Annotated in this window: 84 protein-coding genes and 2 tRNA genes (2 of these 86 only partly in view); 37 read left to right on the forward strand and 49 right to left on the reverse strand. The window is 53.9% G+C overall.

Annotated features, from left to right (window positions below; all coding sequences use genetic code 11):
- The 3 genes from ispF to AC1EKS_RS03885 all read left to right on the forward strand — a co-directional run.
- Positions 1 to 193 carry the final stretch of a 2-C-methyl-D-erythritol 2,4-cyclodiphosphate synthase gene (gene ispF / locus AC1EKS_RS03875; RefSeq protein ID WP_481010239.1) on the forward strand. Its footprint begins 383 nt before the window's first position, so 193 of the gene's 576 nt are visible here — the last part of the coding sequence; the start codon falls outside the window, past its left edge; it ends in the stop codon at positions 191 to 193.
- 368 nt (positions 194 to 561) lie between these two features.
- Complete coding sequence (gene putP / locus AC1EKS_RS03880; protein WP_481010241.1) at positions 562 to 2,253, forward strand: sodium/proline symporter PutP; 1,692 nt, start codon at positions 562 to 564, stop codon at positions 2,251 to 2,253.
- A 171-nt stretch (positions 2,254 to 2,424) separates the two neighbouring features.
- Positions 2,425 to 5,919 (forward strand): proline dehydrogenase family protein, encoded by a 3,495-nt coding sequence (locus AC1EKS_RS03885; RefSeq protein ID WP_481010243.1) that lies wholly within the window; start codon positions 2,425 to 2,427, stop codon positions 5,917 to 5,919.
- Between the two features lie 259 nt (positions 5,920 to 6,178).
- Here AC1EKS_RS03885 and AC1EKS_RS03890 read toward each other — a convergent pair whose 3' ends face one another.
- The 7 genes from AC1EKS_RS03890 to AC1EKS_RS03920 form a co-directional block, all read right to left on the reverse strand.
- Positions 6,179 to 7,429, reverse strand: coding sequence for a glycoside hydrolase family 3 protein (locus AC1EKS_RS03890; protein ID WP_481010245.1), 1,251 nt, complete (start codon positions 7,427 to 7,429; stop codon positions 6,179 to 6,181).
- A gap of 15 nt (positions 7,430 to 7,444) precedes the next feature.
- Positions 7,445 to 9,223, reverse strand: a complete 1,779-nt coding sequence (locus AC1EKS_RS03895; protein ID WP_481010247.1) for a VWA domain-containing protein — start codon at positions 9,221 to 9,223, stop codon at positions 7,445 to 7,447.
- A 145-nt stretch (positions 9,224 to 9,368) separates the two neighbouring features.
- Complete coding sequence (locus AC1EKS_RS03900; protein ID WP_481010249.1) at positions 9,369 to 11,744, reverse strand: hypothetical protein; 2,376 nt, start codon at positions 11,742 to 11,744, stop codon at positions 9,369 to 9,371.
- Positions 11,737 to 12,507 (reverse strand): hypothetical protein, encoded by a 771-nt coding sequence (locus AC1EKS_RS03905; protein WP_481010251.1) that lies wholly within the window; start codon positions 12,505 to 12,507, stop codon positions 11,737 to 11,739. The genes AC1EKS_RS03900 and AC1EKS_RS03905 overlap by 8 nt, the downstream gene beginning before the upstream one ends.
- Positions 12,508 to 12,638: 131 nt before the next feature.
- Complete coding sequence (locus AC1EKS_RS03910) at positions 12,639 to 15,113, reverse strand: ATP-dependent Clp protease ATP-binding subunit (RefSeq protein ID WP_481010253.1); 2,475 nt, start codon at positions 15,111 to 15,113, stop codon at positions 12,639 to 12,641.
- A gap of 229 nt (positions 15,114 to 15,342) precedes the next feature.
- Positions 15,343 to 16,056, reverse strand: a complete 714-nt coding sequence (locus tag AC1EKS_RS03915; RefSeq protein ID WP_481010254.1) for a rhomboid family intramembrane serine protease — start codon at positions 16,054 to 16,056, stop codon at positions 15,343 to 15,345.
- Between the two features lie 50 nt (positions 16,057 to 16,106).
- On the reverse strand, positions 16,107 to 16,616 hold the full coding sequence (locus AC1EKS_RS03920) for a peptidylprolyl isomerase (protein WP_481009525.1): 510 nt from the start codon (positions 16,614 to 16,616) through the stop codon (positions 16,107 to 16,109).
- Between the two features lie 174 nt (positions 16,617 to 16,790).
- Between AC1EKS_RS03920 and AC1EKS_RS03925 the strand changes: the two genes are divergently transcribed.
- The gene (locus AC1EKS_RS03925; RefSeq protein WP_481009526.1) at positions 16,791 to 17,300 is read left to right on the forward strand and encodes a hypothetical protein; all 510 of its coding nucleotides are present in this window, start codon (positions 16,791 to 16,793) and stop codon (positions 17,298 to 17,300) included.
- A gap of 620 nt (positions 17,301 to 17,920) precedes the next feature.
- Here AC1EKS_RS03925 and AC1EKS_RS03930 read toward each other — a convergent pair.
- The 4 genes from AC1EKS_RS03930 to AC1EKS_RS03945 all read right to left on the reverse strand — a co-directional run bounded on the left by AC1EKS_RS03930 (position 17,921) and on the right by AC1EKS_RS03945 (position 30,507).
- Positions 17,921 to 27,685 (reverse strand): VaFE repeat-containing surface-anchored protein, encoded by a 9,765-nt coding sequence (locus AC1EKS_RS03930; RefSeq protein WP_481009527.1) that lies wholly within the window; start codon positions 27,683 to 27,685, stop codon positions 17,921 to 17,923.
- A 485-nt stretch (positions 27,686 to 28,170) separates the two neighbouring features.
- Positions 28,171 to 28,617 carry a D-aminoacyl-tRNA deacylase gene (gene dtd, locus AC1EKS_RS03935; protein ID WP_481009528.1) on the reverse strand — a complete coding sequence of 149 codons (447 nt, stop codon included), beginning with the start codon at positions 28,615 to 28,617 and terminating at the stop codon, positions 28,171 to 28,173.
- Positions 28,618 to 28,626: 9 nt separating this feature from the next.
- Complete coding sequence (ygfZ, locus tag AC1EKS_RS03940; RefSeq protein WP_481009529.1) at positions 28,627 to 29,742, reverse strand: CAF17-like 4Fe-4S cluster assembly/insertion protein YgfZ; 1,116 nt, start codon at positions 29,740 to 29,742, stop codon at positions 28,627 to 28,629.
- A gap of 3 nt (positions 29,743 to 29,745) precedes the next feature.
- Positions 29,746 to 30,507 (reverse strand): hypothetical protein, encoded by a 762-nt coding sequence (locus AC1EKS_RS03945; RefSeq protein WP_481009530.1) that lies wholly within the window; start codon positions 30,505 to 30,507, stop codon positions 29,746 to 29,748.
- 45 nt (positions 30,508 to 30,552) lie between these two features.
- On the opposite strand from AC1EKS_RS03945, the gene AC1EKS_RS03950 reads away from it, so the two are divergent.
- Entirely contained in the window at positions 30,553 to 31,524 is a 972-nt protein-coding gene (locus AC1EKS_RS03950; RefSeq protein ID WP_481009531.1) for a hypothetical protein, read from the forward strand.
- Between the two features lie 169 nt (positions 31,525 to 31,693).
- Here the strand turns inward: AC1EKS_RS03950 and AC1EKS_RS03955 are convergent, their stop codons facing one another.
- Genes AC1EKS_RS03955 through AC1EKS_RS03970 form a run of 4 tightly spaced genes read right to left on the reverse strand, consistent with a single transcriptional unit; the run spans position 31,694 to position 36,468 of the window.
- Positions 31,694 to 33,352: an NAD(P)-binding protein gene (locus tag AC1EKS_RS03955; RefSeq protein ID WP_481009532.1), complete on the reverse strand. Its 1,659-nt coding sequence runs from the start codon at positions 33,350 to 33,352 to the stop codon at positions 31,694 to 31,696.
- Positions 33,353 to 34,615 carry a thiamine pyrophosphate-dependent enzyme gene (locus AC1EKS_RS03960; protein ID WP_481009533.1) on the reverse strand — a complete coding sequence of 421 codons (1,263 nt, stop codon included), beginning with the start codon at positions 34,613 to 34,615 and terminating at the stop codon, positions 33,353 to 33,355.
- Positions 34,616 to 34,625: 10 nt separating this feature from the next.
- Positions 34,626 to 35,891 carry a pyruvate ferredoxin oxidoreductase gene (gene porA, locus AC1EKS_RS03965; protein ID WP_481009534.1) on the reverse strand — a complete coding sequence of 422 codons (1,266 nt, stop codon included), beginning with the start codon at positions 35,889 to 35,891 and terminating at the stop codon, positions 34,626 to 34,628.
- Position 35,892: 1 nt separating this feature from the next.
- Positions 35,893 to 36,468: a 2-oxoacid:acceptor oxidoreductase family protein gene (locus tag AC1EKS_RS03970; RefSeq protein ID WP_071129172.1), complete on the reverse strand. Its 576-nt coding sequence runs from the start codon at positions 36,466 to 36,468 to the stop codon at positions 35,893 to 35,895.
- A 281-nt stretch (positions 36,469 to 36,749) separates the two neighbouring features.
- Here AC1EKS_RS03970 and AC1EKS_RS03975 point away from each other — a divergent pair, with 281 nt between their 5' ends.
- A complete protein-coding gene (locus AC1EKS_RS03975) occupies positions 36,750 to 38,186 on the forward strand; it encodes a YwiC-like family protein (RefSeq protein WP_481009535.1) in 1,437 nt (478 codons plus the stop codon).
- A 5-nt stretch (positions 38,187 to 38,191) separates the two neighbouring features.
- Here the strand turns inward: AC1EKS_RS03975 and AC1EKS_RS03980 are convergent, their stop codons facing one another.
- Both AC1EKS_RS03980 and AC1EKS_RS03985 read right to left on the reverse strand, forming a co-directional pair.
- Complete coding sequence (locus AC1EKS_RS03980) at positions 38,192 to 39,550, reverse strand: lipase family protein (protein ID WP_481009536.1); 1,359 nt, start codon at positions 39,548 to 39,550, stop codon at positions 38,192 to 38,194.
- Between the two features lie 92 nt (positions 39,551 to 39,642).
- Positions 39,643 to 39,906, reverse strand: coding sequence for a hypothetical protein (locus AC1EKS_RS03985; protein WP_481009537.1), 264 nt, complete (start codon positions 39,904 to 39,906; stop codon positions 39,643 to 39,645).
- Positions 39,907 to 40,068: 162 nt separating this feature from the next.
- On the opposite strand from AC1EKS_RS03985, the gene AC1EKS_RS03990 reads away from it, so the two are divergent.
- Positions 40,069 to 42,042 (forward strand): ABC transporter ATP-binding protein, encoded by a 1,974-nt coding sequence (locus AC1EKS_RS03990; protein ID WP_481009538.1) that lies wholly within the window; start codon positions 40,069 to 40,071, stop codon positions 42,040 to 42,042.
- Complete coding sequence (locus AC1EKS_RS03995) at positions 42,039 to 44,588, forward strand: ABC transporter permease (RefSeq protein WP_481009539.1); 2,550 nt, start codon at positions 42,039 to 42,041, stop codon at positions 44,586 to 44,588. Before AC1EKS_RS03990 ends, AC1EKS_RS03995 begins: the two co-directional genes overlap by 4 nt.
- Before the next feature lie 79 nt (positions 44,589 to 44,667).
- On the opposite strand, the gene AC1EKS_RS04000 is transcribed toward AC1EKS_RS03995, so the two are convergent.
- The 4 genes from AC1EKS_RS04000 to AC1EKS_RS04015 form a co-directional block, all read right to left on the reverse strand.
- A complete protein-coding gene (locus AC1EKS_RS04000; protein ID WP_481009540.1) occupies positions 44,668 to 44,868 on the reverse strand; it encodes a DUF3073 domain-containing protein in 201 nt (66 codons plus the stop codon).
- A gap of 178 nt (positions 44,869 to 45,046) precedes the next feature.
- Entirely contained in the window at positions 45,047 to 45,328 is a 282-nt protein-coding gene (locus tag AC1EKS_RS04005) for a DUF3618 domain-containing protein (RefSeq protein ID WP_481009541.1), read from the reverse strand.
- A gap of 1 nt (position 45,329) precedes the next feature.
- Entirely contained in the window at positions 45,330 to 46,031 is a 702-nt protein-coding gene (locus AC1EKS_RS04010; protein ID WP_481009542.1) for a phage holin family protein, read from the reverse strand.
- A 143-nt stretch (positions 46,032 to 46,174) separates the two neighbouring features.
- Positions 46,175 to 46,546 (reverse strand): sterol carrier family protein, encoded by a 372-nt coding sequence (locus AC1EKS_RS04015; RefSeq protein WP_481009543.1) that lies wholly within the window; start codon positions 46,544 to 46,546, stop codon positions 46,175 to 46,177.
- A gap of 91 nt (positions 46,547 to 46,637) precedes the next feature.
- Here AC1EKS_RS04015 and AC1EKS_RS04020 point away from each other — a divergent pair, with 91 nt between their 5' ends.
- Positions 46,638 to 48,131 (forward strand): MFS transporter, encoded by a 1,494-nt coding sequence (locus AC1EKS_RS04020; protein WP_481009544.1) that lies wholly within the window; start codon positions 46,638 to 46,640, stop codon positions 48,129 to 48,131.
- Positions 48,132 to 48,482 (forward strand): hypothetical protein, encoded by a 351-nt coding sequence (locus tag AC1EKS_RS04025; RefSeq protein WP_481009545.1) that lies wholly within the window; start codon positions 48,132 to 48,134, stop codon positions 48,480 to 48,482. It abuts the gene before it with no gap.
- 9 nt (positions 48,483 to 48,491) lie between these two features.
- On the opposite strand, the gene AC1EKS_RS04030 is transcribed toward AC1EKS_RS04025, so the two are convergent.
- Genes AC1EKS_RS04030 through AC1EKS_RS04040 form a run of 3 tightly spaced genes read right to left on the reverse strand, consistent with a single transcriptional unit; the run spans position 48,492 to position 49,482 of the window.
- Entirely contained in the window at positions 48,492 to 48,962 is a 471-nt protein-coding gene (locus AC1EKS_RS04030; RefSeq protein ID WP_481009553.1) for a RidA family protein, read from the reverse strand.
- Position 48,963: 1 nt separating this feature from the next.
- The gene (gene sp36, locus AC1EKS_RS04035) at positions 48,964 to 49,125 is read right to left on the reverse strand and encodes a Sp36 family protein (protein ID WP_022864469.1); all 162 of its coding nucleotides are present in this window, start codon (positions 49,123 to 49,125) and stop codon (positions 48,964 to 48,966) included.
- 27 nt (positions 49,126 to 49,152) lie between these two features.
- Positions 49,153 to 49,482 (reverse strand): WhiB family transcriptional regulator, encoded by a 330-nt coding sequence (locus tag AC1EKS_RS04040; protein ID WP_481009546.1) that lies wholly within the window; start codon positions 49,480 to 49,482, stop codon positions 49,153 to 49,155.
- Positions 49,483 to 49,668: 186 nt separating this feature from the next.
- Between AC1EKS_RS04040 and AC1EKS_RS04045 the strand changes: the two genes are divergently transcribed.
- From AC1EKS_RS04045 to AC1EKS_RS04100, 12 genes are all read left to right on the forward strand, one after another.
- Entirely contained in the window at positions 49,669 to 51,870 is a 2,202-nt protein-coding gene (locus AC1EKS_RS04045) for a transglycosylase domain-containing protein (protein ID WP_481009547.1), read from the forward strand.
- A gap of 3 nt (positions 51,871 to 51,873) precedes the next feature.
- Entirely contained in the window at positions 51,874 to 53,016 is a 1,143-nt protein-coding gene (locus AC1EKS_RS04050; RefSeq protein WP_481009548.1) for a metallophosphoesterase, read from the forward strand.
- Positions 53,017 to 53,214: 198 nt separating this feature from the next.
- Positions 53,215 to 53,730 (forward strand): CarD family transcriptional regulator, encoded by a 516-nt coding sequence (locus AC1EKS_RS04055; protein WP_481009549.1) that lies wholly within the window; start codon positions 53,215 to 53,217, stop codon positions 53,728 to 53,730.
- 17 nt (positions 53,731 to 53,747) lie between these two features.
- Entirely contained in the window at positions 53,748 to 54,521 is a 774-nt protein-coding gene (locus tag AC1EKS_RS04060) for an IspD/TarI family cytidylyltransferase (protein WP_481009550.1), read from the forward strand.
- 13 nt (positions 54,522 to 54,534) lie between these two features.
- Positions 54,535 to 55,953, forward strand: a complete 1,419-nt coding sequence (locus tag AC1EKS_RS04065; RefSeq protein WP_481009551.1) for an MFS transporter — start codon at positions 54,535 to 54,537, stop codon at positions 55,951 to 55,953.
- A 406-nt stretch (positions 55,954 to 56,359) separates the two neighbouring features.
- The gene (locus tag AC1EKS_RS04070) at positions 56,360 to 58,573 is read left to right on the forward strand and encodes an acyltransferase family protein (RefSeq protein WP_481010257.1); all 2,214 of its coding nucleotides are present in this window, start codon (positions 56,360 to 56,362) and stop codon (positions 58,571 to 58,573) included.
- A 68-nt stretch (positions 58,574 to 58,641) separates the two neighbouring features.
- A complete protein-coding gene (gene dhaK / locus AC1EKS_RS04075) occupies positions 58,642 to 59,643 on the forward strand; it encodes a dihydroxyacetone kinase subunit DhaK (RefSeq protein ID WP_481009130.1) in 1,002 nt (333 codons plus the stop codon).
- A 2-nt stretch (positions 59,644 to 59,645) separates the two neighbouring features.
- Positions 59,646 to 60,257, forward strand: coding sequence for a dihydroxyacetone kinase subunit DhaL (gene dhaL / locus AC1EKS_RS04080; protein ID WP_481009131.1), 612 nt, complete (start codon positions 59,646 to 59,648; stop codon positions 60,255 to 60,257).
- A gap of 22 nt (positions 60,258 to 60,279) precedes the next feature.
- The gene (gene dhaM / locus AC1EKS_RS04085; protein WP_481009132.1) at positions 60,280 to 62,727 is read left to right on the forward strand and encodes a dihydroxyacetone kinase phosphoryl donor subunit DhaM; all 2,448 of its coding nucleotides are present in this window, start codon (positions 60,280 to 60,282) and stop codon (positions 62,725 to 62,727) included.
- A gap of 224 nt (positions 62,728 to 62,951) precedes the next feature.
- Entirely contained in the window at positions 62,952 to 65,060 is a 2,109-nt protein-coding gene (locus AC1EKS_RS04090; protein WP_481010258.1) for a DUF6541 family protein, read from the forward strand.
- Between the two features lie 25 nt (positions 65,061 to 65,085).
- A tRNA-Thr gene (locus tag AC1EKS_RS04095) sits at positions 65,086 to 65,158 on the forward strand.
- Between the two features lie 159 nt (positions 65,159 to 65,317).
- Positions 65,318 to 67,570, forward strand: a complete 2,253-nt coding sequence (locus tag AC1EKS_RS04100; protein ID WP_481009134.1) for a heavy metal translocating P-type ATPase — start codon at positions 65,318 to 65,320, stop codon at positions 67,568 to 67,570.
- A gap of 37 nt (positions 67,571 to 67,607) precedes the next feature.
- On the opposite strand, the gene AC1EKS_RS04105 is transcribed toward AC1EKS_RS04100, so the two are convergent.
- Positions 67,608 to 67,976 (reverse strand): hypothetical protein, encoded by a 369-nt coding sequence (locus tag AC1EKS_RS04105; protein WP_481009135.1) that lies wholly within the window; start codon positions 67,974 to 67,976, stop codon positions 67,608 to 67,610.
- A gap of 189 nt (positions 67,977 to 68,165) precedes the next feature.
- Positions 68,166 to 70,235 carry a choline BCCT transporter BetT gene (betT, locus tag AC1EKS_RS04110; RefSeq protein ID WP_481009136.1) on the reverse strand — a complete coding sequence of 690 codons (2,070 nt, stop codon included), beginning with the start codon at positions 70,233 to 70,235 and terminating at the stop codon, positions 68,166 to 68,168.
- Between the two features lie 188 nt (positions 70,236 to 70,423).
- Between betT and AC1EKS_RS04115 the strand changes: the two genes are divergently transcribed.
- The gene (locus AC1EKS_RS04115; RefSeq protein ID WP_481009137.1) at positions 70,424 to 71,467 is read left to right on the forward strand and encodes a LacI family DNA-binding transcriptional regulator; all 1,044 of its coding nucleotides are present in this window, start codon (positions 70,424 to 70,426) and stop codon (positions 71,465 to 71,467) included.
- A 155-nt stretch (positions 71,468 to 71,622) separates the two neighbouring features.
- On the opposite strand, the gene AC1EKS_RS04120 is transcribed toward AC1EKS_RS04115, so the two are convergent.
- The 12 genes from AC1EKS_RS04120 to AC1EKS_RS04175 all read right to left on the reverse strand — a co-directional run bounded on the left by AC1EKS_RS04120 (position 71,623) and on the right by AC1EKS_RS04175 (position 84,907).
- Entirely contained in the window at positions 71,623 to 72,402 is a 780-nt protein-coding gene (locus AC1EKS_RS04120; RefSeq protein WP_481010260.1) for a hypothetical protein, read from the reverse strand.
- A 17-nt stretch (positions 72,403 to 72,419) separates the two neighbouring features.
- Complete coding sequence (locus AC1EKS_RS04125) at positions 72,420 to 74,465, reverse strand: beta-galactosidase (RefSeq protein ID WP_481009140.1); 2,046 nt, start codon at positions 74,463 to 74,465, stop codon at positions 72,420 to 72,422.
- A gap of 55 nt (positions 74,466 to 74,520) precedes the next feature.
- Complete coding sequence (locus tag AC1EKS_RS04130) at positions 74,521 to 75,483, reverse strand: ABC transporter permease (RefSeq protein WP_481009141.1); 963 nt, start codon at positions 75,481 to 75,483, stop codon at positions 74,521 to 74,523.
- Positions 75,476 to 76,981 carry a sugar ABC transporter ATP-binding protein gene (locus tag AC1EKS_RS04135; protein WP_481009142.1) on the reverse strand — a complete coding sequence of 502 codons (1,506 nt, stop codon included), beginning with the start codon at positions 76,979 to 76,981 and terminating at the stop codon, positions 75,476 to 75,478. Before AC1EKS_RS04135 ends, AC1EKS_RS04130 begins: the two co-directional genes overlap by 8 nt.
- Before the next feature lie 26 nt (positions 76,982 to 77,007).
- On the reverse strand, positions 77,008 to 77,904 hold the full coding sequence (locus AC1EKS_RS04140) for a substrate-binding domain-containing protein (protein ID WP_481009201.1): 897 nt from the start codon (positions 77,902 to 77,904) through the stop codon (positions 77,008 to 77,010).
- Between the two features lie 798 nt (positions 77,905 to 78,702).
- A tRNA-Pro gene (locus AC1EKS_RS04145) sits at positions 78,703 to 78,776 on the reverse strand.
- 119 nt (positions 78,777 to 78,895) lie between these two features.
- Entirely contained in the window at positions 78,896 to 79,285 is a 390-nt protein-coding gene (locus AC1EKS_RS04150; protein WP_481009143.1) for a fluoride efflux transporter FluC, read from the reverse strand.
- Positions 79,285 to 79,803, reverse strand: a complete 519-nt coding sequence (locus AC1EKS_RS04155) for a fluoride efflux transporter FluC (RefSeq protein WP_481009144.1) — start codon at positions 79,801 to 79,803, stop codon at positions 79,285 to 79,287. The genes AC1EKS_RS04150 and AC1EKS_RS04155 overlap by 1 nt, the downstream gene beginning before the upstream one ends.
- Positions 79,804 to 79,821: 18 nt before the next feature.
- The gene (locus AC1EKS_RS04160) at positions 79,822 to 81,387 is read right to left on the reverse strand and encodes an alpha/beta hydrolase (protein ID WP_481009145.1); all 1,566 of its coding nucleotides are present in this window, start codon (positions 81,385 to 81,387) and stop codon (positions 79,822 to 79,824) included.
- Between the two features lie 3 nt (positions 81,388 to 81,390).
- The gene (locus tag AC1EKS_RS04165) at positions 81,391 to 82,575 is read right to left on the reverse strand and encodes a DNA polymerase III subunit delta' (protein WP_481009146.1); all 1,185 of its coding nucleotides are present in this window, start codon (positions 82,573 to 82,575) and stop codon (positions 81,391 to 81,393) included.
- Positions 82,572 to 83,321, reverse strand: coding sequence for a dTMP kinase (tmk, locus tag AC1EKS_RS04170; protein WP_481009147.1), 750 nt, complete (start codon positions 83,319 to 83,321; stop codon positions 82,572 to 82,574). The genes AC1EKS_RS04165 and tmk overlap by 4 nt, the downstream gene beginning before the upstream one ends.
- An 86-nt stretch (positions 83,322 to 83,407) precedes the next feature.
- Positions 83,408 to 84,907, reverse strand: coding sequence for a CCA tRNA nucleotidyltransferase (locus AC1EKS_RS04175; RefSeq protein ID WP_481009148.1), 1,500 nt, complete (start codon positions 84,905 to 84,907; stop codon positions 83,408 to 83,410).
- An 86-nt stretch (positions 84,908 to 84,993) separates the two neighbouring features.
- Here AC1EKS_RS04175 and AC1EKS_RS04180 point away from each other — a divergent pair, with 86 nt between their 5' ends.
- From AC1EKS_RS04180 to AC1EKS_RS04205, 6 genes are all read left to right on the forward strand, one after another.
- Positions 84,994 to 85,497: an NUDIX hydrolase gene (locus AC1EKS_RS04180; protein ID WP_481009149.1), complete on the forward strand. Its 504-nt coding sequence runs from the start codon at positions 84,994 to 84,996 to the stop codon at positions 85,495 to 85,497.
- Position 85,498: 1 nt separating this feature from the next.
- Complete coding sequence (locus AC1EKS_RS04185) at positions 85,499 to 87,658, forward strand: DUF6049 family protein (RefSeq protein ID WP_481009150.1); 2,160 nt, start codon at positions 85,499 to 85,501, stop codon at positions 87,656 to 87,658.
- Positions 87,659 to 87,674: 16 nt separating this feature from the next.
- A complete protein-coding gene (locus AC1EKS_RS04190; RefSeq protein ID WP_481009151.1) occupies positions 87,675 to 91,928 on the forward strand; it encodes a lipid II flippase MurJ in 4,254 nt (1,417 codons plus the stop codon).
- A gap of 115 nt (positions 91,929 to 92,043) precedes the next feature.
- On the forward strand, positions 92,044 to 92,964 hold the full coding sequence (trxB, locus tag AC1EKS_RS04195) for a thioredoxin-disulfide reductase (protein WP_481010262.1): 921 nt from the start codon (positions 92,044 to 92,046) through the stop codon (positions 92,962 to 92,964).
- A gap of 37 nt (positions 92,965 to 93,001) precedes the next feature.
- Positions 93,002 to 93,331: a thioredoxin gene (gene trxA, locus AC1EKS_RS04200; RefSeq protein ID WP_481009153.1), complete on the forward strand. Its 330-nt coding sequence runs from the start codon at positions 93,002 to 93,004 to the stop codon at positions 93,329 to 93,331.
- 94 nt (positions 93,332 to 93,425) lie between these two features.
- Positions 93,426 to 94,142, forward strand: a complete 717-nt coding sequence (locus AC1EKS_RS04205; RefSeq protein WP_481009154.1) for an LmeA family phospholipid-binding protein — start codon at positions 93,426 to 93,428, stop codon at positions 94,140 to 94,142.
- Positions 94,143 to 94,271: 129 nt separating this feature from the next.
- Here the strand turns inward: AC1EKS_RS04205 and pntB are convergent, their stop codons facing one another.
- From pntB to AC1EKS_RS04225, 4 genes are all read right to left on the reverse strand, one after another.
- Positions 94,272 to 95,813 (reverse strand): Re/Si-specific NAD(P)(+) transhydrogenase subunit beta, encoded by a 1,542-nt coding sequence (pntB, locus tag AC1EKS_RS04210; protein ID WP_481009155.1) that lies wholly within the window; start codon positions 95,811 to 95,813, stop codon positions 94,272 to 94,274.
- Between the two features lie 3 nt (positions 95,814 to 95,816).
- The gene (locus tag AC1EKS_RS04215; protein ID WP_481009156.1) at positions 95,817 to 97,376 is read right to left on the reverse strand and encodes a Re/Si-specific NAD(P)(+) transhydrogenase subunit alpha; all 1,560 of its coding nucleotides are present in this window, start codon (positions 97,374 to 97,376) and stop codon (positions 95,817 to 95,819) included.
- Positions 97,377 to 97,530: 154 nt separating this feature from the next.
- Complete coding sequence (locus AC1EKS_RS04220; RefSeq protein WP_481009157.1) at positions 97,531 to 97,749, reverse strand: carbon storage regulator; 219 nt, start codon at positions 97,747 to 97,749, stop codon at positions 97,531 to 97,533.
- 24 nt (positions 97,750 to 97,773) lie between these two features.
- Complete coding sequence (locus tag AC1EKS_RS04225; protein ID WP_481009158.1) at positions 97,774 to 98,217, reverse strand: hypothetical protein; 444 nt, start codon at positions 98,215 to 98,217, stop codon at positions 97,774 to 97,776.
- Between the two features lie 325 nt (positions 98,218 to 98,542).
- Here AC1EKS_RS04225 and AC1EKS_RS04230 point away from each other — a divergent pair, with 325 nt between their 5' ends.
- From AC1EKS_RS04230 to AC1EKS_RS04240, 3 genes are all read left to right on the forward strand, one after another.
- Entirely contained in the window at positions 98,543 to 99,778 is a 1,236-nt protein-coding gene (locus tag AC1EKS_RS04230) for a hypothetical protein (protein WP_481009159.1), read from the forward strand.
- A 58-nt stretch (positions 99,779 to 99,836) separates the two neighbouring features.
- The gene (locus tag AC1EKS_RS04235; RefSeq protein WP_481009160.1) at positions 99,837 to 101,033 is read left to right on the forward strand and encodes a hypothetical protein; all 1,197 of its coding nucleotides are present in this window, start codon (positions 99,837 to 99,839) and stop codon (positions 101,031 to 101,033) included.
- 192 nt (positions 101,034 to 101,225) lie between these two features.
- Positions 101,226 to 103,787, forward strand: a complete 2,562-nt coding sequence (locus tag AC1EKS_RS04240; protein ID WP_481009161.1) for an MMPL family transporter — start codon at positions 101,226 to 101,228, stop codon at positions 103,785 to 103,787.
- Between the two features lie 36 nt (positions 103,788 to 103,823).
- On the opposite strand, the gene dnaB is transcribed toward AC1EKS_RS04240, so the two are convergent.
- Positions 103,824 to 105,149 carry a replicative DNA helicase gene (gene dnaB, locus AC1EKS_RS04245; protein ID WP_481009162.1) on the reverse strand — a complete coding sequence of 442 codons (1,326 nt, stop codon included), beginning with the start codon at positions 105,147 to 105,149 and terminating at the stop codon, positions 103,824 to 103,826.
- A gap of 236 nt (positions 105,150 to 105,385) precedes the next feature.
- On the opposite strand from dnaB, the gene AC1EKS_RS04250 reads away from it, so the two are divergent.
- Entirely contained in the window at positions 105,386 to 106,699 is a 1,314-nt protein-coding gene (locus AC1EKS_RS04250; protein WP_481009163.1) for an MATE family efflux transporter, read from the forward strand.
- A 139-nt stretch (positions 106,700 to 106,838) separates the two neighbouring features.
- Here AC1EKS_RS04250 and rplI read toward each other — a convergent pair whose 3' ends face one another.
- The 6 genes from rplI to dnaA all read right to left on the reverse strand — a co-directional run bounded on the left by rplI (position 106,839) and on the right by dnaA (position 112,995).
- On the reverse strand, positions 106,839 to 107,300 hold the full coding sequence (gene rplI, locus AC1EKS_RS04255) for a 50S ribosomal protein L9 (RefSeq protein WP_481009164.1): 462 nt from the start codon (positions 107,298 to 107,300) through the stop codon (positions 106,839 to 106,841).
- 15 nt (positions 107,301 to 107,315) lie between these two features.
- Positions 107,316 to 107,558: a 30S ribosomal protein S18 gene (gene rpsR, locus AC1EKS_RS04260; RefSeq protein ID WP_215522237.1), complete on the reverse strand. Its 243-nt coding sequence runs from the start codon at positions 107,556 to 107,558 to the stop codon at positions 107,316 to 107,318.
- A gap of 44 nt (positions 107,559 to 107,602) precedes the next feature.
- A complete protein-coding gene (locus AC1EKS_RS04265; RefSeq protein ID WP_481009165.1) occupies positions 107,603 to 108,175 on the reverse strand; it encodes a single-stranded DNA-binding protein in 573 nt (190 codons plus the stop codon).
- A gap of 20 nt (positions 108,176 to 108,195) precedes the next feature.
- Positions 108,196 to 108,480 carry a 30S ribosomal protein S6 gene (rpsF, locus tag AC1EKS_RS04270; protein ID WP_481009166.1) on the reverse strand — a complete coding sequence of 95 codons (285 nt, stop codon included), beginning with the start codon at positions 108,478 to 108,480 and terminating at the stop codon, positions 108,196 to 108,198.
- A gap of 212 nt (positions 108,481 to 108,692) precedes the next feature.
- Positions 108,693 to 111,125, reverse strand: a complete 2,433-nt coding sequence (locus tag AC1EKS_RS04275; RefSeq protein ID WP_481009167.1) for a transglycosylase domain-containing protein — start codon at positions 111,123 to 111,125, stop codon at positions 108,693 to 108,695.
- Positions 111,126 to 111,582: 457 nt separating this feature from the next.
- Entirely contained in the window at positions 111,583 to 112,995 is a 1,413-nt protein-coding gene (gene dnaA / locus AC1EKS_RS04280; protein WP_481009168.1) for a chromosomal replication initiator protein DnaA, read from the reverse strand.
- A gap of 398 nt (positions 112,996 to 113,393) precedes the next feature.
- Between dnaA and rpmH the strand changes: the two genes are divergently transcribed.
- The 4 genes in view from rpmH to yidC are tightly spaced (at most 16 nt apart) and all read left to right on the forward strand, a layout consistent with a single transcriptional unit that may run on beyond the window.
- Positions 113,394 to 113,531, forward strand: coding sequence for a 50S ribosomal protein L34 (gene rpmH, locus AC1EKS_RS04285; protein WP_083378387.1), 138 nt, complete (start codon positions 113,394 to 113,396; stop codon positions 113,529 to 113,531).
- Positions 113,532 to 113,534: 3 nt separating this feature from the next.
- On the forward strand, positions 113,535 to 113,888 hold the full coding sequence (gene rnpA / locus AC1EKS_RS04290) for a ribonuclease P protein component (RefSeq protein WP_481009169.1): 354 nt from the start codon (positions 113,535 to 113,537) through the stop codon (positions 113,886 to 113,888).
- A complete protein-coding gene (yidD, locus tag AC1EKS_RS04295) occupies positions 113,885 to 114,214 on the forward strand; it encodes a membrane protein insertion efficiency factor YidD (protein ID WP_481009170.1) in 330 nt (109 codons plus the stop codon). The genes rnpA and yidD overlap by 4 nt, the downstream gene beginning before the upstream one ends.
- A 16-nt stretch (positions 114,215 to 114,230) precedes the next feature.
- Positions 114,231 to 115,343 carry the 5' portion of a membrane protein insertase YidC gene (gene yidC, locus AC1EKS_RS04300; RefSeq protein ID WP_481009171.1) on the forward strand. 261 nt of this gene lie beyond the right edge of the window, so only the first 1,113 of its 1,374 coding nucleotides appear in the window; the start codon lies at positions 114,231 to 114,233; its stop codon lies off the right edge, out of view.

A 115,343-nucleotide genomic window follows, 5' to 3' on the forward strand; every position in this document is an offset into this window, starting at 1 on the left:
AAATGCCGCCGTTCAGGTGATCGCTAATCATCCGCGGATGGGGGCACGCTATCAGCAGGCGCGGGAAGCCCTGGAGGAGGCAGTGGGGGCACCGGTTTCTATTTCCGCAACTACCTCGGACAAACTGGGGTTTACCGGACGCGGGGAGGGCGCGGCGGCGATAGCTACCGCCCTGGTTTACCCTCGATGCTGAACTGAGCTTCGCCGGGATCCCTTATCGGCAGTAATATCTTCACTGTGTCTAAGTAAAGAAAAACTCTCCTTATTAAAAGCTAGGCACAAACCCTTAGCCTCATTTAGCCTACTTACAGTCGCCAGACTCCTAAATACAGCGACCTAGATCACAAAAATCCAGGTCTTTAGACCTAGATGTTTTAGGAAAATTCTAGCTGGAAAATAGGTGCTCTAAACCTCTGTTTTTCTGCCGGTTTACCCTTTTTAAGTCAAAAAGACTTACAGCTCTCAAGTACCTAAAGTCCCGTACTATATTGTGATTTGCTCGACAGCGAGATAATATGTTTCGCAGTCGAAAGTCTCGGCGCAAACCCCAATGGAGAGCAAATGATAAGTACATTCTCAACATTAGTAATGCCCACAGTAGGTGCGGCAGATTTTATAAGTAGCGGGAGCACTAGCGGTATCGCCATCGCCATGGTGATTTACTTCGTAGCCATGATCTTGATCGGTATCTACGGTTACACCCGCACCCAAACCATGGATGACTACATGGTGGGGGGACGTTCCCTACCTCCCCTGGTAGCCGCGCTTTCCGCTGGTGCTGCGGATATGTCCGGGTGGTTAATGATGGGACTGCCGGGCGCCCTCTATCTAACCGGTCTGGTGGAATCCTGGATTGCCATCGGGCTGCTGATTGGTTCCTGGTGCGCCTGGAAATGGGTGGCTCCCCGTCTGCGTTCCTATTCGCAGGTAGCCGGAGACTCGATTACCGTTCCTTCGTTCATGTCGGCACGCCTTAAGGACGACAAATACGTCCTGCAGATGGTAGCCGGGATAATTATTCTTTTCTTCTTCACCATCTATGTGGCCAGCGGCATGGTGTCCGGCGGCGTGTTCTTCGAATCGATCTTCCATGTTAACTACCACGTGGGCATGGTAATCGTGGCCGGGGTGGTTATTCTTTACACCCTGGTAGGCGGGTTCTTGGCGGTGTCCTGGACCGACATGGTGCAAGGCATCATGATGTTAATCGCCCTGCTGCTGGTACCGATCTTCGGCGTAGTCGCCCTGGGCGGATTCGGAGTGATGACTGGCACCCTCAGTGGCCTGGAAGGTCATATGTTCTCCATCGTAGGTGATGGCGCTGCTGGTAAGTTGTCGATGCTCAACGGTCTGGCCTGGGGGCTGGGATATGTAGGTATGCCCCACGTAATCGTGCGTTATATGGCCCTGCGCTCCCCCAAAGAAGCGGTCTCGGCGCGCCGCCTAGGCATCGGCTGGATGTTCCTGTGTGTGCTAGGCGCTACTATGACCGCTCTCATCGGGCGTGCCCTAGTCGAAAATGGTCTCGGTGGAATCAAAGAAGCCTTAAGCAAGGTGTCACAAAACCCAGAAGAAAGTATTTACCTGGTGATGGGGGAAAAGCTCTTCCCCGCCGTGCTAGCCGGGTTCATGTTGGCTGCGATTTTGGCCGCCATCATGTCCACCGTGTCTTCGCAGCTATTGGTGACTTCCTCCGCAGTGGTTGAGGATATTTACCGCGGTATCAAGAAGCGCCGTCTGCTGGGCACCAAAGGTATTAACGCCGGCCGGATGGTGGTGTTAGCGATTTCGGTGATCGCCGCTTTCTTTGCCTGGTTCCGTACCGACTCGATTCTGGGTCTGGTTTCTTTCGCCTGGGCAGGCTTCGGGGCCGCCTTCGGTCCAGTGGTTGTACTCAGCCTCTACTGGCGCAAGTACACCTGGCAGGGTGCTGCTGCTGGTATGGCCGTGGGTGCTATTACCGTTGGCATCTGGGGAAATCTACCAGACACGGTGCCGATGTTCTTCCAGGTGTACGAGATCCTGCCCGGGTTCTTACTGAACCTGCTGGTCTCCTGGCTGGTGTCTCGCGCCACCTACAAGCCGAACAAGGAAATCGACGAAGAGTTCGATCTTGCCGTCAAACTGGCTCATGCCTCGCAAGAGGAAATTAACTCTACTTTAGAAGGACGCAAAGTTACCCCGGTAACCGTGGTGCCGATTGCGGAGGTAGAGACCGAAGGACAGGTACCTGAATCACAGAAAACTGAATAAAAAATGGGGACTAGGAAAAAAGTCCCTACAATCGGGGTACACTTCCTCGCATCTAGTGTTACCTTGAACATATAAGTGCGTAGAGGGTCGGGCAATTCCAAGCCCGGCTCTCTGCGCCCTTAGGTGCGATCGATACCTATTAACAGTTTCCTAAGAAAGGACTGAAACAAAATGTCAGAAAGCGTGGCTCCCCCCAAAGTTGGCGGGGAAACCGGCGACTGCCGTCACCTTGCGGATCTGGCGGTCGCTCGTGCCCAGAAATGGGTACGGGAGTCCGAGAAATATCCAGAAGATCGAGCAGCGAAGCTCCTTTCCCAGGTGCTCGAAGATCAGGCTGGTCTCGACTTTACGGTTGCCTTTGTAGACGGGGTTATTCGTCCCGAGGATATGCAGGTAGCAGCGGATGAGATGAACCGCCTTGCCTCCTCCTCTGTCGGCTTCCTCCCCTGGTACCTGCGTTTGCCCTTCAAACTGGGAGGCGCCTTGGCACCGGTATTACCCAAGGTGGTTGTCCCGATCACCCGTAGCGTATTCGCCAAGCTAGTTGGGGATCTAGTTCTGGACGTCTCCGATGCCAAACTGGGGCCGGCTATTGAGCGGCTAAAACAGGGCGGGATGCGGCTCAACATGAACCTGCTGGGCGAAGCGATCCTCGGCGACGAGGAAGCTAACAAGCGGCTGACCGACACTATGGCGCTGCTAGAGCGTCCGGACGTAGAGTACGTATCTTTGAAGGTTTCGGCGGTCACCGGTCCGCACAACCCCTGGGCATATGATCACGTGGTAGATCGGGCAGTAAACGCCCTCCTGCCGCTATATCGCCGCGCGAACTCCTATGAACAAAAGAAGTTCATCAACCTGGATATGGAGGAATACAAAGACCTTCATATGACCATTGATGTGTTCAAGAAGATTCTGGAAACCCCCGGACTAGAAAAGCTGGAAGCGGGCATCGTACTGCAGGCCTACCTGCCCGACGCCCTCCCCGCTATGAAGCACCTGCAAGAATGGGCGGCTGAGCGCGTAGCCAATGGGGGCGGACGCATCAAAGTTCGCGTTGTTAAGGGCGCAAACCTTTCGATGGAAACCGTGGATTCTCGCGAACGCGGCTGGAAACTCACCACCCAAAAGTGCAAGCAGGATACTGACTCTAACTACATGAAAGTGCTCGACTACGCCTTAACTAAAGAGCACACCCGCAACATTAAGATCGGGGTAGCAGGCATGAACCTGTTTACCGTGGCCTTTGCGTTCGAGCTAGCGCATGAGCGCGGAGTGCTGGAAAGCGGCGGAGTCGAGTTCGAGATGCTTACCGGGATGGCCTCTCCCCAGTCCAAGGCAGTAGCTGAGGACACGGGTCACCTGTTGTTCTACGTGCCGGTAGTTAACCCCGAAGAATACGACGTGGCTATCGCCTACCTGGTACGACGGTTGGAAGAAAACTCGCTGGATCAGAACTTTATGTCCGATATTTTCGATCTGGATGACGCGGATGTTCTGCATAAGGAAGAACAGCGTTTCCGTCGCGCCCTGGATCGGGTTTACGAGGTCGAAGTTGGTCCGGTACGTCAGCAAAATCGTCTCACCGAGACCGCCGACGATATTAAATCTTTTGTACAAAAAGACGGCGAGTGGACTTTCGCGAATACCCCGGATTCGGATCCTTCCTTGCCGGAAAATATCGAATGGTCGCGCGAGATCGTTAAGAATATTCCCGATTGTCAGATTGGGATTAAAGAAGTTGAAGAAGCCACCGTTTCCGATGCCAACGTGCTAGATCAAATGCTAGCCGGGGCGGTTGCGGCGGCCGAAGTTTGGGCGGCGCGTCCCGCTAAGGAACGCTCCGAGATTATTCACCGCGTAGGCGTCGGGCTCAGCCAGCACCGCGCCCAGCTGATGGAAGTTGCGGCTGCCGAATGCGGTAAAGCCCTAGATGGCGGCGATATCGAGGTATCTGAGGCTGTCGACTTCTGCCACTACTACGGTCAGCAGTGCCTAGAGCTGGAACAGCAAGAGGGCGCCAAGTTCAAGCCCGCCCGGGTAACGGTTTCGACCCCGCCCTGGAACTTCCCGATCGCTATTCCTACCGGTTCTACCGTGTCGGCGCTAGCTGCCGGTTCAGCCGTAATCTTCAAACCGGCTAAAGAAGCTGCTCGTACAGGTGCGCTACTAGCCAAGATTATGTGGGATGCAGGAGTTCCACGTGAGGTTTTGCAATTTGTCCAGCTGGGCAACCGGGATCTGGGTAAGAACCTGATGGCGGATGAACGAGTAGATCGGGTAATTTTGACCGGATCTATCGACACTGCCAAGATGTTCCGTTCCTGGGACAACAATATGGGTCTGCTGGCGGAAACCTCCGGCAAGAACGGTATTATTGTCACCCCCTCGGCGGATCTGGATCTGGCAGTCAAAGATATTATCAACTCGGCATTTGGCCACTGTGGTCAGAAGTGCTCCGCCTCCTCGCTGGCAATTCTGGTCGGTTCGGTAGGTTACTCCGAAAGGGTGCATCGTCAGCTACTTGACGGCGTGCGCTCTCTAATCGTGGACTACCCCTCCAACCCCTCCAGCCAAACCGGTTCGCTATGCACCCCGGCCAAAGGCAAACTGCTGCGCGGCCTAACCACTTTGGGACCGGGCGAGCATTGGGCGCTCAAGCCCAAGCAGCTAGATGATTCCGGAAAGCTCTGGACTCCGGGTATTCGCGCTGGTGTACAGCCGGGCAGCGAATACCACCTGACCGAATATTTCGGTCCGATTCTGGGTATTATCCGCTGCGACACCTTGGAAGAGGCCATCGAGATTCAAAACGCGACCGATTACGGTTTGACCGCCGGTTTACACTCTTTGGATGCCGATGAAATCAACCTCTGGCTAGATCGAGTACAGGCCGGTAACGTCTACGTCAACCGCGGTATCACCGGCGCTATCGTGCGCCGTCAACCCTTCGGTGGTTGGAAGAACTCCGCGATTGGTGCGGGCACCAAGGCGGGCGGCCCCTCTTACCTATTCGGCATGGGCGAATGGGATGTTGACGGGGTTCCTGCGAATGAGGGCGTGGAACTGCGTAACCGGGCTCTGGTGGAGGCCGCGAAGGTGGCACGCTCTCTGGACTCTAATAAAGAGTTCGTGATGGCATCGCTACGCTCCTCCCAGCAGGCGCTGGACTCCGAGTTTGGCATTGGGCATGACCCCTCTGATCTGCGGGTAGAACGTAACGTGTTGCGTTACCGTCCGTTGCCGGTACTCATCCGGCTATCCGAGGGCGAGGACGCCTCCCAGGTACTGATGCTGGCCGCTACCGGTCGCGCCGCGGGCTCTAAAGTGTCGGTGTCGATGCCGCAAGAACCTGACTCTGCGCTGTTGCAGTACCTGCGAGTACAGCACATTGATTACGAGGTTGAATCCGATCAATCCTTCCGTGACCGTCTGCCCGCCTGGGCGGCCGGTGCCGGTCTGGATGCTCGTATCCGCCTGATTGGTGGGGATGTCAAAGCAGTAAACGAAGCTGTCAATGGCAATGTGAACGTAGCAGTATGGTCGCACCCGGTTACCGCTTGTGGACGCGTAGAAATGATTCCATTTGTACGTGAACAGGCAGTAGCCTTTACGAACCACCGCTTCGGTAATCACACTCCGCTTTCGGAGCAGGTGAAAATCTAGGCGCTGCTTTAGTTCAATAACTAAATAAATGCCTTGCGGGGGTTGGGAAATATTTCCCAACCCCCGCAAAAGTTTTCTCCCGCGAATAAGGTAAATACCGCGAGCAGACAATCGGCCGAAAATTCCGCTGTGCCCCTAGCGCCCTAACGAAGCCTACCAGCAGTTACAACTACCCAATAACTAGCTGACCAGCTGGCCTGACAGTGTCTAAGCCTATTGGTGAGGTACTATTTCCCACTCTGCTAACCGCGCCTTGCGATTACTTTGTCACCTTTAACTGCAGCTTGGTGGCCACGATCCTAGTTACTGACTTGTCTACCTGCTCCTGGCTAATTTTCCCCGCTTTCACCGCTGACAGGACCCCCTGGTAGGCAGCGTCAAAATCTTTAGGATCAAGCACAATATCAATCCCCGCCTGAATCGCCTGCACCGCCGCCTCTGCCGGCTGGTAGTTGTCGCTAATTGCCCCCATGCTCATAGCATCGGTAATCAAAATTCCTTGGTACTGCAGCTTTTCTCGCGCCCAGCCAGTTACCACCTTTTTTGACAGGCTAGCGGGAGTGTTGTCTCCAAAAGCCTTCGGAAAACAAACGTGGCTAACCATAATCAGTTTTACGTCTTTAGCGACCGCATCTTTGAAAGGCACTAAATCCACATTTTCCAACTGGGTGGCATCCTGCTGCGAAACAGTTATCCCCTTATGGGAGTCTGCGCTGGTAGAGCCGTGTCCGGGAAAATGTTTATAGGTGGCGAGTACCCCGCTGGTCTGCAAGCCTTTAGTAAAAGCAGCTGTCATATTGCTAACCGTCTGGGGATCACTGCTAAACGCCCGATATTTAAGCAAATCATTTTTCGGATTCGTCAGCACATCCGCATCGGGGGCAAAATCGATATTGAACCCTAAATCAGCTAAGTATTTCCCCATTTCAGTACCAATTTGGAGGGCGCGATTGCTATCCTTCCCGGCACCGACTTCACTCATATTCGGATAAGGTTTAATCCCCATACCCTTGCTACCACTAACCCGAGCAACCGTGCCGCCCTCCTCATCAACCGCGATAAAGACGGGGATCCCGGTCCGCTCTTTACTATATTTCTGCAGGTTGGCGAGCATAGTTTTAACTTGCTCCGGCGATTGCAGATTCGCAGAGTTATAAATAACGCCCCCCACCGGCCGCTTCGCAAACGCCTGTTTCGTTTGGTCTCCAGACGCCACCACGCTCCCCTTGAACTTGGAGAGCGCTTCCGGAGTTACCATAAACAGCTGGGCAACTTTATCTTCTAAAGACATTTTTGCTACTAAGGATGCAGCCGAATCCGGTTTAGCGTTTTTAGCCAAGGTACTAGCGGTGGGCGCGGGAGTAGCTTTTTTCGGCTTAGACGGGGAGCCGCTAGTAGCGCTACTACAGGCGCTTACCATTCCCAAAGCTATCGTCACCGCAATAGTGGTTACTATCAGACGCGACTTTCTTGCGAAACTATTGCCGAAAAGTGATTTTCTATTAGTCATCGTTACCCTTGCTTCCTACTGTTCGTACTCACAAACATAACCGGCTTTCCCGCTAATTCTGGCTGCGGAATCGGGAGCTTCAAGCATATTGTTACGTTCATCGTTCCACGACCACTGACCTCTAATCTTCCACAAAATCAGATAGAACTCCGGGGCGCCATCTAAATCAGTATGGGAGGGTTCGCCCGGGAACCAGTTCTGATATGACCATTCTTCACCAGTCACCCAGTGGGCAAAAACCCCATTATCTCTTTCGGAAGTGTATCCACCCATCCAGGCGAACTCGATTCCCTTAGATTCAACTAAGGAAATCACCTGCTGTTCTTCCTGTTGGCTGGTGATCGTCACCAAATGCCCGCCCTTACTCATGCAGATATTATTGGCCTCGGTCCAGGTCTTGTCTTCTCTAAACGCCTCATAGCGGCTCTTGTGCTTCTCCACGCCAGTACGTTTAACCGGAGTAAAAGAAACACCGTCCTTAATAGCACCTAGTTTGAAGTCATCGGCGTCCCCGATCAGCGCCGAAATAGTCCGTTCTGCATAGGGGTCGGCTTTGGCATCAGAAGTATATTCAATGGTGTAAAGATTCTTTTGCCGAGAGTTAATCTTTTCCAGGACTTCCCCCATATCGGAAATCGAATTAATATCCCACAGATATCCTTTGGTTTGATCTGCAATTTGCTGCAAGGTGTCCAAATCAGATTCGGAGCTACCTATCAAGTAGATGGGCACTGCCTTTTCTGTGGCCAAGCTGATTACTTCATCTAAGGTGTGGGAACTAGAGTTTTCGATCCCGTCGGTAAAGGCGATCACACAGTTCGATCCCGTGCGGTTGCCCGCATTTGAAACCCCCTCGTACAAAGCATCATAGAGCGCGGTATCACCATCAGCGGTGATATTCGAGATCCCCGTTAATAACCTATTTTTTTCTCCGGTCAGCGTAGACATATACATGAGATAGGTATCGAACGCCATTAGCTCTGCTTTATCGCCGACTTTATAGTCGAGGCTATTAACGAAGTTACGCATGGCGTTTTGCATCTCTCCCAAATCTTCCGACATGGAAGCCGATTTGTCTAAGAGCACCTCAAAACCTACGCCCTGGTTATCTTTGATCCTCTCTATTTTCTTTATCTCGCGTTTTATTTCGCCCCCACCAGCGATTTTTTCTTTTATTGCCGCGGTAGGGGATTTAAGCGTAAGTTCTTGGTGGTCGCTGTCTGTTAAAGACAAGTAAAGGCGCACCGTCGGGTACTGAGATACATCGGTACTTACTATTTCTAAATCATAGTTGGCTTGGTTTTCAGTTAGCTCCGCGCGCAGCGAATCATAATCGGCAGTGGTGCCAGAAAGCGGGGACACATAGTTCGCGTAATACAACCAGCCCCCTACGGTTAGTACTAGCACTATTGCCAAGACGCTGGCCAAGCCAATGATTAGACCCCGATTTCTGTTTTTCGGGGCGGCGGCAGTATTTGCCATCGGTGCCGCGTAGCCACCTGCAGGTGGCACCTGGTAGGGGTAGCCCCCCGGATAGGGTTGACTCGAGGAAGACGCGCCCGCAGCCGGGTTAAAGGGGCTCGACTGCCCCGGATAGGGCGAGGTAGCGGGAGGATATTGACCGGGATAGCCACTGTAACCCGGGTAAGTGCCATAAGGATTCGGCTGAGTTTGCGCGTTTGAACCGGTGCTAGCTGCCTGTCCATTGCTTCCCGATTCGAGCGCGGCCCCGCATTTACTGCAAAAATCTGCCGCGTCAGAATTGTTATTGCCACAGTGCGAACAAAAAGCCATATTTCTAATTCCTTAAAATGGGGAGATTTATAGATCTAACGATAAATCCAACAGCTCTAAGTTTAACTCGGAGCACAAACCAGCGTTTATGCAATAGCGAACTAGATCCTAAAAGTACTTACCGGTATTAGTTTTTAGACAGCAATCAAGGTAACCACAAAGTACCGTTACCGGCTGCTAACAAGTTATTGGCTATCCCATAGGAAATGGCCCGATCAGCGAGCGCCTCCGCCTGCGGGGTTAGCGGAGAGATTCCGTAAAGCAGCTTAAATGCCTCAGCGATAATCTCTGTTCGTTCCATACTGTTGGTAAGAGAAATCTGCCAGCGCAAAGCGTTAGCTACCTCAGTTAAGGTCAGCGACCCCAATTTACGGGGTAATCCGATCGGGGATTGTAAGGCGGTATTCCAGCTAAGGGGATCAACTTGGGCAGGCCACACCGTTCGCATTCCGGGCTCGGGCACCAGACGCAAGTTGGGACTGAGGCAATTGCTGGCTTCCTCGGGACGCTGATCGTGATATTCAATCCGGTACTTTTGACACAATCTCCGCGCCAAAAATTCCAGAGGCATGGGGCCTTCGGCGCCAATAATACTTTTCGCGAAAGAGGAGGTAGAGCCGGCTACTGCCGGCTCGTCAAGGCGCTGTTTAGGATGGGTAAAGCGGGGTTGGTAATCAAAAAATCCGCGCACTCGGATAGTGATTAGCCGGGTAGAAGGTTGCCGGTCAGCATCGGCCAGAATATCTCGGGGCTTATGCGGAGCTGCTGGCGGTACTCGTGAGGGCGCCAGCGGACTTTGCGCCGCTCTCCGCAGGGCTGAGTCGGCCGGCGAAAGTGATACCTCTGGTGCTATCGCCGATGAAACTAGTGCACTAGCAGGCATTTCATCCGCTACTTCGGCAAAAGCCGGACGTGATGCCCGCGGTTGCGAGGCCGGCGTTGGAGAGGAGACGGCCCCGGTACTGCCGCTACTGTCTTCAACGTGATTTTTGCGCGCCACGAACTCGGCGAAACTCATATTTAGTTGGGAATCAAAACCCATTTTTTGGAAGTAATCCCAGATAGCAGCATCATCAAGGGGAGATCCCTCCGCTGTATAGGACCCGGTTGCGGGAGCTTTCGGCGTTGCTGCCGGCATAACTTCTGCTGCCACTGCCGTTGCTGGCATGGGGCTTGCCGGCGGGGCTGCAGCAGGAGGAGTAGCTGGGGGCTGGGCAGCCGTAAGCGGTGCCATCGTTGCGTTAGCCGGCGGATAATGAGTTTCTGGTTGCGAGGTCAGTTCCCCTGCCAGCGGAGCTGGCGAAGACATCGGTAACGCTGCCGAAGTTTCCAGGGGAATAGTTGGATTCGGCACTGGGGAGATTGGGGAATTCCCAGGCATAACAGCTGTCGGCTGTGGTAGTGCCGCGGGCTCTGGGGGCGCTGCACTTGGCGTGGGCTGCCCAGAGGGGGGAGCAGGAGCCGGTCGCATCTGCCGGTAGTCCGGGGATGGAAGCTGCGGGGAAGCATCCCTACGTTTCAGGGAGCGGCGAGGGGGAAGCTCACTGTTAGAAACCAAAATATTATCCGGTCTGGTTTCCGCTGTTACCTGAGATGAGGCCGCAGTAGCTATATTCGCGGCGGGAGCTGGCGCGGATTCGCCGCTTGCAACCGGTGCGGGAGCTGAGCGCTGTACGGGAAGCCAAGGCATTTGTCCGGCCGGCGCGCTCCAGTCAGCACTATCAGAAACAGCAGGATCTGACGCCGCAGTGGCTTCCCCGGTAACGCTCTGGCCAGACAGCCTCTCCGCTTCCCCGGGCTGCGGCGCTAAGTTTATGTTTTGTGCTTCCACTACCTCAGGGGTTTCCGTATGGTTTTCCGGAGTAGCATTTTCGGCCGCGTATGCCGCCGAAATCATGGCGGCAAGCCCCATGCCCAGCTCTTGATTATTATCAGAATTTTCCACGCCTGATTCCGCAGATACTTCCGGAGCCGGCTGCACCTGGTTAACCTGCGGTAACGCATCCTGTGGGACATTAACATTGTTTTGGGGGTTGCTGGCTGGCGACGCATCCTGCCGCGAAACCGGGGGATGCCCGGCGGGCGCGGGAACAACCGGCACCTGCGGATGGGAAGAGGCGGGGGCTACTTGCGAAACAGCTGCTGGCGACGGGGAAACTGCGGGCGGCGGGGCAGCCTGAGTTTCTGCCTGGGATTTATTCTCGGAATTTTTTCCTAAATCCGGGAGTGCTTCTAAGACCAGGGAGGCGGGATTTTGCGAAATAGATTGCCCGGCTTTCATCCATAACCCAAAGACTTGCTCCGCATAATTGGCTCTGCCAGTAAGCATTGCCGCTAAAGCCACTGTGTCTACCAGTCGCTTCACCTGCCAACGCGGTAGCTGTCCAGACTCCAGGGCGCGGCGAGCTTGTTTGATAGAGACCCGTAAGTCCTGCAAACGGGGATCTTCTAACTGCGGATTTAGGTGTTCCGCTATTTTCAGGCAATGCTTCGCCACTTTCGTTACCGTTAGTTTAGCCATGGCGCTTTGCCCCCTTTCGCAAGCTCAAAGACATCACCATTGCGGGGCTAACCAGCCAAGCGGAAACTCGCCCGGAATTTACAAGACGAGCCGCTTTACGAGCCTCGCGTCTGCCCGGTTCCCGCTCCGTTTGCAGTGTCTGCGAAAACCATTTTAGCAGGTGGGTTACTTCGCGATCTATCCCGCACATAATATGAGGCGAAACCAAAAGGGCGCATTGGGAAGAGTGTAATTTCTTGCGAGTTTGTTGGGCTACTTCCGCGGTTAAATAATCGTCTACCCAGGCAAAACTATTCTTTCCGGCAGCAGCCATAACTTCGGGAAACTTTGCACGGGGATCACCGTTAGGGCAAGGTACCCAAGGAAGATTCTTCGAAATGCCCAGCAGCGGGGAAAGATGCTGATTGGCCCACTGATTCCACGAGGTCGCCCACCGCACTTCGAAATATTTACCCAGTTCACGCAGACGCGGACCCAAGAGGCGGGAAAGCACCACACTAACATTGAAGGAGTCGTCGGGCTGCAGATGCAGCAGATGGGCACGCAGCAGCGGATTGAGGATGCGCCGCCCCGCCCTGCCCCATAGGTTTAGGGGACCATCTACATCCAGGAACAGGATCGGTTGCTCGGAGGAGATTTTTCCGTCTTCGCGGTTCCTTTCTTCTGCTGGCAACGCCCCGTTCAATTGCGGAGAGGACAGGTCATGGCCAGTAGTGATCGCAGCGACCTGCTTCCCGGCCTTTGCCTCTGCAACCGCACTCATGCGCCCTCCTTAAAATCCTTAACTCCACATTATAACGAGATGATAAGCCGCGGAGGCGCATCGGGAAGTAATGCGCAGAGGACACCAGCTACGCCGAGTAAGACTGGACGCAGGAAAATATTACGCGGGGCCTACTTGCCGTTGAAGGTGAATTCCTTTTCCCCGTCCTCGCCCTCACGCACATCCACCAAGATTTCGTGACCGGGTTCGATATCGCCGAAAAGAATCTTTTCGCTAAGGGCATCCTCAATATCGCGTTGGATAGTGCGCCGCAAAGGACGCGCTCCCAGGACCGGATCAAAACCGCGAGTGGCCAGTTCCTCGCGAGCCGCATCGGTGAGCTTCAAAGTCATATCTTGCTCTTGGGTGCGCTCTTGCAATTTGGCAATCATCAAATCCACAATCTGGCGAATTTCCTCCATCCCCAGCTGCGGGAACACGATCACTTCGTCTACGCGGTTTAGGAACTCCGGGCGGAACTGCTGTTTGAGTTCTTCCTGGACCCGGTTCTTCATCCGCTGATAGGAACCGACCTGGTCATTATCGACCTGGAACCCGGTCTGCACCCCTTTATTGATTTCCCGCGTACCCAGGTTGGTGGTCATAATGATCACGGTGTTCTTAAAGTCCACCATCCGCCCTTGGGAGTCGGTGAGGCGTCCGTCTTCTAACACCTGCAGAAGAGTGTTGAAAATATCGGCATGGGCTTTTTCGATCTCGTCAAAAAGCACCACCGAGAAGGGCTTGCGGCGTACCTTTTCGGTCAGCTGTCCGCCCTCGTCATAGCCAACATATCCGGGAGGCGCTCCGAACAGGCGGGAGGAAGTGTGCTTTTCCCCGAACTCGGACATATCCAGTTGGATTAGCGCCGATTCGTCGCCGAACAGGAACTCTGCCAGGGCTTTCGCCAGCTCGGTTTTACCCACCCCGGTAGGGCCGGCAAAAATAAAGGATCCGCCGGGACGATTCGGGTCTTTGAGTCCCGCGCGCGTCCTCCGGATGGATTTGGAGAGGGCGTTGACTGCTTCGTTCTGGCCAATGACCCGTTTATGCAGTTCATCTTCCATATGGAGCAGCTTCGCGCTTTCCTTCTCAGTCAACTTAAACACCGGGATACCGGTGGACATCGCCAAGATCTCCGCAATGGAATCTTCGTCGACAGTGCCGATCCGGTCACCTTCCCCAGACTTCCAGTCGGCCTCCAGCTGGGCACGTTTTTCGCCCAACTGTTTTTCTTCATCACGCAGTTTGGCGGCTTTCTCGAAATCTTGGGCATCAATCGCGGCTTCTTTATCGCGACGCGCCTCATTGATTTTTTCATCCATTTCCCGAATCTCGGGAGGAGCGGTCATGCGGTGAATCCGCAGGCGTGCTCCGGCCTCGTCAATCAAATCGATAGCCTTATCGGGCAGGTAGCGATCCGAAATATAACGGTCAGACAGGGAGGCCGCCGCGCGAATCGCGTCATCGGTAATTATTACCCGGTGGTGCGCCTCGTAGCGGTCCCGCAACCCGGTCAAAATTTTCACGGTATCTTCTACGGTGGGCTGTTCTACCTGCACCGGCTGGAAACGCCGTTCCAAAGCCGCATCTTTTTCAATATATTTGCGGTATTCCTCGGTAGTGGTAGCGCCAATGGTTTGCAGCTCTCCCCGTGCCAGCATGGGCTTTAGGATCGAGGCCGCATCAATCGCGCCCTCGGCAGCGCCTGCCCCTACCAGGGTGTGAATCTCGTCGATGAACAAGATAATGTCCCCGCGGGTGCGGATTTCTTTCAAAACTTTCTTTAAGCGTTCCTCAAAGTCGCCGCGATAACGCGAACCCGCAATCAGCGAACCCATATCTAGGGAATAAATATGCTTGTCTTTCAGGGTTTCGGGGACGTCTCCGCGCACAATCGCTTGCGCGAGCCCCTCTACTACGGCAGTTTTACCGACCCCAGGTTCCCCAATCAAGACCGGGTTGTTTTTGGTGCGCCGGGAAAGGATCTGCATTACCCGTTCCATCTCGTTGATGCGTCCGATCACCGGATCCAGTTTGTTTTCCCGCGCGGCCTCAGACAGGTTACGTCCAAACTGGTCGAGAATCGCCGACCCGGACTTTTGGGGCTTTTGGGTGCCGGTGCCGACCCCCACGGTTTCTCCCCCGGGACCGTCCTGCCCCACCCCGGGATAGCCGGAAAGCAGGTGAATCACGTTTTGGCGAACGTTGCCCAGGTCTGCCCCCATATTGGTAAGCACCTGATTGGCTACGCCTTCGCCTTCGCGAATCAGCCCCAATAGGATATGTTCAGTGCCGATATAGTTGTGCCCCAACTGCAGGGCTTCCCGCATCGACAGTTCCAGCACCTTCTTAGCGCGGGGGGTGAAGGGAATATGATCTTTTGAATCATTCTCGCCTTTGCCGATGATTTCGATGACCTGCTCGCGCACCCCCTCAAGGGAAATATTGGCCATTTCCAGCGCTTTAGCTGCTACGCCTTCGCCTTCGCGAATCAGCCCCAATAGGATATGTTCAGTGCCGATATAGTTATGCTCCAGGCTGCGCGCCTCGTCTTGCGCCAGCACTACTACCCGGCGCGCCCTATCTGTAAAGCGTTCGAACATTTTGCTCCTTGACCTTTAGGGGAGAATCTTGCGGTTTAAAGAATTTTCTCCACTAAATACATTATGAGGTTTTTGCCTCTCCGGCTCGCCTGGTTTCACTACCGGCTAAGGTTTATTTTTCCGAGGGCGAGGAGGCGCGGTTGGCGGGAACGGGGTTTGCCTAGTGACGTGGCAAAATGCTTTTGCTAGCCTAAGGTTCCGGCTCGTGCGCATAAGCCCCCGGTTTCTGCTAGATATAGCAGACCAAAGTGACGACTAGCAGTAACGCTATCGACAGCACAGTTACCAGCAGGTTTCCTATGATTTGGGTGCGTTTGACAGTAGCGGTGGCGCGCTGGCGATCCACCACGTCCGGGATAGCTTGTCCCAGCTTTTTTCGTCCTCGCCTGCCGGAGATTACTGCCACTAGGTGCAGCGCCCAACCGATAATCGCTCCCACCAGGGCGCCCCCTAGGTGTCCTTGCCAAGACACATTAGGAATCACAAACCCGATGAGCAGGTTGATTATCAGCAAGCCGCCCAGGGCACTGGAGGAGGCGTGCAGGTTACGGGTGTATACGAATACGCCTGCACACAGCCCCAACACTGCCCCGGAGGCACCTACGACCGCTTGCTCCTGCCCGGTAAGTAGTGCCCACACCAGGGTGCCAAGCGATCCTCCCCAGGCAGAAAGCAAGTAGATCAGTAGAATCTGGTAGCTGCTCAGCACGCGGCGGGCGAGCTCGCCTAGGATGTACAGGAACGCCATATTGGAGGCGAGATGTACGATCCCCCCATGTAAGAATGCGGCGGTCAAGAAGCGCCACGGCTCGGTGAATCCCAGGGAGGGGTAAAACAGAAATTGCTCTACCAGACTGGGAGCCAGCCACGATGCCACATAGACAATCCCGCAGGCAATAATGAGGGCGTTAATTACATTGACGCGCTGATTAGAGTTCGCCATTTGTCCCTTAGCTCGATTTCGGCCGCCGCTAAATTGGCGGAAACCGTAGCTTACTCGCTGATTTCGATGGATTCGATGACGATGTCATCTAGCGGACGGTCGCGCCCATCGGTGTCGACTGCAGCGATCGCGTCGACTACATCGCGGGAAGCCTGGTCGGTTACTTTACCGAAGACGGTGTGTTTGCCATTTAGCCATTCGGTCGGTACCTGGGTGATGAAGAACTGGGAGCCGTTAGTTCCCGGACCCGCATTTGCCATCCCCAGTACGTAGGGCTCATTGAAAGTTAGTTCCGGTACGATTTCATCGTCGAAACGGTAACCGGGACCGCCGGTACCGGTACCTAGGGGGTCTCCGGTTTGGATCATGAAACCCTGAATAACACGGTGGAAGATCACCCCGTCATAGAGGGGTTCATTGGATTTCAGTCCCGTAGCCGGGTTTTGCCATTCGCGTTCGCCAGTGGCTAAACCCTTGAAGTTGTTTACGGTAATCGGAGTCTTATCCGGGAACAGTTCGACTTTAATGTCGCCTTTTGAAGTGTGAATTGTTGCTTCCATAATCTTTATCCTTTCATGAAAGCCCAAATTCCGATACTTGAGCTTGATAAATCGAGCTAAATCTCGGAGCTTATTTCTTCCCTATCTTTGCCTTAAGCGTTTAGACTAGAAGGGTACAAGTTATCGCTGCCGAAGCGGGGGGCGCCTCGGCTCAGTCAACTCAAAGGAGCTAACATGAAGACATGCTGCCCGTATAAGCTGTTCAAACAGGCACGGAGCCTGGCAGATCAAGGCAAGGACATGGTTGTTGAGGGCGCTCAGGATCTGCAAGAAAAAGTTAGCAGTGAACTAGTGCCCGGTGTGGAACACGCGGTGGACAATATGCGCGATCAGTTCCACGAGGTTAAAAAGCATTCCGAGAAGTCTTTTAAGGAGGCCGCTAAGCAAGTGAAGAAACAATCAGCAGAAGCATTCGGTAAACCGCAACCCAAGCGGGGTCGTAAGGGACTACTATTCCTGGTACTAGCAGCGGCCGCTGCCTGCGCCGGCTACCTGCTTTACCGTCGTTCCCAGCCGGTCGATGATCCCTGGGCAGAAGAGTATTGGGAGGATGTAGAAGTGAGCGAATTCGATCCCCAAGAAGCTGCAGAAAAAGCTGAGGACAAGGCCAAAGAGGTTGCACAGAATGTAGCCGAAAAGGCCGACGAGGCCGTAGACGCAGTCAAAGACAAACTAGATAAATAGTTCCTGAAGTTTACAGACAATGCCCTCCCTGCAAAAAGCAGGGAGGGCATTGTTCTGCGAATTTTTCGATATAACCACGTGAAATACCCTCACTGGGTCTGGCGCGGTAAAAGCACTCCGGGGACCCCCTGACCGGCTTCGCCGGTCAAGCCCCTCTCGTATCTTTTACCGGCCGCGACCCATCTGCCACGCTTATCCCAGTACATATGCGGATTCGAAGCAACCCGAAAAAGATAAGACCCTCCACCGCGCTCCCTTTCGGGACAGATAAGAGCGCGGAAACGTCGACATAAGGACGTTGTTCTGGCGATTCATAAGGGTCAAGGCCGGTAAACAAGGACACACTGACAGCGCGTGGGCAAAAGTTTTATCCGAGCAGGCGCGGTGGGCATAAGAATTCGGAAAACGTCGCTACGTTTTTCGAATTCTTGGGCGGGAGGAAAAACTTTTGCCCACGCGAACGCCACATTTACCGAGCCAGACCCATTTTTCGCCAGCATTTTTATTCAAGCACCGCGGCGATTTAAGCACCCGATAGGGAGCACGGCTACATAGCCTCGGGGCCGGAAGCTTTGCTTCCGACCCCGAGATCCTTCTAGTTATTTAGTTATGTTTCTTTCCTAGTCCTCTAGTTCTTCGCGCTGGTAGCGGCGGATTAGTACTAATCCGATTCCCGCGACCATAGCTAGCACACCGGTCATCGCCATGATTCCTGTGGTGGAGCCAGTCTTAGCAAGGACCGTGCTCACCACGCCCCGGAACCCGGAGGGGGTTACCGGAGTAGGAGGCGTAGTTCCCGGAGTGTTCGGGGTCTTCGGAGTTTCCGGAGGAGTTCCCGGCTTCGGCTTATCGACGCTCAGGGTCTGGGCGGCATCCATAATGTCATGGTGCTGCGCAACCTTTTCAGCGCCCGGGCTAGGCTGTCCGTCTACGATATCCGCGGTCTTGTAGAGATCCTCGAATACTACGTACTGACGGTTGGCCTGGATGGCTTCGCCTTTAACCGTGAAGTAGACTTTCGCCTCTCCGCTGGTTTGCCCTTTCTCGACGTGGAAGGAGCCACGCTCCGCTTTCGCTCCATCTTTCTGGTTTCCATTCTTGTCCAGGTAGGTTAGCGGAGCATTGGTGGATTTATCCATCAGGCTTCCGGTAATGGTGTATTCACCGGGCTCGAGGTTCTTCCACTTAACCGTATCCACGATCACCGCGTCTTGACCAGGAGTCAATACCGATTTACCAAGGTTAGAATCCTGAGTTCCATCGTTGTAGGTAGTGCCATTCTTAGCAACCGTAGCAATCTCCGGAGTCTTTTGTTCCGGTGAAGCTGGCGGGGTTACCACCTGAACCGTCTGGTCGGCGTCCTCGAAGTTGGCGTGATCCACTACCGGAGTAGCTTTACCCACAACCTTGCCATCCTTGACATCGGAAGCCTTATAGACCTTTTCAAAGACTACCCAACTGGAGTTGGTAGAGATATTCTCTGCCGGCACAGTGAATAGTGCATGGATGTCTCCAGACTTCTCACCCTTCTTGACTTCGAAGTCAACGGCCGGGGTATTGGCCCCTACCACTGGCTTGCCAGTCAGTTTGTCCATCAAAGTTCCAATCATGGTGTACTTGCCAGGAGCGAGGTTCTTCCAGGTGGCAACGTCTTGAACTTGGGCGGGTTCGCCCTTCTTAACGTTTACTACCTTGTCTTGGTCAGCGTTGTCGCGAGCGACTGTGCCTAATTCTGGGAAGTCCTTGCTGTAGATGTTCCTGATGGTGACTTCGATTTCCGGAGCCACCTGAGTATCTACATCGGGCACCGTGAACTGAGCGGTTTGGTTGTTAATCTTCGATACTGCCATCTCTGTCGGATTCGAAGAGCTGAAGCTAATCGCATCAGGCATGATTCCATCCGGATTCGCCTCATCGGTGAGCATCTCAGTCAAGGTACATACCGTTCCCGCCTGTAGCTGCTTTTCAGCAGGTAGCCCAGCGGACACTCCGGCGGGCATTTCAAACTCAAATGCTCCTCCGAAGTTCTTGTCACAGCTAATGGTGAACTTGAACTTACGATCCTTATCCGGAAGCTGTCCGTCTAGCGCCTTCTCGGTTACCTTGCGGAAGGTAATGGTCGGCGGTCCTTTCGGAGTTTCAACTACCCGCACGGTCTGGTTAATGGCGTTCAGATCCAGTTCGGAAACTACCGGTTTCGCATTTTGAGCCGGGCGCCCACTCTGGGCATCGACATCTGCAGCCTGGTAGATCCGCTCGAATACTACGAACTTCGCTCCCGCAGTCGCAGTCGCCGTAGCCGGTAGTTGGATCTTAGTTTTAACGCTGCCTGCTTCTTCGCCGTTATTCACGGTGAAAGGAACCGCCTTAGTGGTGGCCCCGGCAACCGGGTTACCCTTGCCGTCAACCAGCTCACTGAGCGCCTGGTAGTTACCGGCGGGCAGGTTCTTCCAGTTGACGGTATCGGTTACTACCGCAGCCTTACCCTTCTGGATTTCCTTTTCATTTTCTCCATCGGTGGTGGCAGTGGTGCTTACCGAGGGCGCCTCAGTAACGGTCACGGTCTGCGCATCATCGCTGGGGTCATTGTGGGAAACCACAGTCGAGGTGTTCGGCTTGGGCTTGGTGCCGTCAGTGTCTTCGTAGTTGTAGAGGTATTCGTACACTACGTACTTTCCGGCCTGAGCGATTGCCCCGGCAGGCACATTGAACTTCATGGTGGTGCTGCCCGCTAAGGAGTTATCCTTAGTGATTTCCAGTACCACGGGTTCGTTGGTAACTCCCGCTGCCGGAACAGCGTTGTTATCCGTAATGTGCATGAGGGTACCGGTTAGCAGGTACTTGCCTACCGGCAGGTTCTTCCAGGTGACCTTGTCGGTTACCTTGGTGGCAGTTCCTGCCTGCACGCTGGAGGTACCGTTATCGGTTACCGCGTTGGTCTGCAGTTCCGGCTTACCCATCTTGTTGTAGGTGTTGGTTACGTTCACCAGCACTTCGGGCACCTGTTCGGTGGCCGCAGGCACGGTGAAGTGAGCAGCACCCGCAGTGGAGTCTTGCTGCACAGTGAAACCGTTGGTTCCACTGGTCAGCGCGATTGCCGGGGTTACCTCATTTTCGATGGCGTTACGCAAATCCTCGTTAATCGAGCATAGGTAGCCAGTCCGCAAACCGGTAACTTCGGTTTCCTCGCCGGAACGTACCGCTAAGGTACTGGTAGTTGCGGCGTTGCCGTCCTTATCCAGGCAGCTCACGGTGAAGTAGTAGGCGCGGTTGGCAGGCACATCCATGCCGGTAGCCACAACCTGCTTCTTAATCTTGACCTTCGCAGCCGGCGGGGTCGGAGGCGTGATCGCCTCTACCGTCTGGTCTGCGTCCGTGATTACTGCGTGTTCCACAACCGGCTTGGCGCCATTGTTCGGGGTTACGCCGTTTACATCACCTGCGCGGTAAATGTATTCGTAAACCACGTAGCGGCTACCAGCCTTCAGCGAGTCACCGCTGACGGTGAAGGTGTTATCCAACTTCCCGTTCTTTTCGCCCTCTTTCACCGTGAACGGTGCGGGGGCGGAGGTGTAGGAAGTGACCGCTTCGCCGGTCTTCTTGTCCATCAGCTTGCCGATTAGTACATAGTCACCGGGCAGCAGGTTCGCCCAAGATACCTCGTCCACAATCTTGGCGGAGGTACCAGCGTAAACCTGGTTTGCCTGCTTGGTTTGACCGTACATACCCTTGGTGCCGTCGGCATCCTTTGCCGAGGTCGCCACAGTCGGCTTCTTCGGCGCCGGGTAGGTATTGGTCGCGGTAAAGGCTACGTGTACTTCGGTGAGCTCTTCCGCCGGCATCTTGAAGGAGGCCGAGTTATCAGAAGTGATCAGACCGATCTTGTTGGAGTTCGCGCTGAATTCCACCTTGGAGGGGGCAATCCCCGCTACCTTGGCTGCTGCGCGATCCTCGGTCAAGGTGCAGTTAGCGCCCTTGACATAGGGCAGGTCAATCGGCGACCCGGCAGTTACCTGGTAGGTCTTCTCTTGCGACTTGCCATCAATCGGGCTGGAGCACTTCAAGGTGAAGGCGAACTGCTTGGTGGAGGGGACCTCTAGTCCTTCGCTCTTAACTACCTTTTCCAAGGTGAGTTTGGGAGTTACCGGGCTTTGCGGTTCTTCACCAATAGTTACGGTTTGTGCTTTGTCATTAATATCCGAGTGTTCAACGACCGGAGTCTTGCCGCCAATAACGTTGCCATTTTGATCGACATCGCCCTGGCGATAAATCTTCTCGAACGCTACGAACTGCGACTTGGCTTTCACCTGATCCGCGGGCACCTCGAAGGTCATTTCTTGAGTGCCCTTGAGCTCTCCGCTGGCGACCGAGAACTTGACGACCTGCGCCTTAACGTTCGGTACCGGCTGCTTGGTTGCCTTATCCATCAGGGTGCCAACCAGCACATAGTTGCCGGCGGGCAGTTTCGCCCACTGTACGCGGTCGAGCACCTTAGCCGGGGTCTTGGCGTCAAATACCTTGGTACCAGCAGAGTTGGTAGCGGTAGTTGCCGCGCGCGGCCCTTCGTTTACCGTCTGATTTTCATCGTTCGGGTTTTCGTGCTTGGTGACCACAGTTTCGTCACCGGGGTTGTTCGGCTCTCCGGGGTGGAGGTATTCGAACGCCACCAGTTTCGCGTTTTGGCGGATTTGTGCCACGGTGACTTTGAAGGTCATCTTGACTTCGCCAGACTGCAAGGTTCCAGCTTCACCGGGAACGGTGAAGGCATCCGAGGTGGCGTTTGCCCCGATCGGGTTAGCACTACCATCTACCAGTTTCCCGGTTAGGTGATAGGTCTTACCCGCTTCCAGGTTCCGGTATTTCACGGTGTCAACCAGGTTGACGACATCGGTATCGGCTTTGCCGGTAGTGTCGATGTTCTTGTTTCCGGCCCCATCGGTCAGCACGGTGGCGATCCAGGGATTGACATGCTTGGTCTGGTTGTCGTCCTTCGGATTCTTGTGGTCGGTGACCGGTTCGAATCCGCCGTTTACCTTCAGATCCAGCTGTTCGAACGCTACTAGCGTCGAGTACTTGGCAACGTCAGCCTGGGTCAGCTTGAACGGTAGTTCTACCACACCGCTTGGGGAAGTAATGGTTACTTCCTTTTCAGCTTTGATCCCGGTGCCGGTGGCAGCGGACTTGTCTGCGTTCGGTACTACCAGTTCGCCGGAGAACTTGTAGGTCTTACCGACCTGCAGGTTCCAGTAGCTGATCTTGTCGGTCAGGGTGTAGGTGTGATCCGCATCCTCGACCAGGTCGATGTTACCGTTGCGCCCTTCGCCTTTCAGCTCGGTGGCAATCCCCGGCTTATCGGGGGTCTGGTATTCGTTGGCGGCTTGCACCGCTACCGGAGTCTTAGCGTCATCACCGATGGTGATAATCGCGCTTTGCCCGGAAGCAGGGCCGACTCCTGCGCCCTTACCGTCAACCGTCCAGCTGACGGTCTGCCCGTTGGTGCCTTTAGGTAGTATTTGCTGCTCAGTTACGGTGCAGACAGTGCCGGCACGGAACTGTGCGGGCGCCACTACCGGCTCTCCGCCCGGCTTTACATCATTAATGTTGCCGTGGGTGCCATCGGTGCAGTTGTAGGTGAAGTTGTAGCTGGTGGGAAGCTCCTTGACTTTATAGGCGCTCTCGCCTGCTACTTTCACCGAGGTCTTCTGTACGGAGAAGGTACCCTTTTGTTCGATCGGCTTGTAGGTGTTGGTGGCTTTAACTACCACGTTCGCCTGTTTGCCGTTGTCCTTCCACTGTGCCTCAGTCATCGGCTTGGTGATGGTGAAGGTGTTAGCGGACGCGGTAGAGGAATCATCCTGGCTGCCGTTCCAGCTAATGGAGTGCTTCACCTTGGCGGTGGACAGTTCGTTGACAGGAATGAAGTTACCCTTGCTATCAATAGCGCCGAGTTCTTCAACCTGAACTTGGCTACCAACCGGCAATCCCCAGAAGGAGTAAGATCCACCAGCAGAAATGGTTTTCTCTTTCTCGTGGGTGGTGGTGCCATCCTTATAGGTGAGCTTGAACTTGTAGTCCTTTACATCTAGCGCTTGGTCGGCGCTGCCTTGGACTTCCTTCTTCAAGGTGAAGCCACCTAGCTTCTGGGTGTACTCGTTAGTTGCCAGAATCTGGGCTTTCGCTGCCGGAGCGGTCAGCTTAAGGGTTACTTCCAGCTTGCCGTCAGTTCCGGTCGCTTCGGCGCCATTGGTACCACTTACCTGCAGGCTAGAGCGGTAATAATCGGCGTTCGCAGTCGACTTGGGGGTGTCCTCCCAAATCTTACATACCGTACCTACCGGCAGGTTATTAAGCTGCGGGTTGCTGCGATCAGCGCTGGAGAACTTCTGGCCGTGTTCCAGCTTGAAGTTGCCCTTTACCGGGGTAGTGTTGCCCGGAATGGTGCAGGAGTAACCAAAGTCGAAGGCTACGTCTTTGAATACGGTTTCGGGAGAAACTACTCCGGAGACTAGTTTTTCAACTTCAAATCCGCCGACTTTTTCATTGACGTACTTGTTTTCGACCTTGATGGTCGCCTTTTGGTCATTTCCAGCCTGGATCGGGTCGGAGAGTGCTGCGTTATGCAGGGTCTGTCCCCCAATGGTTACCATCTGCGGGGCTTTACCATTGAAGCTGGTCGTGAGCTTAGTGTTCGCTACGTTGATCCCAGTGGGATCTTCGAATACTGCACACCAGGAACCCACGGGAATACCGGTAACGGTGACCGTAGAGTTCTTGTTTACGCTTACCGAGGTCAGCGGCACGGTAACACTATCGGCGCTTTGTCCGGTAGCACACAGGTACTTCATTTGGAAGGTACCCGGTACGGTGCCTGCGCCCGCGGTCTGATCCACTACCTGCTTGGAGATTTCCAGTTTCCCGGTCTTCTCGGTGTAGGTGTTGGTGGCTACCAGTGCCACGGTGTTATTGGCATCGGTGCGGAAGGTAGCAATCCCGCCCGCTTGGCTCTGCGCACCAGTCCATTCCAGGGTGCGATTGAGGTTCTGCGGGGTGGCGCTATTTTCTTTCACCTGGCACTGAATGCCGGGCTTCACCGAAATGGCCTGAGAGGTCTGCCCCGCCGCGAGGGTGGGAAGAGCCTGCCAGGTGCTATCACCGTCACACTTATAGGAGAAGTCGAAGGAGTTCGGCACGCTGGCGTGGGTCACTCCCCGTGCTTCTACGTTCTTACGAACAGTGAACTTAGCTTCTTTCGGGGTGAAGGTGTTAGTCGCAATCACCTCTACGGTCTTGGCGTTGTCCTCAGTGAGTTTGAACTGTGCAACCGTGCCGTCGCTGTTCGTCTCGGTACCGGAGAACTTAACTTTCACCGTATTAAGGTTGTCGCTTACCTCTTGCTCGCTTACCTGGCAGCTCTGACCGCTGGTTAGTGCGGGGTTAGAGATCGTGGTTTCACCCTGAGTTTCACCTTTACCCACTACCACTTTGGCTGTGGTCTTGTAACCATCGCAGGCAACATTGAAACGGAATACCCGATCCGTGTTGGCGTTATCGCCTACGGTCTTCTTCACGATCTTGAACTCAGCAGGCACCGGGTTCTTGGGCGTTACCGTAATTGTCTGCGATCCATCGTTAATGTTTTCGTGTTTCGCGTAGGGCTCGCCGCTCGGCTCAGTGGTCTGCTTGCCTTGGTAGATACGTTCGTAAACTACGTATTTCCCGTCAGCTTTTACCTTCGAACCATCAACCGCCAGCTCTACCCTGGTATCACCATTTTCGGTGCCATTGGTAAATACCTGGCTACCGCTGGCAATCACGTTCTTCGGGTTGCTGGCATCTACCAGGGAGGCAAAGGCAGTGTAGGTGCCCGGCTTCAGATCATTGTAAATAATCTTGTCTTTGACATTGAAGGGCTTGCCATTGGCTTCCACCGTGCTAATCAGGTTGCTGCCGTCATCGCGCACCCAGGCCACCGTCTTAATAGTGGGCAGCTTATGCTGCTTGGGGTTGACGGTTACGGTCTGTCCCTTATCATTCGGGTTCTCGTGGATGGCCACCGGGGTACCGGAGGTGTTGTTTGCACCCTGGAATACCTTCTCGTAGACCACGTAGGAGGCACCGGCCTCTACCTGGTTTGCAGGCAAGGTTAGATCCATCGTCACCGTGCCGGTCTTACCACCAGAAACGCTGAAGGTCTTTTGAGTCGCGGTTCCAGGAACCTCAGTTACCTGGTCGCCGCTCTTCTTCATCAGCTTTCCGCTGAGGGTGTAGGTTCCGGGCTCCAGCTTGTTCCACACTACGGTGTCGACGATCTTAACAGCGGCACCTTCGGCGGGACGGGCTACCTTGCCGTCGTTCTCGGAGTCACCATCCACCTTAGCGGTGGTGCCGATCCGCGGTTTCTCAGTTACCGTCTGGCTGGCGTCATCTTTGTTTTTGTGCTCGGTGATTTTGGTTCCAGTTTCCGGCTTGTCGCCCTGGAAGAGGGTTTCAAATGCTACGAGTTTATCGTTGTCACGAATCGTCTGCACCGGCACCTGGAAGGTCATATCTATGGTTCCGGAATAGTAGCCGCTGCCGTTGTCGGTAGCACCCGAGGCTTTCGGATCGAAGGCTTTGCTAGTACCGGTCACGTTAACGGAGTTGCCATTACCGTCTACCAATTCACCTTTAATGACGTAGTTTTGTCCGCCCTTAAGGTTCTTGAACGCCACCTTGTCAACCAAGGTAACGGAGTCGGTTCCTTCCTTACCAGCAGTATCGATCTTCTTGGCTCCATTTTCGCCCGTCAGAGTGGTTTTGATGCTGGGCTTAGGTTCCTCCGGGACCACCGGGCAGTCGCCTTTGAACTTGAAATCGTGACTAGTGTTTCCGTTTACCGCTACCTTGTACTTCTGCAGCACTACCTGGCGCTGCAGGGTTCCTTTGTCCCCAAAGATGTAGGTACCGGAAATTTCGATTTCCCCGCTGAAGGAGGCCTCCACGGTGCCGGACAAGGTTTGGTCGCAACCCAAGCCAGTGGACTCAATCGGAACCGGAATACCGTCTGGCGAGGCAGCAGCTGCTACCGATACGTTATTTACCGGAACGGTCTCACCGTTCACGGTGAGGTTAACCTTAATGGTAGTTTTACTTTGTTGTAGTAACGCCAAAGCTTCGGAGGAACCGTGCAGCTTGATAGCTAGCTTTTTGCCGTCATCGCTTTTATCAACGTAGATCTTGATAGAGGACAACAGTTCCTTGTTGGTCTGGTAAAGCTTCTCATTGGCCTCTACCTGACGCTTAGTTTCCTCTTGCCACTTCTTAAGAGCTTTCTCGTACTCGTCTTTCTTATTCTTAAACTGATCCTTGTACTTGGCATATGCCTCGTACATCTTCAGGTCAGCATTAGCCATGACTTCGAGGTCAGCGTAGACGTCTTTCGCCAACTGAGTAAGTTCTTTATTTGGATTCTTACACTCGATTGTGCCCCCGGAATCGTAAGGAGTACAACCAGGTCCACCAATCTGCAACCACTTGGTGTCTCCACGATTAATTGCCCAGGCTATTCCCTGCAATACTTGATATTTCTGGTTAGGCTTCAGAGACTTAATTTTACTTACGGCATCACGCTGCGCGTTGATCAGCTCAACGTTGGCGTTATAGAAGTCTCCGATGGCAGGATATTCCGCAATCTTCTGCTTCAAAGTAGCTTCATCATAATTAACGAAGTCATTCAGGCGCGGGTCACCGCCATTATTGACATAGGCAAGCGCCTTAAACATGCCCTGTTTAGTACGTGAGTAGTTTTTACCAGTTTGAGTGCTACCATCAACTGCCTGTGCGGGGTCAATAGCAATCTTCGCCTGGGTATCCCTATCCCTCAGGTTCTTCTTATAAGTAAGGTATTCCGCATCCTGCCCCACGTGAGGATCAATACAGGCGCTCTCGGTTATCTTCTGATCTTTATTGGGACCCGCATACGGCATGAAATAGGCTTGAGGTTCAGCCCACTTCATGTACCACCGTCCATTCTGCCAGAATGGCTCTTCAGCAGTGTAATAGCGCTGACTAACCGGGACTTGATCGTAAGTTCCGCCGTTCCTCGCGTACAAGCGCTGCAAGAATTCGTTATACACCTGCCTATCATTGTTTCTCCACTGGTCCCACAGGGCCATCCCTGAATTATCTAGAGGTGCATGTGGGAAACGCCCCGCGTTATCAACCTCTGAATAGTTCAGCTTCAGGGAGGTGGGCTCACCTGTTACCGTACCTACGGTGAGGTTCTCATCGGTGGAGGCCTGGGAAGGGGCTACCAAAGTAGTGATAGTCCAGGCTAGTGCTAATGCGGCAGCTAATCCAGCGACGATCCAACGCCGCAATAACTTCGCAGTTTGACTGTTAATCATTATTCATCCTGTGTCTACTAGAAGGAGGGATCGGCATTTCCACCAACAGATCCTGACGAGGCGTTCGTCTGGGTTATGTCACGCCCAAACGCCCCGCCTGGAGGGACCTGGCCTGTTGTCAATGCCGACAGGAACACTATTAACTTGTCTTTGTGCAGTTAATATATTTTAATGCAGTTACCATCTTACAAGATTTTCATAGTACTGCACAACAGATTCTTAAGATTTTCTCAAACTTTTTTAGGCAATCGGGCCTACGTATCCCCCGTTATCAGCCAAGTTAGTTCCCCCAACCGGCGTTATTGCAGCAAAAAAAGTGTATAGATTCACAGGACAAAAGGCCTAGGGAAGTAAGTCGAAAAATATTATAGTTTCATGAGTGTCGCGAGGAAACATCCAATACCGCTATCACTAAACATTAGAACTATTGTTGCTACCAGCACAAATAATATTTCGGGTCACTAAGCACACCCAAAGTAAGCCCTTTAACCAGCAAAACCCTCCGGTTCTTTCGCCAGCCACAAAGTAAACGGTCCGTCATTAACCAAAGAAACCTGCATCATGGCGCCAAATACTCCGGTCTCAACTTCCGCGCCCGCCGCACGCAAATCCGCCACCAGTTTTTCAAATATCGGTCGCGCTACCTCACCCTTAGCTGCATAGGTCCAGGACGGGCGACGTCCCTTGCGCACCGAGCCATATAGGGTGAACTGCGAAACTACCAGCAAAGGCGCACCCGATTCCAGAGCCGAAGACCCGTCCTCGAAAATTTGTTGGTTCAGCAGGCGCCGCACCGTCCAATCAATCTGCTCCTGCCCGTCACCCGGCGTGATCCCCACGAAGGCCACCAAACCCGGGCGGGACAGTTTGCCGACGGTTTTACCCTCCACCGTGACTTCAGCGGAAAGTGCCCTCTGAATTAAGGTACGCATCGGATCCTCCTAGCCTGCAATATTTAACGATCCCGAACCCGAGCGCGGCGGGGCGCCCGAAAAGGCTTTCCGATCAATGCGCGACTGTCCCTGCCAGGAGACCCCAGAAGGATCTACGATCGCGGTAACCGCAGCTGCCACCGAATATTCTTCTTCGCCCTCTTGCCAACGGACAGTAAGTTCCCCCGGGGGTGCCGTCCGTTTAATTAGACCCAAAGCAATCGGCCCGTCTTCGAAGTGATTGGCGCTTGCCCGCACCGTACCCACTTTGCGACTGCCGGCATAAAGCTCCGCATCCGCAGGAGGGAGCAGAGAGGAGGTACCGTCTAGGTGCAAGAAGACTGCCCGGCGCGGGGGATGCCCCAGGTTAACTATCCGGGCCACCGTTTCTTGTCCGCAATAACATCCCTTATTGAGATGCACGGCGGTGCGCAGCCAATCCAGTTCATGAGGCAGGGTGCGCGGGTCAATATCGCTAGCGTAGGGGCGCCAAGCTGCAATCCGCAGCGCTCGCCAATCCGACTCCGTAGCAATCGCCGGACCGGCCAGGCTGTAACCATCCTCCGTTTCCAGCGGCCAAGAAACTTCTTTCCAGCGTTTAAGCAGTGCGGCGTGCACCTTCGCAGTCTTCGCACCGGGAATAACCCCCAGGCGCGCCGGGTAATCCTCCCCCGGATGCACCGCAGAGCGCGGGGAATAGGCAGTGCCACCCGAAGTTATCCCTGGCCAAGGGTCAGCCCAGATGGGGCCGAAACTAGCGAGCACTTCCTCGGCAGCGCTGGGGGCGAAAAATCCCCAGACCCTAAGGTCGGCGCGAATGGTAACTTCCACCCGGGACAGGAACTTCATGGATTCTAAAAACTGTGCCAGGGCCTGCGCATTCGTGGTAAACAGCCAGGCAACCTCGTCAGCCCACACGATTCCGGCGGCGTGCGAGATGCGCCCGTTAGCATCCAAGAACAGCATTTCCCGGCTCTCCCCCGCGCCCATATCCGCTACTACCTGCGAGGATAGGGTAGTTAGCCAGGAGGGAGCGTCCGGGCCTCCAACCGTTACCACTTCCAGGCCGGTCTCAGCGATAGCGAATCCGCAGCGCAACGCCACCTGATTGTCTACAAAAGTCACGTTTTAGGCTCCTGCTTCCCCATTATTGTCAGGAGTTTCCTCGCGCTCCCCTCCGGCTGCCTGACCGTTATCTTTTTCCGCTTTCGCCGCAGCGGCTTCCTCTTTATCTAGATCCCCGCGAGGATCCTCTCCGGATGGCAAAGAAGTTACCCCGGGAGCAGTTAAGGTCTCCTCGCCTACGGGCAGGCGCAGCAGGCGCGCCGAAAAATCCGACTGGGAGTCTTTACCCGGCAACACTGAGTCTTGCGCCCAAAATAATTCCGAGGAAACCAGCCCCATCATTCGTGAAAGTTGCTCGAAGGGGGCGGGGGCGCGCCGCGAAGAAATCATAACTCGCGGCCCCATCGAGACTGCCTCCCAAGAAACCTCTTCGGTGTAGGGGCCGCCGGAAGAAGTCAAACGGCAACGCGACCTCGCCTCTTGCTCACTGTCAGCTACCGCCGAAGCAGTCACCCGCCAGGACGTGTCCTCCCGCCACAGCAAAGCGCCCCGCCGCAGCTGCGAAAGCCCGGTAGCCGCATCCGCCTGCATATCGGGGGCCTTATCTGTTGGTTCAGCCAACCAAGTTAGGGTTGCTTGCTGCAGGTTAGTACCGGTAGCGCGGAAAGTGGTTTCTTGCCAGATAAAGCATTCTTCGCGCTCGCCGTTTTCATTTTCCGAATCTTTAGGCAGATACGCGGTTCCCCAACCCCGCCAGGAGCCTAATAGCCAAGCTAGGGGAATTAATTCTTTCGCCAAGCCCAAAGGTAAATCCATCATGGACATAAGCCTAGTAGAGTAAGGAAGCAGCAAGCCAGAAAACTGGCGTAATTGGGCGAAGAGCAAAACCGTGAGAATATCGAGAACATGGAAGATTCGGCAGCTAAATCTCATAGGGCATCCCGCAGGGTAAGGCAACCCGCACCCTCCGGTAAACCGGAAGCGGCAGCGGGCGACACCACCGGCTCTCTGACAAGTGCTTCGGATTCAGCCGCGAAAAAATCAGTTTCCCCCATAGCCGCGCGCAGCTGGTGGGTGGCCTTGCTAGCCGCACTTCCTCCCCTAGCGATGCTGTTTTTCCTGAATTGGAATTCCTATTTGGCGGTACTTACCGCCGCCGCCGTAACCATTGCCGTCTCCATTACTTGGGGCAGCCTCTCCCAGGCTCCCAGTCCCGCGCGCACCGGATTGGTGGTGGCACTGACCGGAATCGGCTGTCTGTTGGCAGCATTTTTAACCGATAATCTCACCTGGGTTCCCCTGGTGCTTTCCTGGTGCGTGCTGGCGGCTTTTATCGCCGAAATGACCCGGGGAAAACATCGCCCGCTAACTACCTGGTCGCTAGCGAGCACTATCGCTGGATGTGCACTGATAGCGGCAGGTTCTGCCTGGGGACTGGCCATCGCCTACCCCACTATGAATCTGCTGGCGATGGCGGCGCTGCCAGCCACGGGATTAGCTTGCCTAACCTTGGCACTGCCCACTAAATACGCCAGTATCCGTTGGCTGTACTGCTCTGTGGCCGGAATTGTGGCGGCGGGACTCCTAACCTACTTTGTGCTCTACCAATATTCGGATCTGGCGTTGGCGATTCCCTTCGCCTACCGCAACCCTGCCTTGGCGATTTGGGTTATGACCCTGGGGCTAGGATTCCTTTCGGGGCTTTTAGTCGCCTGCATAAACGTATTGTTTATGGTGCCGGCAGGTAAGAATTATCGCTGGCGGCAACTAGCCTTAGCCCTGCTGCCCACTCTGTTTATTTCGGTCCCGATTTACTCGCTGGCACGCCTAATTACCGGGTAAGGGCAACGCTTTCCTGCTTTCCCCCCAAGAAGGGCTGGGAGCAGGAAAAGAAAACGCCCACATTTAAACCTGTACGCATCGGGGCACAAATATGAGGGCGCAGACCCGGGCACAGCGGGTAGCAGGGAGAAAACGCCCGGTAGAGCGCTTTCTGCCCTGCCTACTCTTCCTAGCTTTCCTCCGGAATCATCATGATGGATCCACAGGGGCATTCTTCGGCACAGATCCCACAACCCTTACAGTAGTCATACTTGAACTCGTACTCGCCAGGTTTGATCTTGGTGATGGCGTTATCGGGGCAGACTCCGAAACAGTTATCGCAGCCGAAACAGTTGCCACAAGACATACAGCGCCGCGCCTCAAAGAGGGCGGAATCTTGGTCTAAGCCCTGCACCACCTCGTCAAAGGTAGAAGCCCGGCGGGCAGATTCGATCTTGGCGCGTACCCGGTGGGGAGCATCCGCGTAATACCAGTTAGTAAGGCGGTCATAGGTGGCGTCCCCAGTGACCGGGGGCTTGTGGTATTCGGTGCCGTGCAAGAAGGCATCGATATAACGGGCAGCTTTCTTACCGTGACCAATCGCTACCGTAACGGTGCGTTCGGAAGGCACCATGTCACCACCGGCAAACACGCCGTGACGCCCCGTCATCATTTGCGAGTTAACCTGGACTACACCCTTTTCGATTTCGATATCGCGGGCGCGCTCGACCAGCCCCAAATCGGATTCTTGGCCGAGAGCCATCACCACCGAATCGGCGCCGAGTTCTTCATATTCGCCGGTCGGCTGGGGGAAACCGTTCTCATCCAGTTCCATCTTTTCGACCGTGAGCTTGCCGCCATCAATATGTTTAATGGTGGACAGCCAGCGCATCATGATCCCCTCTTCCTCGGCCTCTGTAACCTCAGAATCGTGGGCGGGCATCCGGTCACGGTTACGGCGATAAACAATCACCGCTTCTTCTGCGCCCAGGCGTTTGGCAGTCCGAGCAGCGTCAATCGCGGTATTACCCCCGCCATAGATAACAACCCGCCGCCCCAGCATCGGCTTGTCCTCGCCCTCCATATCGGCAAGTAGCTGAACCGCGTCCATAACTTTCGCAGAGCCACCAGCAGGAATATCGGCGTGACGACCAATATGGGCACCCACCGCCAAAAACACGGCATCAAAGTCATCTGCTACATCGTCAACATTTTCGACTTTGGCATTGAATTCGAAACGTACCCCCAGATCCTCAATCCGTTTAATTTCGGCATCGAGTACCTCGCGCGGCAGGCGGTATTTCGGAATTCCAAAGCGCATCATCCCGCCGGCCATCGGACCGGCCTCTTTTACGGTGACTTCATGGCCGAGGCGGCGCAGGTGATAGGCAGCGGACAGCCCGGAAGGACCCGCCCCCACTACCAACACGTGTTTACCGCTAGGAGCCGCATCTACGCTTACATTCCAGCCCTCTTCGATGGCTTTGTCGCCCAAGAAGCGCTCGATCGCGTTAATCCCTACGGCTTCATCCATTTGCCCGCGGTTACAGGCGGTTTGGCAAGGATGGTAGCAAACCCGCCCCATCGTGGCAGGTAGCGGATTATTTACCATGATTTCACGCCAAGCAGCCTCGTAGTCGCCCTCTTCGGCGTGATAAAGCCAAGCCTGGACGTTCTCACCCGCCGGGCAAGCCTTATTACAAGGGGGCAGCATGGATACATAAACCGGGCGTTCGGTGCGCCAAGACCCCGTTTCGTTTGCCAGCGAAGAACCCACGTTCAAAGTCACCGCCCAAGGAGCGGTATCTTCGCTGCGTACCTCCGGTGTGGGCAGAGCAGTTTCACTCATTTAGTTTTCCCCCTTTGCAGCCGTGTTTCCGGCGAAATGGCGCATCGCAGAAGCAGAGGTTGCCCCGGAAACCGGGTGGTCATCTGTTGAAAAAGCATCGCTTTGAGTGCGTTTGGCCTTCGAGGCCTCTTCGATGATGCGTTTAGTGAAGCGCCCCTCGGGATCTTCACCTGCCGCCAGAATGCGTTCTAGCACGTCCTCGTCAAGTTGATCCGGATCAATCAAGCCGTAGCGGCGGATATTACGATCCGCGATTTGCTGCATCCGCTCTAGCACTTCCTCTTGCCCTTTCTTAAAAACATGGGCGAAGCGGCGCTGCGGACGCATATATTCGGTGACCGGTACCGGGCGGCGCAATTTGGTAACTGAAGTGATTTCCCCGTTCTCGGCCTCATACACCGGGAACAGGCCGCATTGGGTAGCCAGGCGCGCTAAGCGAATAGTCAGATTAGAGGCCGAACCCCAACCCAGGGGACAGGGCACCAGTACGTGAATATAGCGAGAACCGTGGAACTGCATCGCTTTGCGCACCTTGTATTCCAGGTCGCGCAAATCCGCTACCGTCGCGGTCGCCACGTAGGGAACTTCGTGCGCCATCGCGATTCGCGGCACATCTTTACCCTGGCCAAACACATTTCCGGGATTTTCGCCTACCGGCTGGGTGGTAGCGGTACGTGCCGCGGGCGGAGTAGCACCGCTACGCTGTACCCCGGTATTCATATAGGCGCCATTGTCGTAGCAAATGTAGAGGACGTCATCGTTACGTTCGAACATGCCTGACAGGCAGCCCATGCCGATATCTACGGTGCCGCCATCTCCACCCTGGGCAACTACCCGGGTGTTCTTGCCTTTGGCGCGCAAAGCTGCCGCCGCCCCGGAGGCGACTGCAGGCGCATTCCCAAAGAGGGAGTGCACCCAGGGAATCGTCCAGGCAGTTTCGGGGTAAGGAGTAGAAAAAACCTCTAGGCAGCCAGTGGCGTTAACCGCCACCAGATCTCGATCTGCGGCATCCATCGCAGTGTCGAGAGCGTAGCGTGCCCCCAAAGCCTCCCCGCAGCCCTGACAGGCACGGTGACCGGAAGTTAGGGAGTTGATCCGGTTGGGATCTGACTGCACAGAACGGTAATCCAGTTCCGCCAGCCGATTACCGACCGCATAGGAGCCTACCTGGTAAAACTTTACATTTTCGCGTGCCGGAATCGCGGTTTCAACGCTTTCGCGAAACTGCGGTGCCGGGAGCGGAACACTCATAGTTGATGACATTGCCTGCCTCCTAAATTCCGCGTGCCGCATTGGCACGCTGAGTGGCGTGACGTTGAATGTTTTCACTGATCGGACCCGAACGCCGGGTAGCTTTCTCCCGCTCCAGCTCCGCCTCGACCAGTTCCTGATCCAAATCCAGGAAGGTCAAATGCTCAAGCTTGTCCGCGGTTGCCTGATCTAGCATCTGGTCAAGGGAATGCTCCGTGATGTTGCGCCCGCCCAGACCAGCGATTACTTCATAGTCGCGAACGGATTTACCCGCTCGCGAAAGGGCAGAGCGGCAATGAGAAGCCACGATTCCGCCGATACCTAGACTGAAGGCTTTCTCGAGGCACACAAAGCGTTTGGCATTCCCGAGATATTTCGCTACCTCTTCGAAGGGGAAGGGGCGGAAGGAGCAAATCCCTAGCACCCCAATCTTTTCCCCTTTGTCCCGCCGCTCATCGACTACGTCTTTAATGGTGCCGAGCACTGATCCCATCGCCACGATTACGGTTTCCGCGTCCTCGATCCGGTAAGGGCGAACCAGACCGCCCGAATCGCGTCCGAAAACGTTCTTAAACTCGGCCTGAACTTTGGGGATGAGCTCTAAGGCTTGCAGTTGCTTGACGTGTTGGAGGTATTTAACTTCGGTGAAGGCCTCCGGACCGACCATCGCGCCAATCGTGATGGGATCAGCCGGGTCGAGGACGACGCGGGGACTATAAGGGGGCAGGAACTTCTCTACCTGCTCTTTTTCTGGAACATCTACCTGTTCCACCGCGTGGGTCAAAATAAAGCCATCCATACACACCATCACCGGAACCGAAAGTTCTTCGGCGATCCGAAAGGCCTGCACGTGCAGATCCGAGGCTTCCTGGTTGTTTTCGGCGAATAGCTGCAGCCATCCGGATTCGCGTTGACTCATGGTGTCGGAATGGTCGTTCCAGATGTTAATCGGCCCGCCAATCGCCCGGTTAGCCACCGTCATCACAATCGGTAACCCCAGGCCAGCGGCATTATAGATAGCTTCAACCATATAGAGCAGCCCCTGGGAGGCGGTGGCAGTATAGGTGCGCGCCCCCACTGCCGAAGCTCCGATGCAGGCCGACATAGCCGCGAACTCGGACTCTACGTTGATATATTCGGCGCTACCCATTTTGCCCGCTTTTACCAGCGCAGATAGCGCCTCAACGATGTGGGTTTGGGGGCTAATCGGGTAGGCGCTGATAACTTCCGGGCTGCAGGCGGCAACCGATTGCGCTATAGCTTGCGAACCTTCGATTTGTTTTAGCACGTTACTTGGCCTCTTCTTTCATCGAGCTGACCATTTCGTAGGCGGCGACGGCGGCGGCGACGTTACCTTCTCCCACTTTGCCGTGGAAACGATTTTGAATCGCCTGGGTAACACTGGATAGCCGCACCAGCCCGGTGAGGGCGGCCGCTCCCCCCAGCATCACCGCGTTCGGCAGGGGACGCCCCAGGTGTTTCTTCGCAATCTCGGTAGCCGGAATCATCACCACATGCCCTTGCGGGTGGGCGGCAACTACTTCCTCTATCCCTAGTTCAGCGGCTGATTTTGCCGAGTTCACCAGGGCGAAACCGTCTGGTTTCAGTCCCGAAAATACGTCCATGATCGCCAGTAAAGTAGCGTCCTGCACCACTACCAGGTCAGGTTCCTGTACGGGTTCACGGGTACGGATCTCTTTATCTTCAATGCGGCAATAAGAAACCACCGGGGCACCGGTGCGCTCCGAGCCAAACGAAGGGAAAGCCTGTGCATGATGCCCATCGGTAAATGCCGCATAGGCAATCAGGTCAGCTGCAGTAACGACCCCTTGCCCGCCTCTGCCATGAATACGAACTTCAGTCATGCTTTCACTCTATGACTGCCATCCCAGCTAGCAGGCATTGGACTTTTGCAGCGGGATTACCAGCACTTTTAAGAATTGCAGCTATTGCCGCAGCTAAAAGATTCCCTGACGCAAATGTATCTTAAATAAGAAAAACACACTCTGGACCCGCGTTGAAATTGTGACCAAAGTGTTATTAAGTACGGTAGCCGGCGCTTATATATCTAATTGATACCGAATCGTTGCCGCTTCGTGAGCCAGCGTTAAGCCGAATCTCATTAGTTCATAGTACGGTGGCCCATGTGCAAAGAGCGTATGGAGCCAATAAACCCGAAAATTTAGCGGGGGCAGGCAAAGACCAACACCAGGGGATGCCCTCCCCAGGCCAGCCTGTACGCAGCACTATTCCCCAGGTATCCGCTGAAGCAGCGGTGTCTTCACAACTTTCTCGCGGCAAGGACTCTGCGTCACCGCCAGATAAAAATAACCAGACCGAAAGTGCACCTGGTGACCAGAATGGGATCCCTACCCGGCGTTCCCTCCTAGTGCGAAAACCGCAAGGTTTTAGTGCCGAGGACAGAGTTTCCACGACTGCTACCGGCGGGGTAACTGCCGTTCCCAACACCGGCAATATTCAAAAGATACACGCCCCTTTGCTGGGAGAAACCAGCGAAAACACCCCGCGTATCCCTAAGGAAGACCTCCCCGCACCTGCCGAAGATTCCTCGCCGGGCCCACTCGCTACTTCCTTAGAAAATCTGCATCTACCGGGGGTAAAAGCGCACACTTCTCGCTTCCGGAGGATCAGGAAAGCCGATTTTTCGCAGACAAAGAGTCCTCGGCGCAACCGGACCCACTCCGATAGAGTCCCGCAGGAAGCAAAGCGAAATAACCGCTGGAGCAAGTGGGCGCGCAAAGGTTGGGTTCCGACTCAAGAAGGCGCCTACGCGATGGCACTGCTGCCCTACTGGATTGGGGTGATTGAGTCTTCGCTGCGCCCAGTTCACTGGTTGGTTTTTGCGCTGTGGATTTGCGGATATTTCGCATTTAATGTGGGGGGAATCTGGCTGCGCTCCCGCCGTAAAGACCGTTACTTTAAGCCGGTACAAGTTTACGGCGCTATCACGCTAGTTCTAGGGGTTATTAGCCTGCTGGTGGCTCCCCCGCTACTGGAGTGGACGCTAGTATTTTTCCCGCTGATAGCAATCGCGGTTGTCGAATCAGTGCTGCATCGAGAGCGTTCCTTATTGGCCCGTACCAGTACCATTTTGGCGACCGGAGTAATGAGCCTAGTTTCCTACGACATCGGCACGCAGTTCTCTCGCTCTTTCGCTGCTATACCCTGGTTGGAACATACCGCTACCAGTAACGTTAACTGGGTAGTGTCTCCCACCGGGAATTTGCAGGGTTGGGGCTGGATGCTGGTAGTGGCCTGGATAGTCACCTCCTATTATTGGTCAACTGTTCCCTATGTACGTTCCCTAATACGTAAGCGTGGTTCCCAGTCATTCTTGGCGTTTTCGGTCGCCTGCCACGCCGTCTTAACCGCAGTCGTCGTGGGGTTCTTTATTTTGGGCTGGGTAACCTGGTGGCACCTGCTAGTTTGGGTGCTGCTATTTGCGCGCTCATTGGCAGTACCCCTACTCCAGCAGCGCTCTCCGCAGCTAGTTACGGTTTCGCGAGTAGGATTCTGCGAGATTGCGGTGGCGATGCTGGTGATAATAACTTTGCTGGTCTGATGGCGTTAAAAGGACGCCCATAGCCTTTTTATAGGTCGGGGATTTCTAGGACGCGGAGCTTCGAAACGGTGCACCACAAAAGACTGCGCTGTGGCTTTCGTAGCCTTATTTATTCCCAAGTTGTGGTTGCGAGTCTCGATAAAACGAGCATAATCTCCATCCCCCGACTGCTCCCAAGTTTTCGCCAGCTGACCATATAGTTCTTTAGCATGATTGGCTCCCGCACCGTGGAAATTCTTGTAGGTCTGGACTGTGGTTAGGTTGGGAACATTGAGATTTCGTTGCCCATCCAGCCGGGGCACAATATCAGCAGTGTTTTCTAGAGATACCATATGGACTCCCGGTGCCGGGCGAAACCTCCCAATATTAGACCCCATAGTTACCACGCTTTTCACATTGTATTTTTTAGCCAATTCAGGATTTGAACCAAGCTGGGCAGCGACCGCTCCCCCTTGAGAATGGCCAATCAGTTCTACCGGCTGCCCTCGGCGATAGCCTGCCTGATCTAAGGCGCGGGTAACCGCTATCGTCATATCCGAATTTCCCGCCAAACCCGAAGCGTTTGTTTGCAAGTTAGTCCGCATATCTTGAGGGTTCGTCCCGGTTACGCTCCACACCTGAGTGCCGCGGATATCAACTCGCCAGGCAACCTGGTTGCCGGTACGGTACTTAACTACCCGCAATTCGCCGTGGTCAGGATAGGCTTTCGCCCGATTAAACTCACCTACCAACCCAGAAATATTTAAGGGAGCGGAAACTTTTTGGGAGCTACTTCCAAATTTTGGTGCCACCGACAGCAAAATTGGTCCTTGGGCAGCCGCGATCTCCTGTGTGACCTGGGAGGACAAGAACTGCACTAGTAACCCGGAGACATGTGTGCCGTGATTTCGCCAGGCTTGCAATAAAAAGTAGGCACTGCTCTGAGAATTTTGTTCCACCCACCAGGGGGAATCTCCCAGAGTGTCATTATATTTTTTCCAGAGAAAGAATCCGGGAAGATTACCGCAGAGCAGAAAACCCGGAAGCATATCCAACGAAGATACTATTTGCCGGGACCGCGCTTCGCTGTTTTCATACTTCGCTGCCACCTGCAGCAAATTGCTTTGCAGTAAGTAGATGTGGAGAGAAAAATTTATCGCTGATTCCACCAGCATCTGCAAAGCTGCAAGCAGTTTTGCCGTTTCCGGGATACGTGGCAAGCTCGCAGCTGCACTTAACGCCTGTTCGGCAAGCCGCCTGACCGTCCCGGCGCTTTCTATCGCACCGCTTAAACTTTGAGCTTTGCTGCGAATAACGGCAGTATTGATACCCAGCTGATGACCGCCGACTACGCTAATCGGAAGAGCATGATCATCACTTGACATATTCACCCCTTAAAATCCCCGGCGGAGGGGAAAATCTTCATACCTGCCTGCATTTTTCCGGTAATAGTGCTTCTGGAGACCATTAGTCCCATTCATCGGGTACCTACCTGCTGCAACGCCAGCAGTGCGGGTATCGATTCCTTTGCCAACCTGCCGGCTTGCACAGCGCTATCCGCCAGCGCATTCATTTCTTGCTGGTAATGCTGCAAGGTTATTTGGGCTGCATCGGCGGCATTTGATGCCCACTGCTCGCGCAGATCTATCGCTGCCATTTCTCCAGCACCGCAACTTGCTACCGTCGCTGCCCGCCGCATCTGCGCACTTATCATCACGGCCACTGCCACCTGACTTGACATAGTGTCCCCCTTCCGAAGCTTTTGCTACCTTAGTTGGGCAAGGATTCGCGAGGCTACTGCCCGATAAACAAGTCAGGAAAACTAAGATTCATCTGTCTATGTGCATTAAAGAGGCGAGTGATACTACCGGAACCCCTCCCGGTATGCGATAACATAAACCATATGGTGAACTCCGCAGATACCCGCCTGAAAGCCGGACTAAAGCTGCCTTCAGACGTGCCTGACCCGGTGATTGTGGTCAATAACTTGACCAAAGATTACGTTTCCGGCGCGGGAACCGTACGCGCCCTAGATCATATTTCGATAGGGATCGCCCGGGGAAGATTCACTGCCATCATGGGACCCTCTGGGTCAGGAAAATCTACATTTATGCACTGCCTAGCCGGGTTTGAATCCGCTACCTCTGGTTCCATCAAGATTGACGATACCGAAATCGTAGGGATGAATCAGCGCCGCCTCACCCGTTTGCGCCGGGACCATATCGGTTTTATTTTCCAGGCGTTTAACCTGATCCCCACGCTTAGTGCGAAAGAAAATATTCTTTTGCCTTTCGAGATTGCTCGCCGCAAAGTTCCCCAAGATCGCTTTGAACAGGTGGTTGCGGCATTGGGATTGGAAGATCGGCTAAAACATCGCCCTAGTGAACTCTCGGGGGGACAGCAACAGCGAGTAGCTTGTGCTCGAGCCTTAATGCAAGATGCGGTGGTGCTATTTGCCGACGAACCCACTGGAAATTTAGATTCTGAATCCTCCAAGCAAGTACTGCGTTACCTGCGTAAAGCGGTAAATGATTTTGGGCAGTCAGTAGTTATGGTTACTCACGAGGCAGCAGCTGCGGCCTATGCTGACCGGGTACTTTTCCTCTTGGACGGCAAAATCGTGGCCGAACTAGATCATCCGGAACGCGAGAAAGTTTTGGCGGCACAAACTGAGCTACCCCACTTCGTAGCGACCTCTCCGCTACCTGGGGAAAAAGAATCTTTGAGGCACCCAGAAAACAGTTCTGAGGCGAGTAAAGATTTCTTGCCGACAGGAAGTAAGCCGGGAGCTTGGCCTGATCGCGAAAAGATGCAGGCTCGGTTAGCGAACTTGCAGCTGGCTCGAGGAGCACAAATTGAAGTCCCGAGCCGGCCGACAGGTAGCGCTCAAGCAGGGAACATAGATGCCGGAGCATTGAACGCTTTGATGGGAGTGGGAAAGCCGGTGGTCCCGGCGGAACTTCGTACTAAAGAGGGCGCGCGGCGGGCCCTAGCGCAAACCCAAAAATCTGTAGCTAGCCAGGATAAAGCTACCCCGCAGGTAGAACCGGCAGCACCGAGCAACGAGCCTAAGCCCAGTGATCCGGGCACCTCGAAAGAACCTAGTACCCGGTTGAAGGGAAGCGTGCTAGAAACCCGGGATGAACGGGGCACCACTTGGCAAGGGTGGACACCAAAACCCGGGCAGCAAACTGAAAAGGCAAATAACCCCCGGCCGCGACTATCTACAAAAACCGCTAGTTTGCCGGAGTCTTACCGTTTGAAGTACCCGGGCGCACCGGCCAAATATAAATCTACGGGTAGCGACAGCGGTAGCAGTAATCAGACCGGGAAAAACGCGGAAAAAAGCTCGGTCCCAGAAAAGAAAAACACTGCGCAATCTCGTAACCCAGAAGCTACGCCTCCTCCTGCGGGGTCGCCCAGAAACATTCCGGGCAAAAAAGATGATAACGAACGCTGGGCGGGGCTTTATTCCGTGTTTTCCAATCCGGTAGCCGAAACTACGGGATTTTGGGAGGACACTGCGACCGCGCCGGCACCTGCGGGAACTTCCCGCGCCGGGGAAACTAAACCCGCAGGTAAAAACGATGCCCAGTCGAAAGATGCTTTAACGGAAGCTAAAAATATCCACAGAAAGCATCCCGCTAGCACTTCCCTTTCGAAGGAAGGCACTAGCGCAGCAAACAGTAAAGAATCTGCGGGACAAGGCCGACAACGGACGGAGGATAGTCCGAGTGCATCGGTACCGCGCACCCCGGAAGAAACCTTAAGTCAGGAAAAACAGCGCCTACTGGACATGATTAAGAAGGCGGAGGCACTGCTTGATTCCTCTCAGGACGCGATTGCATCTTTTGAGGCTCCCCAGGATAAAGCATGATGAGGATAGCTTGGCGGAATCTACGCGCCCACCTGGTGCGTTTCCAAATGGCGCTGCTGGCGGTAGTGCTGGGAGTGGCTTTCTTATCGGGGATTTTCGCCCTCCGCGCCACCCTCGCCGACTCCTACAATTCCCTGATTTCCTCCACCAACACCTACGACTATTACCTGGTAGGGAAGGTGCAAGGCGAAAAAGTAGACGGGCAGGCACCGGTGCGATCCAGCGTGCCCGTACAGGCCGCGCACCAGGCCGAGAAAGTTTCTGGGGTCAAATATGCCGATCCCTATCTGGTAGATGTTTGTATGCTCGCTGACCAGGACAATAAGCGTCTGGGGACCGGCAAACAAGTTTCGATTTTACAAGCGATTTATCCGGGGCATTCCGCCCAACCGCGCCTAGTAAAAGGCGAGGCTCCTCTAAGTACCGGCGAGGTTGCTTTAGAGGAATCTGCGGCCAAGCGCCTAGGGGTAACCACTGATCAGCGCCTGAAAGTCTATGTTTCCAGCGAGGGGAAATCGGTAAGGGTTACTGGAATTTACCGTTTTCCCTCCCCGGTGGCTTTTACTAACTATGTTTTCGTGTCCGAGGATGCTTTTGCAGTTCTGGCTCAAAAGCCGGTAGCCACTACCGCGATTGCTATCACCGCTGAAAAAGGAGTGTCTTCCCAGGCGCTGCGTACCGAACTCGATAAGGAGTTTTCGGGCACCGGAGAGGTGATGACCCAGGCAGAATATAACGATGAAATCAATACCGCAGCTGCCAGTTCTCTAGATTTTGTGAACGTGTTTTTACTGGTATTCGCGGCCATAGCCCTGTTTGTAGGGGCATTTATTATTACCAACACTTTCCAGATGATGGTGCGGGCCCAGCAACCCCAGTTCGCGATGCTACGGGCTATTGGGGCTAGTGGGGGACAAGTATTTTCGATAGTGGCTCTGCAAGGCCTGCTAGTAGGCATCATAGGTTCCGTAATCGGGGTAGGAGCCGGATATCTGCTCACCCGCGCGGTTTCTTGGGGTTTGGCAAAATCCGGCTTCGACGCGCTAAGAATCGGCTGGTCATGGTCCATTACCCTCCTGGCTTTAACCGTGGGCATTTTGGTGACGGTCATCGGTTCCCTTTGGCCTGCCCGCGCGGCGGCACTTACTCCCCCGGTCGAGGCAATGCGGCAAAATACGCAAACCCAAAAGCCGGTATGGGCGCGTGCGATTATCGGAGCGGTCGTACTCGCAGTCGCGGTGGGACTACTGGCTTGGGCGTCCTCCGAGGGCGGGCAAAGCGGCCTGGGGCTAGGGATTGGCGCCGCACTATTCTTGCTGGCCATGCTGATTTTAGTAACCCCCTTAGCGGCGGTAGTGGTGAGAGCTTTAGCGGGACTTGTTTGGTGGCTGCGCCCGCATGCCCGCCTGGCGATGCGCACCCTGACTGCCAATGTGCGACAAACCGCTAACACTGCTGCTGCCCTGATGATTGGAGTTGCCCTGGTAGCAGTGGGAGCGACCTTGGCGGCCTCTACCAAAGCCTCTACCCAATCGGCAGTTGCTCAGCAGATAAACGTGGATTTAATGATCTCCCCGGATCCGAAAGTAGTTTCCATTCCCCCCAGTCTTTTAGATAAAGTCGCCAAGGTTTCCGGGGTGAGCCGGGTTGATCCCCTGGCCGGAATGGGGCTTTTTAGGGTTACGGTTGCCGGAAAAAATCCGGAAGAAACCATGACCCAAGTAACCTATCCCCAGTTCAATCGCTATGGAAAGGTGAGTGCGGTTACCGGGTCGGCTAAGGACTATTTCTCGCAGTCACCCCGGGCTCCCCGCGCACTGGTTTCTCGCTCTTGGGCGAAATCTCAAGGACTCGCTCCCGGAGATACTTTTCAGATGACCGGGCTGCGGGGACAAGAGACAGTCACCATCGCCGCCACTATCGACACCGGATTCCTATTCTTGGATGTGGTGATACCGCGCGCCCTCGCCACCCAGCTAGGCCCGGAAGCAGCCGATATTACCGCCAGTGCCGGCATTAAGCTTGAAACTGGGGCTGACCTAGATAAAGTGCAGCGTGAAGTGAAAAAGGCGATTGCCGATAACCCCTTTATGGTGGTGCAAACCCAAAAACAAGCGGCAGATAAAGTGGCTGCTACCGTAGATCAAGTCCTGGCCGTCCTCTACGCTCTGCTAGCGTTATCCCTGATAATCGCAGCTTTAGGAATTATGAACACCCTTTCGCTTTCGGTGCAGCAACGCTTTAGAGAACTGGGGCTGATCCGCACCGTGGGGCTTTCTTCTTTCGGCTTGAGCGTGATGATAACTACCGAGTCGGTGCTGATCACTCTGGCGGGTACCATTTTGGGGATGGCAGGCGGAGTTTCGCTGGCAGTGTTTGTGTGTCGTTACCTTGCCGACCAGGGAATCAGCACCATCGAAGTTCCCTGGGTTTCGCTAGGTTGGATTTGTCTATTAGCGGTGCTGGTAGGAACTTTGGCAGCGCTCCTGCCGGCGCGCCGCGCCCGCAAGATGCCGATTCTTCAGGCGGTCTCCTCCGGGGATTAAACATGGTAATCCGCCGGGAGCTGCTACCTAACGCCGCTTAATGCCTCTAGATATACCGCTACCCGGGAATGGCTCCGGGTTAGTTAAACCAATCGTCGTCGGTTGCGGACGGAATATGCTTACGCCAATCTTCATAATCATCGCCGCTATCATCTTCGGCTTGATCGCGTTGTTTAGCCTGCAGCTCCCGCTGCAGTGCTTCATAGTCCGTCTCGGGACTGTAGTACTTAAGCTTGCGCGCTACTTTTGTCTGTTTAGCCTTTTGACGGCCGCGCCCCATGGCGTGACCCCCTCCACTATAATCACGGATACGCCGGGCGCACCCTAAAACTTCTAAAATGTTCTGTATAAAAAGATACCCCATTGCGGGCGTCAAGACCATTTGATCCCGCAAATAAGGTTAATGACACCAGGTGTCACCGGGAATAGACTGCCGCCGCAATAGCGAAACTTTAAGGTTACTTTAGCATCCGGCGTACTAGCAGAGCACCCAGTACCAGCGCACCCCCGGCAATAGCCGCCACTTTCTTGATCGCCTCCGGCTGGCCGGCACTAGCTTGCCCCACCGTCTCCTGAGCTTTATCTGCCAAGGCCCGCGCCTTTTGTTGGGCATCGGCTTTCGCCCGCTCTACATTAGCTTTCGGAGAAAAATAATCAGAAAGTTCCTCTACCGTGCTACTCAGGTCTGCTCGGGCAGCCTCGAGATCCGCCTTAATCTGACTTTCGCTACGTTGCGTCATTTTATTCCAAGCCTTTCTTTACTGCCGCGATACCTTCTTTTATGCCCTCTTGGGGATCTGGTTTATCAGCAATTCCTTTTTGCAAAGAAGCCTTACCTACCAGCGCTAAAATCGCCACCAGCACCAATAGAATGCCTGCCACGATCAGTTTTGCTGCCCACATCGGCACTGCTAGGACGAGGGCTTCAGCGGCCGCCCCAAAAAGGAATCCCAGCATATAGAGGGCGAGCACCCCCGCTACCACCAGGAGGGCGATTCCCACCCCGGAACGCTTAGCCATATTGGTGGCTTTAACTTTCGCTAGTTCAATCTCACCCTTTACCAGCGCCTGTACCTGGTCAGAGAGCTTTGATACTAGATTCCCCAAGTTAGGGCGACTAGCGGCATTTTTCGTCGGTTCCGGAGCCGCGTTATTGCTCTCCGCGCCCGGTTCACCCTGAGCTGAGGAGGCATTAGGGGTAGGGGGCGTATAGGAGGGAACCGGGTTGGTGGCCCCGGCCGCTGCTTTAGCTGCACTCGAGTTAGCGGTACCAGTACCGCCTTGACTCCCAGATTCCCTAGGACTGGAGGGACCGGCGGAACTTTGATTCGGATGGTAACCGGGCGTTGCCGGTACTCCCGGGGCTGGCCGGTGGGCTGGCGGAGTTCCCGGTACGGGATGATAACCCGGCGTTGGAGGCACGGGTCGCTGCGGATCTGACATTTTCAATTCGCTCCTATTCCTTGCTGAGAGCTGTTCTTGATAGTAACCATATTCTAAGCTACGGGCAGTTTCTATACTTGAACCTGGTTTCCCCCCTTAGCGAATCAATCCGGGCGGGACCTTTAGAAACCATCCCATACGATCTAGGAAAGAGGTGGGGGCGGGGAAAATACCGGCAAATAGGCAGTTAAATCCGAACCCACCCCAGTTGCACTAATCTGCTGGGTGCGCACCGCATCTTCCCATTTCAAAAAGCCAGTAGCCAAAAATAACCAGGTATCAGTTTTCATTTCCACCACCGCCGGCGGAGTTCCCCGGCGGTGCACGGTTCCGGTGCCGATCTGGACTGCCCCAAAAGGCGGCACCCGCACTTCAACTGCCTGTCCGGGATGACGCTCGGCTAAAATCTGCAGGCTGTAACGCACTGCGGTGCCTTTGTCTGCCCGACTCGCATTTCCCCTACTCCAAGCCGCTAAAGCTGCCTGCCCGTCCTCCGCAGAAATTATTCTTCCCAAACCGGCCTCCCAAAGTTCCTAACCGGGGTAACGCTGACTACGCCCGGGATCCGCTAACGCTTTCACCCCGTCACCCCTTAGGCTATAACCGATGCAAAAGCAATCACTAGACCAGCCTCAACGTTACCGCGCCCTCTACACTTTGTTGGCAGCGGCAGCCCTGACCTTACTGGCAGTGTCGATGCTTAACGTTTCCATCCCTTCGATGACCAAGGCATTGGGACTAACCAGCAACGATGTGCAATGGATTATGGCGGGCTACACCCTGATTTTTGGGATTGCATTGATTCCAGCAGGACGAATGGGAGATACCTGGGGGCATCGCCGCCTGTTTGTGATCGGGGTAGTGGTGTTCGCGGTTTCCTCATTAGGTGCCGGGCTCGCCATGAATCCCCTAACCTTAATCCTGATGCGCCTGCTGGCCGGCATCGGAGCCGCCATCATTAGCCCCCAAGTATTAGGGCTGATCCAGATACTTTTTCACGGGGAAGAACGCACCCGCGCCTACGGGTCCTTCGGAATGATTATCGGGATTGCCACCGCCATCGGTCCCACTATGGGCGGGGTGCTAATCGCGCTGCTGGGTACTAATCTCGGTTGGCGAGCCGCATTCTTAATCAACATTCCCATCTGCGCGGTAATTATTTTCTTCACCTACCGCACTATTGCCCCTGACCCTGCCCGCACCGCTAGCGACACTCGCCTCGATCTACCAGGAATCTTCCTGCTGGCGGCAGCCTTTTTGGCAGTGATGTATCCCTTCATCGATGCCACTATGCCTAGTGGAGGACTCGGAAACTGGCGCTGGCTATTGCTGCCGGGCGGAGCCGCCGGTTTCTTAGGATTTTGGGCGCTGGAAAACTTCCGAGAAAACCGCAAGATTCCGGTAGTAATGCCTCGTTCTCTGCGTCTAGATCCCTCCTATATGGTGGGCACCGTGGTGCTGACTGCCTACTGCGCGGGCTGGACGGCGCTATTTATTATTTACACTCTCTATCTGCAACAAGGATTAGGAATCAGCCCCCTGGTAGCTGGGCTTTTACAGATCCCCTTGGCACTAGGCTCCGCGATAGCTTCCGCCCAATCTTCCCGCCTCACCCTAAAGTGGGGTCGCTGGATTTTAGTGATCGCCTGCGCTGTAGTTATCGTTTCGTTGACGGTTACCGTGTTGATCACCCGGACTGCCTCCCCCGGAAGCATCCCCTACCTGCTAATAGTCTCTATGTTTACTTCGGGTTTAGGATCCGGAATTTTCTTTTCTCCCGCCCAGGCACTCTCGCTGCTTTCGATACCACCGGGAAGGGCCGGTGCGGCCGGGGGGATTTCCCAAACTGCCCAACGGGTAGGAGGAGCAATTGGGCTGGCGGGAGCCACTTTAGCTTTTTACCTGCGGCTAGGGGCCGTCGACGCTCCTCCCGGGAGCGGGCCAGCAAGGCAAGCTTATACCGGGGCATTTAGCTACGGAATGGCCGCGGTAGTAACTTTCATCATCATCGCTTTCCTATTTGCGCTGGCTGACGCGTTGAAACGCCGGGAGAATCCGTTAAAGTTGGAAGTGAATCCGCCAGAGAAAGAGAATGAATAAATGATGGCTTTGGTAATTGGTATCTGCTACCTATTGCTGGCGGCCTATCTGGGGGCGGTACTGATTTTATTTCATCGCCGCCGCCTGCCTCGCGGCTCCCGCTGGGGGATCGTCAATGCCGCCACCACTGCCAGCGATAACGCCTGGTTCCAGGCTCACCGCGCAGCCGCACCTCTGTTAGGGGCTACCGCGGTGCTTTGCGTGATTAACGGCTTTGCCATCGCGGCCCTCACCGCCGAACATGCGGTGTCGGTGCAGCTTATTTGCGCATTAGGTACCGCGATTTTTACCGGCATCGTTTACTGGTCGGCGCGCCGGGTGGCCACCGTGCACGCTAAGAAATCTAGCTAAACCTAGGTTCTAAGACCGAGCCAAGAACTCTACCTCTACCTCGCAAGGAGCCCCTAGCGGCAAAGAGGCAACCCCCACTGCGGAGCGAATATGGGGCTGGTCAAAGAGCTTCCCATAGGTATCTGAGGCGCCGTTTGCTACCGCTGCCTGACCGGTAAAAGTGGGGGCAGAGGCCACGAATACGGTGACTTTTAGTACCCGCTCCAGGCGATCCACCCCGCCCGCTACCTCGGCTGCGGCGGCCAGGGCATTGAGGGCGCATACCTGGGCAGCGCGGTAGGCATCCTGGGGACTAACTTCCGCCCCCACCAGGCCGGTTGCCACCAGTTCCCCGTCCACTACCGGAATCTGCCCGGAGGTGCGCACCACTAATCCGCCTGCGCCCTCCAAAGCGATGGCGGGGGTGTAGGCCGCAACCGGGGCCGCGACCGCTGGCAGCAACATACCTGCCTGCTCCAGGCGCTTAGACACCGCAGACATATTATTCACCGCGCGGACGTTTTAGATAGGCGACTGGGTTTTCCCAACCGTTGGGACCGGCAATTACGCTGACAAGTTCCCAGCCGTCCTCGCCCCAGTTATCAAGAATTGCTTTCGTATTGTGCGACAGTAATGGAATCGTCGCATATTCCCATTTAGTCATGGCTTCAGTCTAGCGGCAGCGCGACGCCTAACGCACCCGCGCTAAAACATTGGGGGTAGTTGGCTGGCGAAGCTCGGCAGCAAGTTCATCAGTAGACTCATTTAGCCATTCCCACCAGTCGGTTACGCTCTCGTAGTGGCGTAGCATCGCGCGGCGCTCCCGTTCGGTGAGGCCACCCCACACCCCGTAGTTGGCTTCCGATTGTAGGGCATCAGCCAAGCATTCAAGACGTACCGGACAGGCAAAACACCGGGTACGGACCTGTCTTTGCGCCGCTCCCTGCACAAATAGAGCATCCGGTTCTTGACCAGCACACAGAGCGCGCGCAGCCCACGTCTCATCCTGGCTAAAGCTCATTGTTCACTCCTTGAACTCTCGCGGCGACATTGCCCATATATGTGACCGTACCTACATTTTGTTGAAAACACAAAAATAAACCCAAGAAATATTTTATCCAAGCGATTAGATAGTTATTGCCCACAATCTGCTTGCTAACTGCCTCCGAAGGTGCCTAAAAGACGCTCAGCCAAGTAGGGTAGAAATATGCAAAAAGGCACCGCTCGTTATCTGCCGCGTCAGCAACTTCGCCGCACCCTCGCGGCGCTGGCGGCTTTAATCGCACTGGCAGCAGTGCTGCTCGCTGGACTATCTTTACCGGTCGTGGGAGCGGCAGGGCTAGCGGCCCGTGCCGGGATGAGCGCCATGACCGAAATTCCCAGCGAATTCAAGCCCACCCAACCTTCGCAGCAATCGGTGATTTACTCGCGTGACGGCAAGCCAATCGCCCATTTTTACGCTGAGAATCGCATCGTAGTCAAGCTCAAAGATATGTCCCCCTGGGTGCAGAAAGGGACAATGGCAATCGAGGATCACCGTTTTTACCAGCATCGCGGGGTTGATCTCGAGGGTATCGCCCGCGCCATCGCCAATAACTTGGCCGGTAGAGACACCCAGGGTGCTTCTACCCTGACCCAGCAATTGGTGAAGAACACTTTGATTGACAAGGGCCTGCGCGCCGGAGATATGAACGAGGTTCGCAAGGCCCGCGAGCAGAGTATTTCCCGAAAATTGCGGGAAGCCAAAGACGCCCTCGCGATTGAAAAGAAACTCTCTAAAGACCAGATTTTAGAGGGATATTTAAACATTGCGCCCTACGGTGTCTCGGTATACGGGGTAGAGTCTGCCAGTCGTTTCTATTTTTCTAAGAGCGCGAAAGACCTTACTATCAGCGAGGGTGCACTACTTTCTGGTATCACCCAATCCCCCGCTAAATATGATCCCACCCTGCATCCTCAGGACAGTCAAAATCGGCGTGACCAGGTATTAAAGGCGATGTTGCGCGAGCAAATGATCACTTATGATCAATACAACGAAGCCAAAGCTATCCCGGTACCCGCCTTATTGAAAATTTCACCTGGTCAACAGGGGTGTGCAACCGCCGGGAAAGCCTCCTTCTTCTGCGCCTATGCGGTTAATGAAATTTACAACAATCCCGTTTTCGGTAAGTCCATCAATGACCGGCGACGCCTGTTGCTGCGCGGGGGTCTGAAAATCTACACCACTATGGACTCCAATTTGCAAAACTTGGCTACCGATACCGCGTTTAATCGGATTCCAGAAGGGGATAGTTCCGGACTTTCGATCGCGATTAGCTCGATCGAACCGGGAACCGGAAAAATTCGGGCCTTGGCTCAAAACACACCTTACGGAAATCCCGATAAGGAACATCCCCGTGCTACCCAGAACTCATTCGGGGTAGATAAGGCCCATGGGGGTGGCGCCGGTTTCCAGCCAGGATCTTCCTATAAGCCTGTAACCTTAGCTACCTGGTTTGATAACGGTTACTCGGCTTATTCGGTGGTGGGCGGACGCACCCATTATTCCACTAAGGAATGGAAGGTTTCTGGTAACTGTCCGGTACATGCCGGTCCGTGGGAGCTAAAGAACGCTACCGGGGGCAATAACTTTGCCACTTCGGTTTTGGAAGGCACCCAGAAATCTTTAAACACTACCTACGCCGGGATGGCTGCTAACCTCGACCTTTGCGATATCTACAAGATGAGCGAGAAGCTCGGGGCGGTAACTGGCGATCCTTCTCAGAAACAGGATTTAGGACCCTCCTTCATTATTGGTGCCGCCTCTATTCCGCCTTTGAATATGGCTAATGCCTTTGGCACTATTGCTTCGGGGGGCACCCTTTGCTCCCCGGTCGCCCTGGAAAAAGTGGTGGATGCCGACGGAAAGACTTTCAAAGTTTCCGCTGGAAACTGTAAACGCACCGTGGAGGCCAGCGTGGCTAACAAAACTGCGCAAGTATTAGTCTCTACCGCGAATAGCTATGGGGGCCGGGTTAATATCGGCCGGCAGGTAATGGCGAAAACCGGGACTACTAACGGCCCGAAGGCGGCCTGGACCGTGGGGGCAACCCCGAATCTGGCGACAGCGGTTTGGGTTGGCTACTCCCAGGGAAGTTCACGCAACCTGGTGGGAATGAGAATTAACGGTGCTTACTATGGCATTCTTTACGGTAATACCGTTCCCGCCATGGCATTTAGAGAATACATGGCCGCGGCGGTACAAAACCTGCCGGCAGCAACTTTCCCCGACGCCAACATTGGGGAGGGTAAAACTGTTTCCCAAGGCAGAGCGCGACCTAAGTCCACACAGCAACCTAGCGAAGGACCCGCCTCCCCTAGCCCGAGCGCTACCGAGATTGCGCAAACGTTTTATTACGGGGACAACTAGATTTTGAGGCCGCGCCGCACCCTATTAGCTTTAGCCGCGGGGACGCTAGCCTATCCTTTTTTCGAGGCTCGCCGCCCGCGTTTGCGCCGCTATCAGCTAGTCAAGCTTCCCGAGCAAGGAGCGTTAAGCATCCTGGGGGATCTGGGTTCTCGAAAGCAGGGTGGTAAAGCTTGCGGCCATAAAACAGTGGCAGACTATCGGCAAACTCCCGGAATTGGCACTGGTTCTACGGAAGATCCAACCTGGCAATTGCGAATACTACACCTGTCTGACCTGCATCTTTGGTCGGGAAGTGGTTGGCTTGCCGATTGGGTAGCTTCGCTTGCCGAATTTCCGGATATAGATTTTGTGGTCCTCACCGGAGATAATTTTGCAGATGCTTCCGGGTTAGAGATGCTGCAGCGCGCCCTCGAACCTTTAATAAAGTTACCGGGAGCTTTTGTGTTTGGCTCCAACGATTACTATTCGGGCATCCTCAAGCTGCCATTGCACTATTTTTTCCCGAATAAGAAACCTAAATTACGAAACGTTCCCGACTTGCCCACCGAGAAATTCCGAGACTTTTTAACTGCTTCAGGCTGGAGTGACCTTAATAATCAGGTGGCTACCCGCACGGTTATTTCCCCGGCGAGGCAGGGACGCCGCGCCAAAAAGTTAACGGTGGCGTTCTCGGGAACCGACGACCCCCATATCGGGCGCGACGAGGCGGTGCGGGTACCGGATACCTGGGGAGCAGCAGATTTACGTCTCGCCCTCACCCATGCCCCCTATGCGCGTATCCTCGACCAATATGCTGCCTGCGGGGCCGATCTGGTGCTGGCCGGGCATACCCACGGGGGTCAGGTTTGCCTGCCAGGATTTGGGGCCCTAGTAAACAACACGGATTTGCCGCTGTCCTACTCGGGGGGAATGCATTCCTGGAAGGCGGGAACTATACCTAATCCGGCACCGCGGGTGCACAAAGGTAAAACCTATCCCCTGCCAAATCTGGAGGCACTTGCCGGTGCAGCCGGAATCGCCCCCTGGGCGCCGGGAGAACGCACCACCGTGCATATTTCGCGCGGACTGGGTACCTCCAAGTACACACCGGTGCGCCTGGCATGCCCGCCCGAAGCGGCGATTATTACGATTACTGGCCCCCACTAAGACCAGTAACCAACCCTGACCAGCTGACGCCAAGAAAACTAGGTCGGGACCTCTGCTTTCAATACCCGCACCTGACAAAATCACAGGACAAAGAGATTTAATTCCCATAATCTGTGACCTAGACACCCTCTTTAGCAGGTAAAGCTGATTTGCGGTAGAATGGGATCCGGAAAATTTGTATTTGGGAGCCTGTAAGTTATGACATTTGAAATCGGCCAGACCGTTGTTTATCCCCATCACGGTGCCGCGGTGATCGAAAATATCACTACCCGCAAACTCAAAGGTGAAGACACCACCTATTTGATGCTGCGAGTCACCAATGGCGATATGACCATCCAGGTGCCGGCAGCAAATGTGGATATGGTGGGGGTCCGAGACGTGGTGGACGAGGAAGGCCTCAAAGAAGTACTTGCCGTATTGCAGGAACCGCATATCGAAGAACCCACCAACTGGTCCCGCCGTTACAAGGCTAATGGCGAAAAAATCGCCACTGGGGACATTTTGAAAGTCTCGGAAGTGGTGCGGGATTTGACCTTCCGCGACAATGAACGCGGGCTGTCGGCGGGTGAAAAGCGAATGCTGGGGAAGGCGCGAGCGATTCTAGTGTCTGAACTTGCCTTGGCTAAGGATGAGGATGAAGAGGCGGCCTCGGATCGTCTGGATAAAATCATGGAAGAAGCCCAGGTAGAATACAACCGGGTCAATAATAAGTAAAGGTTAAAGGACGGGTTATGGGACGCAGCGTCTACTGCGTCGTGACCGCCGCTGGTTCCGGATCTCGACTCGGCACTTCCGGGCCAAAAGCGTTGGTAGAATTTGCAGGTAATACTTTGCTGCATCACGCCCTGCGCTCCCTGGAGCCGGTGGATAATTTGGTCGGGGTAGTGATTACCGCCCCCCCGGACTGCATAAGCGCTTTCACGAAGGTTGCCCGCTGCGCTGCCCTGTCCTACCCCTGGAAAGTTGTCGCCGGAGGCACCACTCGGCAAATCTCTGTCTACCAGGGTCTACAGGCACTTTTAGCTTTCAATCCCGGCGTAGGACAGGTAGCCGCCGATGACCCGGAAGCTATCGTTTTAATTCACGATGCGGCCCGGGCCCTTACCCCCAAAGACCAGTTTGAGCGGGTGTGTACGGCGGTTGCATCCGGTTGCCCCGCAGTAGTACCCGCCACTGCTTTAGTCGACACCGTACGGGAAATCGCCGGCGACTCTTTTTGCCGCAAAGGGGTAGAGATTACTCCCTCGGGCGCTACCCCTGACCGCTCTCATTTGCGCTGCGTGCAAACTCCGCAAGGTTTTGCGGGAGACGTTATTTTTGCGGCTCATGAACAGGCTCGGGAGGAAACAAATTCAGAGGGTGGAGCCCTAGACGATGCTCTGCTGGCAGCTAGGCTCGGATACCAGCAATACTTTGTGGCAGGATCTCGGCGAGCCTTGAAAATCACGTACCCCTTGGATCTCAAACTAGCCACTTGGCTGGCGGAAAATCCCGAGCAAGCGTAAGGGCAGGAAAGACATGGCTGACACCGGTGACCATCAAAAATATTTACCAGCGGAAAACCACGACCGCACCAAGGGTAAAATTTTAGCCTGGTCACTGTGGGATTGGGGTTCCGCTGCCTTCAATGCGGTGGCCACCACCTTTGTTTTCACTGTCTACCTAACCACCAAAGATTTATTTGCCCCTGGCAACCAGGCCACTACTGATTTATCGATTGGCTTAGCTTTTGCGGGGCTGGTGATCGCGTTGGTGGCACCAGTTTCCGGGCAGCGTGCCGACCATAAAGGTCGCGGCACCCGGATGCTGGCACTATTTTCTGCTCTCGTCACCATTTGTATGGCATTAATGTTCGCGGTCTATCCCACTTCTCCCCTAGGAAAGACCGGGGCGCTCTGGCTGGGGGTAGCGCTGCTATCATTTGGAAATATTTTCTTCGAGTTCGCCTCGGTGAACTATAACGCCATGTTGGCGCGGGTTTCCACTAAAGAAAATATGGGTAAAGTCTCCGGGATCGGCTGGGGCATGGGGTATTTGGGCGGCATTATTTTGCTCGGGGTGCTCTATATCGGTTTCATCTCCCCCGAGGTGGGCTGGTTTGGGGTTACCGGGGAAAACTTCCTAAATATCCGGATCGCCATGGTATTTGCCACCATCTGGTTCGCAGTTTTTTCGATTCCAGTAATCGTTGCTTTACCGGGACGCCGGCGCGGCGTAGACGGGAAGCTCCATCCAGTGACTATGGCGGGGGTTGATTCCCAAGATAAAGAACCAGTCGGAGGATTGGCGGGAGTTAAAGCCGCCTATATTGAGCTGTGGGAAACCATTAAACGGCTAGCGAAAACCGCCCCCGAAATTTTACGCTTCCTAATTGCCTCCGCGATTTTCCGAGATGGCCTCGCGGGAGTATTTACCTACGGAGCCATCCTGGCCTCCACCGTTTTCGGCCTAAACGGCGGCCAGGTAATGATTTTTGCAATCGTCGCTAACGTAGTGGCGGGAATCGCCACCATCGCCTGTGGGGCCGCCGACGACTTCTTCGGCCCCAAAAAAGTCATGATTTTTTCCCTGGGCTGTATGACCACCCTGGGATTAATCCTCTTTTTTGCCCACAATGGCGGTGCCAAAATCTTCTGGTCCTTCGGGTTACTGCTTTGTATCTTCGTCGGCCCCGTACAGTCGGCCTCCCGTTCTTTCCTCGCCCGGATTATTCCTAAGGGGCGCGAGGGCGAACTATTCGGACTTTACGCCACCACCGGACGCGCAGTCTCCTTCATGTCCCCCACCTTGTTCGCCCTGTTCGTGTGGATTGGAAAACTTTTTGTGCCCACCGGCACCAGTTCCCAACATTTTGGAGTCCTGGGAATCACCTTGCTGCTGGGGGCAGGGTTCGCGCTGCTCGCTCCCTTAAAAGCCCCGGAGCGTCCTCAAAAGTAAAACTGGCCTAAATCGACTTTAACTGCGGCAATACGATGAACTACAAAATAATTTTTCACCGAGGAGGTGCCCGGAAAAGAAACACACTGGCAATGCCGAAAAAGTTTAGATTGCCAGCAGAAAACCAGAGTCCCGCACCTGTCTGATAAATCAGTTATTAGCACCCGGGATAGTAGCGAAACTGGATAGTGATAGATTAGCTACAGCGAATATGATAGGTCAGTAAGAATCTAGGTAATACCCCATCTTGATTAAACACAGGAACAACCGCAAAAATAGAATTACTAAGACCGCTGTGGCGATATCACTGCTTTTATCGTCAGTGACAGCAATATTGCTATTTGGACGTAACCGTCGTAATGAAACAACTAATCAACCCCATCTAACGAAAAATAGAGAACGCCCTGTGAAATCGCCAGAAACGAAATCCGTGTTTAACCAGAAGCGCCGGAGTACTGCCATTCCGGTTGCCAAATTTCCTGCCGGCGAGCCCCGGGCGTCCCATATTCCCTCTGCTGACCAGCCTCCATTGCCTGCCGGCGAACCCCGGGCTGCCCATATTTCCCCTTCCCCCCAACCCCCATTGCCTGCTGGCAAGCCCCGGACTGCCCATGTTCCCGCTGCTAACCAGCCTCCTTTACCTGCCGGCAAACCTCCAGCTGCTTATATTTCCCCCTCCCCCCAACCCCCATTACCTGCCGGCAAGCCTCCGGCTAAGCTTTCCACTACTAAACCGGGGTCTCACTACATCCCGGGATTAGATGGCTTGCGCGCCCTCGCGGTAATCTCAGTGATCACCTATCACCTCTACCCCATTGGCTTTCCCGGCGGTTTCCTAGGGGTCGATGTTTTCTTCGTGCTTTCCGGCTTCCTGATTACCACTTTGCTACTGCGGGAACTATCCAAAACCGGAAAAGTTTCCCTGGGGCATTTCTGGCTGCGCCGTGCCCGCCGCCTCCTGCCCGCCCTATCGGTACTAATAATCACCGTGGTACCCACGGCCTTTTTAGTTAACCGCGAGCTGTTAGTGGGTATAGGGCGCCAGGTACTGGGAGCGTTAACTTTTTCCACTAACTGGTTGGAGATCGCTCACGGCAGTTCCTATTTCGCTGCCACCACCCCGGTTCTGTTCAAGAACTTTTGGTCCCTAGCGATTGAAGAGCAGTTCTACCTGGTTTGGCCGCTAATCTTCTTGCTTTGCATCACCGCCATCAAACGAAGGTGGATGCGGATGATAATCCCGCTAACCTTAGCGGGAATCAGCGCTTTCCTCATGGGATACCTATTCGATCCTGATAACACTACCCGCGTCTATTTCGGGACTGACACCCACCTATTCGGCCTGGCACTAGGGATTTGCGTAGCGTTTTTGTGGAGCACATCAGACTCGGTACAAACTCCTAATTCCCCCGCAAAATCCAGCGGTAAATTTAGGAAAGCCCTGGCACAAGTGATCGGATTTATCTGCCTAGCAGCCCTAATCGCCGCCATGTTCTTATTAACAGATGCCTCACCCTACACCTTTAGGGAAGGCATTGCCGCCTGCAGCCTAGTAGTGGCAATCTTGATTTGGTGCCTGCTCAAGCCGGGAAGCCTGCTGGCTAAAGCGGGCGAACTCCGCCCTCTGAAATACATAGGTACCCGCTCTTATGGTCTTTACCTGTGGCATTGGCCGATTTTTATAGTTGCCACCGCCCTTTACCCCGCCGCAGTGTACTCCCTCCAGTATTGGGTAAGATCTGCCCTGTGCGTGTTAGTCACCTTGCTGATATGCGAGCTTTCCTACCGCTTCCTAGAAACCCCGGTGCGCAAACGCGGTTTCCGCAAAGCGTTTTCGCGTGCCCAGGCACCCATCTCCTACCGCTTCACCCAAGTGATCTCGGTATTAGTTGTCTTGGCACTGACCAGCTTTACTGGGGTGGCGATTGCGAAAGCACCCGCGAAGTCACAGACTCAACTGGCCATTGAAGCAGCAGAAAAGCTAGATCAACAAGCAGCGCCGAAGACCGGTGCTCCTAAACCCGTGACTACCACCCCCAAACCTAAGCCCACCCCGGTGGATAAGCGCCTAATCCTATCGGAAAATCTAAATACTACTAATCCTACCGGGGAAGAAATAACCTTCATCGGAGATTCCATGTTTTCTGCTTCCCGCGGCGGCTTAGTCTCTGCTATACCCGGTATTAACCTCTTAGCCCGCCCCAACCGACAATGGGGAATTGCCCCTCAAATAGTTTCCGAGGGACTAGCAAGCGGACAAATCCGGCGAACTGTGGTTATCAGTTACGGAACTAATGCGGGAGTCTACGATCCTGCCTTAGTACATCAAGTGATCGCTCAACTAGGACCTGACCGGATGATTTTACTGGTAAACCTGTATTCACCTTCGACTTTCGTCCCGAAATCAAACCAGATTTTAGCCGAGATAGCGAGTCAGTACGCCAATGTGAAACTGGTGGACTGGAATAAAGTAGTCTCCCAACATCCCGAATGGCTGGAAGTAGACCAAACCCATCCCAGTATGAAGGGATCGGTCAAGCTAGGTGAATTGGTTCGTCAAAATATAGACCAAATGTCGGCAGATTTAACCGCCCTTAAAGCTAAGCAAAAAGTTAAGTAGCAAACCTACTTCCGCGCGTACCCAACAAACGGTAGCGCCCAGAAGTGCTCCATGACACAATGGGAGACATGAAAAAAATAATTAATTCTCCCGACAATGTTGTCGCAGATTCATTAAAAGGTTTAGAACTCGCTCACGGGGATACCCTACGTATCGATCACGAAAACAAAGTAGTTTACACCCGCCGCGGGGCTGTTAAAGGCAAGGTGGGTTTGGTTTCCGGGGGAGGCAGCGGGCATGAGCCCCTCCATTCCGGTTTCGTAGGCCCCGGTATGCTGGATGCCGCCTGCTGCGGAGAGGTCTTCACTTCCCCGGTGCCGGACCAGATAATGGCCGCCACCAGTGAAGTAGATGGAGGTGCAGGGGTTCTCCATATCGTGAAAAACTATACCGGCGATGTGATGAACTTCGAGATGGCCGCGGAAATGGCTAATGCCGAAACCGGAGTGGAAGTGCGCTCGGTAGTGGTAAACGATGACGTAGCGGTGCAAGACTCGCTCTACACTGCAGGCCGCCGCGGCGTTGGCGCCACCGTGTTCGTAGAAAAACTGGCGGGAGCGGCAGCCGAAGCTAAAGCCAGCTTGGACGAAGTGGAACGCATCGCTAAGGAAGTAAATGACCGTTCCCGCTCCTACGGGATTGCCCTCACTTCCTGCACGGTTCCCTCTGCTGGGAAACCCACTTTCGACCTCGGAGAGAACGAAATCGAGGTAGGCATTGGTATCCACGGGGAGCCGGGACGGGAACGCCGCCCCCTAGTTACCGCCGATGAACTAGCTGCCGAACTAGTAGAGCCAATTTTGGCAGACCTAGATTTTAGTGGCGAACCGGTGTTTGCGATGCTCAACGGCATGGGCTCCACCCCCTTGATCGAACTCTACCTAGCCTACGGCGAAGTAGCCGCGATCCTAGAAGCTAAAGGGATTAAAGTAGCTCGCTGCCTGGTAGGTGACTACATTACCTCCCTGGAGATGGCAGGCTGTTCCCTGACTCTGACCCAGGCCAGCGAAGAACTAATCAAACTTTGGGACGCTCCGGTGAACACCACCGGTTTACGTTGGGGGTGTTAGTTGTGGCGGAAACTAAAGATTTTTTCGCCTGGCTCACCGCCTACAAAGAGTTAATAGTCGAAAATGCCGACTACCTGACTGACCTCGACAGACGCATCGGGGACGCCGATCACGGCGCCAATATGGCTCGCGGTATGACCGCGGTCGCCCAGCTGGATCCGACCAGTTTCGCTGATGCCGGCGCCCTGTTGAAGAAAGCCGGCATGACCTTAGTTTCTAAAGTGGGGGGCGCTTCCGGTCCGCTGTATGGCACCTTCTTTATGCGAATGGGGGCAGCGCTCTCCCCCGATGCGGATACTGCCGCAATCGGGAAGGCGCTGCGAGCCGGAGCCGATGGGGTAAAGATGCGAGGCAAAGCTGAACTAGGTGATAAAACCATGCTTGACTGCCTCTATCCGGCTCTGGATGCTTTCGACGAGGCAGCCCCCGAAGGGCTTCAGGCCGCATTGGCGGCAGCCAGCGAACGCGCTGATAAAGCTGCCAGCGAGACCGAACCGCTGATCGCGAAGAAAGGACGCGCCTCATACCTAGGGGAACGCTCAAAAGGGACTCCAGATCCAGGAGCGACTTCCTCCGCTTTACTGTTCAAAGCTGCCGCCGCAGCTTTGGCATAAACACCGGTTAAAAGGAGTTGGCATGATCTCCCTGGTAGTGGTGTCTCATTCGCTGCCTTTAGCTACCGCCGCTAAAGAGCTAGCGATGCAGATGACCGTCGCCGACAGCGCCCCCAAAGTATTGGTGGCAGCGGGAATTAGCGATGGTGAGCAGGTAGAACTAGGCACCGACGCTCAGCAAATTAGCGAAGCGATTGAGGCGGCTGATAGCCCCGATGGAGTGCTGATTTTAGTGGATTTGGGTTCTGCACTGCTCAGTTCCCAAATGGCATTGGAATTCGTCGATCCGGAGCTGGCTGATCGCTGCCTAATTTCTGCTGGCCCCCTGGTGGAAGGACTGGTAGCTGCGGTAGTGAGTGCCGCCGGGGGCGCGAGCCTGAAAGAGGTAGCCAGCCAGGCCCAAGCAGCCTTGGCGGGCAAGATCGACCAGCTCAGCGACTCACAGGAGCCTCACCCAGAGGGCGAAGCAGACCTTTCGGATAGTTCTGCGGCTGCGCCATCGGGGGAAGAATCATTTTCCGCCCCCGATGCTGCGGTTATGGAGCTGGAGATTATCGATCCTCATGGAATGCATGCCCGTCCCGCGGCTGCCCTGGCCGGCGCTATCGGGGCAAGAAAAATACCAGTTTTCGCCCGCAAAGCCGGGACTTTCCGAGCAGTAAATGCCGCTTCCCTCACCCAGGTGAGTGCCTTAGGGATTGGTAAAGGAGACACCCTGGAACTTTGCACTACGGATCCTGAATCCGAGCAAATTTTTGCCGCCATCCGGGGGGCATTGTCCGAAACCGACCCTCCTACCATAGCAGGCGACTCCCCGGCGAAAGAAGAAAGTTCCGTTAACACTGTCGCCGGGCAACTAGCTAAAGAAGTACCCACTCCTACCGACCCGGCTCGCAACGGCGACCAGATTGTTATCGGATACGCAATGGTGTTGGACGAACACGAGGAGGCCGAGTTTTATCGGGTAAGTCCCAATGAAGGGGAGGCGATAGACAAAGCCCGCAAAGCAGTAAGAGCCTACCTATCTTCCTTGGGATCAGATCCAATTATCAAAATGCAGATCGGACTGGTGGACGACCCGGAGCTGCGGGCTGAAATCGCCGATGAAATTGCTGGCGGGATTAACGCTTTTACCGCAGTAGACAATGCCTATAATGCTGCTGCTACCAAGATGGAGAAATTGGATGACCCTTACCTGGCGGAACGGGCTACCGATCTACATGCGGTTTCTCGCCTGTTAAAGAAAGCGCTGATTGGTCACGAACTCAACAACTTAGAAGAACTTATTAAGAAGCATTCCACCCCGGCGGTGCTGGTAGTTGAAGAACTTGATGCCCCGCTAGCTGCCAGTTTGCCTCCAGAAATCGAGGGGGTCGTAACTCGCAGTGGCGGCACCACCGGACACGGCGCGATTGTGGCAGCTTCTAGGGGAATCCCCGTGTATGCCGGCCTAAAGTGGGGGGTCCATGATGGGGACACCATTGTTTTTGATCCCCGCACCAAGCATCTGGAAGTTAACCCCAAAGCCAGGGTTTTTGCCCATTGGATTGAGCGGGCCCGCGAGCGCGTCGCTACTGCTACCAAAGCTCTAGAACAACTCGAAGCCCCTGCAATTACCGATTCTGGTATGCAGATCCCCATCCAGGTGAATGTTTCTACTGCGACCGGACCGGTAAAAGGTGCCGAGGGGTGCGGCTTGGTGCGGACTGAAACTCTATTTGCGGGTTACCAAGCGGCTCCTTCCCGAGAGCAGCAGGCACAAGTGTACGCCGAACTTGCCCGCGACCTGGGGCCAACTACGATTCGCCTGTGGGATATTGGAGCAGACAAACCGTTGCCGTTTGCCAAGCAACCTCCGGAAAACAACCCCTTCCTGGGAGTGCGGGGAGTCCGCTTACTGCGGAAGTTCCCCCACCTGTTACGCGACCAGTTGGGGGCGGTTCTCGACGCTAACCAAACTTTAGAATCCGAAGGACTAGGTACGCTCTTGCGGGTGATGATTCCCATGGTCAATCACGTGCGACAAGTGGATTGGGTACGTTCCCTACTAGAGGAGATCACTGCCGATGCTTTCGGGATTGATGAAGATGCTGAGCCGGTGCAAATATCGTTACCACTGGGGATAATGGTGGAAACTCCTTCCGCTGCTTTGCGGATGGAAGAGTTTTGTGGCGCCGTAGATTTTGTGTCGGTGGGTACGAATGATCTTTGCCAATATGTTGCCGCCGCCGATCGGGGAAACTCGCAGGTAGCGGACCTGGCTGATGAGGTGCGAGAAACGGTGGTGCAAATGGTGGGCACGGTGGCCCAGGTTGCCCACGACGCCGCAGATCCTATTGAAGTTTGCGTATGTGGAGATATGGCTTCTGATCCGGCTTGGGCGGGCAAGCTGGTGCAGGCGGGAGTGGATTCACTTTCGGTGCGCGCCGGGATGATCGCGATGATAAAACAAACTATCCGCCAGTTATAGGGCGAGGTTTCTAGCTACCGGAAACTTCTAGCAGCTCCTCTTGACGTGGCCTCCAATCCTGCGAGGCAGGGCGCAAAGGTGAAATAACTAATCTTGCCCCTAAGCGTAGCTACAGATCCTTCTTAGCAGGACTGCCAGTATTATCTTTTCGCCCCGCATGCTTTACTCCCCGAACAGACGGTAAAGTCATTCTCAGGAATAACGCATTTCGGGAAGGGGGAACCATGGAGCTTATCGCCATTTTTTGCGCGATGGTCCTCTTTTCCTTGCTTCCCGGATACGCCTTGGTGCGCTGCCTGATCCCGGCTCTTCCTCCGCGGGTGACGTTAGCGGTAGCTCCGGCACTGACCTTTTTCGTCCTCTTAGTGCTGGCAAGTCTACTATCTCCCACTAGTGCCCTCTGGCTGGGCAAACTAGGTTTTAGCGGAAGTTTTTGGCGGTGGAAACCGGTACTAGTATTCCCGCTGGTGGGGCTACTAACGATTATCTTTGCTGGCGGCGCCGTAATTCGGTGCCGCCAGCTAACTAACCGCAGTTCCAGGGATTTTCCGTTACTGGCGGCGGTGCTAGCAGGCATCACTGCCGGCATCGCCCCCATGGTTCGCACTATTGATTTCACTAATCCCGCCCAGCGTTGGGATCCTAGCTTTCACTACAACGGCCTGGTTCTACTGCGTCGCACCCAGGATGCGCACCCTCTTTACGCCCTTTCTGGGCAGTATTCGCAAAGCGCTCGGGTATATTACCCGAGTGGTTGGCACATTTTCACCGTATTATTCACCGGTTCTAAGTCGGTAATACCTGCCGCTAACCTGACGTTTCTACTGTTGGTTTGCTGGTGGATTTTGGGAGTGAGCGCCCTGGTCGCTTTACTGGGAATATCTCGGCGGGCCCAACTAATAACCATCGTGCTTTCTGGATTTACCCTATCTTTCCCTGCTGATTCTTTAGCGCGCTACGCGCAGTGGCCCAACGGCACCGGGATCGCATTATTGCCGGGCGCCGCCGCATTAATGCTGGTTTTGGGCAGGCAGGTGCTGGCATACGCGCGCAAAATATCGGGATCTTGTACTGCTGGCCTCCAGCCTGCCAAACCCGATTCCAGTGATTTGCCACTGACTTTACCAGCCGTGTTGGCCACTTTATTCACTTCTTTATTCTTAGGGATTGGATCCGTATGGGTTCACCCCGCCATCTTTTTTAACCTGTTAGCGCTACTATTCCCGCTGTTAGCAGCGTTGATCGCCACTCACCTATATCGAGGGATCCGGAAAAGAAAACTTTCCAGTATCGCCGGCTGGCTGGGGGCTAGTCTCGGGGTGCTACTAGTCCTGGAAATCGGTTTTCTCAATCCCTCCAGCTTGGCGACCGCGCTTTTTGAGCGCGAGGGAGATGAATATTTAGCTTTCTTGCGTCCGCTGCTGCCTACCCCTTTCTTTTTCCCGTCCTCAGCTTTCATCTTTTTCATGACGTTAATGGCTGCCTTACTGATTATGGGAATAATCGCGGTCTTTTATGGCCGGGCACCAAAATGGCTGCTGGCCTCCTGGGCCCTGTGCGCGGGGCTAGTGATGATTTCTTTCCTGCCGGCTTCGCCCCTCAAAGTGATAACCGGTCCGTGGTATTCGGATCCGCGGCGTCTAATGGCAATCCTGCAACTCCCCTTAAATCTGCTGATGGGAGTGGGCTTAGATTTTCTGCTAGTGCTAACTGCTAGTTTTCTTGCCGCTGTCGGCGCCCCGGGGCGTATTTGCAAAGGCGCACTCGCAACTCTGGCTGCCGCCTGTCTTACCGTCGGGATTGCCGGCTCCGATAGCCGAGTGTGGGCCTTAGAAACGGTTTTCAATCCGGAGCGAACCGGAAGCGGGGGACTAGCCAATAGTGGGGAGTTAAGGTTGATTAAACGCGCCGCCCATTTCTTGCCTGCAGACGCTGTGATTGTCGGGGATCCTTCTATTGGCACCATCTATTTTGAGGCCATCGCTAATCGGAAAGTAGTTTTCCCTTCCCTGGGTAAAAGCGAAAAAGATCCCGACCGCACCCGCCTTTATTATCACCTGAATAATCTCGGGCGGGACCGGCAGGTTTGCCTGTCCCTAGAGAAACTGAAAGTCACCCATTTCTATGCCCGCCCTAACAGCAGATACATGGGAGTTCCCCGCTCTTACTCTTGGCCGGGCTTCTACCACGTGCCTGTGGATGGTTACTTCACGCAGGTGGCTAAGGGAGGGCGCGCTAAACTTTACCGTTTCAACGGCTGCGGTCGCGAGCGTGGCGAAAATAACCGTTCTACCTGGTCGAAAAGTTTGGAAAGCCAGCGGCAGGATAGATAGACTGACACGGTGCCTATGGCATTTGGCCGCTATAGCTCAGTTGGTAGAGCAACGCTCTCGTAAAGCGTAGGTCATCGGTTCAAGTCCGATTAGCGGCTCTGATAGTTTCCTTTTCTGCTTCCCTATTTCCGCGCCCTCTTACCTATTTATTCGGCGCGCACCCGCGCTAATGCTGCTGCCAGCTTACTTTTCGCCCTGGAAAAAATTGCTTTCTGGGTGATGAGGATGCAGGTAGGCTAGGGTGCAGGAGGTATCACTTGGCTAGCAGTATCGATAATCCCCAGAATCTGGAACTAAAAATCGGGGGCATGAGTTGTGCGGCATGTGCGGCACATATTGAAAAAGACCTCAATAAGATGCCGGGGGTGAACGCGACCGTTAACTATGCGACCGAGAAAGCCACTATTTCTCAAACCGGTGATTTTGGCGCTAAAGATTTTATAAAAACCGTGGAAAACGCTGGTTATAGTGCGTTTACGGGAGAAGATTTAGGAAACGAGGACGGGCAGGAAAACGCGGCAGTAGGGGCAGCCGAGCTAGCAGGCCTTAGGCGGCGCCTAGCTATTTGCGCGATTTTAGCTGCTCCCGTAATTGTGCTGGCAATGGTTCCGCCCCTGCAGTTCCCCTACTGGCAGTGGGTCTCCCTGGTGCTGACGATTCCGGTGGTGCTGTGGGGGGCGTACCCCTTCCACCGCGCGGCCTTCCTAAATGCCCGCCGCGCCACTACCACTATGGACACCCTAATTTCGCTGGGTACCTTAGCTGCCTTTATTTGGTCGCTATATGCCCTGTTCTTAGGGGAGGCTGGCCGAGTGGGTATGACCCACGATTTCCAGCTACTTGCCCAACCGGGGGATGCCGCCAGTCACATCTACCTGGAAGTTTGTTCCGGGGTAACGCTTTTTATTCTGGGCGGGCGCTATTTTGAGAAACGTGCCAAGGTCCGAGCGGGGGACGCTCTGCGCTCCCTCGCCGAATTGGGCGCGAAAGAGGTAACCGTGCTGCGAGGGGGCCAAGAGCTTAAAGTCCCGATTGAGCAGCTCACTGCGGGCGAAGAATTTATTGCCCTGCCGGGCGAAAAAATAGCTACTGACGGAGAGGTAGTTTCCGGCAATAGCGCGGTTGATAACTCGCTACTTACTGGAGAATCAGTGCCGGTCGAGGTAGCGCCCGGAGACTCGGTTACCGGAGCGACTATCAACACCTATGGTCGCCTAATTGTTCGCGCCACTCGGGTGGGAGCACAAACCCAGCTCGCCCAGATTACTCGACTAGTGGAACAGGCTCAGGCCGGTAAGGCTCCAATTCAGCGTCTGGCTGACCGAATTTCCGCAGTTTTCGTACCGATAGTGATCGCAATTTCGCTGCTCACTTTAGCTATTCGGTTACTTATTGGAACCCCGGTTACCGCTTTTACCTGCGCGGTCGCGGTGTTAATCATTGCTTGCCCCTGCGCGTTGGGGCTTGCTACCCCCACTGCCCTGCTGGTGGGAACCGGCCGAGGAGCAAACCTGGGGATCCTGATTAAAGGCGCCGAAATTTTGGAATCCACCCGGCAAATCGATACCGTCATCCTCGATAAAACCGGGACGGTAACCAGTGGAAATATGGAGCTAGTCAGCATTTATCCTCGCGATGACTTCCAGATTTTACAAACGGCCGCCACTCTAGAGGGCGGCAGCGAACATCCCATCGCCCAGGCGATTACCCGCGCGGCTCGGGAGCAAGGACTTTCCTCCCCTAGCGGCGCGGTGCCGGCAGATTTTACCAACTCCGCGGGTGGAGGGGTAAGCGGCACCGTTGAGGGGCAGCAAGTTCTGGCGGGAAACCAGCAGTTCATTAGCGCTGCCGGCGCGAAGATCCCCGAAGAGATGCTGACAGCACTTAACCGAAGCAGAAGCCGCGGGGAAACCACTGTGCTGGTAGCGATTGCGGGCGAAGTAAAGGGAGTGTTGGGGGTAGCTGACCGCATAAAAGAAACTAGCCCCCAGGCGATCTCGCTGTTTAAGGAGTTAGGGCTCACCCCGGTGCTCCTGACGGGGGACGGGGAAAAAGTGGCTCACCAAGTTGCCAAGCAAGTGGGCATTACCGAGGTGATCGCCGAGGTTAAGCCGGAAGATAAAGTGGTGGCAGTTTTCCGCAAACAAGGACGGGGCGCTACCGTGGCGATGATCGGCGATGGCGTGAACGATGCTGCCGCCCTCACACAAGCAGATTTAGGGATCGCCATGGGTAGTGGAACCGATGTGGCGATCCAAGCTGCCGATATTACTTTGATGCGCCCAGATTTACTGGCAGCGGTGGATGCGATTCGGCTTTCCCGGCGCACCCTAAAAATAATCAAAGGTAACCTGTTTTGGGCATTCGCCTACAATGTCGCCGCCATACCACTGGCCGCACTCGGGTTACTTAACCCGATGCTCGCCGGAGCGGCTATGGCGTGTTCCTCGGCATTCGTAGTCGGAAATAGTCTGCGGCTACGCTCGTTTCAACCGGTAGAGGCGGGTTAGTTGCCCCCCACCGGGCAATAAATACCTAGCAAAGATCCTACTGGGGCGGGCGTTCCCCGTCTTGCCACACCCACTGGGGACCGTCATTGTGATAGCGAGGGCGATGTAAAATCCCCGATTCGTACTCGATCATCAAATTGGGGCCATTTGCCCAGGCCTGGCCGTCAACTACCAGACTCCAACCGTGGGGATAGGGGCTTTGCCAAATCAAAGTAACATTCGGGTTAGCGGCTCCGTTACGCAAGGCCGAATCCCGGGCATTCCTGATTACCAGTCGCCCGTCCTCTAATATCGGATCCACAGTATGGACTTTTACGTGGTCGCCATAGGGCAAAGTAATCAAAGAAGCCGAGTTAAAACAGGCCATAGCTTCCGGTAATCTATACAGGGGCACCGGGATAGTCATCTATTTTCCTCTCTAAGCTTTGGCGATGGCGTCAACTTTGAGCCTAGTTAACGGATCGCCCGATCCGCGAGCGCTATTGTATACGAAGGTAACAATAGCGTCTCAAAATCCTGTCTGTACTTGCAGTTTACCGGAAAACCCCGTTAGACGATAGCAAATGCCGAAGCCTCGGCACTGCTTGTCCCCGTTTTAGACGTCGTTGATACGCCAATAGTCCTGGTAACGATCGAAATGGTCAAAAGCATCATGAATGATGGCGCTGCGTGAATACCCCATCACGTCATAATCTTGATCATTATCGGGTAAATGCACTTCCAGGCGCGTAGATCGGGGAGTACTGGGGGCAGAGCCGGCAAAAATAGTATTCGCGGTATCTACCGCCAAAATCCGGTATACAAACTGGTCAGGGCCTTTGAAAGCCGTTAACTTTAGGCGGTCATAGATACGGATCTGGGGGTCGACCTGCTCCAGAGGATCATTATCTGAGCGAACAACCTCGGCGGGAATCCCCTGTTTGTTAAGTTCTGCGGCAAAGTCACGCAGTGCCGGTTCTGCCACTTTATCCAAGTAAGCCTGGGCTTCTAGGGGGGTTACCTGCCCGAAAGTTCGTGAAATTCGATCACGCCAATTGGCCTCCAACCTACCGGCGATAGAACCGGTTCCCGCCAGGATGTTGCGAGCAGAATGAGCCCGCAGCTGTCGGGCACGGCGATCCTGTTTTAGGGCTCTAGCCAAGCCAATCATCACCAAAATCATCACTAGTGAGAAGGGAAGTCCCATGATAATGGTGGCGTTTTGTAACGCCGGGATACCCCCTACTATCAGCATTCCGATAGTTAGCAGCCCGGTTACCGCCGCCCAAAAAATTCGTAGCCATCCGGGAGCGTCGGAGCGCACTGTCGGTAAAAATGAGGACAGGTTCGCCATAATGAGCGCGCCCGAGTCCGCGGAGGTTACGTAGAATAGCAGGCCTACGAAGGTGGCTAAACCCATGATAAATACCGCTGCCGGACACTGCTGCAACAGCAAGTAAAAGCCCATTTCCGGAGCTTTTAGGGTTGCCTGCGCGAAGGATTTATCTCCACTGCGGATTAGATCGATGGCGGCGTTACCAAAAATAGCTACCCACATTAGGACATAAGAAAAGGGAATCAGCATGGTGCCCACTACAAACTCCCGCAGAGTGCGTCCTCTGGAAATCCGCGCCAGGAACATTCCCACAAAGGATGCCCAGGCCACCCACCACGCCCAAAAGAACAGCGTCCAGGCGGACATCCAGGCGCTTACGTCAGAATAAGCAAAAGTTTCGAGGGCGCGGCGCGGGAACGACCAGACGAAGTCCCCGATATTCATCACAATGGCGTTGAGTAGAAAATCTGTTCTACCGGTGATGAAAACCCAGCCTGCCAGGAACAATGCTAGTACTACGTTAATTTGGCTAAGGAAGCGGATTCCTTTATGGATTCCGGTAGTGGCCGAGACAGTAGCCATGGCTACCGCTAGAATCACCAGCCCTACTTGGGCGGGGATTCCTTGGTCGATTCCGAAAAGAATTTGCAGTCCCACATTAAGTTGCACCACCCCGATTCCCAGGGTGGTGGCCACCCCGAAAATAGTGCCTAAGATGGCGGCTCCATCAACGATATGCCCCAGGGGGCCGTCAAGTTTGTCACCGAAAATCGGGTGGAGGGCGGAGCGTACTGAGAGCGGTTGCTTACGGCGATAGGCGAAATACCCTAAAGCCATCCCCATCAGGGCATACATTCCCCAACCGGTGATGCCGTAGTGGAAAAGAGTCCAAACTGTGGCCTCTCGGGCGGCCTCGATAGTTTCCCCCTTCCCCACGGGAGGCTGCATATATTGGCTGACCGGGCCAGCTACGGAGAAAAATAGGATATCGGTGCCGATACCGGCAGCAAAAAGCATCGATGCCCAAGAAAAAGTAGAAAACTCGGGACGGGAATTAGGCGGTCCCAGCCGGGTTTCCCCATAACGGGAAAAGCCCAGGAAAAACACGAAAACTAGGATGATGGCGGCTAGCACGATGTAGAACCAGCCGAACCATTTCGAGATGGACCCCACCGCTACCCCTAGCACCTCGGCGGCGCTGGTGGGGGAAACAAGTGCCCACAGGGCGATAGCCAAGATTCCTGCGGAAGAACCCAGGAAAACCGGGAAGTTTACTTTCGCGTCTTGCCGGATAGCTTCCGGTGTGGGCGCGACCTGTTCTATTGGGGTTTCGCCTAAAGATTGGCTCATAGGAAACCATCCATCCCGTATTGTATCTGCTCGGCATCTCCTAAAATAATGCCTAGTTATATCTCTAGGTTAAAATACCAGGTTCACGCGCCCCGTGACTTGCCGGTATCAACATGGAAAAGCGGAAGTCTTAAAAATCGAGTTTCCCGTTAATTGCGGTAGAGCCGCTAGATAGTAGAGTTACTGTTATGTCTTCCCCATCTAACGGCCGTCGCCCCACGCTACACGACGTGGCCCGACTGGCGGGTTGCTCCTATCAGACCGTATCTCGCGTCGTGAACGACAAGGGTGCGGTACACCCGGATACTCGCAAACGGGTTCTCGCCGCTATCGCTCAGGTAGGTTATCGACGTAATGGCGCAGCTGCAGCTCTGAAGACCGACCGGCCCGGCAGCATCGGGGTGGTTACCGACTCATCCTGGCGCTATGGACCGATGGGAGCCCTGCTAGGCATCGAAAACGCCGCAAGCGAAGTGGGGAAACATGTCATCCTGTCCGTCAACGACAAAGAGTCCTTCGGTTCACTCGAGTCAACTCTCGACACTTTCCGTGATGCCTACGTTGACGGTCTTATTGTCATCGCTCCGCTGGCGCGAGAAGCCGAACTCGCCTTGGCCTCCATAGGGAACACCGGGTGGGCTAGCGTACTGCCCATCGTTGTCCTCGCTGCTGACCTCGCCCCTCTTCCACATGCCATCGTGGTCTCCGAGGATCAATATGAGGGCTCGGTGCGAGCCGTGGAACATCTAATTAGTCTCGGTCACCAGAACATTGCCCATGTGGCTGGCGCTCAGGAATGGCTGGAAAGTCAGGTTCGCCTCAAAGGCTGGCGAGACACCCTGGTGGCCCACGATCTACCCGTACCCGAAGCCATTATTGGTGACTGGTCGGGAGAAAGTGGATATCAGGCTGGATGCCGCATCGCAGCCCTAACACCCCGCCCCACAGCCGTATTCGTAGCGTCCGACCTGATGGCCCTGGGTATGATACGGGCACTTAAAGAGCACGGCCTGCGCATCCCCGAAGACATCAGCATCGTTGGTTTCGACGATCATGAGTTCGCGCCCCAATTCGACCCTCCGCTCACCACCGTGCGACAGGACTTCGTGGCTCTGGGGCGGCTATGTGTGCGCAGCCTCCAGGATCCGGAATCTGATCCCCGGCGCACCATCTCACCCAACCTCATCGTTAGGGCAAGCACTGCTCCACCTTCCAGCCTCAAGGCATCATGAAGATGATCAGGCATGAGGCCGTTAGGCGTCAGTAACCGCGACGGTGAGGGCGACCCCGAAATGGGATGAGGATCCTGCCAAGCTGGAACTTGTTGCCGCAATATGAAGTGGCCGGGACCTCAAAGAGGTCCCGGCCAAATTCCTATCCTATGAGATTAGCCGACGCGTTCCACCTGGAAGTCGTCACCCAGCTCACTTACGACCGCGGCCTTGTCCTCAGAGGCCAAGAACCGTTCAGCGGCCTTACGGGTGCAGCTCACCACCAGCTTGACATCGCCCTCGCGACCATTGGCGAAGGAGACCAGACGCTGCGTCACCGCAGCCCGGTCACCTTTGATATCAACCAAGCTCGGGTCGGCGGTACCAATCGAGATGACCTTCCGGTCCTGATCAAAACGCAAGATGAGGCTGGTCCACAAGGAGTTGTCGTCATGCACAGCCAGCACCAAAGTGCTGTTCGGGCTAACGAACGCCTCCGTAGCGGCCACCACCTGATCATGAGAAGCACCCAACTTCCACTGCAGACCCAGGGTCTGATCAGCAGGTTCGGGAGCAGTCACGATCGTTGACTGGTAGCGGTCGCGCAGCAGGCTCCAAGAGCGGCAAACGTAGACATCGAGGTCCTCGTCCGCATTCCAGGCGTTCTGGTACTCGGCAAAGTACTCGTCCATCGCATCGCGCTCGGCCACCATTACGAAATCAACCTGATCCCGGTTGGCAGCATATAGCGCGTCCGCAGCAGCCTGCAGATCATCGACCTGCGTCGGTGCCTGAGCTACCTCCGCGCCTTGGGTGTGGCGGCATTTAACCACCTTTCCCTTTTCCAACAGACACACGATCCTGCGGGCGCCCTTGGCGGAACGCAGCAGCAGGTGCTGCGCATTGCGCCACTGGTCCACGTCCAGATCGGCCATTAAAACATCACCGTGAAGCATTGTAGTTCCTTTCAGCTCTATAGCGAGCAGTCGTAGACATTGATTGAGTAAGCGGGCATAGAAGTCGACAACTGGCAGCCCTGGACGGTGCCCGGCTGGCCAGACCACAGTTCGGTCGCCTTTTCGACCTCGAAGGGCAGTTCGACACGGGCCTCAATGGCCTCAGCTGTCGGGTTGGCGACAAACACCACGCGACGCTTCTGGTCGCCTTGGTCGGCGTGAACCACTACGTCGAGGCGGGTGTCGCTCTTGCGTACGGCGGATACTTCGGCTGCAGCGCACGCCTTATCGAGCACGCTGGAGGCATCTTCGCCGTCCTTGACAACGAACCACTTGCCCTTGCCAGACTCGACGGCGTCCTTGAGGATGGTGCAGGGGTTCATTAGGGAGTCGAGCTCGGGTAGCTTCGGACCAACAACGGCGCAGCCACCGCCGGCTACGAAGTCCACCAGGGCCTGCTGGACCTTTGCATCCAGGTAGTCGAGGGTCGGCAGCACGATAATGCGGCGTTCACCCCAGCGTGCGGGATCCAAGTCAGTATCGGAGATCACGAAGTCGTGACCACCGGCAGACAGCGCTTCGAAGTAGGAGCCGAAGGCCTTGCTCTTCTCCAACTGGACCGGGGCGTCAAAGCCCAGGTTGTCCTCGCTAATGGTCAGCGGGTTGGCATATTCGCTAAAGCCCGACGGAGTCTCCAAGAAGTCACCGGGGAAGGAGACCAGCACTGAGGCCGCCTCTAACCGGTCGTACTCGCGGTTCGCCAGGAGCAGTACCTTCGCGTCACGACGCAGGGAGGTAAACCCGTTTTCGGACTGCATCCGGTTGGCATTGCTGAACATCTTTTCGTGATCTTCGCGTACCCGACCATCGCGGCGGATGGGAGAGTCCAACCAGCGGTCGCGCTCGACCAGCATGTAACGGCTGAAACCCTTGATGCCCTGCATCAGCGCGGCTTTGGTGACGAATTCCTCGTCGTAGATTTCGCCCGGGTTCAGGTACCAGGGCCACACGCCAGCGATGAACTCCGGGATGTAGGGGAAACGGCTGGTACCCACCACATACGAGCCTACGGTTTTCACGTGGCTGTAGAGTTCCTTGCGGGAGTAAATATCAAAGCCGACGAAGTCGAGTTTTTCTTCCAGCTTGGTGATATTGAAAGGTGTGGTGAAGCCGGAAGCTGCGCCACCAGGACCTAGCGGGTGCGGGTAGTTATGGAACAGGGCAATCTTGTCCAGCCCGCGCTCACGCATCATGTCGGCGAGGCGATCCATCGAAATGATCAGGTACTGCTCGCGGTACTCAATCCAGTCGGCCAAGGCCGGGATGTCATGCTTGTCCTTGCCTTCGAAGCGCCGCGGCGGTTCGATTTCGTCTTTGCTGCCGTAGGAGGTCCCGTAGGCCTTGTTGATGGCCGCCAGGTCACCGTACTTGTCAAGCAAGAAGCTGCGGTACTGTGCCAACGACTCTTCGGAGTAGTCGGCCGCGTAGGCGTTAATGCAGAAGAAGTACGCCATTTCGTTATCAACTTGAGCTGCAACAATGCCGCCCTTGGGGTAACAGTGACGAGCCAGGATCTCACAGATCGCGTCATACCAGAGCGCGGTCTCTTCGAAGAACTCATCGGATGCGTAGTTGACGGCGGGGATCGGCTTGGGAACCTGGGTCAGAACGGTGCGTCCACCCTTGGCGTTGCGCATCTGCAACCGTTCGTTCTCGAGAATACGTTTGGGGTACCCGAACCAGGTCAACTCCGAGTTAATCTGCGGTCCCGGACGCACGATGACCCGGAAATCCTTTTCCTCACATAGGGTGAGGAAAGCATCGATATCCTTGTTTCCCGAGAAGTCGAAGACTCCCTTTTCTACCTCGTGGATCTCCCACGGGATATAGATCGAGATCATGTTGAAACCCATACCCTTGACAGATTCAAGGATCTGATCCCACTTATCTCGGTCGAGCCTCCAATAGTGTACGGCACCGCCGTACAGCGAGACTGTCTCGCCATCAACCTTGAAGGCGCTCTTGCCAACCGACACCGGCCGGTTGTCTATTTGCTTCTCCATAGTTCTTCCTTTCTTTTTTACTGCGGAGAGATTTAAGTTCCTGTTTTTTGAGTGGCTAGTCTTTACGGGCCAGGGCGACTGCCAGAATAATGATGATGCCCCGAATGATCTGCTGCTGAGAGGTGTCTAGTCCGGCCAGGATGAGACCGTAGTTGATCGTTGCCATCAGCAGGGCACCGAAGAACGTGCCGACCACGGAGCCGCGTCCGCCAGCAAGTGCGGTCCCACCGAGAATCACTGCGGCGATGGCGTTCATCTCGTCACCGGCGCCCCACTGGAAGCGGCCAGACATGAGACGCCCAGCGTAGAGCATGCCTGCTACGGCTGCTCCCATTGAGCAGATCAGCATGACCCGGAAACGCACCCAGGAGGTGCTAATACCGGAGTACTCGGCGGCGACCGGGTTGGCGCCGGTAGCTAGGATCTGACGTCCAAAGCGCATCTTCTTGAGCAGCAGGGTGCCACCTACAACGAAGAGCACCATCCAGATGATCAAACCCGGGATGGGACCGATTTTGCCGCCCCCAAAGTTGGCGATGTAGTTCATGTCTAGAATGGGTATCGGTGCAGAATCCGTCACCCACTGGGCAATGCCGAAAGTTATGCCCATCATAGCCAACGTGACCAGGAAGGACGGTATTCGGACAAAGGCCACGAGGGCGCCGTTGATACTACCGACGATCGCGCCCAGGGCCAGCCCGGCCAGAATACCAGGCACCAGTCCGAAGTGCGATAGCGCCAGCGCTGTCACCACCGAAGCCAGGCCTGCTACGGAACCGACGGAAAGGTCGATTTCCGCGGCGGCGATTACCAGGGTCATCCCGACAGCAATCACCGAGACGATGGCCGCTTGGCGCAGGATATTCCAGAAGCTGGCTGTGGACAAGAAGCCCTCGTCGCGCAGCAGCACCGAGAAGATGAGCAGGACGGCCACGAAGCCGACATAGATGATGTCCCGACGCCAGTCAAAGTTAAAACCCTTGCGGGGCACCGTGTCTAGGGCTTTTGAATTACTCATGGTTTACTCCTTGAACTGCCAGTTCGAGTGCCTGCTCGTCGGTTGTTTCGGACGCGTCGAGTTCACGCTCGACGGTGGACTCGCGCATCAGGAGCAGGCGGTCGCTCATGGCGAGTAGTTCGGGATATTCGGAGGAAATGACGACCACCGCGTGGCCTTCAGCTGCAAAGTCGCGAATGGTCTCGATGATCTCGGCCTTAGTGCCGATGTCGACTCCGGCGGTGGGTTCGTCCATCACCAGGACCCGGGGGTTGCGACTAATCCACTTAGCGAGCACGATCTTCTGCTGGTTACCCCCGGACAGTAGCGAAGCGCGTGCCTCGGGACGTGCCACCTTGATGCGGAACTCGTCGATCAGCTTGCCCGCCAGGTTGCGGAGGCTGCGGTCATCTATCCATCCAGCACGGGAGTTATCGGCCAGGTGGGGCAATTGCAGGTTAGAGTTGACCGAGTGCCCCAGTACCAGGCCCTGACGGCGGCGGTCCTCGGGTACCAGTACCAAGCCATGTGCCAGCGCATCCCCAGGTTTTCCAATCTTCACCTTGTTACCATCGATGCTCACGGTTCCCGCGGTGATTTCGTCGATACCGAACAGCGCCCGGGCCAGTTCAGTGCGGCCCGAGCCCATCAGGCCAGCCAGTCCTAGGACCTCGCCCTCATGAACCTCGAAAGCCACGTCATGCAGCCCGTTTTTTGCGGCCAGGCCCTCAACCGAAAGCACGACGGGAAGTTCGGCACAGTCGTGGTGCGGCGCCGCCGCCATGGCGACGGTCCGACCTACGATGCCCTCCACGATCTTTTCTGGTGTGATCTCCGACAGCGGCGAGGTCAGCAAATGCTTGCCATTGCGCAGAATGGTGATGCGGTCTGCGATCTGGTAAACCTCCTCCATCCGGTGCGAGATGTAGACGATGGAGATGCCTTCCGCAGTAAGCCGTTCGATCAGCTCAAACAGTGCTTTTGCTTCTTGCTGAGCGAGAGCGGCAGTGGGTTCGTCCATGATCAGCACCCGGGCATCCTCAGCCAGAGCCTTCGCGATCTCGGTCAACTGCCAGTAGGCAGTAGACAACGAGGACATTTTCGCTGTGGGGTCCACCTGGACCTGCATACGCTCGAATATCTCTCGGGAACGACGAATCATTTGCTTATCGTCAATCACGCCCCCGCTGCGAGGCTCGACATTCAGGAAGATGTTTTGCGCCACGGTTAGGGTAGGCACCAGGCTGAACTCCTGGAAGACCATACCTAGCCCAGCTCGCTTCGCATCATGGATATTCCCGAAGTGGCACTGCTTGCCAGCAATCTCGATCGTCCCTTTGTCCAGGGAGTAGACACCCTGGAGAATCTTCATCAACGTCGATTTACCTGCGCCATTACCACCTGCCAAGGCGTGAACCTCACCGGCGACGATTTCAAAATCCACGTCGTCCAGAACCTTCACGCCAGAGAAGGACTTCTGAATCCCTCTCATACTCACCAAGGGGTCCGCGTTGGTCATATCCCGTTTGGTCTTAGCCGCGGCGGTCACTTCTTCATCGCTTTCTTTAGATCGGCTGGGGGCTCGGTGTTATAGACCTGCTTCCATGCCTCAAGCACGTTCTGGTGCGAAACCGGCAGAGCATTTAGCGCTACGTAGGGGGGAGCCTTCTTGCCAATTACAGCGCCGGCACCGATGCGTGCCTCGGCAACACCTTGCTGGTACGGCTGCTGAGCACCGAGGCCGACGACGAGCTGGTCTTGCGCCAAGGCGATGGCAACGTTAGTTCCGAGATCCTCGGTGGCGATCTTGAGGTCATTACGGCTTGCAGAACGGGCGGCAGCCATTACACCCTCGGCCGGGACGTCCCAGACTGCCCAGATACCCGCTAGTTTGGGGTTCTGGCTGATCATCGCGTCGGCCACTTTTTGGGCGTCACCGGCGAAGTCAGGTCCGGCGATCCCTTGGGCCTTGACAATCTTAATATCCGGGTAATCCTCTTCGATGACTTTGCGGAAGCCTTCATAGCGCTGGCGGGTAACAAAGAAGTCTGCGGAGTGGTAAATGACTCCGATGTCTCCCTTGCCATTTAGGGCCTTGGCTAGCAGGTGGGCGGAAACTACCCCATTTCCAAAGTTATCTGCGCTTACAACCGATTCGTAATCCACGCCGCCCTTAAATCCCTTGGGAACGTTGTCCATAAAAACGAGCTTGGCGCCGCTTTCAGTGACCTTGCGGTATGCACCAGCAGTAGCCACTGGGTCGGTAGGAATGGACACCACAATATCGGGGTTCTTCGCGAGGACGGTCTCAATGTTAGACACCTGCTGACCCGGGTTAAAGTTCGCGTCGGTGACAGCAATAACCTCTACACCCAAACGGGCAAATTCAGCCTTGAGCCCAGCGATCTGGGCATTAGCCCAGTCGTTACCCGCGTAGTGCATCACAATGGCAGCGGTGGCCTTTTTCGCTTTAACCTGCGCAATTTCCTCTTCGCTAAGCTCAACTGCTTTAGCCGTGACGGGGGATTCTCCGTTAGGGCCCTTGCTGAAGACCTTGCCCTCTACTTCTTTGAGGGCGGCATCTGCCTTGCCCGCAACCTAGGTGTCAGCTTGTCCGCTGCCTGCGGACTCCACTGTGCAAGCTGCAGTACTGCCTAAAATCGCAAGAGCAGCAGCCACAAGGAATAGCTTTCTCTTCATAAATGTTCTCCTTTGAACTGTGAGACGTCGAAAGTTCCGATCCGTGGGAGCGGAACTACCCGTTCTTATTATCTAATGGTGAACGTTCACATTCAACAAGTCAAGCTTTTCATAAAAACGTGAGCTAGATAACATTTTTCGGGGACAACCATAATGCTGGATGCTTTTGGGTCTTTACCCCTGCCCCATTGGTGATGAGGGAGAGAGGCAGTAGTGCCTGAGGGCTATTGGGTTAAGACCGAAAAAATTCATACCTGAATTGCGTAGATAAAAACGCTGTCTTTTCTGCCTGAACAGGGCTTATAACGCGTCAAATAGGCATCGAAAATGGGCACTAGTCCCGACAAAACCTACCAACCAAAAACGGACAAATGACCCGAAACCCCCACCCCAAAAACCCAAAAAATCCCGCGACATATACAGACATATGTCGCGGGACATCACAATCGTCGCGGTATTCGGCTACTCGCCTACGACCCCTTCCTCGCTCAACACAAAAGGGAGAAAAACTTTCGTTTCTCTCCCTTTCGGTCTCGTTCGTCGGGGTGACAGGATTTGAACCTGCGACCTCTTCGTCCCGAACGAAGCGCGCTACCAAGCTGCGCCACACCCCGCGTAACTCCAATATTGTAGGCAGACGCTGACTAAATCTAAAAATTACCCCCCTCGATTTCGGCGGATGTCACACAAAATCAGACCCCAAACCCGAAAATCCCATTTCGAAGTCAAAAAATCAGAATAGGCAGCTACCAAGAGCTAGCCCGGCGATTGCCGCCAGCAGCGATAGCCCCCACACCAGGAGCAGCGCTCCCCAGGCACGGCGCCAATTTCCCCGCTCTGTAACCGAAAAAATATCGAGCACAAAGGTAGAGAAAGTAGAAAACCCGCCCAAAAACCCGGTCGCTAAAAGGGTATAGACCCGACTATCAGCTTGCAGATTACCGCTGTTCACCGCGGCAATCAGCATCCCTCCTAGCAAGCATGCCAACACGTTCACCAGGGCGATCCCTCCAGCTGGGTGCCGTTTTTCTAGCTTTAACCAGGTAACGTCGATTCCCCAACGGCAAAGCGCCCCTACTCCGCCGCTAGCCCCTAACGCCAGCACAAAATCCAGCCCGCTCATCAGCGTTCCTGTCCGCGCCCGCTCTTGGCGTGCCCTCCGGGAGTGTCTTTGGTAGCCAGGCGGTACCCGAGACCGGCAAACACCACCCCGACTACCAGCAGGATTAATGCCAAAGCTGCGGTGGGATAAAGTTTTCCGCTTAACGTCCAAAAGTCGCTAGCTAGCGCCGATGCCCCGCCGCTAACCGCCGCGATTCCAAAAGCTGAAAAAGTGGTGAAAGCTCCCAAGAACCCGGTAGTAATCCCCAACTTTACTGGAGTTCCCCAGGTGTGCAGGCGGGTACCTTTCCGATTGGCCCGAGTTTTAAAATATCCCAGTAAAAACGCGCCTCCCAGATTCGCTAAAATCACCCCAAAAGTAAGCGCTGACCAGGTGAAATAATTTTTTGAAATCGGGACAGTCCAGGTGTCTAAGCCCCAGCGCGCCAAAGTTCCCGCCATGCCGCCGGCAAAAATAGCAGCGGCATCGGCCCCGATACGCCGGGCAGGATGCTGAGCTGGATCATTGCGTTTATTCATCGGATAAACCCCCCGGCCTTAATCGTCACAGGTAACATCACTATCCGGTAAAACTCCCCCCACCAGATATTTATCTACGGTTTCTTGCACGCAATCCGACCCTAAACCATAGGCGGTGTGGGAATAGGATTCCCAAGTCAGCAGCCGCGAGTTAGGGATTTGCCGGCGTACCGATTGCGCCATTTCATAGGGAGTGGCCGGGTCGTTGGTATTTCCCACCAACAAAATGGGTTGTGTCCCTGCAATCTTCACCTTTTCCCGTTTCGCGGTAGATACCCAAGGCCAGGCCGCGAGCGCATACTCGCCATAAGCCATCGAAGACCCCATCAACGGGAAATCCCGCACCAATTTTTGCCCGCGCCGATCCCACTCTTTTTGGCTACCTTGCACCGGATAATCGGCGCCATTAATCGCGATAAAAGCATCTAGAGCATTGTTTTTAAACCTACCGTCAGCCCCCCGTTGGTTAAACAAATCCGAGATTTTCAATAGGGGCGCCCCATCGCCTTTCAATGCCGCTTTCAGCCCCTCTAGCAGGGAAGGGTACAGAGTTTCGTAATAGAGCATCCCGACCGCTGCCCCAAAAGCTATCGCCCCATTAAGAGGGCGGGAAGAATCTTTAGTGGGAATCGGAGAGGCATCGGCGCCGTTAAAAAATTGCTTTAAACGTTTTAGACCTGCTTCTTTAGTATCCCAAGGGCAATCTTTACCTTCCCGCGCGCACCAGGAAGCAAAGTTGGCGAACGCCGCCTCGAAACCTTTCGCCTGCGCGAGCGAGACCTCCCCATAGGAATATGATCCGTCCAAAATCCCGTCTAACACTAGACGCCCCACATTCTTAGGAAATAGCTGCGCATAGGTGACCCCCAGGAAGGAACCATAGGAATACCCCAGGTAAGAGAGTTTTTTATCCCCGAGCACGGCCCTTAAAATATCTAAATCACGTGCCACAGACACGGTATCTAAATATCGCGCCAAATCCCCGTTCTTTTCCTTACAATCCTGAGCAAACTCTTTCATATCGGCAACTGAACGTTCCCGGCCCGCAGCAGTAGCAAGATCCAGGCTTTCAGCTAGCGACTCATCCTTTTGCGCGTCCGTGGTGCACTCTATAGGGTGCGAGCGGGAAACCCCCCGGGGATCAAACCCCACCACATCGAAGGAAGAAAACACCTCGTCTGAAAACATATCAGCAGAGTTTCCTAGCAGGTCAACCCCCGATCCACCAGGTCCGCCGGGGTTAATCAGCAAGCTCCCCAATTTTTTCCCGGTAGCTCGGCTGCGTGCCAGCGCCAACTCAATATCTTCCTTCTTAGTGTCGGTGTAATCTAAAGGTACTTTTACCTGCCCGCATTGATAATCTTTGAGGTCATTTTCCGCGCAAGGTGCCCAGGAAATTTTCTGCTGATAATAACTTTCCAGCCCCGCGGGAATAGCAGCCTCCTCGCCGTCTAAAGAATTAGTTTTTGAGGAGGCAGCGGGAGCTACCTGAGGTTCAGCTTTACCTCCGATGCTGCAGGCAGATAGCGCCAAGCAAAGCATAAAAACCATTTCTACCAGCATTGACAGTTTTTGTTTAACCATAAACTACTGCCTCAAATCCATCATCATCGCTTCCATAGTTAGCAGCGGTGTCACATTTGCCGCTAGCCGGCGCCTAGCGGTGCGGATCGCGTCTAGGCGCTGCACGGTGCGCTCCCGGGAGGAGCCCTGCGCCAACCCCATAATGGTGTCCGTCAAGTCAACGTTAATTAACGGCACCTGGGTCCCGCTTTGCGCCAAATATACATCGCGATAAAAACCTAGAAGATTCAGCAATACTCGATCGAGACTATCGCGTAGGTAGCGGGTAGAGCGTCGTTTTTGATCCGCTTTCAGCGCAGTTTCCTGGGCTTTTAAAGCCGGTGGCAGCCGCGCCCCCTCCTGGTCATATCCCAGGGCTCGTCGCAGGCGCGTTAGCTCTTCTTGATCTTTTTGCGCCGCCCGCTCACTGGCATCAGCTTTCGCCGCCTCCACCAGTTTTTGCGCTAGCAGCGCGGCTTCGCCCACGCTGGAGGTAGTGGCCGCCGCCAGCAGGATTTTACGGCGCCGATCCAGTTCGGCCGGATCACGGGCTAAAGATTTCGCTACCCCGATATGGGATTGAGACATCGCCGCTGCCCCGCGGGCAGTTTCGGGAGCTATTCCTTCCCGTTCTATCAGTAACTGCGCCACTTCTTCCCCGGTCGGGGTAACTAAACTGACATGGCGACACCGGGAACGGATAGTGGGTAACACATCGCCGGGTTGGGTGGTACAAAGTAGCCACACGGTGCGCGGGGGTGGTTCTTCAATCGCTTTCAGCAGCAGATTCGAGCTGCGTTCCACCATCCGATCGGCGTCCTCCATCAAAATCACCCGCCATTTACCCCCGGCGGGTGCCTGCTGCGCCAGGGTAACCAGGGAGGCTATCTCCTCGATCTTGATGATGAGGCGCTCGGTAGTCACTACTTTCACGTCCGGATGGGTACCTTTGAGGACGCGCTTGCACTCGGGGCACTGTCCACACCCGAGAGTTTGCGGATCTTCACATTGTAAAGCCGCTGCAAAAGCCAGGGCTGCTACCGAACGCCCCGCCCCAGGAGGACCGGTAAGCAGCCAGGCATGCGCCATTTGTCGAGCTAAAGCAGCATCATCACTGCCCGCTTCCCGCAAGCTCCGCGCGGCCCGGGCAGCGGCCTCGAAAACCGCTACCGCCGCTTTTTGCCCCACGATCTGATCCCAAACGCTCATAACTGCTGCAACCCAGCCTGCTCGCTATCGCCGTCCGGGATATCCGTTCCGGTAGTACCTAAATCTGCCAGTTGCGGCCCGCTCCCGTCCCGGTATTGACCAGCCTGCACTTTCGCCCTCGCCGCAAAAGCCGCGCTAACCAGCGATAACACCTGCTGATGGATTTCTGCTACCCCGCAGGTTGCATCTAACACCTTTATCCGCTGCCTATCGCGCTCCGCGATTTGCAAGAACGCTTTGCGCACTGACTGGTGAAAAGCGATGCCTGCCGACTCCATCCGGTCAGGGTTTCCGGTGCGCCGCGCCACTAACACTTCCGGATCCCCGTCTAACAAAATAGTCAGGTCAGGGAGCATATTTTCGGTTGCCCACAGAGAAATTTCTGCAATCTTTTCTAAGCCCAGATCCCGTCCTATTCCCTGATAGGCCAGCGAAGAATCCAGGTAACGGTCAGATACTACTATCTCCCCAGCATCCAGATGCGGCCGGATCACTTCGTGTACGTGCCAAGCCCGATCTGCGGCATAAAGCAGTGCCTCCGTATAGGGGTCGAGGTTCTCGCCATGCATGACTTCCCGGCGCAATCGCTGCCCCAAGCCGGTACCGCCGGGTTCAAAAGTGGCAATCGCTGCCGCCCCACGCGCCGCCAGAGCCTGCATCAGCAGTTTCACCTGGGTAGATTTCCCGGTATAGTCCCCTCCCTCGAAGGAGATAAAGAAGCCCGGGTAGGGCGCGGCGGCGTTCATGTCCTTAGCTTACCGAACTTGGCTGGTACGGCGCGCTACCCTTTTAGCAAAACTGGTTCTAAAAGCCGTTTAGACACGGGTTACTACTAGGACTGATTTTCCCACCAGGTAAGCAACCGCTCGCGCGCGGCCTCTTTACCGATTTCGCCTTCTTCTAGGCGCAAATTCAACATATATTTATAAGCTTTACCGACCTGCGGACCCGGTTTTATCTGCAGAAGCTGCATAATTTCTTCCCCATCTAGTTCGGGGCGAATCCGGGAAAGCTCCTCTTTTTCTGCCAGTTGGGCGATTCGTTTTTCCAGGTCGTCATAGGCGTGCTCTAGGCGGGCGGCGCGGCGACGATTCCGAGTAGTGCAATCGGCGCGGGTGAGGCGGTGCAGACGGGTGAGCATATTTCCGGCATCAGACACGTAGCGGCGCACCGCCGAATCGCTCCAAGCCTGCTCTCCGTAGCCGTGGAAGCGCAGGTGCAGGGAAACTAGCAGGGTTACGTCTTTAATGGTTTGTTTATCGAAGTGGAGGGCGCGCATCCGTTTACGGGTAAGTTTGGCCCCCACGATTTCGTGATGATGAAAAGAAACTGTGCCATTGCTTTCAAAGCGGCGGGTAGCGGGTTTGCCCACGTCATGCATGAGGGCAGCGAACCGCAAAATAAAATCGGGACGCGGTACCTCCCCGTCTGGACCGGTCTCTAAAGCAATCGCCTGGTCAACTACGGTCAAGGTATGTTCATAAACATCCTTGTGGCGACCATGTTCGTCAACGGTAGCGCGCAGATTCGCCACTTCCGGTAGCACCATCGCCGCCAGACCGGTATAAACCATCAGTTCTAGGCCCTTACGCGGATTTTTCCCTACCATTAAGGCTTCCAGTTCGGCGCGCACCCGTTCAGGGGAAACAATCTCGATGCGGCTCGCCATATTTTCCATCGCCGCCATCACCGGCATGCTCACATCAAAATCCAGTTGGGAAGCAAACCGGGCGGCACGCATCATCCGCAGCGGGTCATCATCAAAAGACTGTTCGGGGGACACCGGGGTACGCAACTGCCCGGCAACTAGATCAGCTATCCCTTGATGGGGGTCAACCAAAGTTAAGTCCGGCAGGCGCAGCGCCATCGCGTTGACTGTAAAATCCCGGCGCGTCAGGTCGCCCTCCAAAGTATCCCCAAACTGAACTGCCGGTTTCCGGGAATCCTTTTGGTATTTATCGCTGCGATAGGTAGTTACTTCTACGGTTAAACCCGCTTTATGAGCCCCAATAGTGCCGAACTCTTTGCCCATTGTCCACACGTTGCCCGCCCAGTTTTTCAAAATCTGTTCGGTTTCATCTGGACGCGCCGAAGTAGCTAGATCCCAGTCGTGGGGTTTTCTGCCACACATGGCATCGCGTACCGGCCCGCCCACCAGCGAAAGTTCTTCGCCTTTCGCAGTAAACAGCTCCGCTAGTTCTAAAATAACCGCCGGCAGCTTCGACAAGGCCTGCAACATGTTCCCCAGAGCGCTGGCCGCGTCTTCCGGCAGCTGCACCTGGCTAGCAGCCGGGCCAGCGGGATCAGTAGCTAACTTCAAATTCTTATTCATTGTTTCCAGATTGCCAGAAAGCCTACCCGTCTTCCAAGTGGCAAGTTGTTCGCCCCCTGTTAAGGGTGCAAGGTAGCATTAAAGATATGTCCGTTCGCAATTCGTATCGTCGCCGTCGCCGCGCAGGGTCGCGCCGCGCCGCCTCGCTACCAATTGTTGACGAGACCTCTGCCGGCGGTTTGATAGTTAAAGTTGAAAACCGCCAGGCTTTCGTGGCTTTGATCGCGCGCCGCAACCGCAATGGCAATATCGAATGGTGCCTGCCTAAAGGGCATTTAGAACCGGGGGAAACCGCCCAAGAAGCCGCTCGCCGAGAAATTTTTGAAGAAACCGGGATCAAAGGAAAAGTGATTGCTCCTTTGATCTCTATCGACTACTGGTTCGCCGGGGCAGGCCGCCGGATTCATAAAGTGGTACATCACTACCTGTTAGAGGCCACGGGCGGCACTATTACCGTCGATAATGATCCTGATCATGAAGCCGAGGCCGCCGCTTGGGTTCCTCTGGATATGGTCTCCAAAGTCCTGGTTTACCCTAATGAACGCAAAGTGGTGGCTACCGCCTTGGAACTATTAGAAATAGAGGACTAAGGTGGCTATCTCGCGGCTGGGGGGCAGGGTTTTTTGGGTATTTCTCACCGCTTTACTCACCCTTACCTACACCCTGATACCCGGTAGCATCCTGGCAGCTAACGCTGACCCGCAATCGCCAGCACCGAATCTAAGTGCTGCCATTACCGCTATTAGCCCCGACACCCTGTCCTATCAAGAGGATGCGCAGGCGCGAGTAAAAAAAATTACGGTAGCGGGAACCGTCAGCAACCATACCGACACTGCTTTAGATAAGGTAACAGTGCAGGTAGCTACTACTTCCCGATTGGGAGGAGACGCGGAGACTATTCGCGCCTGGGTTAGCGGCGAATCCGATAAAGGGATGGGCGTTTTACGCGGACAAGGCAGTGAAACCCTCGCGCAGGTGGCAGCGAAGAAAACGGTTAGTTATAAAGTCGAGATTCCCACAAATGCCCTGCCTGCCCTCAATAAAAATAGTTTGGGAAGTCTGGGGGTGCAGGTGAGCGTTTCCGCCGAAAACGTAAAAAGAAAAAATATGGTGCCTGCTCGCTCCCTGCTTTTGTATGCACCGGCAGAAAAACCGCAGGCACGAAGTTCCCTGGCGATAATCGCTCCCCTATCAGCCTCTTCGCCCGAAATGGTCAAATGGTTAGCCAGGGGCGGGGCAGGCAGTCAAGCTACTGCCGGTAACCAAGCAACCAGCCAGGTGGCCACGCCTTTGAAAAGCGTAGGCGAGAACGCAAAAATTTTAAGTGACCTGTCAACAGCGGGGATCACTTGGGTGGTGGATCCCGCGCTTTTGCACTCTAACTCTCCCCTCTTGACCGGTAGTTTTGCTCCTTTACCGGAAAAACCTATCCCCCTTAGTCTTGACCCGGTGATGCTTAACGCCCTAAAAGCTGCGCAAGCTAAAGGCGCTAGCCTGTCGCTAGACCTATGGGGAGCACCTGACCTAGTGCAATTGGATCAAGATGCACTGGCGAAAGCAGCGGAAGGAAACCGCCAAGTGGGAGCCTTGCTGGAAAACCAAGTATCCCTGGCTCCCAGTACTATTTTTTTGGCCAATCCCTACTGGGTCGGACGTACAGACGGCATCTGTGAGCACTCCGCTACCCGATTGAGCGGGGGCTGCGCGATAGTTACCGGCGGGGACCGGTTGCCCCTAACTCAAAGCTACAACTATCAACCGGATCTGTTGGGGGAAGCTAAAGATGGGGATAAAGCCCGCAGTTTCCTGGCAGATCATGGGGCTTTATCAGCAATTTTGGCCTCCACCTCTAGTGAGGAAGCGTTTACTAACACCCAGGTGGCCAGGGCTATGCTGGCAGCCATTGCCAGCGAACGACCCCAGCAACCCAGACTGATTAACGCGGTTTTGCCTAATGGAGCCCTAAATTCTGCGGTTACTCAAAAACGTTTAAGCAAGATTCTTAGCGATTCTTGGGTAGAGGGAACCGCTTTACCGCAAGCGCTGGGCGCCGATCCTACCCGAGTAACTTTGGGTAACGATCCCAAAATCCAAAGCCTAGCGCCGGCTGCTCCCGGATCTTTAGGGGTCGCCGGCACCTCTTTGCACAGCGCCACTAAATCTCTAAATACTGCCCGTAAACGAGTACTACCCTCCTTGGAGCAGATAACTCCAGATCACCAGCGCATAACTGTCCCGGTGTATCAGCAGCTTTTGCTTTCCACTTCGCGCGGAATGACCAGTGCGGAACGCAACCAAGCGCTCACTAACGCGGGCGCACAGCTCGACCTGTTGGCGCGGGCGGTAGAAATTCAGACTTCCTCCCAAATAAATTTGCTTTCCAGTAATTCTCAAATCCCGATTAAAGTGCTAAATCGACTCCCAGTCGAGGTCAAGGTGCGCTTAAAGCTGCAACCAACAGATGCCCGCCTGCGAGCCAATGACGCAGTAGCGGTTAGCTTAGCTCCCAAAGGATCTAAAACCGTAAAGATTCCGATTACTGCGGTGCGCAATGGTAACGTCCGCGCCAAGGTGGCGATCCTTCCGCAGACCGGTAATCTAGTTCTTGATCATCAACAACAAATTGACCTGCGTATTCGCACCGGTTGGGAAGATAAAATTTTTCTTGGTTTTATTTTTACCGCGGCAGCGATTTTTATAGTTGGTTTGACTATTAATTTCCGCCGAGGCACCCGGATGGAACAAAACTAAAGCAAAGGAGGAGGCAGTGAGCAGCGAGAACGAAAAAACCGACCCAGAAATCAAAGGCATCAAGAAAATTAATGTGGCTCGTGCCTCGGGAATAATGCTAGCTGGAACCATGGTGTCCCGGCTGCTCGGTTTTGTGCGGGCGGCACTACTAATCGCGCTCATCGGTTCAATCGGAGCTAATGATGCGTTCCAGGCCGCTAATAGCCTTCCCAATATTATTTACAATCTGCTGGCCTCCTCTATTCTTTCAGCGGTACTGGTTCCCCAGATTGTGCGGGCTTTGCAACGCAAAAACTCTGATGAGTTTATTAATCGGCTGCTTACCTTATTCACCACCGGACTGCTGATTTTAACTCTGGTATGCGTGGCCCTCGCCCCGGTATTCGTCACTTTATTTGCCGCGAAACTGGATCCAGGATGGAAACAACTGGCGATTACTTTTTCTTATTGGTCGCTGCCCCAGGTTTTCTTTTATGGCCTCTATTCCCTGTGGGGGCAATTCCTAAACGCTAAAGGCTCCTTCGGCCCCTATATGTGGGCACCAGTAGTTAATAACGTGGTGGGGATTGCCGGAATCTTTGTTTTCTGGCGAGTACTGGGCAGCGAAACAGATTGGGCTAAAGACCCCAGCGTTTGGACCGGCGAACCCGTGATTTTATTGGCTGGTATTTCCACCTTAGGAATCGTGGTCCAGGCACTAATTTTGCTGATTCCGCTGCGGCGCACCGGTTTTAAAATGCGTCTAGTTTGGGGTATTCGCGGCTATGGCCTGGGGGAAGTATCTCGCACCGCTATTTGGGCATTCTCGGCTTTGTGTGTATCCCAACTGGGGTTTTTAGCAATTTCAAATATTGCGGCAGCCGCTAACGGCTATGCCTCAAAACATCAGGTAACTATCGCCACCACCACTGCTTATAACACTGCCTTTACGGTATATATGATTCCGCAATCAATGATTGTGACCTCGGTAGTTACCGCCATGTTTACCTCTATGAGCGCCATGGTGGCCGTGGGACAGCTATCTCGCCTGCGCACCCAATTCCTTAACACCCAGCAGGGAGTTTCTTTAATCACCTGTCTGTGTGCGGTACTAATAGTGGTTTTAGCCCTGCCAGTTATGCAGTTCATTATGCCCACCACCCCTCTCGCCTCGGTGCAGGCCTTTGCGGAGGTGTTGGCGGTAATGGCGTTGGGAATTCCTTTCCTGGGATTCTTTAACCTTGCGCAGCGATTAATTTTGGCTTTTGCCGATGCCCGCAGCACTTTCCTGGTACAAATCCCCATGACTATTTCCACCCTAATTGTTTGCGGGCTAACGGTGCTGCTACTACCGGTCAAATATTGGGTGATGGGAGCCTCCGCCGGTATGCAGCTGTCTTACCTGGTGGGATCGGCGCTTACAATTTGGCATCTGCACACCAAACATCTGCCTTTAAGGTTTACTGCTCAACTAGGGCGTTCGCTGGTGTCCATTACCCTAGCGACCTTAGGGAGCGGTTGCGCTGGTTGGTTGATTTTGCATTATTGGGGGCCACTAGCTGGTTCCCAAAGCGACCCCGCACTGGTACATATGACGGGAGCTTTGGCGCGGGTAATGGTAGTAACCGCAGTCATGACCCTGGTTTACCTGGGACTACTATTAGTTTGGCGCTGCCCCGCGCTTTCCCTACTGGCGGCTCCCATCTGGGCAAAGCTCAGCAAAGGGAGGCCGTTACCTCGGATACTCGCTTATGCCCCGGTAGAACCAGTTCCGACTCCTAGCCTAGATTCGCCGGAGGGCATTAGCGAGCAAGAGGCGATAAACTCGAGGCAAGATGAAAGCAATCTCGCAACCATAGGGGAGGACGAAGACGCGCAAGCCCAGGCTAAAGCGCTAACGCATCCTCGCGAAACCGAAAATAAATCCTATTTGCAGCCTCAAAATGAACTAAGCAAGGAAGATGAGGACCACGTGACCAGTGACCGTCGTGAACCCGAGGTGACAGCTATCAGCTATAACGCCGATGGGTACGTTAATCTGCAATCCGGTATGAATTTGCATTTCCCCGGTCAGGAACATTTTTCTTTGCTGACTCTCAACCAACGCCTAGCGGGTGAATTTTTACCGGAAAAGGATGCCTGGGCGGTTAGTGATGAAAGCAAAAAACCTGCCGAACTGCTGGTATTGCAAGGAAACCGGGAAAAAACTCGCGAGTATTATGCCCGCCTGCAACAAGTAAGCGCCCCGGGTTTCCAGGAATTTATTTGGATCAGCACCGATCCGGTAGACGCAGTCTTATTGCAGGCCACCCCGGACCGTCCTCTCAGTGACCTAGTAGGATCCGGAATGCCGGCACCGGTAATCCATTCTTTGATTTCGCAGGTGAGCGCAGGGTTATCCCAACTTCATGAGGCAAACCTAGCGCATGGGGCCATCGATCCTGCCCATATTTTAATATCGCCATCCGGGAAAGTGATTATCCGTTTGGATGTGGCCGATCAAAACGCCGCCGCTGACTTAATCGCGACCCAAACCCGCGATGGGCAGCAAGTTTTAGAGCTGCTCTATTTCCTGGCTAGCGGTGATCGCCACCAGTTTACGAAAGCAACAGCTGGTGAAAAGCCGCTTCCGCCTTCTAATTTCCATCACGGCAGCGATGTGGATTTAGATGCGGTTGCCCTGGCAGGAGCGGCAATGCCGTCTCCTCGCCTGTGCCAAGCTATCCGCGAGCAACTGGGATCAGCCGAACTGGACCCGGTAGCAAACTGGTTAACTACCCGGGATGAACAGGGCGACCCTACCGGTAGACAGTCAGCGGAGGTACCCACTCCGGCTCCAACGGAGCTTTCAACGCCTGAGGAAACACCAACCCTTACCGCTAGCGGGGATGCTGTGAAGGATAAAAAAATGAATGAAGAAACCTTGCCGGCAGAGGAAGAGACCACCGATCCCGAAGAGCAAAACGGCTCGTCCTCGCCCCAAGTGCGCTCTTCGCAAAATAGCGGCGAGGAAGAAAACAACACCGGAAACGATAGCGAAAACGTGTCCCTGCCCGTTGCTACCAGTACCGATACCCCCAGGCCGACCACTGCTAGTGAAAATACGGAAGAACAGGATGCAGAGGGAAAGCCTCGGGATAATACTTTAGCTATGGAGGCTTCTTCCCCTCGAGCCATGAAACCGGTATTGCCCCCAGCAGCCAAAATCCCGGGACACCGTGATCAACCCTTTGAGGAGTCAGCAAAGACTCAGTCGATCCCCCTAGCCGAGATGCAGCAGATGAATCTAAATCCGCAGGAAGAAAAAGCGGGGGATGATGCCTGGGTGCCGCAAGCGGTCAGCTCTCAGCCAGACCCGAAAGAGACCCCTTCGCAGCCCCCAAATTTCTTGGGGCGTCTAGGAGCAGGTAAAAAAGGAAAACCGGCAGGACAAATACCTACGTTAGCTACCGATTTAGAGGCTATGACGGCAGACCCGAATGTCGCCGCCGGGGAAGCCGCTATTAAATCCTCGCCCCAGAAACAGAAGTTTTCGAAAAATCCGAAAAAAGCGGCGAAACAGCAAGCAAAACTGGCAGAAAAAGTAACTAGGGACGCTCAAAAAGCGGCTCGTAGAGCCGAGCGGCAACGCCAGCGCGAACAGCGCCGACAAGACAGACTTTCACGCCTGTCTCCTCGCGATTTAGAGCCGGTTAACGCTACTAGGCGACTGATCGTTTCTAGCCTGTTGGGGATGGCTATTGTCCTCTCCCTGTCCGTGGCGGTGTTAGTGTTTTGGCCGCGCCATACCCCGCCGGTAGCCGAGCCGTCCCCCTCGCAAACCCAAACCCAAAAAGTTGCCCCCCAGCCGGCTCCGGTAACTAAACCTGCCGAAATCGCCGGGGTGGCTTCTATAGATGCGGAAGGAAATGACACCGAGCATCCCGAGCTCGCTGACCGGATGATCGATGGTAACGAAAATACCTGGTGGCGCTCGCGGTTCTTCCGTAACCCGAAGCTGGGAGACCGCAGCGGTTTTGGAGTGGTTGTGACTTTGAAACAACAGGCAAATATTTCTGAGATTAAGTTAAAAACTAATGCGCAAGGCGGAAAAATCGAGGTGCGTTCCCTACCGGAATCCGGACTCCCGCGTGACGGTAAAGTCCTAGCTACGGGCGCTTTTTCCGATACGGTTGACCTGAAACTTAACCCCAAAGCTAATGCCCATGCCCTGATCTTATGGTTCCCCGAACTTCCTCTTGATAACACCGGGAATAACCGGGCAACTATTTCTGAGATCGCGGTTTCCTAGGCGGTTATAGCCTGCTGGGTTTCGCTCACTGCATTAACTGGTTGCGGCCCGGTCGTTTAAGCTGGGAAAATAGGTTTAGTAAAAACGACGCACAGGCCCTGATCTAGGAGGTTCCATGTCGGTACGCGACATTATCATTATCGGTTCCGGACCGGCCGGCTATACGGCAGCAATCTACACTGCCCGGGCAGGGCTAAATCCCCTGCTAATCGCGGGGGAGGTAACCGCCGGTGGCGCCCTGATGAACACTACCGAAGTAGAAAACTTTCCCGGTTTTCCTGAAGGGATTCAAGGGCCGGATCTAATGGCAAATATGCTTTCTCAGGCCGAGCGTTTCGGGTGCGAAATTCTTTATGAGGACGCCCTAGACCTTTCCTTAGAGGGAGAAGAGAAAAAGGTAGTCACCTCCGAGGGCGAATACTTCGCACGTCGCGTGATTTTGGCGATGGGTTCGGAGTACCGCAAACTAAACGTTCCTGGCGAGGCGGAACTATCGGGACGCGGCGTTTCCTATTGCGCCACCTGTGACGGTTTCTTCTTTAAAGATCAGCACCTGGCGGTGGTGGGTGGCGGCGACTCCGCTATGGAAGAGGCTCTATTCTTAACCAAGTTCGCGAAGAAAGTTACGGTGGTTCATCGCCGCGACCAGCTGCGTGCCTCCCAGATTATGGCTGAACGTGCTGAGGCCAACCCGAAGATTGATTTCGCTTGGAACAGCACTGTTGCCCAAATTAATGGGGAAAACAAAGTGGAATCGATTACCTTGCAGTCCACGGTAGACGGCACGGAAAGCACTTTGGATGCCACCGGTGTATTCGTGGCGATCGGTCACGAGCCACGCTCCCAGCTAGTTAAAGGACAAGTAGGTCTGGATGAGGCGGGATATGTGCAGGTTAACGAACCTGGTGCCGCCACTAATGTTAACGGGGTTTTTGCCTGCGGAGACCTCGTAGATCACACCTATCGACAGGCAATTACGGCTGCGGGCTCAGGCTGCCGAGCTGCCCTCGATGCCGAACGTTCCCTGGCAAACTAAAGACTTATTCTTAATCATTTAGAGAGGAAAATAGAAAATGACTAAACCTTTAGAAGTAACCGAAAATAATTTTGACCAGGAAGTATTGAAATCTGAACTTCCGGTTTTGGTTGATTTCTGGGCCCCCTGGTGCGGGCCTTGCCGCCAAATGGGTCCGATTGTTGACGAAGTAGCCTCCGAGGTTGCTGGCAAAGCTAAAGTGGTCAAAGTCAATATCGATGAAAACCCCCAGCTAGCCGCCAAATACGGGATTAACTCCATCCCGATGTTTATGGTGTTTAACCATGGCGAAATCACTCGCGGCATCCTGGGGGCTAACCCTAAGCGGGAACTCCTAGGCCCGCTGCAGCAAGAAATCGACAAATAGCTTTCCCCTAGCCATTACCGGAGCTGTGCTGTCTGCCTATCAAGGTATTAGCATCTCTGCCTAGGAATTAGCACCTGCACTCTATACTGAACAGGTGCGAAGTTTGAAGCGATTATTAATAGTAATAGCTGTGCTGGCACTCCTTTTAGGAGTGCTAGATCGGGTAACTTGCTGGTGGGCAGAAAATGAAGGCAGTGGGGCATTAGCGAAACGGGGAGCAGAAAATTCCACCGTTAAAATTAATGACTTGCCTTTCCTGACCTCCCTAATCGCGGGGAATATTAATCAGGTGGACGTAGAGATCCCCCGCCTAGATATCACTGCCGAGGGGGGCGCCATCCCGATAAGTGGAATCCGCGCTCAATTGAATCAAGTGGCCCTCACCGCCGGGCGGCTAAATATCGATAGCATTGGGCAGCTGAGCGCGGAAGGGAACCTCAGCCAAGCAACCTTGACGCAAATAGTAGCGAGGAAGGCTCCCGGGGTGACAGTAAAACTAGCGGCCGGGAAGCTCACGTTTTCTTTCCAGAAGTGGGGGCAAGAAATCCTGGCTGATGGGCAGCTCGCCCTAGATGGAGGGGCAGATGGTTTAACTCCCACCCTGGTAATTAAACCGACCGCCCTGCAAACTGAACTACCGCGCCGCCTGCAGGCCCGGCTGGATCTACCGGACTTTTTACCCGCGATTAATATTCCGATCACGGGCTTACCCGCCAGTTTGCAGCTGAGCGGGGTGGAAGTTAAAGACGATCACCTCAAATTAAAATTGACCGGGAAAAATATCCCCATGCAAAAGAATTCTATTTCCTGATTTTGGATTTACGGGTTAATACCCTGGGGTTTCACCCGTTTCAACTACAGAGGTGAAAACGGGGGCGGAATCGAAACTTTCGACTCCGCCCCCTATTTTTCTGTAACTGATTGCACCTTGGGGACCAGGCTAGAGGTTGCGCACGATCTCTTCTACCGAGGCTTTCGCGTCGCCAAAGAGCATATCGGTGTTCTCGTTAAAGAACAGCGGATTTTGTACCCCGGCATAACCGGGATTCATCGACCGTTTAAACACCACTACCTGATGGGCTTTCCACACTTCCAATACCGGCATTCCCGCGATTGGGCTACCCGGCTTGGTGGCATCGGGATTAACAGTGTCGTTAGCTCCGATCACCAACACCATGTCGGTGTCCGGGAAGTCATCGTTAATCTCATCCATTTCTAGCACCACGTCATAGGGTACTTTCGCTTCTGCCAGCAGCACATTCATATGTCCGGGCATCCGTCCGGCTACCGGGTGAATCCCGAAGCGCACGTTTACTCCCGCCTCTCGCAGCTTGGCAGTTAGATCCGCTACCGGGAACTGAGCTTGCGCCTGCGCCATGCCGTAACCAGGGGTAATAATCACGCTGGAGGAATCCTTTAGCGCTTGGGCTACCTCGGCCGCACTAGTTTCGGTGTAGTCACCGTAATCGGTATCGCCGCCCTTCGCCGGTCCCCCATCCGAACCGAAGCCTCCCAAAATCACGGAGATAAACGAGCGGTTCATGGCTTTACACATAATGTAGGACAGGTAGGCACCAGAGGAGCCCACTAGGGCGCCGGCAATGATGAGCATATCGTTGCCCAACATGAAGCCGGCCGCGGCCGCGGCCCAACCCGAATAAGAGTTAAGCATCGAAACTACTACCGGCATATCGCCGCCGCCGATGGCTGCCACCAGGTGCAGCCCCAGCACCAGAGCGATAATAGTCATCGCGATAATCGCTACCCACTGCATCCAGGTTAAGGTCATAGCGGAAGCGCTAAGATGCGATCCGCGCACCATTACCCCGATGAGCACGATAGAAACGATAATAGCGATAGCGTTTAGCCAGTTACGACCCGGCAAAGTCAGGGGCGCACCCTTAATCTTTCCGGACAGTTTCAGGTAGGCAATGATAGAGCCGGTAAAGGTAACGGCACCGATGAAAATCCCTACCCCTACTTCCCCGAGGTGGAAACCTACGGTGGAGGGGGCAATCGCGGTGGCTGCATCTACGCCCGCTTTCTTGAACTCTCCGGGCATATGGATGAAAGTGTTGTAGCCAACCAAGACTGCCGCTAAACCTACGAAGGAATGCAGCATGGCTACCAGTTCCGGCATGCCGGTCATGGGAATAGTTTTGGCGCGCCACAGTCCGATAATCGCGCCCGCAATCATTGCTACCGCTATTAAAAGCGCAGTTACCAAGGTTGATTGATAACCGGGAGCCCCCGCGTTATGTAGCGCCACCGCGATGGTAGCGACAACTGCCACCAACATTCCGATCGCTCCGAAACGGTTACCGCGCAGGGCGGTTTCATTCTTGGATAGACCCGCGAGCGCCAAAATAAACAGCAAGGCCGCAATCAGGTAGGCAATATTTTGCCCCCGGCTAATCAAAAACTCGGCCTTGGAAGCACTGGCCACCAGGGTGGGTGTTACCGCAAATAGAACATTACTCATTTCTTACTTCCCCTCCCCTCGGAACATGGCCAGCATTCGGTGAGTGACCGAGAAACCGCCGAAGATGTTAATTGAAGCCACTAAAATTGCCAGGAAACTCAGCGCTGACACCACCGGGTTAGCGCTGCCTACCTGCAATATGGCGCCCACCAGAATAATTCCGGAAATCGCGTTAGTTTCACTCATTAGCGGAGTGTGCAGCGAGTGGGTGACGGCAGTAATCACATAGAACCCCACCACAATCGCCAGCATCAAAATGAAGTAATAGGGGATTAGCGGCTTGGGAGTGGCGGCAATCAGGGCCAGTCCTAAAACTATCCCTACCGTTGCCCACAGCAAACGTTTACGCTTCCCCGAAGCTGCTTCCTCAGCTTTCTTGCGGGCACTCGCTGCGGCATCCTCTACCGACTCCTTCTTGTCGGGAGCAGCGGGAGCCGCATGCACCTGAATAGGAGGAGGCGGGAACATATTTTCCCCGTCCTTGGCGACCGTAATCCCGCGGACCACTTCATCTTCCATATCGAGGACGTAGTTACCGTCTTTTTTTGGAGTGATCAGCTTAAACAGGTTAACAATATTTTGTCCGTATAGCTGCGATGACTGCCCCGGTAGGCGTCCAGCCAGGTCGGTGTAACCGATAATGGTCACCCCATTTTCGGTAACCACCTTTTCGCCGGGGCGGGTCAGCTCACAGTTACCGCCGCCAGCGGCGGCCATATCCACGATTACGGAACCGGGAGCCATCCCGGCTACAGCCTCTTTAGTGATTAACAGCGGAGAGCGGCGGCCAGGAATATTCGCGGTGGTGATTACGATGTCATTTGCTGCTGCCTGCTCGGTGTAAAGCTTGGTGGCGGCGTCGGCTTGATCCGCGCTCATTTCTTTGGCGTAACCGTCATCCGATTTTTCTTGGGCAATCGGGATGGGTACAAAGGTTGCCCCCACCGATTCGGCTTGTTCGGCGGTTTCGCTGCGCACGTCAGTGGCACTAACCTGGGCACCCATAGAGTTGGCGGTGCCGATAGCGGCTAAGCCAGCCACTCCCACGCCGATCACATAGACCTTGGCGGGCGGAATTTTTCCGGCAGCAGTTACCTGACCGGTGAAGAGGCGACCGAAACTTTCTGCCGCCTCAATAACCGCGCGATATCCGGAAACATTCGACATGGAGGAGAGCACATCCATGGACTGCGCCCTCGAGATACGCGGAACCGTATCCATCGCGAACCCGGTAATACCCCGTTCTACCAGGGCATCTACGGTCTCGGGGTGGCGACCGGGTGCCATCCGGGCTATTAAGAGCGCTCCAGATTTAACCAGATTCAGATAGTCAGTGGGGGGTGTATCTAGGACGGTCACAATATCGGCCTGCCAGGCGGCCTGGGCGTCCACGATTTCCGCTCCGGCTTGCGAATACTGCTCATCTAGATAGGCGGCTTTTTCTCCCGCCCCTTGTTCCACCAGGACTTCATACCCTAGTTTGATGAGTTTCTTTACCGTATCCGGAGTGGCGGCGACCAAAGTTTGGTCTGGCGTGGGCTCTTTAGGAACTCCAATTCGCACAGTTACTCCTTATAGTTTTGGTATTTCAAATACCAATACATTTTTATCCGCGTTTTAACAGTGGATAACTTATTTTTAGCGTACTCGGCGCCTTTTACATGCGCACTCTAAGTCCAGCTAATAGGATGGTACCCGGCTGAGGGGAGATAAAAAACTATTTTTCCGGCGTGGCCTGCTTAGATCCAGGTCCTGGCCCTTCCAATCCCAAGCGTTCTCTGTCCGGTGCTTCCACCAGTTCACCGCGACGAATAGTTAAGTCTTTAGGGGCACTAATTCCTAGTCTCACCGAGTCCTTATGTGACTCCACCACCGTGATAACGACCTGGTCCCCGATCACGATCTCTTCTCCGCGTCTGCGCGTTAGTACTAGCATCCTTGCCTGCCTCCTAGATGGTGATTAAAAACTATTTCCCGAATCTGGAGGATTCTCTCCTGCCACAGATTCCAAGATATCTTCGCTGCTATCTAAATCTTCATTTTCATTTTCGGGAAACTTTTCCCGGATCAATTCTTCTGAGCGTGCCAGCTGATCGGCCAGTTTGTCAGGGTCTTCTTCCTGCCCGATGAGGGCGGATAAAGTCGAGTTCTGATTCGCGAACTTTTCACGCTGCGAGGGCGCGGCGACCGATTCCAAGTTACCTTCCCAACTTTGGGCCCGTTCGCGCAGCACCTGAGCATAGGAGACCCGCTTGGCTCCGCGCACTCGGTGCAGTAACACATCTAGATCCCGGTTTATCTGATCATCTTCCCACCGGGCTTTTTCGGCGAGGAGGGCGCGGGTATCAGCTAGTAGGGCTTCCAGCTCGTGATCACTGGGCACCTGCCGCTCCCGATAGGTCATTGCGCTACCTCCCGCTGTTTATTCCCGGTTGTAATTGTAGATTACGCCCGCTAACTGCGGAGAAGAACTGAGTTAAAAACGGGAGATCGCGCTTTGCTGGACACCCAAAAAAATTCTGATTTCCCCGCTTGGCTGGGGTAAAAGAACCTTTCGAGAGTGCCTTTTAAGATGCTCGCACTAGTAATAGCGGGAATTTTTCCCAGTATTTTCTCCCAGATGCTCAGATAATTATTGCTTGGACCAGGCAAGGACTCTAAACTTGGGGTCACTGGTAACTTTATTTGAGAAGTTCACTTAACAATTTGCCAAGAGAGTCGGGAGAAAAATGTCGTCTCCAAATTATCCCTATCCCCCCAGTAATCTGCCGCAGACAAATCCGCAGCCCGGATTATCGCCCGCCGCCTACCCAGTTTCTGACGGGAATGGATTTAATGGCCAATACCCCTACCCACCCGCTGGGTACCCCGGGGGTGTGCCTGCTCCCCAAGCCGGAACCGACCTTTCTTGGCTGGGAAACAGCGTGAAACGAAACCGCATTTGGTTTATCCCCTTCGCTATGTTTTTTGTCTTGGTGGGATATATCGTGCTTACGGTCTCCAGCTCCGATTTATCTAGTGGTTCAGATACCGCGAGAGATGCGGCGATGGGTACCGGTTTATTATTCCTATCCTTGGGGCAGGCGCTGCTGGTTGCCTACGTCTTGGCAACCACGAAACAAGTAGGTGGCTTTACCCGCGCCACTGCTTGGGTGGCAAGTGGGGTAATCACCGCGGGATGGCTTTGCGTGCTGATAAATATCCTCCTCGGAACTTTGGAAATCGGAGCGTCCAACAACATGGCTGCCCTAATTTTCTCAGTGTTATTCGTCCTGGCACTTCTGGGAGGAATGATTACCGGATCGGTGTTAGCTAGTAGACCTACTGAACCTATTTCCCCGGCACCAGCGCTTTTAATCAGTCTATTTTTGTTACTAGCAGCCACTACTACCCCGGTGGTTCACGCAGTAGGCATGATTTTATTGATCGTTGCTACCGCCTGTTCGGTGATTAAACCGCGTCCGGCCTACTTCGTAGCCCTGGGAGTAAGCGGAACTTTAGGACTTGCCAATTTCATTATTGGTTTGGCCTCCCCGGCTGCCGCTTGTTTCTTAGGACTTAATAGCAACTACCACGGAGTAAGCCTGTATGGCTTACTATTCGGTGCACAGCTAGAAAAAGTTGGCTGGATTTATTGGATTATCGGCGGATTAACTTGGGTATTTTCCGCGGTGGTCCTGGCAGCTTGTATCTTGGCAATCTATCAGACTATTTCCCGGCAGCCAGTCACTGACTTAACCGAAGTATTTAAAAACAACTCGCAGCCGAACCCGTATTCGGGGTATTACCAGCAGGGGCAATATCCTGCCTACCCCTACCCCCAATCCCCTTACTATGGGGAACAAGTACCGCCGGCAGGCCAAAGCGGACAGCCGCAGCCCTATCAGCAGTTCTCTGCGCCAGCGCAGCAGTCGTTTATGCCCCCTAACTCCCCGTCGGGTCCGCAGCCACCACTGAACCAATAAGGCATTGTAGGGGTCTATGCTCCCGTACTCAGCAGACAACTTCCCTATTCAGCCCCTAATGGAGCATTCTGTTATGGCGCTGATAGGTGCGGCCGCCATGATAGTGGTGGCCGCAGTGCTGGTGGTATGGACTATGGTTTTTTACCAAAGCGTGGACCGCTCCCCCATCCTCACTTTTAGCGGACGCCGTCAAGAGAATTTATGCCGCCTGCTTACTGCTTATTGCCAACGTCTCCTGGCTTTAAGGACTGACCCCAAATATTCGGCTTTAGATGCTGCTTCGCGCCAGTACGTCCTCGGGAGAATCCTCGAAAATCTGTGCGCACAGTATTACCGCACCGCCGGTTGGATTAACTATCGTCCGCAACAGCTGTTAGCTACTGACTGGCCCGAGCTGGCTGCGCTTATTTTGGCGCTATCTACTCCCGGACAGATCCTAAGACCAGTGCCCCGGCGCCTTCCCGGTCAAACTGGCGCACAAATCCACAGGTCGGCTCCCGACCAAGTCGGCGCTAATCTACCCCCCAGTGATACCTACGCGCTGGATGCCGCGATTTCTCAGATTAATTATCGCCGCCAACTACACGCCCAAGCTTTAACCACCCGTCAGAACTTGGTGATCAAGCCGCCACGCAGATCCCGGTTTTGGATAGTGCCAGTAACTTTAACCGTGCTCTGTCTGCTAGTTATTTCCGGGCTGCAAACCCAAAGTTGGGTAGGGGAACAACAGGCGGTAAAAGCAGACCGCCAGGGCGATATTTCCCGGGCCCAAGATCTCCGTCTCCGCCAAGCCGATTCCCGCCTACTAGCCGATCGATGGCTGGTCAATTACAACCTGGGAACCACCTATCTAAACGCCGGCGACCTGCAAAATGCTGAAAAATATCTTTCTCGCGCTGGCCAGAAAATGCCTTTCTTGCTGGAAGCAAAAATGACTGAACCCCAAGCGGTATTGGCCGGCTGCCAAGTTAGCTACAACCGAGCTTTAGTGATGGTTAAAACCAATACGGAACCCGAAACTAAAGATTCTCTAGTCCAAGCCGCTCAGATGCTGGTTTACTGCAACCAGAAGGCCTTGAAAACCCGTCAAAAATACTGGAAAACAGAGGGACAAACTCCCGCTAATAGTCAGGTTTCCTCCAATTTGAAGCGGGTAGCAAAAGATACTGATCTCCTCCTAACCCAGATTAAAAAACAAGGCGGCAGTGATTTTAGAATCCCGGCAGCTTCCTGGTTTGAAGATTTTGGTTCCTAAAATCCTTCCTTAGTCCCCAGATTTCCCTACTTTCTGCGGGTTTGAGGCAGGCGCGCGTTTGCCTAACTAGCAAAGTCCTAATTATCCGGATTAACCGGCAGGCGCCTTGCATGGCGGCAGAGGCGACTTTCAATTTAAAATCTTTATCCGATTTGGCTGCACTAGCGCGCCCAAACCACCACAATTGTAACTATGAAACGGATGAAGTACTTTTGGTGGGGTAAACACCCCGGCTTCATCGTAGCTATCTGGTTGATAGCAGTCACCATTTCTATGGTGGCGGTTTTTTCCGGGTTCGGGGGAAAACCCTTATTTGAACGCTTAATCACCCCCCAGCCGGCCAGTCCCGCATCGCCCTCAGCAATTGGGAAGGATCTTTACGAGCGAGCCCACGGAGATACTTATCCGGTAACTGCAGTAGTGGAAGTCAACAACCTAGAAAAAAATGCCGACCAGATCGCGAAAATACTGCGCCCCTTACACGCCGACCTCTTAAAGGTAAACAAAGTGAAGGGGATCGCCGATCCTTTTATTGCTTTTGACCCCCAACTTCCGGCGGGAAAAGAGGCGCAGGTAACGACCGATAAAGCCCTAGCGCAAGCCCTGGCGCAAGGCAGAGCGCAAGCTGAGCAAATTGCAAAAGCTAAGGGCGCAAGCCAAAGTCAGGTGGAAAAAGCTGGGCAGCGCGCCGAGAGGGAAGTCAAAAAAGAGTTTGCAGCCCACCTGCCCTCAGTGTGGGATACTATCCAGTCCAGCCAGCTAAAACAGATGATCGCAAAGGACGATAAAACTTTCCTGATTAATGTGCAGTTAGAGGCAGACGGGTATGATCAGGTGGATACCGATGCCCGTGACCAGGTAGCCGCGGTTTTAAGTGAACTTCCCGATTATTTTGCCGGTTCCGCTATTGATGCCACGGTAAACCTGGTCGACAATACCGGTTTGCAAAATGCCGCTAATGGGCAGGTAAAAGCAGATATGCTGCGCGGAGAAGGAATTTCTATCCCGATTTCTCTGCTGATTATGGCGATAGTTTTCGGGGGGATGTTAGCCGCCCTCATGCCCCTGATCGGAGCGGGCGCCGCTATCGGTATTACCCTGCTTTTGATTTTGTTACTGACCTACCTGATCACCGTGGAATCTTTCGTAGTCAATATCGTCTCTTTCTTGGGACTGGGATTATCGATTGACTACGGGCTACTAATCGTTTCCCGCTATCGAACTGAACTGCATAAACGCGGCCTACACGGTACTGAAGACACCTTTATTTTCTATCCTCGTCTGATTCAACTCCTAGTTGGTTCGCGTAGCGAGGACGAAAATAAGATGCAGATTCACTCCTACAAGCGCTACCGAAGCGAACTAATCGCCGCGCGCCAACCCTATATGCAGGCGCTAGATAAAACCATGGACACTGCCGGAGCTACCGTATTCTTTTCCGCGCTAATCGTGTCGATGGCGATTTTGGGGCTTTGCATTTTCCCGCTACCTTTATTGCGCCTTATGGGCATGGGCGGAGTTGCGGTAACTATGTTGGCGATGATTTCCAACATGACCCTACTACCAGCACTAATGATGCTTTTTGGGCCGAGTTTGGCTGCGCCCTCTTCCGTTGCCACCTGGGTAAACTGGGTGCGCCGCCATATTTTACGCAAGCCTTCTACCCGCAGCGAGGACGACCCCTCCCCGGTTTTCCGAAAAGTTTCCACTTTTGTAACCCGCCGTCCTTGGCCGGTGCTAGTAGTAGTCACCCTGATTCTGGTGGTGATGTCACTTCCTCTTTATCATCTGGAAATGCGTTCTTCCGCAGTGGAATCAATGCCGCGCTCTATCCCCGAGATTGGGGCGCTTTGGGATATGTGGGATCGTTTTCCCGACTCGGCTAACCCGCAAATCCGGGTAGTCGCCAAAACCACTCCCGACCAGCTACAAGAGTGGGCTGATAGGCAAGTAAAACCGCTTGCTCACGTAAAACGAATTCGCCCTGCGGAAGATCTAAAAGTTGATGGCAAACAGTACGCCGCTATCGATCTTTACACCAAAGAAAAAGATGCCTTCGCCGCGCAAGTGAAACAGGAAATGCTGGAGGTGCGAGATTTACCGGCCCCCTTTAAGACTTGGGTTACCGGTCAATCCGCCCTGCAAACAGATTTTCAAGACACTTTGGCGCAGTATGCCCCTTATGTGTTTATCGTCGTCGCCCTCTCCACCTATTTAATGCTGTTCTTAATGACCGGGGCACTGTTACTCCCCTTGCAAGCCCTGGTGTTAAACATGGTGTCCTTAATGTCTTCTTTAGGGATCGCGGTTTGGGTTTTCCAATATGGTCACGGAGAGAAGCTTCTCGGCTTCACTTCCCTGGGAGCGGTGGAATCTTATGTTGTTGCAATCGTGTTTTGTTTCGGTTTTGGCTTGTCAATGGACTATGAAATGTTCCTAGTTTCCCGGGTTAAAGAAATCTGGGACGAAACCGAGGATAATAAACGGGCAGTTCGCGACGGACTCACCCATTCTGCCTCTACCATTACCTCCGCAGCCCTGATCTTGCTAGTAGTATTTTTAGGTTTCACCACCGGCGGTATCCAGGCAATTAAACAAATCGGGTTCACCCTGGCGGTAGCGGTCGCTCTCGACGCTACTTTAGTGCGCATGGGACTCGTGCCCGCGATTATGGCTATCTGCGGACGGGCTAACTGGTGGGCTCCTAAATGGCTACGATCTTTCCATTCTCGCCTACCCCTGCCAGGACACTAGCGGAGGGCGTGGGCTAAGTAGCGCAAAAATTCGTGCTTACTCACGAGCTGGATTTCCGAACTTGGACAAGCGTCCGAGGAAGGTTAAGGGGATAGTTGCAGTTGGCCCGTTACGATGTTTAGCCACAATAATATCTGCCTCCCCGGGACGATCTTCCTGATTGTAAACCTCGGGGCGATTTAGTAGCATCACCACATCCGCATCTTGCTCTAAAGAACCAGATTCTCGCAGGTCAGAAAGCATTGGTTTATGTTCTATTCGCTGCTCTGGTCCCCGGTTTAGCTGGGCAACTGCCACCACCGGGATTTCGAGTTCCTTAGCTAGCAGCTTTAAAGAGCGAGAGAATTCGGCGACTTCCTGTTGCCGGGACTCTACCCGTTTGCCCGAACTCATCAACTGTAAGTAGTCCACCACCACCAGTTTCAAATCACTTTGCTGCTTAAGCCGCCGGCATTTAGAACGTATTTCCGGCATGGTCATATTAGGAGAATCATCTATATAGAGCGGAGCCTGATCGGAGCGGGAAAGCACCTGCGCTATTTTGGTCCAATCTGCGTCCTCTAAGTCCCCGGCGCTCAGACGTGACATGGATACTCCTGATTCCGCAGAAATCATGCGGCGAGAAATCTCAGTGCCATCCATTTCTAGACTGAAGATTACCGAGGTCATGTTGTGATGGATGGCGGCGTTTCGGCAAAAATCAAGCGCCAGTGTGGATTTACCCATCGCTGGGCGAGCTGCCACAATCACCAATTGCCCGGGGTGTAGGCCATGGGTGAGGTTATCTAACTGGTAAAAACCGGTGGGAACCCCGGAGGCCATGCCCCCATTTTTTTGCAGTTCTTGCAGTTCGTCAACGGTTTCATCCAGGTACTCAGTGATTGGTCGATAGTCCTCACTGTCGCCACGTTCACTGACCGCATAGATTTCACTTTGCGCCTGGTTTATGAGTTCATCCACGTCCCCGCCATCAGCAGCGTAACCTAGCTGCACCACCCGGGTACCCGCCTGCACTAGAGAACGCAGCTGCGCCCGCTCTCGCACAATCCGAGCATAAAATCCGGCATTTGCGGCGGTAGGTACCCCGGAGATCAGCTGGTGTAAATAGGGGGCGCCCCCGATTCTTTCCAGGTCACCGCGGCGCTCTAACTGTCCGGCTACCGTCACTCCGTCTACCGGTTCGCCGCGCCCGAATAGATCCAAGATGACTTCATGAATAGTCTGATGTACCGGACGGTAGTAGTCTTCGCCCCTAATCGTCATCGTTACATCAGCGATCGCATCCTTAGAGAGCATCATCGCTCCCAGTACTGACTGTTCAGCGGCGATATCTTGCGGAGGGGTACGATCAAAATCTGCCATCTCAACCTCCCAGAAACACTTTTGGGGCTCTTCGATTGTGCCATATTCCGCCGCTATAATCAGAAAGCCGACTGTTGAAAACCCCCTAAAACTAGTGCAGAAAGTATTAAAAACCTGTGGAAATATTGGCGGAGAATGTGGGTAATTATTAGCTCCCAGTTTATAAACCGGTTACAAACTGGGAAACTACTAACGGAGTTATTCACAGATTGTGTATAGGAAATAGGGGAAGATTCGTGGAAAAGTCGAAAAAAACCAGCCTCAACCGCAAGATTTTGGCTTTGGTTTTACCCGCCCTCGGATCTTTAATCGCCGAACCGCTCCTCACTATGGCTGACTCCATCCTGGTTGGTCACGTGGGTACCTTAGAGTTAGCCGGGTTAGCTATCGGTTCGACCGTACTTACCCTAGTAGTGGGAATCTGTGTATTTCTTGCCTACACCACTACTGCTGTTACGGGCAGAGCCATTGGGGCTGGTAAACGCGCAGAAGGTTTGCGTCTAGGTATCCAGGGAATGTGGTTAGGCGCACTTTTAGGGGCGATACTAGCGGTCGTTTTAATAATTTTTGCTCCCCAAATCATTGGATTGTTCGGGCCAGATCAACAGGTGGGATTTTTTGCGCGCCTCTATTTGATGGTATCGGCCCCGGGACTCATCGCTATGCTGTCAGTGTTAGCCGCTAACGGAGTATTACGTGGTTTATTAGATACCCGCACTCCCCTTCTGGTTACTACCAGCGCTGCGATCCTCAACGTACCGCTGTCTGCATTATTAATTTTCGGATGCTCCTGGGGGGTAGCGGGGGCGGGAGCCGGCACCGCAATCAGTCAGTTCTTCATGGCTATCTGGCTGTGGATAGTAGTGGCTAAAAAACTACGCCGGGAGGGCGTATCGGCCCGTCCTCACCTAAAATTAGTTTTTCGTTCCGGGCTGCACGGAATTCCCCTGGTTTTTCGCTCGCTATTTCTGCAGGCTGCCATCGTGATCACTACCTGGCAGGCAGCTCGCTTGGGCGCAGTTACTTTGGCCGGCTACCAGATCCTAAAAACCCTGTGGACCCTAGCGGCTTTCGGTTTAGATGCTTTGGCAATCGCCGCCCAGGCATTACTTGCCAATGCGCTCGGGGAGGGCGACAAAGAAAAAATCCGGGTTCTCATCGCCCAGTTAAACCGCTGGGCCCTGTTGTTTGGAGCTTTTATTGGGTTAGTGTTTGCACTTACCTCTGGCCTATTACCGCACCTATTCACGACCGATCCTAGAGTATTAGCCATTTGTGTCCCTGCCATTATCGTGGTGGGTTTAGTGCAGCCCTTGGCGGCGCTAACTTATATCTATGACGGTTACTTAATCGGGGCCGATGATACTAAATACCTTGCCGGAGCAATGGCGGTAGTTTTTATTACCTATCTCCCGGCGATTTTACTTGCTGGTTTTTTGCCTGTCGGTGCCCCCGCTTTAGCCGGAATATGGGCTATCTACGGAGTCATTTTTATTGGCGGGAGGGCGGCCTCGCTGTGGCTGCGCATTCGCACCGACGCTTGGCTGTAGCTGAGCGCCAAATATTACCTGCTTCCTGCTTTGCAGATATCTAGTTTTCGACCCGCTAATACAAAAGTCGGGTAACCCAAGCATTAACCTGGGTCACCCGACTTTGCTATTAGTTAAGCGCTACCTAGTAGGCATTTACCTACTTGCCGCCCTCAACATTTACAAACAGTTTGGCGCTAATATCTTCATGCAAATTGATTTGAATCTGATATTTTCCAACCGCTTTAATCGGCTTTTCGATAATAACTTTGCGCCGGTCAATGGTTTGCCCGATCTGTTCTTTAACCGCTGCCACTACGTCTTGGGTAGATACTGCTCCAAAGAGACGACCGGAATGGCCCGCCCGCTTGGAAATCACCACGGTATCGTGGGCTTCGATAGCATCCCGTACTGCCCGCGCATCCTCTACGTTAGAGATTTCCCGACGCCTGCGCGCCCGAATCATTTCGTCGATCTGCTTTTGGGCACCTTTAGTCCAAGGGTGCGCCATTTTCCGTGGCACCAGGTAGTTGCGGGCATAGCCGCGAGCTACGGTTACCACGTCACCGGAAGAACCCAGCCCCGGTACATCCATATTTAAAATAATTTTGGCTGTTGCCATGACTAGACCCTCCTATCAGCGACCAGAACTTGTGTAGGGAAGCAACGCCATTTCCCGGGCATTCTTAACTGCCTTAGCAATGGCGCGCTGCTGCTGTACGCTAACTCCGGTAACCCGGCGCGAACGAATCTTTCCGCGATCGGAAATAAACTTCCGCAAGAACGGGGTGTCTTTATAGTCGATTTTTTCAACCGGCAAATTACGTAGCGGATTAGCCTTTTTCTTTATTGGCTTCGCGCGAAGAACTTTCTTCGCCATATTTACTCCTTAATGGTGTGACCCTAAGGTCTTATCCTGAAAATTTAAAACGGCGGTTCGTTATCGCCGTTATCGCTGGTGGCAGGAGCTGCCCAAGGATTGTCATCCGCAGATGGCTGCGCCGCACTCATCGAACCTGTACCCAGGTTTGCAGCATCCCCTTGGTTAAATCCCCCACCTTGATTGAAATTGCCAGCTGGAGCGCCCGCGGTAAATCCGCCCTGTCCGCCCTGGTTAAATCCACCCGCACCTGCGCGCGGAATCCGGGTAACTTGGGCTTGCGCATAACGCAAGGACGGTCCGATTTCATCTACCTGAATCTCCAGCGAAGAACGGTTTTGTCCGTCTCGCTCCCAATTGCGTTGCTGCAAGCGACCGCGAACAATCACTCGCATTCCTTTGGTTAAAGATTCGGCAATATTTTCGGCCATTTCCCGCCAGGCGGAACAACGCAGGAACATGGCGGTGCCATCTTCCCACTGTCCGGATGCGCGATTATAGGTTCTGGGAGTGGAGGCCACGGTAAACGAGGCCACTGGTACCGATTGCGCGGTATAGCGCAATTCGGGATCTGCAGTCAGATTCCCAATAACCGTTATCAGGGTGTCTCCAGCCATTTTTATTCCTCTCCGCGAACCTAATCGCGCCGCAGCAACTTGGTACGCAAAACTGATTCGTTTAGCGTTAGCTGCCGGGTTAACTCTTCAGCAATCTGCGGGGTGGTGGTCATATCGATGACCGCGTAGATTCCCTCAGAATGTTTTTCAATCGGATATGCCAGGCGACGCTTGCCCCAAATATCGGTCGCATCTACGCTTCCCCCGTTAGCGGAAACTACGTTTAGCAGTTTCTCTAACGCCGGGGCTACGGTACGTTCGTCAATTTCGGGATTCAGGATCACCATCATCTCGTATTTACGCATCTTAACCCACCTCCTTTGGTCTAACGGCCACGGTCCTTCCGCGGCAGGAGGGCTTATGCATTCGACCCTAAGGTCGCACTACAGGATAACCTAGTTAGAAGCGCTATTTCTAGCCGATATCTAACATTGTTAGGAAACGCTCGTTTTAAGCCACCACCGGTGAAATTAACTTTTTATGGTGACTCTACTGTTATTCCCGGTACCCCACTGCCCTACGGGCTAGGAACCGACTGGGAAGGAGACGGAGAAACCGGCGGAGGGGCACTTGCACTCTGCGAGGCACTTGGAACCGTAAGCGGGTTACCTACGGTTTCTGGAGGGGGAGCTGAGGGTACTTCCGCAGTTTTATAGGGCGTATTTTTTTCGCTCGGTTTCACCTGATACCGACTATTTTCGGAGGAAAATAAGGGTTCCGGCGGCAAATCTTTTACCGCCTTCCTCATATAGGCCAACCATAACTTTGCTGGCCAAGTACCACCGGTTACTTCCCTCACCCCACCGAAGGGGGTAATCGATTCTTCTGCGCCATTTTTCCCCACCTGATACATGGACACTGCGGTGACCATCTGCGGTACATAACCTACGAACTGGGCGGAGCGGTTATCGTTTGAAGATCCAGTCTTTGCTGCTACGGGCCTGCCTAGCTTTCCAGCAGTATCACCGGTCCCCCCACTTTCGGTTACCGCCGCGAGGGCTTTGGTTAACTCTGAAATATTTTCTTCCTCGAACTGCCTAGTACCAGCAGTATCAGCTTCGTAAAGAATATTTCCTGATGAATCGGTAATTTTAGAAATAATATGCGCTGTCCGGCGTACCCCACCGGTAGCGAAAGTGGTATAGGCTTCTGCAATCTCTAGATTATGGGGAGAACTTGTTCCCAATACCCCCACAATCGAGTTTTTATCCAAACCCACAGTGTCCTTGGAATACCCCGCAGCAATTGCCACCTGCCGAGTAGTATCCATCCCGATCTCACTGTTAAGCCTGACATAGGCAGTGTTGATTGAAAACTTGGTAGCTCTCAAAAGATTAACTTGACCGTAGGAGGCGCCTCCGTAGTTACCTACCCAGGCATCTCCTACTTTCATCGGTCCGGAACCATTGATACGGTCAGATAATTTGTGTCCATGTTCTAACGCAGCTAACAGCGCAAATGGTTTAAAAGTTGAACCGGCTTGAGCTATATCCTGAGTTGCCGCATTCCGCTGAATCTTTTGATAATCTGGTCCCCCATATTCGGCTATCACCGCCCCAGTAGCAGTATCTATAGAAGTTGCGGCTACTCTTAATCCTTCGGGTTTTTCTTCCGGTAGGGTATTTACTGCTTCCTCCAACATTTTCTGTTTCTCAGGATTAATGGTGGTATAAATCTTGATCCCGGCCCGATCAATCTCATCCTCGGTATAGCCAATTTGCTTTACCAATTCCTGTCTCACATGCTGCAAAAGATAGCCAGTAGTTCCCTTAAAATAGGTACCTTCCTGTTTCTTTTCCTGCACTTGCGGGAAAACTGCGGCGTCCTTGTCGCTCTTACTAATCATCTTGTCGGTAGCCATGAGGTTTATTACCCGCTGCCAGCGTTGCTGGGCTTTTTCCGGACTAACTAGCGGATCCCAAGCATTAGGTGCGGGAATAATCCCTGCCAACAGCGCAGATTCTGAAAGATTCAGGTCTTTAGCGCTTTTACCGAAATAGGCATTAGCTGCCGCTTCAATCCCGTAGGCTCCCCTACCGAAATAGATGGTATTTAGATAGTCGTTAAGAATTTTTTCCTTCGGTACCTGCCGATTTATCTTCAACGCTAAAATGGTCTCTTTAAATTTTCCGGTATAACCCGTATTTTTCCCGGTGTAGTAGTTTTCTACATACTGTTGGGTAAGAGTTGAAGCGCCCTGAGTGGGACGCCCGCGAACGTTATTCCACAGGGCACGGGCAATACCTTTAACATCAATCCCGCTGTTTTCATAAAAAGTGCGGTCTTCGCTGGCTACTACCGCGTCACGAATATAAGAATTTTTAAAAGATTTAGTATCTACGATGGTACGGTTGCGTTCTGCAAACTTTCCCATCATCTTATGGTTATCACCCCAATAAACCGTGGTTACTTGGGCATTAGCGAACTTTTGGGCTTCGGGTACTTCCAGGCGATAGTAGGCAACCAAGAAGGTTATACATCCGGCAATAATTGCCACCAAAGCCAGACCAGTTACTAATCCCAGGACTCTTTTTACCCAAACTCCAATTCTACGAGTGCGCTGGGAAGAATTACTTGCGTTGCTGCTTCGTTTAATAGCTTTTTTAGTTGCAGTTTTCTTGGACTTCTTTGGTCCTACGTTTTTCTTAGCTTTAGGGGAGTTATTTTTATTTCTGCTTCCCGCGGGTTTATTAGGGGAAGGTAAATTTTTGGAGGACATAGAACGGGGCAGACCGGCGCGTTGAGGTGCTTTTCCTCCGCTACCCGGGGATTTTCCGGCCGGGTTAGTACGGCTATGGTAGCGATCCGGATTTATTGGAGCGAACATGCGTTGGTCACTTGCCTGTGCCCGTGCTTGTAGCTGTTCTTTTTCATGCTTGCGGCGTTGAGCACGAGAAGGAAAGTCAGATCCTGCTGTTTCGGCGCCACGCGATGAATGCTTTTCGGTCATAACTACAGGTTAGCTTAGGAGGACGATCCGGCCAGGTAGATTTCTAAGGTAATAATAAATTTTTCCGGTTACTCCCCTGCAGGTAATGGTGATGATTTTTTATAAATTTATTTTTCTATTGTTAGCTGTCATCACTACCTAGAATTTTTGGGATTATTAATTAAATACGCTTGTCAGACGGGTTTTTGCGCTGTGAATTGGTAGTTATAATCTTGGGGAACTTTTGGGGATAGTCTGAACTCAGAAGAAATATGTACCTATTTATAAACAGTTTTACGGCATGAATCCCCAGATATGCACAGGTTTATGCACAGATGTGGAGAAACCTAGGTTAACCTGTAGTCATGAGAACTACACTTTTGTAGTTTTGCTGGTCCAAAGATTTGAAAATTAAGGTAAAGAATAGGTCAAATAATCCTTTAACTTATCGTTAAGTTAAGCTATTTTATTAGCTAAATCACTTTGCGTGGCGAGCCGCCTGTCGGATTTGGTTAGTTAGTTCGTTGACATGATCAAAAATCTGGGGTTTAGATTTCATCAATTGGGTGATTTTCTTATTAGCATGCATGACCGTAGTGTGGTCTCTGCCGCCGAATTCTTTCCCAATTTGGGGCAAAGATAGTTCCGTGAGTTCTCGGCATAAATACATAGCAATCTGGCGCGCTTCGGTAAGGGAACGCGAACGCGAAGGTGAGCACAGATCATTAACGGTGGTTTCGAAATATCCTGCCGTTTGCGCCTTAATTAAAGCCGGGGTGATTTCTTGATCGTTGGGATCGGAAACAATATCTTTAAGCACCATCTCCGCTAATTGCAAGGTCAAGGGTTGTTTTGTGAGGGAAGCAAAAGCGGTAACTCGCAGAAGGGCGCCCTCAAGTTCGCGGATATTGATAGTAAAACGCGAAGCGATATAGGACAACACTTCTGGGGGTGCCCCCACTTTTTCCTGACGGATTTTATTTCGTAAAATCGCGATTCGGGTTTCCAGGTCGGGAGGTTGAACGTCAGTGAGTAGGCCCCACTCAAAACGAGAACGCAGCCGCTCTTCAAAGCCCTCCAGCTTTTTGGGAGGAACATCGGAAGTGATAACCACCTGCTTGTTGTCGTTATGTAAAGAGTTGAAGGTGTGGAAAAATTCCTCAATAGTTTGCTCTTTGCCCTGCAGGAACTGGATATCGTCAATCATTAATACATCAATGTTGCGATAGCGCCGCTGAAAATCGTGGGCATTACCTTCCGATACCGAGTTAATGAAGTCGTTAGTGAACTCTTCAGAATTGACGTAACGCACTTTAATATGCGGATAAAGGTTCAGCGCATAGTTTCCGATGGCATGGAGTAGATGAGTTTTACCCAAACCTGATCCCCCATAAACAAAGAGGGGGTTATAGGATTTGGCCGGAGCCTCCGCCACTGCGATCGCGGCAGCATGTGCAAAACGATTGGAAGAGCCGATTACAAAGGATTCGAAAGTATATTTGGAGTTTAAGCGGCTGTCGAAAGGTTTTTTTCCCTGGGGAGCGGAATTGTTGTGGGTCACGGTACTTGGGATGTTCGTAGGAGGTGGGGCAACCACTTGGTGTTCGGAGGGATTTATTGTTTGTCCCTTATTCAAAGAAGGATCAACCGAAACCGCCAAAATAACATCCTGAGAAGTAGTTTTCGAGAGGGATTCTCGTAAAAAGGGCGCTAAGCGAGTTTCAATAATTGATTTTGAATAGTTAGTAGGAGTCGCGATTACGATGGTGTTTTCATAGGTAGTTAGAGGTTTTGACATTCTTACGAAAGCCAGATCCGCTTGACCTACCTGTGGGTTTTGTTTTAACTGTCGGATCGCGTCTTGCCAGGCTGACTGCAGCGAACTTGACATCGATTTCTCCAAATTTCTAAACATCAATGTGATAGGTCACCCCAACGATGGGGATATCAACGATTCTAGAGTAAAAACAGGTTATCCCCAATCTGGGGAAAAGACTGTGGATAACTTACGTGGTTGTAGTTTAAGATTTAAATCCGGGCTGGCATGCGAAAACCAAGAAAAATCACCGTATTTATAAAATCGAAAATTAACATCTTACAAGCTTGTAGTTTTTTAAAGTTCCACAGCCTGGAATCTAGTGAGTAAAAAATAGTGTTCATAACCACTTAATAACTATTTGACCTGGCTAAGCGCTATGCGTAGGCTTGCAGGTGTTGTCTAAACTAGGCTAAATAAAACTAAGATGCCGGAGCTTATCCGGTAAGTGCATAACATTCAGGAGAACTACAGTGACAAAGCGGACTTTTCAGCCGAATAACCGTCGCCGAGCCAAGAAGCATGGATTCCGGGCGAGGATGCGTACTCGCGCCGGCCGCGCCATTATTGCTAATCGTCGGAATAAAGGGCGCAAGGAACTTTCGGCTTAGAAGATGTTGCCCCAGGCCAATCGCCTGAAAAAATCAGCCGATTTTTCCCTAGTTTTTCGGCGTGGGAATAGCGCTGGAAACCAACTAATGGTGGTGCACCACCTACCCGACCAGTTAGGCACTGCGGCGCCGCTGGTCGGTTTCGTTGTACCCAAAAGAAACTTGCCTCGGGCGGTAGATCGTAATCGGATAAAGCGGCAGTTGCGATCTCTGAGTGCGGGCAGGCTTGCGGACTTTGGTAGGGGTAGTCTCACGGTGGTTCGCGCCCTCGGGAAAGCAAAAAATGCTTCCTACCTGCAGTTAGGCTTAGCTCTTGATCAAGCTTTGGCCAGGGCACAGCTAAAGGGGAAAAAGTGAGCGAAAATCTGGGGCAGGCGGGATTACTATTTTTGGTTCGCTTTTATCGGCGTCATATCTCTCCCCTATTTCCTGCCCGCTGCAAGTATTACCCCACTTGCAGTACCTACGCGCTGGAGGCACTGCAAGTTCATGGTGCCTTGAAAGGGAGCCTACTTTCCGCTTGGAGGTTGGTGCGCTGTAATCCCCTTTCCAATGGTGGGGTGGATTATCCGCCAATAAAAGGCCAATGGAAACGCGCTCCCTATCACCAGATGACTTTAAGCGAACTCCAAGCACATTGGGCAAAGATAGATAAAGCCACCATGCCCACAAGGGGACAATAAGTAAAGGAGCATATTTATGATGCTAAGTGCGCAGCTGCTAGCAGCAGCTAATCAGCCCACTTCAGGCGGTTGGTATGACACGGTTTTATACCCTTTCAAATGGGTGACTGCTTGGGTACTGGTAGGTATTCACAAGGGACTTACCTCCCTGGGTTTGCCGGAAGGACCTGGTGCTACCTGGGTGTTATCTATCGTAGTGCTGACGATTTTTGTGCGACTGTTAATTATTCCCCTGTTCATTAAGCAGATTAAGTCCACCCGGGGCATGAGTGCGATTCAACCCCAGATCAAGGCGATTCAAGAAAAATACAAGGGTCGCAACGACCAGGTTTCTAAGCAACAGATGAGCCAAGAAACCATGACCTTGTATAAAGAGTACGGGGTCAACCCCATGGCTTCCTGTTTCCCCTTGCTGATTCAATTGCCGATTTTGGCAGCCTTGTATCGGGTACTTTGGCAAATGCCGTTGATTGCTAAGCATCCGGGGGCACATATTGGAGGCTTCGATTCCACCCTGGCTGCGGAAATGGATAAATCCACGGTATTTGGCGTATACCTGTCGGATACTTTTACTAACACGGCCTCTAACCCCACCGCGACTAAAACTCTAATTATTATTTCCGTATTGCTGTATGGCGGATTGATGTTCTTCCAGCAGTTCCTCAATATGCGTCGCAATATGGATTCTTCTAATCAGCAGCAAATGCGGATGATGAAGATGATGGTCTACGTGATGCCCCTGATGACCGCTTGGTTCGGTTTCATTGTGCAGATCGGGGTGCTGGTTTACCTGGTAGTAACTATGGTGGTCAGCTTTATTCAGCAGCTGTTTGTCATGCATTATTTACCTACTCCCGGCTCTCCCGCCCATGAAAAACAAATGCAGCGTCATCAGGAGAAATACGAAAAATTTAAAGAGGAAACGCTGGCGGAATATAACCAGAAGCTTTCTTCACTGGGGCTCAGCGGTGAGGACGTGGCTAAGGGATTAAGGCTGGAGGTAAAAGCTAATCGCCAGGGTAAAGAGGATCCCTTCTCGGGGGTGGAAAATGGTGAGCAGCTTCGCGAAGGCGTCGCCCTCCATAAAGAAACTCAAGACCGCCTGCATAAGAAGGCTCAAGACCTAGAG

The sequence above is a fragment of the Varibaculum sp. C0165D1 genome, assembly GCF_056590355.1.

Bases quoted from the DNA above. Each gene is read 5' to 3' on its own strand.
- dhaM (WP_481009132.1), top strand. From the start codon at position 60,280: ATGATCTCCCTGGTAGTGGTGTCTCATTCGCTGCCTTTAGCTACCGCC.
- rplI (WP_481009164.1), bottom strand. From the start codon at position 107,300: ATGGCAACAGCCAAAATTATTTTAAATATGGATGTACCGGGGCTGGGT.
- AC1EKS_RS03910 (WP_481010253.1), bottom strand. From the start codon at position 15,113: ATGTTCGAACGCTTTACAGATAGGGCGCGCCGGGTAGTAGTGCTGGCG.
- AC1EKS_RS04150 (WP_481009143.1), bottom strand. From the start codon at position 79,285: ATGAGCGGGCTGGATTTTGTGCTGGCGTTAGGGGCTAGCGGCGGAGTA.
- AC1EKS_RS03905 (WP_481010251.1), bottom strand. From the start codon at position 12,507: ATGAGTGCGGTTGCAGAGGCAAAGGCCGGGAAGCAGGTCGCTGCGATC.
- AC1EKS_RS04105 (WP_481009135.1), bottom strand. From the start codon at position 67,976: ATGACTATCCCGGTGCCCCTGTATAGATTACCGGAAGCTATGGCCTGT.
- trxA (WP_481009153.1), top strand. From the start codon at position 93,002: ATGACTAAACCTTTAGAAGTAACCGAAAATAATTTTGACCAGGAAGTA.
- AC1EKS_RS04045 (WP_481009547.1), top strand. From the start codon at position 49,669: ATGCAAAAAGGCACCGCTCGTTATCTGCCGCGTCAGCAACTTCGCCGC.
- AC1EKS_RS04125 (WP_481009140.1), bottom strand. From the start codon at position 74,465: ATGGAGAAGCAAATAGACAACCGGCCGGTGTCGGTTGGCAAGAGCGCC.
- AC1EKS_RS03920 (WP_481009525.1), bottom strand. From the start codon at position 16,616: ATGGAAGCAACAATTCACACTTCAAAAGGCGACATTAAAGTCGAACTG.
- AC1EKS_RS03930 (WP_481009527.1), bottom strand. From the start codon at position 27,685: ATGATTAACAGTCAAACTGCGAAGTTATTGCGGCGTTGGATCGTCGCT.
- AC1EKS_RS04020 (WP_481009544.1), top strand. From the start codon at position 46,638: ATGCAAAAGCAATCACTAGACCAGCCTCAACGTTACCGCGCCCTCTAC.
- AC1EKS_RS04060 (WP_481009550.1), top strand. From the start codon at position 53,748: ATGGGACGCAGCGTCTACTGCGTCGTGACCGCCGCTGGTTCCGGATCT.
- AC1EKS_RS03970 (WP_071129172.1), bottom strand. From the start codon at position 36,468: ATGACTGAAGTTCGTATTCATGGCAGAGGCGGGCAAGGGGTCGTTACT.
- dhaK (WP_481009130.1), top strand. From the start codon at position 58,642: ATGAAAAAAATAATTAATTCTCCCGACAATGTTGTCGCAGATTCATTA.
- AC1EKS_RS03985 (WP_481009537.1), bottom strand. From the start codon at position 39,906: ATGTCAAGTCAGGTGGCAGTGGCCGTGATGATAAGTGCGCAGATGCGG.
- AC1EKS_RS04275 (WP_481009167.1), bottom strand. From the start codon at position 111,125: ATGACCGAAAAGCATTCATCGCGTGGCGCCGAAACAGCAGGATCTGAC.
- AC1EKS_RS03895 (WP_481010247.1), bottom strand. From the start codon at position 9,223: ATGGCTTTTTGTTCGCACTGTGGCAATAACAATTCTGACGCGGCAGAT.
- pntB (WP_481009155.1), bottom strand. From the start codon at position 95,813: ATGAGTAATGTTCTATTTGCGGTAACACCCACCCTGGTGGCCAGTGCT.
- AC1EKS_RS04005 (WP_481009541.1), bottom strand. From the start codon at position 45,328: ATGACGCAACGTAGCGAAAGTCAGATTAAGGCGGATCTCGAGGCTGCC.
- AC1EKS_RS04225 (WP_481009158.1), bottom strand. From the start codon at position 98,217: ATGACCTATCGGGAGCGGCAGGTGCCCAGTGATCACGAGCTGGAAGCC.
- AC1EKS_RS04065 (WP_481009551.1), top strand. From the start codon at position 54,535: ATGGCTGACACCGGTGACCATCAAAAATATTTACCAGCGGAAAACCAC.
- AC1EKS_RS03995 (WP_481009539.1), top strand. From the start codon at position 42,039: ATGATGAGGATAGCTTGGCGGAATCTACGCGCCCACCTGGTGCGTTTC.
- AC1EKS_RS04180 (WP_481009149.1), top strand. From the start codon at position 84,994: ATGTCCGTTCGCAATTCGTATCGTCGCCGTCGCCGCGCAGGGTCGCGC.
- AC1EKS_RS03915 (WP_481010254.1), bottom strand. From the start codon at position 16,056: ATGGCGAACTCTAATCAGCGCGTCAATGTAATTAACGCCCTCATTATT.
- rnpA (WP_481009169.1), top strand. From the start codon at position 113,535: ATGTTGCCCCAGGCCAATCGCCTGAAAAAATCAGCCGATTTTTCCCTA.
- AC1EKS_RS04010 (WP_481009542.1), bottom strand. From the start codon at position 46,031: ATGTCAGATCCGCAGCGACCCGTGCCTCCAACGCCGGGTTATCATCCC.
- AC1EKS_RS03960 (WP_481009533.1), bottom strand. From the start codon at position 34,615: ATGTCATCAACTATGAGTGTTCCGCTCCCGGCACCGCAGTTTCGCGAA.
- sp36 (WP_022864469.1), bottom strand. From the start codon at position 49,125: ATGACTAAATGGGAATATGCGACGATTCCATTACTGTCGCACAATACG.
- AC1EKS_RS04240 (WP_481009161.1), top strand. From the start codon at position 101,226: ATGAAACGGATGAAGTACTTTTGGTGGGGTAAACACCCCGGCTTCATC.
- AC1EKS_RS04235 (WP_481009160.1), top strand. From the start codon at position 99,837: ATGGAGCATTCTGTTATGGCGCTGATAGGTGCGGCCGCCATGATAGTG.
- AC1EKS_RS04175 (WP_481009148.1), bottom strand. From the start codon at position 84,907: ATGAATAAGAATTTGAAGTTAGCTACTGATCCCGCTGGCCCGGCTGCT.
- AC1EKS_RS04055 (WP_481009549.1), top strand. From the start codon at position 53,215: ATGACATTTGAAATCGGCCAGACCGTTGTTTATCCCCATCACGGTGCC.
- betT (WP_481009136.1), bottom strand. From the start codon at position 70,235: ATGAGCCAATCTTTAGGCGAAACCCCAATAGAACAGGTCGCGCCCACA.
- AC1EKS_RS04160 (WP_481009145.1), bottom strand. From the start codon at position 81,387: ATGGTTAAACAAAAACTGTCAATGCTGGTAGAAATGGTTTTTATGCTT.
- AC1EKS_RS03925 (WP_481009526.1), top strand. From the start codon at position 16,791: ATGAAGACATGCTGCCCGTATAAGCTGTTCAAACAGGCACGGAGCCTG.
- AC1EKS_RS04000 (WP_481009540.1), bottom strand. From the start codon at position 44,868: ATGGGGCGCGGCCGTCAAAAGGCTAAACAGACAAAAGTAGCGCGCAAG.
- AC1EKS_RS04090 (WP_481010258.1), top strand. From the start codon at position 62,952: ATGGAGCTTATCGCCATTTTTTGCGCGATGGTCCTCTTTTCCTTGCTT.
- dnaB (WP_481009162.1), bottom strand. From the start codon at position 105,149: ATGGCAGATTTTGATCGTACCCCTCCGCAAGATATCGCCGCTGAACAG.
- AC1EKS_RS03885 (WP_481010243.1), top strand. From the start codon at position 2,425: ATGTCAGAAAGCGTGGCTCCCCCCAAAGTTGGCGGGGAAACCGGCGAC.
- AC1EKS_RS04220 (WP_481009157.1), bottom strand. From the start codon at position 97,749: ATGCTAGTACTAACGCGCAGACGCGGAGAAGAGATCGTGATCGGGGAC.
- AC1EKS_RS04155 (WP_481009144.1), bottom strand. From the start codon at position 79,803: ATGAATAAACGCAATGATCCAGCTCAGCATCCTGCCCGGCGTATCGGG.
- rpsF (WP_481009166.1), bottom strand. From the start codon at position 108,480: ATGCGTAAATACGAGATGATGGTGATCCTGAATCCCGAAATTGACGAA.
- AC1EKS_RS04135 (WP_481009142.1), bottom strand. From the start codon at position 76,981: ATGACCAACGCGGACCCCTTGGTGAGTATGAGAGGGATTCAGAAGTCC.
- putP (WP_481010241.1), top strand. From the start codon at position 562: ATGATAAGTACATTCTCAACATTAGTAATGCCCACAGTAGGTGCGGCA.
- AC1EKS_RS04120 (WP_481010260.1), bottom strand. From the start codon at position 72,402: ATGCTTCACGGTGATGTTTTAATGGCCGATCTGGACGTGGACCAGTGG.
- AC1EKS_RS03990 (WP_481009538.1), top strand. From the start codon at position 40,069: ATGGTGAACTCCGCAGATACCCGCCTGAAAGCCGGACTAAAGCTGCCT.
- trxB (WP_481010262.1), top strand. From the start codon at position 92,044: ATGTCGGTACGCGACATTATCATTATCGGTTCCGGACCGGCCGGCTAT.
- dnaA (WP_481009168.1), bottom strand. From the start codon at position 112,995: ATGTCAAGTTCGCTGCAGTCAGCCTGGCAAGACGCGATCCGACAGTTA.
- AC1EKS_RS04115 (WP_481009137.1), top strand. From the start codon at position 70,424: ATGTCTTCCCCATCTAACGGCCGTCGCCCCACGCTACACGACGTGGCC.
- rpsR (WP_215522237.1), bottom strand. From the start codon at position 107,558: ATGGCGAAGAAAGTTCTTCGCGCGAAGCCAATAAAGAAAAAGGCTAAT.
- AC1EKS_RS04165 (WP_481009146.1), bottom strand. From the start codon at position 82,575: ATGAGCGTTTGGGATCAGATCGTGGGGCAAAAAGCGGCGGTAGCGGTT.
- AC1EKS_RS04030 (WP_481009553.1), bottom strand. From the start codon at position 48,962: ATGTCTGCGGTGTCTAAGCGCCTGGAGCAGGCAGGTATGTTGCTGCCA.
- AC1EKS_RS03900 (WP_481010249.1), bottom strand. From the start codon at position 11,744: ATGGCTAAACTAACGGTAACGAAAGTGGCGAAGCATTGCCTGAAAATA.
- AC1EKS_RS04265 (WP_481009165.1), bottom strand. From the start codon at position 108,175: ATGGCTGGAGACACCCTGATAACGGTTATTGGGAATCTGACTGCAGAT.
- AC1EKS_RS03890 (WP_481010245.1), bottom strand. From the start codon at position 7,429: ATGACTAATAGAAAATCACTTTTCGGCAATAGTTTCGCAAGAAAGTCG.
- tmk (WP_481009147.1), bottom strand. From the start codon at position 83,321: ATGAACGCCGCCGCGCCCTACCCGGGCTTCTTTATCTCCTTCGAGGGA.
- AC1EKS_RS04130 (WP_481009141.1), bottom strand. From the start codon at position 75,483: ATGAGTAATTCAAAAGCCCTAGACACGGTGCCCCGCAAGGGTTTTAAC.
- AC1EKS_RS03955 (WP_481009532.1), bottom strand. From the start codon at position 33,352: ATGAGTGAAACTGCTCTGCCCACACCGGAGGTACGCAGCGAAGATACC.
- AC1EKS_RS04230 (WP_481009159.1), top strand. From the start codon at position 98,543: ATGTCGTCTCCAAATTATCCCTATCCCCCCAGTAATCTGCCGCAGACA.
- AC1EKS_RS04040 (WP_481009546.1), bottom strand. From the start codon at position 49,482: ATGAGCTTTAGCCAGGATGAGACGTGGGCTGCGCGCGCTCTGTGTGCT.
- AC1EKS_RS04025 (WP_481009545.1), top strand. From the start codon at position 48,132: ATGATGGCTTTGGTAATTGGTATCTGCTACCTATTGCTGGCGGCCTAT.
- AC1EKS_RS03945 (WP_481009530.1), bottom strand. From the start codon at position 30,507: ATGTCCATGATGGATTTACCTTTGGGCTTGGCGAAAGAATTAATTCCC.
- AC1EKS_RS03980 (WP_481009536.1), bottom strand. From the start codon at position 39,550: ATGTCAAGTGATGATCATGCTCTTCCGATTAGCGTAGTCGGCGGTCAT.
- AC1EKS_RS04140 (WP_481009201.1), bottom strand. From the start codon at position 77,904: ATGCACTACGCGGGTAACGACTGGGCTAATGCCCAGATCGCTGGGCTC.
- dtd (WP_481009528.1), bottom strand. From the start codon at position 28,617: ATGCGTACCTTAATTCAGAGGGCACTTTCCGCTGAAGTCACGGTGGAG.